105 protein-coding genes, 2 tRNA genes and 3 pseudogenes (1 of these 110 cut by a window edge) are annotated in these 115343 nt (G+C 35.1%); 58 read left to right on the top strand and 52 right to left on the bottom strand.

Going from position 1 to position 115343, the window contains the following annotated elements; all coding sequences use genetic code 11:
• Positions 1–466: 466 nt before the first annotated feature.
• The gene (locus ABEG11_RS02945; RefSeq protein WP_348822706.1) at positions 467–2044 is read left to right on the top strand and encodes a L,D-transpeptidase family protein; all 1578 of its coding nucleotides are present in this window, start codon (positions 467–469) and stop codon (positions 2042–2044) included.
• Here the strand turns inward: ABEG11_RS02945 and ABEG11_RS02940 are convergent.
• Positions 2033–2770 (bottom strand): murein L,D-transpeptidase catalytic domain family protein, encoded by a 738-nt coding sequence (locus ABEG11_RS02940; protein WP_348822705.1) that lies wholly within the window; start codon positions 2768–2770, stop codon positions 2033–2035. The two genes, ABEG11_RS02945 and ABEG11_RS02940, sit on opposite strands and share 12 nt — an antisense overlap.
• A gap of 172 nt (positions 2771–2942) precedes the next feature.
• On the opposite strand from ABEG11_RS02940, the gene ABEG11_RS02935 reads away from it, so the two are divergent.
• The 8 genes and pseudogenes from ABEG11_RS02935 (at position 2943) to ABEG11_RS02905 (ending at position 12576) form a co-directional block, all read left to right on the top strand.
• Positions 2943–3215 (top strand): DOMON domain-containing protein, encoded by a 273-nt coding sequence (locus ABEG11_RS02935; protein WP_348822704.1) that lies wholly within the window; start codon positions 2943–2945, stop codon positions 3213–3215.
• Positions 3181–5337, top strand: coding sequence for a DUF5916 domain-containing protein (locus tag ABEG11_RS02930; RefSeq protein WP_348822703.1), 2157 nt, complete (start codon positions 3181–3183; stop codon positions 5335–5337). Before ABEG11_RS02935 ends, ABEG11_RS02930 begins: the two co-directional genes overlap by 35 nt.
• A gap of 97 nt (positions 5338–5434) precedes the next feature.
• A pseudogene (locus ABEG11_RS19075) lies at positions 5435–5608 on the top strand (DUF5916 domain-containing protein); the annotation flags it as partial.
• Between the two features lie 247 nt (positions 5609–5855).
• Positions 5856–7373 carry a 2,3-bisphosphoglycerate-independent phosphoglycerate mutase gene (gpmI, locus tag ABEG11_RS02925; RefSeq protein ID WP_348822702.1) on the top strand — a complete coding sequence of 506 codons (1518 nt, stop codon included), beginning with the start codon at positions 5856–5858 and terminating at the stop codon, positions 7371–7373.
• Positions 7374–7497: 124 nt separating this feature from the next.
• Positions 7498–8172 carry a TetR/AcrR family transcriptional regulator gene (locus tag ABEG11_RS02920; RefSeq protein WP_348822701.1) on the top strand — a complete coding sequence of 225 codons (675 nt, stop codon included), beginning with the start codon at positions 7498–7500 and terminating at the stop codon, positions 8170–8172.
• 4 nt (positions 8173–8176) lie between these two features.
• On the top strand, positions 8177–9835 hold the full coding sequence (locus ABEG11_RS02915; protein WP_348822700.1) for a peptidase domain-containing ABC transporter: 1659 nt from the start codon (positions 8177–8179) through the stop codon (positions 9833–9835).
• A gap of 6 nt (positions 9836–9841) precedes the next feature.
• Positions 9842–11188, top strand: coding sequence for an HlyD family secretion protein (locus tag ABEG11_RS02910; RefSeq protein ID WP_348822699.1), 1347 nt, complete (start codon positions 9842–9844; stop codon positions 11186–11188).
• Complete coding sequence (locus ABEG11_RS02905) at positions 11188–12576, top strand: TolC family protein (protein WP_348822698.1); 1389 nt, start codon at positions 11188–11190, stop codon at positions 12574–12576. Before ABEG11_RS02910 ends, ABEG11_RS02905 begins: the two co-directional genes overlap by 1 nt.
• Positions 12577–12793: 217 nt before the next feature.
• Here the strand turns inward: ABEG11_RS02905 and ABEG11_RS02900 are convergent, their stop codons facing one another.
• Positions 12794–14062: an acetyl-CoA hydrolase/transferase family protein gene (locus tag ABEG11_RS02900; protein ID WP_348822697.1), complete on the bottom strand. Its 1269-nt coding sequence runs from the start codon at positions 14060–14062 to the stop codon at positions 12794–12796.
• Positions 14063–14147: 85 nt separating this feature from the next.
• The gene (locus ABEG11_RS02895; protein ID WP_348822696.1) at positions 14148–15401 is read right to left on the bottom strand and encodes a DUF445 domain-containing protein; all 1254 of its coding nucleotides are present in this window, start codon (positions 15399–15401) and stop codon (positions 14148–14150) included.
• Between the two features lie 271 nt (positions 15402–15672).
• Here ABEG11_RS02895 and map point away from each other — a divergent pair, with 271 nt between their 5' ends.
• The 7 genes from map to pruA all read left to right on the top strand — a co-directional run bounded on the left by map (position 15673) and on the right by pruA (position 24393).
• The gene (gene map / locus ABEG11_RS02890; RefSeq protein ID WP_348822695.1) at positions 15673–16491 is read left to right on the top strand and encodes a type I methionyl aminopeptidase; all 819 of its coding nucleotides are present in this window, start codon (positions 15673–15675) and stop codon (positions 16489–16491) included.
• 129 nt (positions 16492–16620) lie between these two features.
• Complete coding sequence (locus tag ABEG11_RS02885; RefSeq protein WP_348822694.1) at positions 16621–16995, top strand: GxxExxY protein; 375 nt, start codon at positions 16621–16623, stop codon at positions 16993–16995.
• An 85-nt stretch (positions 16996–17080) separates the two neighbouring features.
• The gene (locus ABEG11_RS02880; RefSeq protein WP_348822693.1) at positions 17081–17845 is read left to right on the top strand and encodes a class I SAM-dependent methyltransferase; all 765 of its coding nucleotides are present in this window, start codon (positions 17081–17083) and stop codon (positions 17843–17845) included.
• Positions 17846–17933: 88 nt separating this feature from the next.
• Complete coding sequence (locus ABEG11_RS02875) at positions 17934–20840, top strand: DEAD/DEAH box helicase (protein WP_348822692.1); 2907 nt, start codon at positions 17934–17936, stop codon at positions 20838–20840.
• A gap of 103 nt (positions 20841–20943) precedes the next feature.
• The gene (locus tag ABEG11_RS02870; protein ID WP_348822691.1) at positions 20944–22191 is read left to right on the top strand and encodes a type IX secretion system plug protein; all 1248 of its coding nucleotides are present in this window, start codon (positions 20944–20946) and stop codon (positions 22189–22191) included.
• Positions 22192–22280: 89 nt separating this feature from the next.
• Positions 22281–22667: a Co2+/Mg2+ efflux protein ApaG gene (gene apaG, locus ABEG11_RS02865; protein WP_077370225.1), complete on the top strand. Its 387-nt coding sequence runs from the start codon at positions 22281–22283 to the stop codon at positions 22665–22667.
• Positions 22668–22764: 97 nt separating this feature from the next.
• Complete coding sequence (pruA, locus tag ABEG11_RS02860) at positions 22765–24393, top strand: L-glutamate gamma-semialdehyde dehydrogenase (protein WP_348822690.1); 1629 nt, start codon at positions 22765–22767, stop codon at positions 24391–24393.
• A gap of 108 nt (positions 24394–24501) precedes the next feature.
• Here pruA and ABEG11_RS02855 read toward each other — a convergent pair whose 3' ends face one another.
• Both ABEG11_RS02855 and rsmG read right to left on the bottom strand, forming a co-directional pair.
• On the bottom strand, positions 24502–25179 hold the full coding sequence (locus ABEG11_RS02855) for a DUF2490 domain-containing protein (RefSeq protein WP_435302824.1): 678 nt from the start codon (positions 25177–25179) through the stop codon (positions 24502–24504).
• A 38-nt stretch (positions 25180–25217) separates the two neighbouring features.
• The gene (gene rsmG, locus ABEG11_RS02850) at positions 25218–25850 is read right to left on the bottom strand and encodes a 16S rRNA (guanine(527)-N(7))-methyltransferase RsmG (RefSeq protein WP_348822689.1); all 633 of its coding nucleotides are present in this window, start codon (positions 25848–25850) and stop codon (positions 25218–25220) included.
• A 107-nt stretch (positions 25851–25957) separates the two neighbouring features.
• On the opposite strand from rsmG, the gene ABEG11_RS02845 reads away from it, so the two are divergent.
• The 3 genes from ABEG11_RS02845 (at position 25958) to purT (ending at position 29844) form a co-directional block, all read left to right on the top strand.
• Entirely contained in the window at positions 25958–27049 is a 1092-nt protein-coding gene (locus ABEG11_RS02845; RefSeq protein ID WP_348822688.1) for a fatty acid desaturase family protein, read from the top strand.
• 33 nt (positions 27050–27082) lie between these two features.
• Positions 27083–28288, top strand: a complete 1206-nt coding sequence (locus ABEG11_RS02840; RefSeq protein WP_348822687.1) for a pyridoxal phosphate-dependent aminotransferase — start codon at positions 27083–27085, stop codon at positions 28286–28288.
• 395 nt (positions 28289–28683) lie between these two features.
• Positions 28684–29844 carry a formate-dependent phosphoribosylglycinamide formyltransferase gene (gene purT / locus ABEG11_RS02835; protein WP_435302823.1) on the top strand — a complete coding sequence of 387 codons (1161 nt, stop codon included), beginning with the start codon at positions 28684–28686 and terminating at the stop codon, positions 29842–29844.
• A gap of 188 nt (positions 29845–30032) precedes the next feature.
• On the opposite strand, the gene ABEG11_RS02830 is transcribed toward purT, so the two are convergent.
• Complete coding sequence (locus tag ABEG11_RS02830) at positions 30033–30899, bottom strand: helix-turn-helix domain-containing protein (RefSeq protein WP_348822686.1); 867 nt, start codon at positions 30897–30899, stop codon at positions 30033–30035.
• Positions 30900–30989: 90 nt separating this feature from the next.
• Here ABEG11_RS02830 and ABEG11_RS02825 point away from each other — a divergent pair, with 90 nt between their 5' ends.
• The 6 genes from ABEG11_RS02825 (at position 30990) to ABEG11_RS02800 (ending at position 36394) form a co-directional block, all read left to right on the top strand.
• Entirely contained in the window at positions 30990–31352 is a 363-nt protein-coding gene (locus tag ABEG11_RS02825; protein WP_348822685.1) for a DUF983 domain-containing protein, read from the top strand.
• A 321-nt stretch (positions 31353–31673) separates the two neighbouring features.
• Positions 31674–32357 carry a response regulator transcription factor gene (locus ABEG11_RS02820; RefSeq protein ID WP_348822684.1) on the top strand — a complete coding sequence of 228 codons (684 nt, stop codon included), beginning with the start codon at positions 31674–31676 and terminating at the stop codon, positions 32355–32357.
• Entirely contained in the window at positions 32350–33741 is a 1392-nt protein-coding gene (locus tag ABEG11_RS02815) for a sensor histidine kinase (RefSeq protein ID WP_348822683.1), read from the top strand. Before ABEG11_RS02820 ends, ABEG11_RS02815 begins: the two co-directional genes overlap by 8 nt.
• Positions 33742–33816: 75 nt before the next feature.
• Positions 33817–34539, top strand: coding sequence for an adenine nucleotide alpha hydrolase family protein (locus ABEG11_RS02810; protein ID WP_348822682.1), 723 nt, complete (start codon positions 33817–33819; stop codon positions 34537–34539).
• 12 nt (positions 34540–34551) lie between these two features.
• Positions 34552–35508 carry a bestrophin family protein gene (locus ABEG11_RS02805; RefSeq protein WP_348822681.1) on the top strand — a complete coding sequence of 319 codons (957 nt, stop codon included), beginning with the start codon at positions 34552–34554 and terminating at the stop codon, positions 35506–35508.
• Positions 35509–35818: 310 nt separating this feature from the next.
• Complete coding sequence (locus tag ABEG11_RS02800) at positions 35819–36394, top strand: Crp/Fnr family transcriptional regulator (protein ID WP_348822680.1); 576 nt, start codon at positions 35819–35821, stop codon at positions 36392–36394.
• Between the two features lie 33 nt (positions 36395–36427).
• Here ABEG11_RS02800 and ABEG11_RS02795 read toward each other — a convergent pair whose 3' ends face one another.
• Together ABEG11_RS02795 and ABEG11_RS02790 are read right to left on the bottom strand one after the other, a co-directional pair.
• Complete coding sequence (locus ABEG11_RS02795; protein WP_348822857.1) at positions 36428–37027, bottom strand: PDDEXK nuclease domain-containing protein; 600 nt, start codon at positions 37025–37027, stop codon at positions 36428–36430.
• Positions 37025–37462, bottom strand: a pseudogene (locus tag ABEG11_RS02790) (DUF1016 N-terminal domain-containing protein); the annotation flags it as partial. The pseudogene ABEG11_RS02790 and the gene ABEG11_RS02795, both read right to left, overlap by 3 nt.
• Positions 37463–37669: 207 nt before the next feature.
• Here ABEG11_RS02790 and ABEG11_RS02785 point away from each other — a divergent pair.
• The 4 genes from ABEG11_RS02785 (at position 37670) to ABEG11_RS02770 (ending at position 39428) form a co-directional block, all read left to right on the top strand.
• Entirely contained in the window at positions 37670–38386 is a 717-nt protein-coding gene (locus ABEG11_RS02785; protein ID WP_348822679.1) for a pirin family protein, read from the top strand.
• A gap of 108 nt (positions 38387–38494) precedes the next feature.
• On the top strand, positions 38495–38779 hold the full coding sequence (locus ABEG11_RS02780; protein WP_348822678.1) for a GNAT family N-acetyltransferase: 285 nt from the start codon (positions 38495–38497) through the stop codon (positions 38777–38779).
• Positions 38779–39189 (top strand): OsmC family protein, encoded by a 411-nt coding sequence (locus tag ABEG11_RS02775; RefSeq protein WP_348822677.1) that lies wholly within the window; start codon positions 38779–38781, stop codon positions 39187–39189. Before ABEG11_RS02780 ends, ABEG11_RS02775 begins: the two co-directional genes overlap by 1 nt.
• A gap of 2 nt (positions 39190–39191) precedes the next feature.
• Positions 39192–39428 carry a (4Fe-4S)-binding protein gene (locus tag ABEG11_RS02770; protein ID WP_348822676.1) on the top strand — a complete coding sequence of 79 codons (237 nt, stop codon included), beginning with the start codon at positions 39192–39194 and terminating at the stop codon, positions 39426–39428.
• Positions 39429–39509: 81 nt separating this feature from the next.
• Here ABEG11_RS02770 and ABEG11_RS02765 read toward each other — a convergent pair whose 3' ends face one another.
• Entirely contained in the window at positions 39510–40070 is a 561-nt protein-coding gene (locus tag ABEG11_RS02765; protein ID WP_348822675.1) for a sugar O-acetyltransferase, read from the bottom strand.
• A gap of 417 nt (positions 40071–40487) precedes the next feature.
• On the opposite strand from ABEG11_RS02765, the gene ABEG11_RS02760 reads away from it, so the two are divergent.
• Positions 40488–41015, top strand: a complete 528-nt coding sequence (locus tag ABEG11_RS02760) for a YceI family protein (RefSeq protein ID WP_348822674.1) — start codon at positions 40488–40490, stop codon at positions 41013–41015.
• Between the two features lie 66 nt (positions 41016–41081).
• On the opposite strand, the gene ABEG11_RS02755 is transcribed toward ABEG11_RS02760, so the two are convergent.
• Positions 41082–42557 (bottom strand): glycoside hydrolase family 130 protein, encoded by a 1476-nt coding sequence (locus tag ABEG11_RS02755; RefSeq protein WP_348822673.1) that lies wholly within the window; start codon positions 42555–42557, stop codon positions 41082–41084.
• Positions 42558–42925: 368 nt separating this feature from the next.
• Between ABEG11_RS02755 and fabD the strand changes: the two genes are divergently transcribed.
• Positions 42926–43798 carry an ACP S-malonyltransferase gene (fabD, locus tag ABEG11_RS02750; protein WP_348822672.1) on the top strand — a complete coding sequence of 291 codons (873 nt, stop codon included), beginning with the start codon at positions 42926–42928 and terminating at the stop codon, positions 43796–43798.
• Positions 43799–43893: 95 nt separating this feature from the next.
• Here the strand turns inward: fabD and galE are convergent, their stop codons facing one another.
• Together galE and ABEG11_RS02740 are read right to left on the bottom strand one after the other, a co-directional pair.
• Positions 43894–44907 (bottom strand): UDP-glucose 4-epimerase GalE, encoded by a 1014-nt coding sequence (gene galE, locus ABEG11_RS02745; RefSeq protein ID WP_348822671.1) that lies wholly within the window; start codon positions 44905–44907, stop codon positions 43894–43896.
• A gap of 129 nt (positions 44908–45036) precedes the next feature.
• The gene (locus ABEG11_RS02740; protein ID WP_348822670.1) at positions 45037–46167 is read right to left on the bottom strand and encodes a DegT/DnrJ/EryC1/StrS family aminotransferase; all 1131 of its coding nucleotides are present in this window, start codon (positions 46165–46167) and stop codon (positions 45037–45039) included.
• Between the two features lie 179 nt (positions 46168–46346).
• On the opposite strand from ABEG11_RS02740, the gene ABEG11_RS02735 reads away from it, so the two are divergent.
• Together ABEG11_RS02735 and ABEG11_RS02730 are read left to right on the top strand one after the other, a co-directional pair.
• The gene (locus ABEG11_RS02735) at positions 46347–47603 is read left to right on the top strand and encodes a 3-deoxy-D-manno-octulosonic acid transferase (RefSeq protein ID WP_348822669.1); all 1257 of its coding nucleotides are present in this window, start codon (positions 46347–46349) and stop codon (positions 47601–47603) included.
• A gap of 217 nt (positions 47604–47820) precedes the next feature.
• Positions 47821–48036: a hypothetical protein gene (locus ABEG11_RS02730; protein WP_348822668.1), complete on the top strand. Its 216-nt coding sequence runs from the start codon at positions 47821–47823 to the stop codon at positions 48034–48036.
• A 174-nt stretch (positions 48037–48210) separates the two neighbouring features.
• On the opposite strand, the gene ABEG11_RS02725 is transcribed toward ABEG11_RS02730, so the two are convergent.
• A complete protein-coding gene (locus tag ABEG11_RS02725; protein WP_348822667.1) occupies positions 48211–50427 on the bottom strand; it encodes a TonB-dependent receptor domain-containing protein in 2217 nt (738 codons plus the stop codon).
• A gap of 201 nt (positions 50428–50628) precedes the next feature.
• Positions 50629–52155 (bottom strand): GH3 auxin-responsive promoter family protein, encoded by a 1527-nt coding sequence (locus ABEG11_RS02720; protein WP_348822666.1) that lies wholly within the window; start codon positions 52153–52155, stop codon positions 50629–50631.
• Positions 52156–52343: 188 nt separating this feature from the next.
• Here ABEG11_RS02720 and ABEG11_RS02715 point away from each other — a divergent pair, with 188 nt between their 5' ends.
• Positions 52344–53138, top strand: coding sequence for a DUF2797 domain-containing protein (locus ABEG11_RS02715; protein WP_348822665.1), 795 nt, complete (start codon positions 52344–52346; stop codon positions 53136–53138).
• A 318-nt stretch (positions 53139–53456) separates the two neighbouring features.
• Here the strand turns inward: ABEG11_RS02715 and ABEG11_RS02710 are convergent, their stop codons facing one another.
• Together ABEG11_RS02710 and ABEG11_RS02705 are read right to left on the bottom strand one after the other, a co-directional pair.
• Positions 53457–53834 (bottom strand): hypothetical protein, encoded by a 378-nt coding sequence (locus ABEG11_RS02710; RefSeq protein WP_348822664.1) that lies wholly within the window; start codon positions 53832–53834, stop codon positions 53457–53459.
• The gene (locus ABEG11_RS02705) at positions 53827–54300 is read right to left on the bottom strand and encodes a hypothetical protein (protein WP_348822663.1); all 474 of its coding nucleotides are present in this window, start codon (positions 54298–54300) and stop codon (positions 53827–53829) included. Before ABEG11_RS02705 ends, ABEG11_RS02710 begins: the two co-directional genes overlap by 8 nt.
• Before the next feature lie 242 nt (positions 54301–54542).
• Between ABEG11_RS02705 and ABEG11_RS02700 the strand changes: the two are divergent.
• A pseudogene (locus tag ABEG11_RS02700) lies at positions 54543–54932 on the top strand (VOC family protein); the annotation flags it as partial.
• Positions 54933–54992: 60 nt separating this feature from the next.
• Positions 54993–55349, top strand: a complete 357-nt coding sequence (locus ABEG11_RS02695) for a helix-turn-helix domain-containing protein (RefSeq protein WP_348822661.1) — start codon at positions 54993–54995, stop codon at positions 55347–55349.
• A 72-nt stretch (positions 55350–55421) separates the two neighbouring features.
• On the opposite strand, the gene ABEG11_RS02690 is transcribed toward ABEG11_RS02695, so the two are convergent.
• Both ABEG11_RS02690 and sppA read right to left on the bottom strand, forming a co-directional pair.
• Entirely contained in the window at positions 55422–58058 is a 2637-nt protein-coding gene (locus ABEG11_RS02690) for an AsmA family protein (protein WP_348822660.1), read from the bottom strand.
• A gap of 135 nt (positions 58059–58193) precedes the next feature.
• Positions 58194–59951, bottom strand: a complete 1758-nt coding sequence (gene sppA, locus ABEG11_RS02685; protein WP_348822659.1) for a signal peptide peptidase SppA — start codon at positions 59949–59951, stop codon at positions 58194–58196.
• Between the two features lie 126 nt (positions 59952–60077).
• On the opposite strand from sppA, the gene folK reads away from it, so the two are divergent.
• Positions 60078–61214: a 2-amino-4-hydroxy-6-hydroxymethyldihydropteridine diphosphokinase gene (gene folK / locus ABEG11_RS02680; RefSeq protein WP_348822658.1), complete on the top strand. Its 1137-nt coding sequence runs from the start codon at positions 60078–60080 to the stop codon at positions 61212–61214.
• Here the strand turns inward: folK and ABEG11_RS02675 are convergent, their stop codons facing one another.
• From ABEG11_RS02675 to ABEG11_RS02665, 3 genes are all read right to left on the bottom strand, one after another.
• Positions 61215–63329 carry a T9SS type B sorting domain-containing protein gene (locus ABEG11_RS02675; RefSeq protein WP_348822657.1) on the bottom strand — a complete coding sequence of 705 codons (2115 nt, stop codon included), beginning with the start codon at positions 63327–63329 and terminating at the stop codon, positions 61215–61217.
• Between the two features lie 85 nt (positions 63330–63414).
• On the bottom strand, positions 63415–63945 hold the full coding sequence (locus ABEG11_RS02670) for an RNA methyltransferase (protein ID WP_348822656.1): 531 nt from the start codon (positions 63943–63945) through the stop codon (positions 63415–63417).
• Positions 63946–64020: 75 nt separating this feature from the next.
• Entirely contained in the window at positions 64021–64482 is a 462-nt protein-coding gene (locus tag ABEG11_RS02665; RefSeq protein WP_348822655.1) for a DUF1573 domain-containing protein, read from the bottom strand.
• Between the two features lie 153 nt (positions 64483–64635).
• Here ABEG11_RS02665 and mutS point away from each other — a divergent pair, with 153 nt between their 5' ends.
• The 4 genes from mutS (at position 64636) to ABEG11_RS02645 (ending at position 68093) form a co-directional block, all read left to right on the top strand.
• A complete protein-coding gene (mutS, locus tag ABEG11_RS02660; protein WP_348822654.1) occupies positions 64636–67242 on the top strand; it encodes a DNA mismatch repair protein MutS in 2607 nt (868 codons plus the stop codon).
• 145 nt (positions 67243–67387) lie between these two features.
• Positions 67388–67460, top strand: a tRNA-Gly gene (locus ABEG11_RS02655).
• A 74-nt stretch (positions 67461–67534) separates the two neighbouring features.
• Positions 67535–67620, top strand: a tRNA-Leu gene (locus ABEG11_RS02650).
• Positions 67621–67745: 125 nt separating this feature from the next.
• Positions 67746–68093 (top strand): YegP family protein, encoded by a 348-nt coding sequence (locus ABEG11_RS02645; protein WP_348822653.1) that lies wholly within the window; start codon positions 67746–67748, stop codon positions 68091–68093.
• 293 nt (positions 68094–68386) lie between these two features.
• Here ABEG11_RS02645 and ABEG11_RS02640 read toward each other — a convergent pair whose 3' ends face one another.
• The 11 genes from ABEG11_RS02640 to ABEG11_RS02590 form a co-directional block, all read right to left on the bottom strand.
• Positions 68387–68821 (bottom strand): VOC family protein, encoded by a 435-nt coding sequence (locus ABEG11_RS02640; RefSeq protein WP_348822652.1) that lies wholly within the window; start codon positions 68819–68821, stop codon positions 68387–68389.
• Positions 68822–68965: 144 nt separating this feature from the next.
• Positions 68966–69370: an SRPBCC family protein gene (locus ABEG11_RS02635; protein WP_348822651.1), complete on the bottom strand. Its 405-nt coding sequence runs from the start codon at positions 69368–69370 to the stop codon at positions 68966–68968.
• Positions 69371–69529: 159 nt separating this feature from the next.
• Positions 69530–70204, bottom strand: a complete 675-nt coding sequence (locus ABEG11_RS02630) for a copper homeostasis protein CutC (RefSeq protein WP_348822650.1) — start codon at positions 70202–70204, stop codon at positions 69530–69532.
• A 93-nt stretch (positions 70205–70297) separates the two neighbouring features.
• Complete coding sequence (clpX, locus tag ABEG11_RS02625; protein WP_348822649.1) at positions 70298–71530, bottom strand: ATP-dependent Clp protease ATP-binding subunit ClpX; 1233 nt, start codon at positions 71528–71530, stop codon at positions 70298–70300.
• A gap of 78 nt (positions 71531–71608) precedes the next feature.
• Positions 71609–72283, bottom strand: a complete 675-nt coding sequence (clpP, locus tag ABEG11_RS02620; RefSeq protein WP_348822648.1) for an ATP-dependent Clp endopeptidase proteolytic subunit ClpP — start codon at positions 72281–72283, stop codon at positions 71609–71611.
• A gap of 317 nt (positions 72284–72600) precedes the next feature.
• Entirely contained in the window at positions 72601–73926 is a 1326-nt protein-coding gene (locus tag ABEG11_RS02615) for a trigger factor (protein ID WP_348822647.1), read from the bottom strand.
• A 255-nt stretch (positions 73927–74181) separates the two neighbouring features.
• Entirely contained in the window at positions 74182–76725 is a 2544-nt protein-coding gene (locus ABEG11_RS02610; RefSeq protein WP_348822646.1) for a PAS domain S-box protein, read from the bottom strand.
• 264 nt (positions 76726–76989) lie between these two features.
• Positions 76990–77820 (bottom strand): MOSC domain-containing protein, encoded by an 831-nt coding sequence (locus tag ABEG11_RS02605; RefSeq protein WP_348822645.1) that lies wholly within the window; start codon positions 77818–77820, stop codon positions 76990–76992.
• Between the two features lie 146 nt (positions 77821–77966).
• Positions 77967–78311 carry a phage holin family protein gene (locus tag ABEG11_RS02600; protein ID WP_348822644.1) on the bottom strand — a complete coding sequence of 115 codons (345 nt, stop codon included), beginning with the start codon at positions 78309–78311 and terminating at the stop codon, positions 77967–77969.
• A gap of 55 nt (positions 78312–78366) precedes the next feature.
• Positions 78367–79128, bottom strand: coding sequence for an alpha/beta fold hydrolase (locus tag ABEG11_RS02595; RefSeq protein WP_348822643.1), 762 nt, complete (start codon positions 79126–79128; stop codon positions 78367–78369).
• An 81-nt stretch (positions 79129–79209) separates the two neighbouring features.
• Positions 79210–79923 (bottom strand): pyridoxine 5'-phosphate synthase, encoded by a 714-nt coding sequence (locus tag ABEG11_RS02590; protein WP_348822642.1) that lies wholly within the window; start codon positions 79921–79923, stop codon positions 79210–79212.
• A gap of 115 nt (positions 79924–80038) precedes the next feature.
• Here ABEG11_RS02590 and ABEG11_RS02585 point away from each other — a divergent pair, with 115 nt between their 5' ends.
• The 8 genes from ABEG11_RS02585 to murI all read left to right on the top strand — a co-directional run bounded on the left by ABEG11_RS02585 (position 80039) and on the right by murI (position 88433).
• Complete coding sequence (locus ABEG11_RS02585) at positions 80039–80698, top strand: CBS domain-containing protein (protein ID WP_348822641.1); 660 nt, start codon at positions 80039–80041, stop codon at positions 80696–80698.
• 52 nt (positions 80699–80750) lie between these two features.
• Positions 80751–81635: an NAD kinase gene (locus ABEG11_RS02580; protein ID WP_348822640.1), complete on the top strand. Its 885-nt coding sequence runs from the start codon at positions 80751–80753 to the stop codon at positions 81633–81635.
• 156 nt (positions 81636–81791) lie between these two features.
• On the top strand, positions 81792–82469 hold the full coding sequence (gene porG / locus ABEG11_RS02575) for a type IX secretion system protein PorG (RefSeq protein WP_348822639.1): 678 nt from the start codon (positions 81792–81794) through the stop codon (positions 82467–82469).
• 3 nt (positions 82470–82472) lie between these two features.
• Positions 82473–83210 (top strand): undecaprenyl pyrophosphate synthase, encoded by a 738-nt coding sequence (uppS, locus tag ABEG11_RS02570; RefSeq protein WP_348822638.1) that lies wholly within the window; start codon positions 82473–82475, stop codon positions 83208–83210.
• Positions 83143–85893, top strand: a complete 2751-nt coding sequence (bamA, locus tag ABEG11_RS02565) for an outer membrane protein assembly factor BamA (RefSeq protein WP_348822637.1) — start codon at positions 83143–83145, stop codon at positions 85891–85893. Before uppS ends, bamA begins: the two co-directional genes overlap by 68 nt.
• Before the next feature lie 35 nt (positions 85894–85928).
• Positions 85929–86930, top strand: coding sequence for an OmpH/Skp family outer membrane protein (locus tag ABEG11_RS02560; protein WP_348822636.1), 1002 nt, complete (start codon positions 85929–85931; stop codon positions 86928–86930).
• Between the two features lie 42 nt (positions 86931–86972).
• Positions 86973–87473, top strand: a complete 501-nt coding sequence (locus ABEG11_RS02555; protein WP_348822635.1) for an OmpH/Skp family outer membrane protein — start codon at positions 86973–86975, stop codon at positions 87471–87473.
• Positions 87474–87656: 183 nt separating this feature from the next.
• Entirely contained in the window at positions 87657–88433 is a 777-nt protein-coding gene (gene murI / locus ABEG11_RS02550; protein WP_348822634.1) for a glutamate racemase, read from the top strand.
• A 1-nt stretch (position 88434) separates the two neighbouring features.
• On the opposite strand, the gene bamG is transcribed toward murI, so the two are convergent.
• Positions 88435–89673: a BamG family beta-barrel-assembly machinery protein gene (bamG, locus tag ABEG11_RS02545; RefSeq protein WP_348822633.1), complete on the bottom strand. Its 1239-nt coding sequence runs from the start codon at positions 89671–89673 to the stop codon at positions 88435–88437.
• Positions 89673–90995, bottom strand: coding sequence for a DUF4270 family protein (locus tag ABEG11_RS02540; protein WP_348822632.1), 1323 nt, complete (start codon positions 90993–90995; stop codon positions 89673–89675). Before ABEG11_RS02540 ends, bamG begins: the two co-directional genes overlap by 1 nt.
• 229 nt (positions 90996–91224) lie before the next feature.
• Here ABEG11_RS02540 and ABEG11_RS02535 point away from each other — a divergent pair, with 229 nt between their 5' ends.
• The 5 genes from ABEG11_RS02535 to ABEG11_RS02515 all read left to right on the top strand — a co-directional run bounded on the left by ABEG11_RS02535 (position 91225) and on the right by ABEG11_RS02515 (position 95299).
• Positions 91225–92085: a DUF6268 family outer membrane beta-barrel protein gene (locus tag ABEG11_RS02535; protein WP_348822631.1), complete on the top strand. Its 861-nt coding sequence runs from the start codon at positions 91225–91227 to the stop codon at positions 92083–92085.
• Between the two features lie 17 nt (positions 92086–92102).
• Positions 92103–93101: a Kelch repeat-containing protein gene (locus tag ABEG11_RS02530; RefSeq protein WP_348822630.1), complete on the top strand. Its 999-nt coding sequence runs from the start codon at positions 92103–92105 to the stop codon at positions 93099–93101.
• Positions 93091–93456, top strand: a complete 366-nt coding sequence (locus ABEG11_RS02525) for a DUF4907 domain-containing protein (protein ID WP_348822629.1) — start codon at positions 93091–93093, stop codon at positions 93454–93456. Before ABEG11_RS02530 ends, ABEG11_RS02525 begins: the two co-directional genes overlap by 11 nt.
• 293 nt (positions 93457–93749) lie before the next feature.
• Complete coding sequence (locus ABEG11_RS02520; protein WP_348822628.1) at positions 93750–94574, top strand: sensor histidine kinase; 825 nt, start codon at positions 93750–93752, stop codon at positions 94572–94574.
• Between the two features lie 11 nt (positions 94575–94585).
• Positions 94586–95299, top strand: coding sequence for a LytR/AlgR family response regulator transcription factor (locus ABEG11_RS02515; protein WP_348822627.1), 714 nt, complete (start codon positions 94586–94588; stop codon positions 95297–95299).
• A gap of 6 nt (positions 95300–95305) precedes the next feature.
• Here the strand turns inward: ABEG11_RS02515 and ABEG11_RS02510 are convergent, their stop codons facing one another.
• Positions 95306–95818 carry a gamma carbonic anhydrase family protein gene (locus ABEG11_RS02510; RefSeq protein ID WP_348822626.1) on the bottom strand — a complete coding sequence of 171 codons (513 nt, stop codon included), beginning with the start codon at positions 95816–95818 and terminating at the stop codon, positions 95306–95308.
• A gap of 17 nt (positions 95819–95835) precedes the next feature.
• Positions 95836–96831, bottom strand: coding sequence for a PorP/SprF family type IX secretion system membrane protein (locus ABEG11_RS02505; RefSeq protein ID WP_348822625.1), 996 nt, complete (start codon positions 96829–96831; stop codon positions 95836–95838).
• Between the two features lie 122 nt (positions 96832–96953).
• Between ABEG11_RS02505 and ABEG11_RS02500 the strand changes: the two genes are divergently transcribed.
• The 3 genes from ABEG11_RS02500 (at position 96954) to ABEG11_RS02490 (ending at position 99436) form a co-directional block, all read left to right on the top strand.
• The gene (locus ABEG11_RS02500) at positions 96954–97847 is read left to right on the top strand and encodes a NifU family protein (RefSeq protein WP_348822624.1); all 894 of its coding nucleotides are present in this window, start codon (positions 96954–96956) and stop codon (positions 97845–97847) included.
• Between the two features lie 161 nt (positions 97848–98008).
• Positions 98009–98530 (top strand): hypothetical protein, encoded by a 522-nt coding sequence (locus ABEG11_RS02495; protein ID WP_348822623.1) that lies wholly within the window; start codon positions 98009–98011, stop codon positions 98528–98530.
• Positions 98531–98608: 78 nt separating this feature from the next.
• Positions 98609–99436, top strand: a complete 828-nt coding sequence (locus ABEG11_RS02490) for a mechanosensitive ion channel family protein (RefSeq protein ID WP_348822622.1) — start codon at positions 98609–98611, stop codon at positions 99434–99436.
• A gap of 3 nt (positions 99437–99439) precedes the next feature.
• Here the strand turns inward: ABEG11_RS02490 and tsaB are convergent, their stop codons facing one another.
• From tsaB to ABEG11_RS02455, 7 genes are all read right to left on the bottom strand, one after another.
• Positions 99440–100108, bottom strand: a complete 669-nt coding sequence (gene tsaB, locus ABEG11_RS02485) for a tRNA (adenosine(37)-N6)-threonylcarbamoyltransferase complex dimerization subunit type 1 TsaB (RefSeq protein ID WP_348822621.1) — start codon at positions 100106–100108, stop codon at positions 99440–99442.
• 196 nt (positions 100109–100304) lie between these two features.
• Complete coding sequence (locus tag ABEG11_RS02480; protein ID WP_348822620.1) at positions 100305–101600, bottom strand: efflux RND transporter periplasmic adaptor subunit; 1296 nt, start codon at positions 101598–101600, stop codon at positions 100305–100307.
• 6 nt (positions 101601–101606) lie between these two features.
• Positions 101607–103052, bottom strand: a complete 1446-nt coding sequence (locus tag ABEG11_RS02475) for a TolC family protein (protein ID WP_348822619.1) — start codon at positions 103050–103052, stop codon at positions 101607–101609.
• Positions 103053–103125: 73 nt separating this feature from the next.
• Positions 103126–104244 (bottom strand): efflux RND transporter periplasmic adaptor subunit, encoded by a 1119-nt coding sequence (locus ABEG11_RS02470; RefSeq protein WP_348822618.1) that lies wholly within the window; start codon positions 104242–104244, stop codon positions 103126–103128.
• A 41-nt stretch (positions 104245–104285) separates the two neighbouring features.
• Positions 104286–105551 carry an ABC transporter permease gene (locus tag ABEG11_RS02465; RefSeq protein WP_348822617.1) on the bottom strand — a complete coding sequence of 422 codons (1266 nt, stop codon included), beginning with the start codon at positions 105549–105551 and terminating at the stop codon, positions 104286–104288.
• A 2-nt stretch (positions 105552–105553) separates the two neighbouring features.
• On the bottom strand, positions 105554–106798 hold the full coding sequence (locus tag ABEG11_RS02460; RefSeq protein WP_348822616.1) for an ABC transporter permease: 1245 nt from the start codon (positions 106796–106798) through the stop codon (positions 105554–105556).
• Complete coding sequence (locus ABEG11_RS02455) at positions 106791–107492, bottom strand: ABC transporter ATP-binding protein (RefSeq protein WP_348822615.1); 702 nt, start codon at positions 107490–107492, stop codon at positions 106791–106793. Before ABEG11_RS02455 ends, ABEG11_RS02460 begins: the two co-directional genes overlap by 8 nt.
• A 164-nt stretch (positions 107493–107656) precedes the next feature.
• On the opposite strand from ABEG11_RS02455, the gene ABEG11_RS02450 reads away from it, so the two are divergent.
• Complete coding sequence (locus tag ABEG11_RS02450; protein WP_348822614.1) at positions 107657–109072, top strand: DUF4403 family protein; 1416 nt, start codon at positions 107657–107659, stop codon at positions 109070–109072.
• A gap of 128 nt (positions 109073–109200) precedes the next feature.
• Here the strand turns inward: ABEG11_RS02450 and ABEG11_RS02445 are convergent, their stop codons facing one another.
• From ABEG11_RS02445 to ABEG11_RS02405, 9 genes are all read right to left on the bottom strand, one after another.
• Entirely contained in the window at positions 109201–109464 is a 264-nt protein-coding gene (locus ABEG11_RS02445) for a hypothetical protein (protein WP_348822613.1), read from the bottom strand.
• Positions 109457–109996: a DUF420 domain-containing protein gene (locus ABEG11_RS02440; protein ID WP_348822612.1), complete on the bottom strand. Its 540-nt coding sequence runs from the start codon at positions 109994–109996 to the stop codon at positions 109457–109459. Before ABEG11_RS02440 ends, ABEG11_RS02445 begins: the two co-directional genes overlap by 8 nt.
• Positions 109997–110046: 50 nt before the next feature.
• Positions 110047–110733: an SCO family protein gene (locus tag ABEG11_RS02435; protein WP_348822611.1), complete on the bottom strand. Its 687-nt coding sequence runs from the start codon at positions 110731–110733 to the stop codon at positions 110047–110049.
• The gene (locus ABEG11_RS02430; protein WP_348822610.1) at positions 110720–111373 is read right to left on the bottom strand and encodes a hypothetical protein; all 654 of its coding nucleotides are present in this window, start codon (positions 111371–111373) and stop codon (positions 110720–110722) included. The genes ABEG11_RS02435 and ABEG11_RS02430 overlap by 14 nt, the downstream gene beginning before the upstream one ends.
• A gap of 82 nt (positions 111374–111455) precedes the next feature.
• Entirely contained in the window at positions 111456–111806 is a 351-nt protein-coding gene (locus tag ABEG11_RS02425; protein WP_348822609.1) for a cytochrome C oxidase subunit IV family protein, read from the bottom strand.
• A 16-nt stretch (positions 111807–111822) separates the two neighbouring features.
• Positions 111823–112797, bottom strand: coding sequence for a cytochrome c oxidase subunit 3 (locus ABEG11_RS02420; RefSeq protein ID WP_348822608.1), 975 nt, complete (start codon positions 112795–112797; stop codon positions 111823–111825).
• Between the two features lie 42 nt (positions 112798–112839).
• Positions 112840–113427, bottom strand: coding sequence for a cytochrome c oxidase subunit 3 (locus ABEG11_RS02415; protein WP_348822607.1), 588 nt, complete (start codon positions 113425–113427; stop codon positions 112840–112842).
• Between the two features lie 2 nt (positions 113428–113429).
• Positions 113430–114332, bottom strand: coding sequence for a heme o synthase (gene cyoE / locus ABEG11_RS02410; protein ID WP_348822606.1), 903 nt, complete (start codon positions 114330–114332; stop codon positions 113430–113432).
• A 205-nt stretch (positions 114333–114537) separates the two neighbouring features.
• Positions 114538–115343 carry the end of a gliding motility protein RemB gene (locus ABEG11_RS02405; protein ID WP_348822605.1) on the bottom strand. 1309 nt of this gene lie beyond the right edge of the window, so 806 of the gene's 2115 nt are visible here — the last part of the coding sequence; its start codon lies beyond the right edge, outside the window; it ends in the stop codon at positions 114538–114540.

Here is a 115343-nt window from a genome sequence, read left to right as displayed (position 1 = left end):
TTCAAAAATAAATATACATTTTTCAATAATATTTACAACCATTTTAAAATTAAAAAGTTATGATTTTACTTTTTTTGAAACTCGGATAATCCACAACACAAATACCAGTAATTACCAGTTATCTGCTTGGGTTTTTTTCGAAAAAAATAAACAGCACCTCAAAAAAAGGGTATATATAATTAACCAAATGCTGATATTTATAAAAACCTGCGAAATTTTAACAGGAATTGCTTCTGTATTTTAAAATAATTACAGCATCTTTGCAATTGAAAATTTGCTAATGCATAGACATCGTTTTACATTGCAAATAAAAATTCTAAAGAAGCTTTACTATAGCCTTTTGATAAATCCCCTAATTATCAACAGCTATTATAATACAAGTAGTGCTTGCATAAATTTCATTTGCATACATAAAACATCTGTATAAGAATTACAAGCATTGTGTAATGAACGGAAAATAATCAAAATGAATAAATATTACTTATTTGTCGCTTTATTACTATTTATAAGTTGTAAAAAAGAGCCTATCATCGATTTGGAAACTTTCAAAATTTCCAATTCTAATGACAGGGAAGGCGACATTATTGAAATAGACACACTGTCAATTAATGCTTTTAATAACACATCTCTTCGCGACTTTTATAATTCCAGAAACAACAACACTGTCTGGCAATCTGAAAAGAACAGAAAAATAATCCTTGAAACAATTAAAAAATGCGAAGAAGAAGGTCTAAATCCAGCAGATTATAACATTTCAAAATTATTAGAATTAGAAAAAAAATTCACAGACCTCGAAGAATCCGAACTAATAAATTATGATCTGCTGCTGACCTACAATTTCCAAAAATACCTCATTCACCTTCATAACGGAAAACTCAACCCAAAACTGCTGTATTCCAATTGGGATTTAAACATTAACGAATTGGATACTAAATCCATTTTAAATAATGCCTTAGAGAAAGATTCATTAGCAGGTGAAATACAAAAATGCCAGCCTAAGGCCCTGACCTATCATAAATTAATAAAAGCTTTGGAGCTGATCAATACATTTCCGGAAGATAAAACAGAATCTATACTTGCCGATGAAAAAATAGAGCCCAATGCAGACAGTCCGGCAATTATTGCTATAAAGAAAAAACTGCTGTACTGGAAAGATTTAGAAAGTACTGACAGCATTACTTCCAGTTATGATGAAAAAACGGTGGAAGCTGTCAAAAAATTCCAAAAACGTCACGGACTAATTGCTGATGGAATTATTGGAAAATCAACCCTAACGGCTTTAAATTTCAGCAAAGAAGACAGGAAACATCAAATCATTGCCAATCTGGAACGCTGGAGATGGTTTGCAAAATCATTTGCTCAAAACTATGTGCTGATAAATATTCCAGACTACAGCTTAAATGTTGTAGAAGATCAAAATATTGCAATGACCAAACGAATTGTGGTAGGTACGATTAAAAGAAAAACGCCCATCCTGACATCGCTGCTTCAAACTGTAGTATTCAATCCAACATGGACCGTGCCTCCTACTATTTTAAAAGAAGATATTATCCCTGAATTGACAAAAGACAGAAACTTTTTAAAAAACAAGGGTATCGCAATCTATGATTCAAAAAACAATGAAGTTGATCCTCAAAATTGGAATGAAAAAAAACCAAGAGGATACCGTTATGTCCAAAAACCTGGATATTATAATTCTCTAGGCGTAGTAAAAATTAATTTTCCAAACAAGCGAAGCGTTTATTTGCATGATACAAATCACCGTAATTTTTTTGAACGGCACAATCGATCATTAAGTTCCGGATGTGTAAGAGTAGAAAAGCCATTAGAGCTGGTTGAATTGCTATTAGACAATCCAAAGCAATTTTCTAAAGAAAAAATGGATTCCATTGTAGCAACCAAAAAAACACTTTTTATAGGCATAAAAAAACGCTATGCAATATACCAATGGTACTGGACAGCGTGGAGTGAGGACAACGAATTGATTTTTAGAAACGACATTTACAACCTAGATGCCGATTTATATACTCAATTACGAAATTAGCCTGTTATGTTTTGAATTATTAAGCGAAGGATGATAGATGTATAAACAAGACTGTCCTTTGATCATGGTTATGATGTCCGAAGCAAATTGAACTGGAACAGCTGGGCATCCTTGGCTTCTTCCTAATCTTTTGTGGTCTCTGATAAAAGACTCCGAAACATAGTCGGCACCATGAATAACAACAGCTCTATTGCGTGCGTTGCTGTTTAAACCTTTTTCTAAACCGTCTAATTTAAGAGAAATACCATGTTTGCCATTATAAACTTCGCCAGTTACATAAAACCCTAAGCTGCTTTTGAAAGATTCTGGCGTATTTGAAAAATTATTAGCAAACTCTTCACCAGTGTTTCTGCCATGAGCAACCAATGTCTGTAACAATACTATATTACTGTTCAAATCAATAATCCAAAGACGTTTCACATTGGATGAAAGACTAAAATCAACAAGGGTTAATATATTGCTTTTTATTATTCCTTTTTCTTTCAATGAATAAAACCCTTTTAGAGCTTCACCAAAACATTGTTGATTAGGCAATTGAAATTGATTGGCCTGCAAAGCATTATAAACTAAATCAATTTTGGAATCAATACTGGATTTTACAACCGAAACGATTTCTTTTTTTGTAATACTTTTAGAACTATCTTTTAAGGTTCCTGTAAATGCAAATAAAATGAAAACAACCGCCGATAAAAACATCAGCCTATAAACAACTGTATATCTATTCATTATAATTAATTTGGGGTGTCAAAAGTACAAATAATAATCACTTATCAAAATTTAGAACGCATTTTATCGATAATATTTAACACTTTAACGGTTTTTAAGCGTAAAATCTTTACAATCAAATAATTATTTTCTAATAAATTTTCCTATTTTTGTTTAGAAACCACCACTTTTTATGATTGTACATCGCAATATTCTTATTCTTTCAATAATTGTATGTAGTGTACATCTTCATGCCAAAAAAAAAACTATTCATACGAATTCTATTACTTCGAAGATTTCAATCGATGGCAAATTAAATGAAGAAGCATGGAAATCTGCAGAAATAGCTGCTGATTTCGTTATGTATCAGCCAGACAACGGCAAGCCCATAAATGATAATAAGAATACGATTGTAAAAATCTTATACGATAATGACGCTGTTTATATTTGCTGCGGTTATGCTTGATGACGAGCCTGATAAAATAAAAAAGGAAATCACCAATAGAGACAGTTTCGGAGTTAGTGATTACTTTTCGGTTTTTATCAATGGCTTCAATGATGGCCAGCAGGATTTTAGATTTTATGTTACGGCATCAGGGGTTCAGCTCGACTGTATTGCAACTGAAGATTACAAAGATTTTTCGTGGGATGCTATCTGGGACAGCAGAGCTGTTATTACCGAAACAGGCTGGACAGTAGAAATAAAAATCCCTTATGCGGCCATTCGTTTTCCCAATTCGGACAAGCAGACCTGGGGCATCAATTTTCTCAGAAACATAGAGCGGGACGTACAGACATACTCATGGAGTCTGATTGATACAAAAATTGAGGCCGAACTCACTCAAAATGGAATACTGGAGGGCATTGAAAACATCCAGACTCCTACCCGGCTGTTTTTTATTCCGTATGCTTCCTTTTATAGGCAAAAAGATGACAATCAGTCAGATGACACATTCAAAGGCGGTTTAGACATAAAATACGGCATCAGTGATGCTTTTACATTAGATGCTATCTTGGTTCCGGATTTTGGTCAGACCAAATTTGATAATGCAATATTAAACTTAGAGCCTTTTGAGCAAAAGCTGGATGAAAACAGGCCTTTTTTTACTGAAGGAACCGAGCTGTTTTCCAAAGGAAACTTATTCTACTCAAGGAGAATTGGCGGTTTCCCAACAGGCGACCCAACTCTAAATAAAAATGAAGAAATAACCGATTACCCAAGCACTGTCGATTTACTCAATGCAATTAAAATATCTGGCCGTACAAAAAAAGGATTGGGAATTGGTTTTTTGAATGCGGTTACCGAGAAAACATACGCCAAGATAAAAGACACCATAACATTGGCATCCAGAAAAGAAGTAATTGAGCCTCTTTCTAATTATAACATCCTCGTGCTCGATCAGCGTTTCAATCAAAACTCATCTATCACATTCATCAACACAAACACTATCCGTAATGGAGAATTTAGAGATGCAAATGTTTCTGGCCTTTTGTTTGATTTAAACACAAAAAAGAACAGCTACAGCTTGAACGGCGATTTTAAATACAGTACCATAAACACTTATGAGGATTATAATGGATATAAAACTGCATTGAATTTTGAAAAAACAAGTGGCAAAATCCGTTATGAAATTTCAGGAAAATACATTTCCGAAGATTACGACATCAATGACCTAGGACTAATTTACTATACAAACTACCACGCTGCTTATGGAAGCTTAAGCTACAGGATCCTGAATCCTACTTCTATCTTCAACACATTCAAAATAACACAGGAGGCAAACTTAGAAATACAGAATACTACTGGTAAAATGCAAGAAGGTTATTTAAAAACCACCATTGGAGCCTCAACCTTAAAAAATAACTATTATGAATTTTCACTGCAATATACACCACAGGAAACTTACGATTTTTATGAGCCTCGTGTTTATGGCCGGTATGTTTATGTTCCAAAAAGGGCATATTCTTATTTTGGATTTGAATGGAACAGAAATCACGCCTTTACGATAGATGCAACAGTCAGCTTGACAAAATATGATGAAGACAACAGGCTCACTTACGGCATATATATTAACCCAAAATATCGGTTTAACAACCAGTTTTCATTAGAATATGCCTTAGAGTATTCGAATAGAAAAAATGACAGAGGCTTCGTGGGATATGACAGCAGCGGAATTGTTTTTGCAGAAAGAAACCGGGAAATCCTTTCGAATGTTCTTACTGGAAAATTTGCCTTAACCAACAAAATGGCTTTAAATCTAGATGCTCGCTATTATTGGTCTTATGCAGATAATCATGAATTTTTCACTTTGCAAAATGACGGAAGCCTGACTCCAAACCCAGATTACAGCTTCAACAAAAACAGAAATTTTAACTCCTGGAATTTAGACCTCTCTTACTCTTGGTGGTTTGCTCCTGGCAGCGAAATAATCATACTGTATCGAAATTATGCATTGGAACAAACCAATGTGGTCGAAAAAAACATTTCTAATAACCTAAGCGACATTTTCAACAGTAATTTAACCAATATTATTTCCTTAAGCCTGCGCTATTACATTGATTATAATGTTACAAAAAACAAATTTTAATCATTTTTTTCATCAAAACTGCAAGATAACTTCAATAAGTTAAATCTATAAATGCAGCCAGTTTTTAAATCTTTATTAATGGTCATGGTTTGCACCCGGAAGCCAGCTGACGGTTTTGTATCGAAGCAATGCTGCAAAATATGATAATCTGATCAATAAAGATTTTGGAAACAACTACACCAGCCTGCTCAATAATGAAGTTTTAAACCATGTTTTACCGGTAAGCGTGAAATATTTTATAGACTATAATCAAGTAAAAAAAACGTTATAATATTCCAGCTAAACTGCTTATAAGAATACTAAATCCCATTCTAGTTTTTACAAGACAAAATCCTCCTCAAAACAGCACAATTTCAGCAGCTGATTTTGAGGTTTTTTTTTGCAGTTTTTTTATAAAAAATCACTTTTTGCAACACATTTTTAAGTATTTGTTGCACTTATCTTTTTTATGTATAATAGTGGTTTTGACTGACTTTTATTGTTTGTGAAAGGATTATCTTTGCAAAAAATTTCACAACATGAACAAAAAAGTAATTTTAATGATTTTAGACGGTTGGGGGAAATCTCCTGACCCGAAAGTTTCTGCAATTGATAATGCAAATGTTCCATTTATAAACAGTCTTTATACAAAATACCCAAATGCACAGCTCCGAACAGATGGGTTAAATGTTGGCCTTCCTGAAGGGCAAATGGGAAATAGCGAAGTAGGACACATGAATCTTGGAGCTGGAAGAATTGTTTACCAGGATCTGGCCAAAATCAATCTTGCTGTAGAACACAAAACATTAGCCAAAGAACAGGTTTTAATTGATGCTTTTACTTACGCTAAAGAAAATGACAAAAAAGTACACTTTTTAGGACTAGTTTCAGATGGTGGAGTTCACTCTCATACTTCACACTTGCGTGGCCTGATTGACGCTTCTCAGCAATATGGCTTGAAAAAAGTTTACATTCACGCATTTACTGATGGCCGCGACGTAGATCCAAAATCAGGAATAGACTATATTCAGGATTTACAAAATTATATACAAGATACACCTGTAAAAATAGCTTCCATTATTGGCCGTTATTATGCAATGGATCGCGATAAACGCTGGGAACGTGTAAAACTAGCCTATGATTTGGTTGTAAATGGTACTGGTGCCAAAGCTATTGATCCAGTGGCTGCTGTCAGCGCAAGTTACCAGGCAGATGTAACCGATGAATTTATTGCCCCAGTGGCAATTGTAGATAACAACCACGACCCAATTGCAACTATTGAAGAAGATGATGTGGTTATTTTCTTCAATTTTAGAACCGATAGAGGACGTGAATTGACCGAAGCGTTATCACAGCAGGACTTTCACGAGCAAAACATGCATAAATTGAAATTATACTATGTTACGCTAACGAACTATGACGAAACTTACGAAAATGTAAAAGTGGTTTACAACAAAGACAACATCACAGAAACATTGGGAGAAGTTCTATCAAAAGCTAACAAAAAACAGATTCGTATTGCCGAAACTGAAAAATACCCGCACGTTACATTTTTCTTTTCCGGAGGACAGGAAACTCCATTTGAAGGCGAAAGCAGAATCTTAAGAAACTCTCCAAAGGTTGCCACCTACGATTTAAAACCAGAAATGAGTGCTTATGAATTGAAAGATGCTTTGGTTCCTGAATTGAAAAAAGGTGAAGTTGATTTTGTATGCTTAAACTTTGCCAATGGTGACATGGTTGGCCATACAGGAATTATGGGTGCAGCTATACTAGCCTGCGAAGCTGTTGATGCCTGCGTAAAAGAAGTTGTTGAAGCTGCTCTTGCCAATGATTATACTACCATTATAATTGCTGATCACGGTAACTGCGAAACAATGATAAATCCTGACGGCTCTCCAAACACTGCTCACACAACAAATCCAGTGCCGATTATTCTTGTAGACAAAGATCTAAAAAACATCAACAACGGAGTTTTAGGTGATATTGCCCCTACAATCCTGGCTCTGATGGGAGTTGAACAGCCAGCCGCAATGACTTGTCATTCGTTACTATAAAAATTTTTTAAATTATATTTTTAAAAAGCTGCTCCAATCGAGCAGCTTTTTTTTACGCATAAATAAAAGTTAAAATCTCGAAATTAAAAGTATTACTATTATATTTGCGAATAAATATTTCAAAATGGAACAAATCTTATCTAATATTAAAATCCAAGTCAACTCCAGGATTTATGTAAAAGATCCAGAGACTTCGGCTTTAGGAAAAAAAATCATTGAACAGAGCATTATTTTAATAGATGAAATAGGCTTTGATGATTTTACATTTAAAAAATTAGGAGAAAAAATAGGATCAAACGAAAGCTCCATTTATCGGTATTTCGAGAATAAACACAAATTACTGGTTTACTTGTCTTCATGGTATTGGAGCTGGATGGAATATCGATTGGTTTTTGCAACCTCAAACTACTCCAATTCTTGGGAAAAATTAAAAAAAGCAATTTCAGTTGTTACTGAAAAAATAGAAGATGACCAGCAAACGGTTCATATAAATGAAGGGATTTTGAACAAAATCATTATTGCCGAATTCACCAAAACCTTTCACACCAAGGAAGTAGACCAAGAAAACAAAGAAGGTTATTATTTTATTTACAAAAGAGTAATCAACAGAATAACTGCAATAATAAATGAAGTAAATCCAGATTATATTTTCGCCAAAAGCCTGGCATCTAATATAGTAGAAGGAGCTTTGCATCAGCATTTTCTGAAAGAACACATGAAAACCATTACCGATTGCAATGCAGTTGTGAGCCCCACAGATTTCTATTTTAACCTTATTGAAAATGTACTTAAAAAATAAAAATATGACTCCATTAAAACGTTTTTATAATTTATTAAAACTTGACAAAAAGGACATTTCTCAGCTTTTTTTCTACGCAATCTTTTCGGGGTTAATCAGCTTATCGCTGCCGTTGGGAATTCAGGCCATTGTAAATTTTATTCAATCCGGAAGAGTAAGTGCCTCTTGGATTGTGCTTATTATTCTGGTAGTAATTGGAGTTGCTTTGGGCGGTATTTTATCGTTAATGCAATTACGAATTACCGAAAACCTGCAGCAAAAAATATTTGTACGCTCTTCATTTGAATTTGCTTCCAGGATCCCAAAAATAAAATTCTCAGAATTACACGACACCTATCCGCCAGAATTAGCCAATCGTTTTTTTGACACGATCAATATCCAGAAAGGAACCTCTAAGTTACTGATTGACTTTTCGGCAGCTTTATTACAGATCATTTTTGGAATTATTCTTCTGTCGCTCTATCATTCCTCCTTTATCATTTTTGGGCTTCTATTAATGCTGCTGCTGTATTTTATATTCAAATTTTCCTATAATTCAGGTTTAGATACAAGTTTAAAAGAATCTAAATTCAAATACAAAGTGGCTGGCTGGCTTCAGGAAATGGCACGCAACAATAATAGCTTTCGCAACGAGATAAACTATGATTTTGCTTTGCAGAAAACCAATAATATTGTCAACAATTATCTGAATTACCGTGAAAAACATTTTAATGTTATAAAAAATCAATTTACACAGCTTATCCTTTTCAAGGTACTAATCACAACTAGTTTATTAGCCATAGGCGGTTACCTGGTTTTGAGTCAGGAAATGAATATTGGCCAGTTTGTGGCTGCAGAAATTATCATTTTGCTGGTTATTACTTCAGTCGAAAAAATTATTGTTGGACTGGAAACTTTTTATGATGTACTAACTGCGGTTGAAAAAATCGGGCAGGTAACAGACCTCAGCTTCGAAGAAGAATCAGCTGCTGCAAACAACACTTGTTATACCGCTATTTCATTGGAAACCGATAATGCTTCATTTAAATTTCCTGGCACAAAAGCCATTGTTCTCAATTCAATTTCAATAAAAATTGATCAAGGCGAAAAAGTATTTATTGATGGCAGGAACGGTTCTGGAAAAACAACGTTAATCCGATTATTATCAGGACTGCTGCAGCCTACATCGGGTTCGTTTTATATTAATGATGACACTTTTAGAAAAATAGATTTAAAACAATACCGTTCTCAGATTGGAACAATTATTAGTGGCGAAACTCCATTCGAAGGAACCATATTGGATAATCTCACTTTTAATGACACGAGTATCAGTCAAGAGCAATTAAAATGGGCGATTGAAGGCGTACAGCTAACTTCCTTTTTAAAGACTTTGCCCAACGCATTAGAAACACAGATTTTTCCCGAAGGCAAGCAATTATCATCATCTAATGCTCAAAAAATTCTTTTGGCAAGAAGCATTATTCACAAGCCAAAAATCCTTTTCTACGAGGATCCAACAGATGCAATGGATGAAAATACAGCAAACGAAATCATTGATTTTATTTTATCCGAAAAAAATAATTGGACAGTAATTGTTTCTTCTAAAAATCCATATTGGAAAACAAAATGCAATCGCCTGATCACTCTGGAAAACGGAACCATAATTATCGATACTAAAAAGTAACTGACTATGTTAAACTTATCTGAGAATAAATTAAACGGCAGCAGCCTCAACAAATATGAGACTGTAAAAAATTTAAGCAAACGCTCTAATTATAAAGTCCTGAATAAAATTATAGCAATAACTTCTATAATTGCCCTGATTACTCTTTTTCTGCCGTGGACACAGAGCATTTCGGGATCGGGTGCAATTACGACACTTAAGCCCAATCAAAGGCCACAATCTATTCAGAGTGTCATTTCGGGACGAATTGAAAAATGGTATGTACAGGAAGGTGATTATGTAAAAAAAGGAGATACAATTTTATTTATTTCTGAAATAAAAGAGGATTATATGGATCCAAATCTGGTTACAAACACCAAAAATCAGGTCGAGGCCAAAAAGCAATCCTTAGCTTCTTATGGATCAAAAGTAACGGCACTTTCGAGCCAGATTACCTACATAGAAAATGAAAAGAAACTAAAACTACAACAGGCACAAAATAAAATCAAGCAGTCTCTATTCAAGATTCAAAGTGACAGCATGGATCTTGTTGCTGTAAAAACACAACTAAAAATAGCCAATACGCAATTCAGCCGTTCAGTTCAGCTTAACAAGGAAGGCTTAAAACCTTTGAGTGATCTGGAAGAAAAAAGAATGAAACTGCAGGAAGCAGAAGCAAAAATCATTACTCAGGAAAACAAACTTTTGACCAGCAAAAACGATTATATCAATGCTCAGGTTGAGATTAACCGAATCAACGCAGAATATTCCGAGAAAGTTTCGAAAGCAAAAAGCGACCAATACACCGCCCTGAGCAGTCAATACGACACCGAGGCTCAAGTAAATAAACTGGAAAACCAATACGCCAACTACAGCATCCGAAATGGAATGTATTATATCAGGGCAGCGCAAAACGGCTACATCAACAGAGCGTTACAATCAGGTATTGGCGAAACTATAAAGGAAGGGACCGCAATTGCAACGCTTATGCCTTCAAACTATGAAATTGCTGTAGAAACCTACGTAAACCCCATCGATTTACCGTTAATTCACAAAGGCGAAAAAATCAGGGTCTGGTTTGATGGCTGGCCAACAATAGTATTTTCGGGCTGGCCTGACATTTCGTATGGAACTTTTGGAGGCGAAATCGTAGCCATCGAAAATTTCATCAGTGACAATGGAAAATACCGAGTTCTGATTGCACCAGATAAAACTGATGCCAAATGGCCGAAAGAATTGAGCATTGGCACAGGAGCCCAAACTCTTGCATTGCTAGACAATGTGCCAATCTGGTTTGAAATATGGAGAACCTTGAACGGTTTTCCTCCTAATTATTACAAACAGAATCCTAAAGCTTCAAAAGATAAAAAATAATGAAAAAACTATTTCTCATTTTAGTTTGTTTTGGATTTTTAGCCAACGCACAAGAAAAACCAAACGAGCAATTTACCTACAATGAATTTTTGGGTTATGTAAAGAAGTTTCATCCAATGGTAAAAAACGCCAATTTAGAAGTGAGCAAATCACAGGCAAACCTGATGACGGCCCGTGGTGCATTTGACCCAAAAATAGAAGTTGATTATGATAAAAAACAATTCAAAGACAAGGAATACTATTCTATTTTGAACAGCAGTTTCAAAATTCCAACGTGGTACGGAATCGAACTTAAAGCCAGTTTTGATGATAATCAGGGATATTATCTGAACCCGCAAAACACGACTCCAAGTACCGGATTGACTTCCTTTGGAATCAGTGTTCCGCTCGGACAAGGTTTATTTATCAATCAGCGAATGGCCGATATCCGAAAAGCAAAAATGCAGATTGAATTAAGCCAGGCTGAAAGAAAACTACAGGCTATCAGCGTTTTGTATGACGCATCGATCGCTTATTTCAATTGGAAAAAAAACTATAATGAAGTTAAGATGTATGAAAGCTATAAAACCAATGCCGAAATTCGGTACAAAGGAATTATCGCTTCAATTCAGCACGGAGATAAACCAGCGATAGACAGCGTTGAAGCAGGCATCAATATCAAAAACAGACAATTGAGCCTCGAAGATTCTAAACTGAAACTGAACAAAGCCAAATTGGAATTATCTAATTTTCTTTGGCTGGACAATAATATTCCACTGGAACTTTCTGATATATTAATTCCCGATACTAATCTGGAAAACACCATTCAGGAAACCTTGAAAACCAACGAATTGCTCAATCTGGATTTTGACATTTTAAAGCATCCAAAAATAAATGCTTTACAGAGCAAAATCGACATGCTCACTGTAGACAAAAAATTAAAATCGAACATGCTGCTCCCAAAAGTTGATGTGAGTTACTACTATCTTTCAGAACCCAGTTATATTGACAATTACCAATTTGAAGATTATAAAATTGGCTTGGATTTTTCCTTTCCGCTTTTTCTAAGAAAAGAAAGAGGAGGCGTAAAACTCGCCGAATACAAAGTACAGGAAACCGAATTTGCTATGAGCCTTGAAAAACAGCAATTAAAAAATAAAATTGAAGCTCAAAAAATAGAAATACAGTCGCTTTCCAAGCAAAAGGATTTGGCCAAAAACTTGGTCAAAGACAACAACACCATGCTAAAAGCCGAGGAACGTTTGTTCAATATTGGCGAAAGTTCCTTGTTTCTGATCAATTCCAGGGAAAACAATCTGGTGAGTTCACATCTAGCTCAGATTGCACTGGAAAACCGTTATTATATTTCCAATTCGGATCTTTTTAAAATCATTGCAAATCCTGATTAATAACTGTTGGGAGAAATCCATATTAAATAAAATTAACCACATAGAAACATAGATCTATAGATAATCGCAAAAGAATTGATAGAAAATAATACTATTTTCCGCATAGATTGGCTATGTGAAAAATAAAACGTCATATCAAACTCTTTTAAGCAGAAAAAAATCTATGTATCTATGTGGTCAAAAAAATTAAACCCAACGAGTGCGTGTAGCAATAAACTTAGCTCAGCAGATAAAAATACTCTTTTTCAATTCTTTCCTGATGATCAGGGTGGGTAATCCGTATTAATTCGTTAGCACGCTGTTTTAATGTTTTGCCTTTTAAATCAGCAATACCATTCTCTGTAATTACATATTGAATATGACCTCGGGTTGTAACCACGCCAGCGCCCTGCTTCAGGAAAGGTACTATCCTGCTTTGTCCATTTTTAGTCATAGATGGCAAAGCAATAATGGCTTTGCCCCCATCACTCAGCGAAGCACCTCGGATAAAATCCATTTGTCCGCCCACACCGGAATACATTTGCGGGCCAATGGAATCCGCACAAACCTGTCCAGTCAAATCGACTTCAATAGCCGAATTTATTGCTATCATTTTTGGATTTTTTCTGATACGGGCTGTATCGTTCACAAAAGAAGATTCCCTTAATTCAACAAAAGGATTATCGTTTACAAAATCATATAAACGCTTCGACCCTAATAAAAAAGTTGACAGCACCTTCCCTCTCAAAGATCCTTTATAATTACAGTTTATAACATCACTTTCGATCAAATCAATCACACCATCCGAGAACATTTCGGTATGCAGTCCTAAATCTTTATGGTTCGCTAATTTGCTCAAAGCGGCATTAGGAATGGAACCAATCCCCATTTGAAGTGTACTCCTGTCATCAATCAAAGACGCAATATAACTTCCTATTTTATCTTCCTCAGGAGTAAACGGTTCTACTTCGTGAGTATAAATTGGCACATTCACTTCAACCAGATAATTCAGCTCCGAGATATGAATAATTCCGTCACCAAAAGTTCTCGGCATTTGGGGATTTACCTGAGCAATGACAATTTTAGCATTTTCAATTGCAGCAACACAAGCTTCTACAGAAACCCCCAGCGAACAATATCCATGCTTATCAGGAGGTGAAACATGAATAAAAACCACATCCAATGGAATAACATTATTTCTAAAAAGATATGGCAGCTCGCTAAGAAAAACAGGAGTATAAGAACCATTCCCTGTCTTTAAGGTATGCCGAACGTTACTTCCTATGAAAAAAGAATTTACATGAAAACTTTCGGATAATTCGGGATTGGCATAACGCGCTTCTCCTTCGGTATGCAAATGACAAATTTCAACATTTCGCAATTCCGAAGCTCTTTCTGTCAAGGCATTCGCCAATACTGTTGGAGTCGCTCCTGCTGCTTGTAAATAAACCCTGTCTCCAGATTTTACTAATTTCACAGCTTCTTCAGCCGTAATATATTTTCCCATAAATCTTAATATTTGTAACAAAAGTAAAACAATAAATAAAAGCAAAAGATGACAATGCTCATCAACAAACCAGTCCTTTTAATTTCTAAATAAGATGCAGCAAAAACCAATCAAAAACATAAATTAAAAGCCCCACAAATCCGCCAACAAGCGTTCCGTTAATCCGTATAAACTGGAGATCGCTTCCTATTTCCATTTCTAACTTTTTGGCAACTTCATCCGTGTCCCAGCTTTTTACGGTGGAAGAAATCAAATCCCCAATCATTTTTTTATTATTGATAAGCACCGACAAAACATCATTTTTGATAAAACCATTAATTTTGTCCATCATCAACTGATCTGCCTGTATTCCTTTTCCAAAACTTTGAATCATATTGGCAATGCTGTTTTTGATCGATGATGCTTCCTTTTTGGCCAAATCATTATCAATAGCCGTTTTAATTTCCTGCCAGATTCCGCTGATGTAATCCTGCACTTCTTTTTTATTGGCAAAAGCAAGAACCAAATCATTGATTTTTTGCTGCATTTCAGCTGAATCCCTTAACTGGGTTATAAAACCTGCCGCATATTCATTTACTTTTTTCCGAATCGCACTGTCTTGTTGGCTTGCTTGTTCCAGAAAATCATATAGTCCGTTAAAAACTCCTTTTGCAATTTTTTTGTCGGCCAAGCCAAAAGACAAAAATGGCGTAGAGCTTTTCACCTTTTCGTCAATCAGATGCTTGTTGCTTTCCAATTCAGTGATAAGTGTTTTCAGAACATTGGTTACCAGTTCTTCCTGTTTTTCACTTTTTGCCAAAGCCTCCAGACCTAGCGCAAGCCATTCGCCAAAATTCAATTTGCTCAGTTTGGAACTAAATTGTTTTTGAATAAAATCTTTCACTTCCTCATCATCAATTGTTTTTAAAACTCTCGGAATAACATTTTCTACAACTAAATCAGCTACTAGATTAGCATTTTTTTTATCAATCAGCCAATCCGAAGCTTTTACAGCTACATTGAATTGCTCAATTTTTACTTCCAGTTTTTCCCTTGTCAAAAATTCATCCGAAACAAAACTTCCCAGATTCTCGCCAATTTTATCTTTATTGCCCGGAATCAAAGCCGTGTGCGGAATCGGAATCCCCAGCGGATGCCTGAACAATGCCACCACGGCGAACCAATCGGCTATTCCGCCAACCATCGCGGCTTCGCTAAACGCTTTGAGCCAAGCAATTTCAAAAATATTCGAACACACAAAAAGAATTACCGCAAATCCCAAAAGAGCAAGTGCAACCCGCTTCATTTTCTTCAAATCCTGCACCTTTCTGCTGTTTTCCTGTTCTGCATTTATTTCCATAGTTGACAAAAATAATTTTCTAGCTAATTTACGAATTTAATCGACTGTCCTAAACGATTGTTCTCATAGCTTCAAAAAAACAATCCAACTTTGTCTCTCGCGCAGACACAAAAGCACAAAGAAAACGACTTGAAACTTTGCGTCTTTACGCCTCTGCGAAAAAAATATAATTTGACTAATTTCTTTATGACTAACCTTAAAAATTAAAACAAACCCAACCCAAAAAAAATAATTTTAAAATTGTACTTTTGCAAACTGAAAATTCTCAAATATGATTATTCAAAAAACCCGTGAAGAAATAGAATTAATGCGCGAAAGTGCGTTAATCGTATCAAAAACATTAGGAATGATTGCTTCTGAAATAAAAGAAGGAGTCACCACATTATATCTGGACAAAAGAGCCGAAGAATTCATTCGTGACCATGGAGCTGTTCCAAGTTTTCTTGGACTTTATGACTTCCCGAATTCATTGTGCATGAGTCCAAATTCTCAGGTAGTACACGGAATCCCAAACAATAAACCATTGGAAAGTGGTGACGTGATTTCGGTAGATTGCGGTGCTTTCAAAAATGGTTTTCACGGAGACCACGCCTACTCTTTCGAAATTGGCGAAGTCGCTCCCGAAACCAAAAAACTGCTTCAGGTAACCAAAGAATCGCTTTACGTAGGAATCCGCGAATTGCGTGCCGGTAACCGCGTGGAAGACGTGGGGAATGCTATCCAAAAATATACCGAAGCACACGGTTATGGTGTGGTTAGAGAATTGGTTGGCCATGGTGTTGGGCAAAAAATGCACGAAGATCCAGAAATGCCAAACTACGGAAAAAGAGGAAGAGGTAAGCTTTTAATCGAAGGTATGGTTGTCGCCATTGAACCGATGATCAACATGGGAACCAAAAACATCAAACAGCACAAAGACGGCTGGACAATCACCACCGCTGATGGAAAACCTTCTGCACACTTTGAGCACGACGTAGCCATCATAGACGGAAAACCTGAGATTCTATCGACTTTCTATTATATCTACAAAGAATTAGGGATTGTAAGCAATGAAGAAGATGAATTTAGAAAAGTGCCTTTGGTGGTTTAAACAAACACGAATTTCACGAATTGACACGAATTCTAAATCTACTAAAATTTCACTAACTAAATTTGAAAAACACGAATTGCACGAATTAGCACGAATTCTAAATCTATTAAATTTCACTAACGTCAAAAGATGCACGATTTATATTTAAAGGAAGAAGCTTATACAATTGTTGGTCTTTGTATGGAGGTTCATAAAATTCTTGGAAAAGGACATAGTGAAAAAGTTTATGGAGATGCTTTAGAATATGAATTCAAAAAAAATAATATTCCATATTCCAGAGAATCAAAATTCAACATCGAATATAAAGAGATTATTTTACCAACTTATTATTTTGCTGATTTTGTGATTTTTGATGAAATTATTTTAGAGATAAAAGCAATTCAAGAACTTTCAAGCAGTGAAATAAAACAAACATTAAATTATCTTGCCGCATCACAAAACCGACTAGGATTACTAGTTAATTTTGGAGAGGACAGTCTAAAATACAAAAGAATAATTCTTTAACCTTAATATAATATTCGTGAAATTCTTTTTTTACACACTTTTCATTCGTGTAAATTCGTGAAATTCGTGTTTAAATTTTTATCAAATGAAATCTGCTTTTAAAAAAATTCTTAATATCATTCCTCGTCCATTATTAATAAGACTGAGTTATGTAGTTCGTCCATTTATTGCTTTTTCATTAAAGGGAGATAAATACACCGACCCTATCGATGGAAGAAGTTTTAAATCGTTCCTGCCTTATGGCTACGAAACACAACGCAATAATGTGCTTTCACCAAGTACGCTTTCGCTGGAGAGACATCGTTTGCTTTGGCTGTATCTGAACGAGCAAACCGATTTTTTCACGGCTCCAAAGAAAGTATTGCATTTTGCTCCGGAACAGGCTTTTTATAAATTATTCCGCAAGCAAAAAAACCTCGATTATACCACAACCGATTTATTGTCGCCATTGGCGGATGTAAAGGCTGACATTTGCAATTTGCCTTTTAAGGACAACCTATACGATGTAATTCTTTGCAACCACGTATTGGAACACATTCCAGACGACACCAAAGCGATGCAGGAATTGTACCGTGTTTTGAAACCGGGCGGAATGGCTATTTTGCAAATTCCACAGGATTTATCAAGAGCCGTTACCTTTGCAGACGACAGCATCACAGACCAAAAAGAACGCGCCAAAATATTCGGGCAGTACGACCACGTTCGTATTTATGGACGTGATTATTTTGACAAACTAAGAAGCATCGGTTTCACTGTTGTCGAAGAAGATTACACCAATAAAATTGCGCCGGAATTGGTAGAGAAATATTGCTTGGCAAAAGGCGAAATTATTCCTATTTGCTTTAAATAAACAACTTAAAAACAGACACGAATTTCACTAATTAGCACGAACGAATTAGTGTTAATTAGTGAAATTCGTGTTTAAAAACCTTTAACTTTTGGAATCTAAAAATCCTTTCCTGTTTTGTTTTGATGTTAGTTTTGAAAAAAAACTAAACTGCCCTATTCCAACGGCATATATCATTGAACAAACCAACGAGATAAATTATTTAGATAAAAAAGCAAGCCCCGAAGTCTTAGAAAGTTTCGGGGTTATTTTTGATAATTTGGACAACAACACCAAAAAAGCACTGACCATTTGCGAAGATTTAAAACCCGAAAAAGTCTTTAAAAAATTCAGCAAAAACAGCAAATCGGCGAAAACTATTGACGATTTGCTGAAAGATTCCAAATTGGCTTTTGGCATTCGCCAAATCATCAAAACCAACTTGGAGCAATTCTACTCTCTGGTCAAGCAGGAGAATTTTCCGCTGTCAATGAATTTAGACAGGGAAAAAGATTTCAGAAAAAGTAGGATTACAACCAATCATTCGGCATTGGAAACCCAACTCCATTTTGACAAACACGAAAATGGAATCACCTATACATTGGCTTTAAAAGACAATGAAACTGTTTTTTATCCATCAGATGTCGCTATCGAAATTCTTTTGGACGAACCGGGCTGGCTTGTTATTGACCGAAAGCTTTTTCATTTGCAACATATCAATTCAAAAAAAATCACTCCTTTTTTGACGAAAAAATCAATCGAAATTCCGTCCAAATTGGTTCCTGACTATTTTGAAAAATTCATCAAAGACATTGCAAAAAAAGCAAACATTACCGGAACGGGTTTTGAGATTGAAACCCGAAACGAAATCATTTCCTGTGCCATTCAGCCGGTATTGGACTTTTTCAAAAACAGTTATTTCCTCAATTTAATTTTTGATTACAATGGATATTCATTTGAACTAAATTCAAGCAAAAAAACCAATTCTTCAATTGATTTAAGTGATTTGGACAACATAAAACTCATTCAGTACAAACGCTCCGAAGCTGAAACTTTATTTACAGAAAAATTATTGAAATTAGGTTTGTCCAAAACCGAAAATGGTTTTTTTAGACTTTCGCCAAAAGCGGAAAACCAAGATCCTTACACCAATATTCAATGGATGATTGAAAATCAGGAAACACTTGAATCTTGTGGTTTTTCAATTAAAGATTTAAAAATTGACAGCAAAAAAATCAATACTAAAAAAGTATCAATTCAATTTTCTAATGAAGTGAAAAGCGATTGGTTTGACATCAAAATGACTGTTGTTTGTGACTCATTCGAATTTAATTTCAGCGAAATAATTCCCAATATAAAAAACCGAAACCGACTTTTCCTTTTACCAAACGGCAATTATTTCCTGATTCCGCTAGAATGGATGACGCTTTACGGCCCGATGGTAAAATTGGCAAAAATCCAAAACGGAACCCTTACCCTGCCAAAAAGCAATTTCTCGGTTTTGGAAAACATTCCTGAACTGAAAGAATCAGCAGGTTTACAGGTTGACATCGAATACCAAGCTTCGCCTTTGGTAAAAGCAACGCTGCGGCCGTATCAAATCGACGGTGTCAAATGGCTTTTGGAACATTACAACAATGGATTGGGAGCCTGCCTTGCCGACGATATGGGATTGGGAAAAACATTGCAAACCTTAACCACACTAGTTGCCGTACAGGAACAATTGGATTTTGAAAGAGCCGAAAATGTTCAACTAGACTTGTTTGGAAACGAAATTCCGATGCCAAAAGAATACCTAAAAGCATTGATTGTTTTACCATCTTCCTTGGTTTTCAATTGGTACACCGAAGCCCGAAAATTCACTCCGCATTTCCGCAGAGTGCAATACATTGGCAACGACCGAAAAATACTTTCGAAAAAACTCGAAAAATACGACCTAATTTTCACAAGTTACGCCATCGTTTCCCGAGATATTTCGATTTTGGAAAAATACAATTTCAGGTATTTGATTTTGGACGAAAGTCAATATATCAAAAACAAAAACTCTAAAATTTTCAAGGCTATCAATCAAATAAAAGCGAGTTCAAAAATTTCGCTGAGCGGAACCCCGATAGAGAATTCGCTCGATGATTTATGGTCGCAAATGCAATTCATCAACCCGAATATATTGGGAAGTTATGCTTTCTTTGCCGAAAATTACAAACTTCCAATCGAGAAAAAACAGGACGAAAACTGTTTATTGGAACTAAAAAACCTCATTACTCCATTTATTTTAAGACGAACAAAAGAACAGGTTTTAAAAGATTTACCCGAATTGTCCGAACAGATTTTTTATTGTGAAATGGAACCCGATCAGGAAAAACTGTATGAAGAGGAAAAATCCAAGGCGAGAAACTTCCTTTTGAAGACCGAAGGCCCAAGCAAAGACAAAATCAGCATTATCAACACCTTGATGCGCTTGAGACAGTTGAGTAATCACCCAAAAATGATCGATTCTAAATCCGAAATGGATTCGGGAAAATACATTGCCGTGACCCGTTATCTGGAAACTTTGGTACAATCCAACCAAAAAACGATTGTTTTCAGTTCGTTCGTATCCAATTTGAATTTTTACAAAAACTGGTGCAAGGAAAACAAAATCGATTTTTGCGAACTTACAGGCGAAACGGCACTCGCTGACAGAGAATATCAGGTTTCCCGTTTTCAAAATCAGGAAAAACCTTTGCTGTTTTTTATCTCTCTAAAAGCTGGTGGCGTTGGGCTTAATATTACCAAAGCTTCGTATGTAATTTTCCTCGACCCGTGGTGGAATCCGTTTTCAGAGAAACAAGGTATTGGTCGTGCGCACCGCATTGGGCAGATGAACAAAGTCAACGTGGTTCGGTTTATCGCGAAAAACACCGTCGAAGAAAAAATCATCCGCCTGCAGGAAAGCAAAAAACTGCTATCCGACTCGCTTTTGGACGAAAATTTCATTGGTGACGAAATTGAGGAGAACCTGGATTTTATATTAGAGTAGCTTTAAGCTATAGGCAATACGCCTTTTGCCTATAGCTTAGTGCTTACTGCCTTAAGCTTTCACAATAATTTGTATATTTACGACATACGAACTAAAGCCACCAATGAAATCAATAGCTGTTTTACTTCTTTCTTTCTTTTGCCTGAGCGTAACTGCCCAAGTCGAAACCGAGGTTGCACCACCTTATAACATCAAGACCGCTTCGTTTGTCCAGAACAATCAGAATGTGGTTCCGATTTTTAGACTTGGTGAATCTTTCGAATTTCAGTTTGATGACTTATATGGCAACGAAGCAGATTACTATTATGACATTACACATTGCGATTATAATTGGGTGCCAACAGACATCCCAAAAAGCGAATATCTGTCGGGGTTTGACAGCCAAAAAATTCAGCTATATGTGAATTCTTTCAACACTTTGCAAATTTTTACGCATTACCAATTATCAATTCCTAACAATTATACCACAATAAAATTAAGTGGCAATTATGTGCTGACTATATTAAATTCGGACAAGGAAGTTGTTCTGAAAAGATATTTTGTATTATACGAAAACATGGTTTCAGTGCCTCTAAAAATCAGAAGGCCACGGACTGTGAAATACATTTATTCGAAACACAATCTGGATTTTGAAATCAATGGAGACCAAATCCCATTTCAAAATCCAACACAGAATCTAAAAGTGATTTTGCTTCAAAACGGGAATTTCAATACTGCAATTAGAAACATTGTTCCGCAATATAATTTAGGCAATGTTTTTATTTACAAATACGACATGGAAACGCAGTTTTGGGCGGGTAACGAATTTTTGAATTTCGACACCAAAGACATCAAGAATGCTAACAACTACGTGAGTTTTGTAAATTCAGAAAATGAAATTTACAATACACATTTATATGTTAACAATGCAAAATCCAGTTTCCCTTACAGCAATTATGCTGACCTTAACGGGAATTTTAGCGAAAGGAAATTTGATGCCGAAAACAACAAAATTGAATCCGATTATTCCTGGGTATATTTCAGTCTTTCAGCACCTCTTGCAAACCCCAATTCATCTGTTTATGTAGTCGGAATGTTCAATAATTATGCAATGACTCCCGAAAACAAAATGGATTTTAACACTAAAAACGGTCTCTATGAAAAGGCAATTTTAATCAAGCAAGGGTTTACCAACTATCAATATGTAACAGTAAATAACAAAGGATTCATTGATTCGGAGAATGCAATTGATGGAAATTTCTATCAAACCGAAAATGATTATACAGTATTAGTTTACTACAAAAGCAACACCGACCGTTATGTAAAAGTGATTGGAAAAGGGAGTGCAAATTCACAAAACATTACAAATTAGAAAACTTTTAAAACTTTAAAAATTTTTAAATAAATTATTCATTTTTTTTGTAGATTTGTCAGCAAACAGCACTTAATTAGCTCATTAACATGGTTTCACAAATAACAAGAGGCATTAAAATTTCGGTATTAACTAGTTTTGAAGGAACGTACTTCAAAAACTACAAGATTCATTTTGCTTTCAGTTACGAAATTACCATCGAAAACCACAGTAAAGACTCTGTTCAATTGACTTCACGCCACTGGGAAATCTATGATTCACTGAATGATTTAGAATATGTAGATGGCGAAGGCGTTATAGGGAAAAAACCAGTTTTGAAACCTGGCGAACAGCACACTTACAGTTCGGGCTGTTTATTATCGTCACCTTATGGAGCGATGAAAGGTTATTTCAATATGATCAATTTTACTTCTACTAAATCTTTCCGAGTAATTGTTCCTACATTTAGGATGTGTGCTCCTTTTGCATTAAATTAAATTGACTTTAATTGTGACATTTTTAGCATAATTTCAATCTTTCCTTTGTACTTTTGCATCAAATTATATAATTGCTTACTAATTAATTATAAAAGACATGCTAAAAGGATTTTTTAATGTGCCCAAAGCGGTAAACGAGCCTGTAAAAAGTTACGCTCCAAATTCTCCAGAAAAAGCTTCAGTTTTATCAGCTTATAAAACGATGTGGAATTCTACAATCGATGTTCCATTATACATCGGAAGCGAAGAAATCAGAACTGGAAACACCAGAAAAATGACAGCTCCACACGATCATCAACACGTTGTTGGAACGTATCATTTAGCTGAAAAATCACATATTGAAAACGCCATCGCCAACGCATTAGAATCGAGAGAGGCTTGGGCAAATATGGCTTGGGAACAAAGAGCAGCTATTTTCCTTAAAGCAGCCGAATTAATTGCTGGTCCTTACAGAGCAAAAATAAATGCGGCAACTATGATTGCGCAATCCAAAAATATTCATCAAGCCGAAATTGACGCAGCCTGCGAATTGATCGATTTTTTACGTTTCAACGTAGAATTTATGACCCAGATTTATGCAGATCAGCCAAAATCAGCATCTGATATGTGGAATCGATTAGAGTACAGGCCTCTAGAGGGTTTTATATATGCAATTACGCCGTTTAACTTTACTGCTATTGCTGCCAACTTGCCTGCAAGTGCTGCTATGATGGGGAACGTTGTTATCTGGAAACCAAGTGACAGCCAGGTATTTTCTGCAAAAGTTATAATTGATGTTTTCAAAGAAGCAGGAGTTCCTGATGGAGTTATCAATGTTGTTTTTGGAGATGCATTGATGATTACTGATACTGTTTTGGCAAGCCGTGATTTTGCTGGAATCCATTTTACAGGTTCTACCCATGTATTCAAAGATATCTGGGCAAAAATTGGAACTAACATTCACCATTACAAAACTTACCCAAGAATAGTTGGAGAAACAGGCGGGAAAGATTTTATCATTGCTCACCCAAGTGCTAATCCAAAACAAGTGGCAACAGGAATTGTCCGAGGAGCATTTGAATTTCAAGGGCAAAAATGTTCTGCAGCTTCAAGAGCTTATATTCCACAAAGTTTATGGCCTGCAGTTAAAGAACAATTAATCGCAGATACAAAATCAATGAAAATGGGTTCTCCAGAAGATTTTGGAAACTTTATTACCGCTGTAATTCATGAAGGATCTTTTGATAAATTGGCAAAATATATCGATCAAGCCAAAAATGATGCGGATGCCGAAATTATTGCTGGAGGTAATTATGATAAATCTGTTGGTTACTTCATTGAACCGACAATAATCGTAACAACAAATCCAAAATACACTACAATGGAAACCGAATTATTCGGACCGGTAATCACGATTTATGTTTACGAGGATGCTCAATGGACTGAAACATTAAAATTGGTTGACACTACATCTGAATATGCATTAACCGGAGCTGTTTTCAGCCAGGATCGTTACGCCATTGAAGAAGCGACTGTTGCATTACAAAACGCTGCTGGAAACTTCTACATTAATGACAAACCAACAGGAGCCATTGTAGGAATGCAGCCTTTTGGCGGAGCAAGAGCTTCTGGAACCAATGACAAAGCAGGTTCTGCATTGAACTTATTGCGCTGGGTATCTCCAAGAACAATCAAAGAAACATTTGTAACTCCTACAGATTATAGATATCCGTTTTTGGGAGAATAAAAGATTTATGATTGCAGATTAACGATTTGTGATTTAAGATTTAAGCCCCACATGATTCAAGTTATTTTGAAATCCTGCGGGGTTTATTTTTTTTAAATACCCAGAAACCTAAAAAGGCAGACTATTAAAAAACATAATCTGGAATTGTGTTCTGCTGGAATTCTGCAGAACTTGTGACATCACTCCCACTTCCATTTTTAAGCTTCTACTAAAACAATACCCAAGTCCTCCATAAATACGGTCTCTATCAAAATAAGCTGGTCCCTCGGTATTGATAAAAATTTCATTATAGGCAGAAGCATAAATAGCGTTTTTATCCATCTCTTTCTTGTTGATCGGAATATTTAAGGAAAGAAAATAACGCAAGCGCATCTTGAAATCATCTTCGATAAACCGTTGTTCAAAACGATATCTGTGCTGCATATTGACTCTGCCAAATTGCTGTTTGGTTATAAACTGCTGAAATATTCTGTGTTCATCTGTTTTTACTTTATCATCAGTTCCAGCAATATATGGTTCTGAATGAACGAAAGCATAACCCAGCAATACATTATTATTGTTTTCGGATAAATTATAACCAACCCCAGTTCTTAAAAGCAATTGTTCTAAATCTCCTGCAAAATTATAGTTGCGATACTGCACTTCATTGTGAAAATTCCATCGATTATTTATTTTTTGATTTCCAAAATACAGGAACCAATTCCCAGCTTCTGAATCTTGAGCATTTCCTTTGGCACACATTAAAAACACCAATAAAAGGCAGAATGACTTAAACGTATTGATCATTTAATTTTATTTTTTTCTTTAGACTTTATAACTTTCGGCTACGGTGCAACAAATTTCAATGGCAGATGCACTACTTTTTTTGTTTCAAAGAATTCATCTTCAAAAAAATCGGAGATATTATATTCGGATACTTTTGGGAAATCTTTCAGCTCTTCTGTTAAATCACCGCCTTTCAGATATAAAATTCCATTCTTCAATTCGTGTTTGTGCTGTTTTTTGATTTTGGTTTTTATCCACGAAACAAAATCAGGCATATTGGTCACGGCACGGCTTACAATAAAATCGAAATCACCTTTTACATTTTCGGCACGGATCTGTTCAGCTTTTACATTTTTTAATTCTAATGCTTCAGCAACGGCTTTTACCACTTTTATTTTTTTGGCAATAACATCAATCAGATAAAAACGCGTTTCTGGGAAAAGAATAGCCAATGGAATGCCTGGGAATCCTCCTCCTGTTCCCACATCCAGCACATAAGTACCAGGCTCAAACTTATTTACTTTGGCAATAGCCAAAGAATGCAATATGTGTTTGGTGTATAAAGAATCGATATCTTTTCGTGAAATAACGTTGATTTTTTCGTTCCAGTCATGGTATAAAAAATCCAATTTTTGAAACTGTTCTATCTGAACATCAGACAGTTTAGGAAAATACTTTAGAATCTCATCCATCTTATTAATTTTTAACAAAAGTACTGCTTTTAGCTTATAAATATTTAACTCAATATTGTATGTTGAAAATTTATAATAGTTACCTTTGCAGACATTGAAAAAATTATATGAATAACACCGCTCCAACATTTGCAAAGCAAGATAGTTTAAAATTTTTCAGAACACTTAATTCCCGTGTGAATAACTATTTCAAAGAGAATAACATCCAGAAAACCGGGAACTGGAAAATACATTTGAAGACAGTAATTCTTTTTACTGTTTTTCTTGTGCCTTATTTTTTGATACTAACTTCAGACATGCCATTTTGGGTTCACCTGTTACTAACAATCGTGATGGGATTCGGGATGGCAGGAATTGGGATGAACGTAATGCACGATGCCAACCATGGTTCTTATTCTACAAAAAGCTGGGTAAACAAGTTTATGGGAGGAACCATTTATGTTCTGGCAGGAAATGTGCACAACTGGCAGGTGCAGCATAATGTATTACACCATACTTACACAAATATAATTGGTCACGACGAAGACTTGGAAGCAGGGAGAATCATGCGTTTTTCCAAAGAAGCCCAATGGCATTCGTTTCATAGATTCCAGCAGTATTATGCTGTATTTCTATACGGCTTATTGACCTTTAACTGGGCAATTACTACCGATTTCAAACAAATGAGAAATTACTTGAAAAGAAAATTATCATATGGTGAACCAAAAAGCCCTAAAATACTCTGGACAACATTAATTATCACCAAAATCATTTATATGGGAATCTGGATTGTGCTGCCAATGATCATTGGTATTACATGGTGGAAAGTCCTTGTTGGCTTTTTTGTAATGCACTACACTGCTGGATTAATCCTGAGCATTGTATTTCAATTGGCACACGTTGTAGATGAAGCTGCCAATCCGCAGCCAAACGAAGAAGGGGAAATGGAAAACACCTGGGCCATTCACCAATTGTACACTACAGTAAATTTTGCTCCAAAAAACAAAATCGTAAACTGGTACACCGGAGGATTAAACCACCAGATTGAACATCACATTTTTCCACACATCAGTCATGTGCATTATGGGAAAATTGCAAAAATCGTAAAAGAAACAGCAAAAGAATGCCAGTTGCCCTATTACGAATACAAGACTATGAGAGCTGCAGTTGTGGCACATTTCAAACATTTAAGAACGCTGGGTCTAGAACCAGCTCTATAATAATTAACTAAAAAACTAAAAATTCACATTTTAATGAGCAATCCACTTTCAGACAGAATTAACAATTTAGCTACATCACAAACATTAGCGATGGCTGCATTGGCAAGAGAATTAAAAGCACAAGGAAAAGACATCATCAGTTTAAGCTTAGGAGAACCTGATTTTAACACTCCAGATTTCATCAAAGAAGCTGCAAAAAAAGCAATTGATGAAAACTACAGCACCTACTCTCCAGTTGATGGATACCAGGATTTAAAAGAAGCTATCTGCAGAAAATTCAAAAGAGACAACGGATTAGAGTATTCACCATCACAAATCGTAGTTTCGACAGGAGCTAAACAATCTCTATACAACATTGCTCAGGTAATGCTAAATGACGGTGACGAAGTTATCTTGCCAGCACCTTACTGGGTTTCTTATTTTGAAATCGTAAAATTATCAGGCGGCGTTCCTGTAGAAGTTCCAACTTCTGTAGATACCGATTTTAAAATCACGCCAGAACAATTGGAAGCGGCTATCACGCCAAAAACAAAAATGATGTGGTTCTCTTCTCCTTGTAATCCATCTGGATCTGTATACAGCAGAGAAGAATTAACAGCTTTGGCTAAAGTTCTAGAGAAACACCCAAATATCTATGTAGTTGCTGACGAAATCTACGAACACATCAATTTCTCAGGGACTTTCTGCAGTATCGGATCTATTCCAGGAATGCTAGAAAAAACAATTACTGTAAACGGAGTTGCAAAAGCTTTCGCAATGACAGGATACAGAATTGGTTACATCGGAGCACCAGAATTTATCGCTAAAGCATGTACAAAAATTCAAGGACAGGTAACTTCAGGAGCAAATTCTGTGGCACAGCGTGCTACAATTACTGCTGTAGATGCTGATCCAAGCGTATTGAACCACATGGTTCAGGCATTTCACAGCCGCAGAGATTTAGTGGTTGGATTATTGAAAGAAATCCCAGGAATCAAAATCAACGTTCCCGAAGGAGCTTTCTATGTATTCCCAGACGTTTCTTATTTCTTCGGAAAAACATTAAAAGGAACTTTGATCAAAGATGCAAACGATGTTTCTATGTATCTTTTGGCCGAGGCTTGTGTTGCAACTGTAACAGGTGACGCTTTTGGAAATCCAAACTGTATCCGTTTCTCTTACGCAACAAGCGACGAATTATTAAAAGAAGCATTACGCAGAATTAAAGAAGCATTGTCTTTCTCTGAAGTAACAGCATAAATAGAAACAGTTTAAAGTTTTAAAAGTTTCAGATTTCAAGTTTTACCACTTGAAATCTGGAACTTTTTTTTATTTAGATACACCACTAAATTAAGGTTTTCTTGCTAAGTTTTTATTTAAATACAGCTCTCACAAAGGCGCTAAGACGCAAAGGAATCCGATCTTAACTTTGCGTCTCAGCGTCTTTGCGAGAGTGAAATAAGCTTAACTTAATGACATTGGCTTCTATCCCTCAGACAGGAAAACTGACAAACCATAACTCCTCAAATTTTTCAGAATAACGAACAAATACCAGAAAATATTCCAAAAGATTTGCACACAAAACCGTATTTTTGTTACAATAATTTACAACTGGGTAAAGTAATAATCCTCATAACCCTACTAAACTACTTTCAATGAAAATACTCCTCCTCGGCTCAGGCGAATTAGGAAAAGAATTCACAATCGCAGCACAGCGCATCGGGCAAACCGTAATTGCTGTTGACAGCTACGAAAACGCACCAGCTATGCAGGTTGCGCATGATTACGAAGTCATAAATATGCTTGACGGAGAAGCTTTGGATCGGATTGTTGCCAAGCACCAGCCTGATTTCGTTGTTCCCGAAATAGAAGCGATCAGAACGGAGCGATTCTACGACTACGAAAAACAGGGAATTACCGTAGTTCCTTCTGCGAAAGCGGCCAACTTTACAATGAACCGAAAAGCAATCCGTGATTTAGCAGCTAAAGAACTGGGTTTGCGAACCGCCAATTACCGCTATGCCACAACTGCAGAGGAATTGCACAAAGGTGTGGAAGCCGTGGGCATGCCCTGCGTAGTAAAACCATTAATGTCATCCTCTGGAAAAGGACAATCGACGATAAAAACCGCAGCCGATATCGACAAAGCCTGGCAATATGCTGTCGAAGGTTCCCGCGGTGATGTGGTAGAAGTGATTGTCGAAGCTTTTGTCAAATTCAATTCGGAGATCACATTATTAACCGTTGTTCAAAATGGCAACCCTACCCTATTTTGTGCGCCAATCGGTCACAGGCAGGAACGTGGCGATTATCAGGAAAGCTGGCAGCCTGCAAAAGTATCCGACAAAGACCTTTACGAAGCACAAGACATGGCCGAAAAAGTAACCGAAGCTCTGGGCGGTGCAGGACTTTTTGGCGTAGAATTTTTCCTTGCCGATGACGGTGTTTATTTCTCTGAATTATCACCAAGACCTCACGACACCGGCATGGTAACTTTGGCAGGAACTCAAAACTTTAATGAATTCGAATTGCATCTGCGTGCTATATTAAGCCTGCCAATTTTTGAAATTACTTTAGAAAAAGCCGGTGCCAGTGCAGTAATTCTAGCTTTGGAAAATTCGGAAAATCCAACGTTTACAGGAATAGAAAAAATCGCAGCTTTACCCAAAACCGATTTCCGGATTTTTGGAAAACCAACCTCGAGACCCTACCGCCGAATGGGCGTAGCTTTAGTCAATGACACTCTTGACACAAATATTGAGGATGTAGTAGAAAAAGCAAAAGAAGCCGCTCGATTAATTACAGTACATTCTTAATTTATCTATTTATATTTCAAAAAAACTTTTAACCACATAGAAACATAGATTAAAAATAAAAAAAAAGGTGCTTTGCTCAAGATAGCTTTCACATAGCGCTATGTGTAAAAATATATTTCTAAAACAATCTATTTACATTATTCAATTCTATGTTTCTATGTGGTTCAAAAAAACTCCAAGCATATTCATTAATTACTATTTAGAAACCGAAAAGCAGTCGGCGTCATACTGGCATGCTTTTTAAACAATCGGACAAAATAAGAATAGTCATCAAAACCTAACTCAGAAGCAATTTCGCTGACTGTTCTTTTTTTATCCATCAGCATTCGTTTGGCTTCCAGAATAATTCTATCGGTAATAACCTGTGTGGTTGTCTTTTTCAAGATTTCATTGCAGATTCTGTTCAAATGCTTCAAGGTTATATGAAGCTGGGAAGCATAAAAAGAAGGTGTTTTTTCGGTCCAGAAATATTTTTCCAGAAGCAGATAAAAATCCTTGATTCTCGCATTATAAGAATGTGTTTCCAAAACATACTGCTCATTGTATTTTCTTGTAATTTCAATGTGAATACTATCCAATAGATTCAGAATTTTGTCATGTTTCATAATTCTATTTCCCTGAGATTCTTCCAGCATCGCATAAAAATAAGGCACAATTCCATTCAATTCATTGGAATCGAAAATCATTTCGGGCGAATTTCCCAGTGCAGAATAAAATGGGAATGCCTCTATTGTTTTTTGTCCAAAATACAGATTGTACATTTCCTGCGAATAAAAAACCACAAAACCATCAATATCATCAGATAAACTCCAATGGTGCATCTGCCCGGGCTGCAGGAAAAACATACTCCCAGGCCTGATACTGAAAGCATCAAAATCGATATCATGTGTACCTGATCCATGGGTAAAAAGCACCAGCACATACGAATTATGTCTATGCGGTTCTTCTACAAAACTGTGATGAGCCAAATGATTTTTGAAGGTATTAATGTAAAAATCACTGCTGACTGCATTCCAATTAAACCGTTCTATAGAATATACGGGATACTTTTGCATAATTATCAATGTCTTTTTTGTGCTATAATTAGCGAATATAGAAAATAGCTGTGACACGAATATGAAATACCTTTGAAAAAAAATTAAAAGATGTCACACGCACTGCTTCATATCCTGAATAACGACTGTCCTCATTGCCATAAAGGAAAAGTATTTAACGAAAAAAATATCTTTTTTAATATTGGATTCCCAAAAATGAATCAATATTGTCCGCATTGTCATTATAAATTCGAGAAAGAACCTGGCTATTTTTTTGGCGCGATGTATGTAAACTACGGGCTGACTGTGGCACAGGGAATTGCAACTTACTTGATTGCACATCAGTTTTTTGCCGAAACATTCGATCTACGAATCATTGGTATTATAACTGCAGTGATTTTAGTGATGGCTTCGTTTAACATTCGCCTTTCACGATTGTTATGGATTTATATGTTTAAGAATTATTCTATTTAAGCGAAGACTTAAAAAAAGCTAACCACTACCCAAGCTGTCAGCGCCTTTAGATTAAGGGTTCCTTACTAGAGCTTTTCAAAATTTAATTCTCGCAGAGGTGTAAAGACGCAAAGAAGAGCTGTTATAACTTTGCAACTTTGCGCTTCTGCGAGAGCATATTAAAACTTAACTTAATGAGGCTGCCTCCTCAAGTCGTGGCAAAAAATTCCTGAGCAACAAGGCATCTTTTCGAAAAACTTTCTAAAAAAAAACTTAAGAAATCCCAACTTACTGAAAATTACATTTACATTTTTTTATGTTTGTATAAACAAATATTTGTAAATGAAACTATTGATTATTGAGGACGAACCCAATCTATTATCCGTTTTAAGAAAAGGATTTACCGAAAATAATTTTGAGGTAAGTGTCTGTCTTGATGGAGAAACCGCCTTGGAAATGATCCAGAACAACGATTTTGACGTTGTGATCCTGGATGTCATGCTTCCAAAAGTTAACGGAATCGAAATCTGCCGAAGACTGCGGGCAATCAAAAACTATGTTCCCATCCTTTTACTAACAGCATTGGGAACTTCGGAAAATATCGTGAACGGATTGGAAAACGGTGCCGATGATTATCTAGTAAAACCGTTTAAATTCACCGAACTCAATGCAAGGGTTATGGCTTTGGCAAGAAGAGCCAGCCTCGACACTCAAAAACCCGACATCATAAAAATAGAGAATTTGGAAATTAACGGCAAAACCAAGTCGGTACACCGAAATGGAAATCCAATACTTTTGACGCATAAGGAATTCAGGCTGCTTTATTATCTGGCAAAAAACAAGGGAACAATCGTTTCCCGAAACCAGATTCTTGACAATGTCTGGGATATCAGTTTTGACATGAACACCAATGTGGTCGATGTGTACATTAATTATCTGAGGAAAAAAATAGACAAACCATATAACACCAAAATGATCCAGACCATCAAAGGTTTTGGTTATTTATTACAGACCGAAAATGAATAATATAAAAAAGAAAATTACTTATTCGTACGTTATTCTTTCTACCATTAGCACCATTTTGTTGTGTATTCTGGTGTTTTTCTTGTTTAGAAGCAACAATCAATATTACTTTTTGAAACGTTTGGAAGACCGTGCAAAAATTGTTGCTTCAATTCATTTTCAGAAAGATCCCGAAAAAATCAAGTATTACAAACAGCTAAAAAAAAATGGGCTGGAAGAATTAATTGAAGAAGAAGATTTTGTGCTTAAGGTAAACAGCCAGAACACTTTTGAATACAATACCAAATTAAACTTACCCAACGAATTTTATACGAATGTCCTGAAAAACGGAAAAGAATCCTTTGAAATAGGAAACAAATATTACTTAGGCCAGATTTTTACCGAAAACGGCCAAAAATACATCGTTATCATTGCAGCAGTTGACCGAAAAGGACATCTTACTACGGTTTATATTTCAAGAATTATGATTATTGGAATTGCTGTTTTCTTCATTATATCTTTTTTTCTGGGAAGATTATTGGCCAAAAAAGTAATCATTCCTGTTTCGAATATTGCTAAGGAAGTAAAAAGAATCAGTGCTTCCAATTTATCCCGAAGACTACAGAATAAAGGAAACACAGGCGAAATAGCCGATCTGACTTCGACTTTCAACGACATGCTCGATAGGCTGGAAACCTCTTTTGAAATTCAGACCAATTTCATCAACAATGCTTCCCACGAGCTTAAAACCCCTATCACAACCATTATCGCCGAAGCGGAAATTATGCTTCTGAAGGAAAGAGAAAAAGAGGAATACATCACTTCACTGGAAAACATTTACAGACAGTCGTCCAAACTGGGAAGCCTGACCGAGAGTCTTCTGAAGCTCACCCAAACCGGTTACGACGGGACCAAACAAGTCCAAAATGTGGTTCGCATGGACGATTTATTATTTGAAGTAAAAACAGATTTGGACAATTTTTTCCCAGATAATAAAGTCAGTATCAAACTGGATGTTTCTTCACGAGACAGCAACTATCTGTCAATTCCATGCAATAAAAACTTACTGGAACTCGCTATCAACAACATCGTTGCCAATGGTGTAAAATACTCGGACAACAAGGAAGTTTTTGTTAATCTTAGTGCCACCAAAGATATTATCAAAATTGTAATCAGCGATATCGGGATCGGGATTCCTTCCGAAGATATTCCGCATCTATACGAACCTTTTTTCAGAGGAAAAGAAGCCAGCAAATATATTGGTTACGGTCTGGGATTGCCATTGGCCATGAAAATCATCCGGATGCACAACGGCGAACTCCAGATTCAATCCGAGAAAGACAAAGGAACTATTGTGACTATTCTGTTCAAAAAAACCAACATTAAAAATTCTAATGTGAATTCTTAGGATTTTCTAATCTTTTTTTAAACTGACTCTAATGTAGCTGGAATTACTTTGTAAGTACAAAAAACAATCGTACTTATGAAAAATTATTTAATCCCTACCCGACTAACTGCAGATACTGTAACAGCAGTTCAAACAGCCATTAATCATTCTGAAAATAGAAATGCAAAAATCATTCTTTTTTTAGTAACTGATGAAATTAATTCTTTTTCGGCAGCTCAATATTTAAGAGAGCAGGACAGCCAGATCACTCACAAAGAGCTGGCGATTTTAGACCATTGCCGGGATTTAATTGAACACTTTCCGAATTGCAAATTAGAATTTCAGCGTCAGTCTGGAATCAGTGCGCCTCTTTTAAAAAACTTCCTGCAGTTTCATTCTATTGATTTAATACTGCTGACAAAATCAATTATTACCAGCAAAAAAACGGTTCACAGTAATCTGGTTCAGATTATTGAAAATCAAAAAACGCCAATACTGCGCCTTATCAATGAGACAATTACGCAATTGAACAAAGCAATTTATCTGGAAAATGCTTTTTCCCGTCTCAACATTGACGATGTACAGCAATACATGCAGAATCAATTTCCGCTGCAGCAAATCAGTCAGGTTCTAAAAAAAGAGCTTGAAACCTCAGAACACATCAACTCTTTATTGACAGAAGTTTTATCAAAAAATGATATTGATTTTGTAATTGAAACCCGCACCTCCGAACGATCAAGAATTAAGCAGAAAAAACAAAATGAACTCAATCATCATTTTGACATACCCGTTTTATCACTGCATGAAGAAACCGTTTAATACAACTACATTATGCTGCTAAAAAAGAAAATACCGCTAAGCTATATATTAGGAAAAATTAAATTTGAACTTGCAATAGTATTGGTATACACCTGCCTTTTTGATCTTTTTCACCGGTTAAATCCAGAGCTGAACACCGAAATTCCAATAGCAATACCATCAGTAATTGGAACGGTAATTTCATTGCTGCTCGCCTTCAAATCCAATCAGGCCTATGACCGCTGGTGGGAAGCACGAATAATATGGGGAGCAGTAACCAACGATTCCAGATCATTTATAAGACAGCTTATCACCTATTATAAAGATCCCATTTTTTCGATTGAAGCCAGTAATTTTATAGAAAAAATGGCAAAAAGACAGGCTGCCTGGTGTTATGCCTTAGGAAATACCCTCAGAGGAGAAAATGTATACAAACCTATCAAGGGATTACTGACTCCTGAAGAATTTGACTATGTCCAAAAACACAAGCACGTACCCAATGCATTGTTGATACTCCACGGAAAAGATCTGAAAGATGCCCTGCGTGAGGAAAAAATAAATGCTTTTCAGCAGATCGAGTTAGACAGAACACTGACTAATTTCTGCGACCACATGGGAAAATGCGAACGTATAAAAACTACTATATTCCCAACAACATACGGATTGTACATTCACATGACTATTTATTTATTCATCATACTGCTGCCGTTTAGTTTACCTACCATGCTGCGATGGCTGGAAATACCACTGGTAACTATCATAGCGGCAGCATTTTTCTTAGTCGAAAAAATGGCAATCAATCTGCAGGATCCATTCGAAAACAAACCGACTGATACTCCTGTTTCTGCAATTGCCAAGAATATTGAGAAAAATTTAATGCAGATGGTCAATGAATACAATGATGAATTTTCTAATACATCAGAGCATTTCGAGTCGAATACACATCGCATACAAACAAAAAAAAGCAAAGAAGACTATTATATTTTATAGGTTAAATAATTGTGTCTTCGCCCAAAACCTGTAAGAACAAAGTTTCCTGCAGGTTTTTTTTGTATAACTCTACCAATACGTTTTTTTAAAAACCAGACAAACCCGCAAATTTATCATTCTATATTGCTTTTAGAATTAAAATATCTCGCAGAGACGCAAAGACGCAAAGAAATAAGTTCTAAACTTTGTGGCTTTGCGTCTCTGCGAGACAGTTTTATAACTTAATACATAGTCCAAGAACCACAAGAGCAATGCTTCCCTAGCGTTTTTTTGTTTACTATTTTACAGAAATAATTGTACTTTTGAGAGAATGAACGCTATCCTAGAAAACATCAGCAAGCACGTTACTTTAACTCTTGAAGAGCAGGAACTTTTTCTGTCCAAAACTGAAACGCAGCAATACAAGGCCAAAACTATTCTGCTCAATGCGGGCGAAATCTGCAGACAATCCTATTATGTTAATTCGGGTGTAATCCGAAGTTTCAATATCAATGACAATATTGTAGAACACGTTTTGAGTTTTGCAACCAGCGGCTGGTGGATAAGCGATATGTACAGTCTGCTTTCGCAAAAGCCCGGCAACCTTTTTATTCAGGTTATAGAAGATGCCGAAGTGGTAATATTATCCAAAGAAAACCAGGAAATCCTGTATAAGGAAATACCGCAGCTTGAGCGTTTTTTCAGGATTTTAACCGAGAATTCATTGGTAGCAAATCAGCAGCGGTTAATGGATAATTTAAGTTTAACCGCCGAAGAACGTTTTGAAAAATTCTGCAAAAAACATACGAATTTAATTTATAGCGTCCCTCAAAAACAAATTGCTTCCTATTTGGGGGTAACTCCAGAGTTTTTTAGCAAGATGAAAAGTAAAATGCTGCGGAGGTAAATATTTGTTTTAAATTAAAGATATCCTAATTAATTATAATTCCTTAGTATAATTTTCTCTGGCGACAGCAATTGCTTTGTGTAACTTTTCGCTTAACAGCTTTTTATCTGGAAGCTGTGTAAAATACTGGGCTACTTTTATATCACTTTCTTCCAGCATTAAATATTCAATGTGCTCGGTATTGCCTTCACTGCAAAGAATTAAGCCTATAGGTGATTCTTCTCCTGCCTTTCTTTCATTTTTATTTAGATAGCGAAGATAGAGCAGCATTTGTCCTTCATGTTCGGGTTTAAATTTACCTAATTTCAGGTCTATTGCTACTAATCTTCTTAAACCTCGATGAAAAAACAACAAATCAATACGATAATCAACAGCATCAACCGTGATGCGTTTTTGACGGTCCAAAAACGCAAAATCACTTCCCATCTCTTTAATAAATGATTGTAAATTCAATAAAATAGCATCTTCCAAATCTTTTTCAGAATAGGTATCGGTTAAACCAAGCACATCAAGAAAATAACTACTTCGAAAGACAGCATCCGGAGTTAATGTATTTGTAGATTTTATTTGTTTGAGTTCTTGTTTTATAAGCTCTTCAGGCTTACGGCTCAAGGCAGTCCGCTCATAAAACATACCGTCTATTTTTTGGTCAAGGGTTCTGGTATCCCAATGTTCAAGGCGTATCATTTCTAAATAAAACGAACGTTTCAAGTCATCATCTATACTCATTAGAGAACGCAAATGCGTCCAAGTCAATTATGTACGCATTGCGTATACAATTTGATCTTCCGTAAAAGTGTACGCACTGCGTACACAATGTTGAAGTTTATAATAACTCCAGCCCTTGCCATATTTTTCGGTAAGCAATACAGACAAATTTTTAACAACTTCTTTGCCATATTCAGCCCGTTGATTGTACAATACATCTTCTTTGATACGCTTGCCAATATGCCAATTCATCCAACATACCTCGGTATTAACAGTAGTAGCAATGCGAGTACGAGTATCTTCAATAATTTGACAGACATCACCATATAGCTGCGGAATATTTTTGTCTAAATCATTCATCTTTTTTAAACTTTTAGTTTAAGGAACATCGTTGCATCAGCCCTTATGTTCATAAAAATAATTTTACATTATAAATCAAAAATACTATTTTTATTATACCTGCCGAAAGGACAAATAATATTTCAAGAACTTCTTAATCTACATTAAGTGCCTTTTGCTTACATCTGATGTAAATTTGTATAACAAAAATCACTAAACATTTATATCATGGCAACTACAGTTTTACACAAAGCAGATACAAGAGGACACGCAGATCACGGATGGTTAAACGCTTACCATAGCTTTAGCTTTGCAAGCTGGTACAATCCGGATAGAGTACAGTTTGGAGCACTTCGCGTTTTGAACGACGACACAGTAGCAGCGGGAATGGGTTTTGGAACACATCCTCACGACAATATGGAAATTATTACTATTCCGCTTGAAGGAGATTTGGCTCACAAAGACAGTATGGGAAATGCTGAAACCATCAAAACCGGCGATGTACAGGTAATGAGTGCCGGAACTGGAATTCAGCATAGTGAATTCAATCCAAATGCTGATAAACAAACAAAACTTTTTCAAATCTGGTTATTCCCAAAAGTGAGAAACGTGGAACCACGTTATCAGCAGATCACTTTGGATACTGCCGAACAGAAAAATAATTTTGCCCAGATATTATCCCCAAATCCTGATGATGCCGGAGTCTGGATTCACCAAGACGCTTGGTTTTATTTGGCTGATTTTGAAGCTGGATTTGAAAAACAATATGAATTGAAAAAAGAAGGAAATGGCCTTTATGCTTTTGTAATCTCGGGAAACATAACTATTGACGGTCAGGAATTGGAAACCCGCGATGGTCTTGGCATAAGCGATTTCAAAACTTTGGATATTAAAGCCAGCACTGATGCAAAATTTCTGTTAATGGAAATCCCAATGAGATATTAATTAAGCCGCTAAGATTCTAAGTCACTAAGAAAAGACTTAGAATCTTAGTAACTTTAGAAAAAAACTTAGAAACTCGGCAACTTTGTAACTTAGAAACTTAAAGAAAAAATGAACGAAGAAGTACAATTAGAGATAACCGACAAAAACGGTTTTTTCCACATCGATATTAATGGCAAGACAGAAGCCAAAATGACTTTTGTTTTTGCGGGTCCAGATAAAATCATCATTGACCATACCGAAGTAAACGAAGGCAATAACGGAAAAGGCTATGGTAAAAAAATGGTAGCCAAAGCAGTAGAATTTGCAAGAGAAAAAAACATCAAAATTATTCCGCTTTGTCCTTTTGCAAAAAAAGTGTTTGACAAAACTCCCGAATTTAGAGACGTACTATAATGGAAGATTTTTTTGAGAATGACATACTTGGCCGTATAGGCAGTCAGAAATACTTGTGCAACATTACTTGGAGAAATGGGCAATTCCTAATGGATGAACCAGAAAGCGTTGGAGGCAAGGATTTAGGAATGGATCCATTTTCAACTTTATTGGCTTCACTTGCGGGCTGTACTTTATCTACCTTACGAATGTACATCGATCGAAAAGAATGGATAATCCCAGAAATAAATATTTCCCTAAATTTATATCAGGAAACAATTGATGGTGAATTGACAACCACCATTCGAAGAAACATTACTTTTACAGAAGAAATTAGCACCGAACAGAAAGACCGCTTGCTAATCATTGCAGACAAATGTCCAATTTCAAAATTACTTAAGGGAAAAACAATCATAAACACAACTCTTTAATCATGGATCCAAAAGACATCAAAAAAGAATACACCAATGGCGAAGTGACCATTGTATGGCAATCTGGAAAATGCATCCATTCTGCCATGTGCGTTAAAAACAATCCAGATGTTTTTCATCCAAAAGAGAAACCGTGGATTTTACCCGATAACTCAACTACTGAAAAAATCATTGAAACTATCAATAAATGCCCATCGGGAGCGTTGAGTTTTTATATGAACAAAAAGATTAGTTCTTAGTAATTAGTTCCTAGTCCTTAGCGAAGAAGAGTTTTTGACAATTAAACAATTTAAACAAACAAATTTAAACGATAAAAACCCTTAATCTCCCTCATTCAATTTCCGAATCACTTTGGCGGGATTTCCAACTGCCAAAGAATTCTCGGGAATATCCTTTGTCACAACAGATCCCGCACCAATCACACAACCATTACCGATAGTCACTCCCGGACAAATCACCGAATTCCCTCCTATCCAGCAGTCATCACCAATAGAAACAGGTTTTGAACTTTCGACTGTTCTTCTTTCAATCGCATTCAGCGGATGGGTTGCCGTGTAAATATGCACTCCTGGTGCGAAAAAAACATTGTTTCCAATAGTCACTTTCATCGTATCCAAAACCACACAATTTACATTAAAATATACATTCTCCCCCGAATAAATATTGTATCCATAATCACAATGAAATGGCGGTTCTATATACAATCGTTTATGCGAATTGGGCATTAATTCCCTAAGAATTGCCCTTGACTTTCCGTTCATCAAATACTCAGTGACGTTCAATTTGTGCAAAAGTTTTTTGGCTCTTGCGCGTTCTTCGGTTAGTTGTTTGTCATTGGCAAAATAGATTTCGCCCAAGAGCATTTTTTCCTTTTCGGTCATTTTTTATGCAATTCAAATTAACAACTGCAAAGTAGAAAAAAAATGGTTTCAATCTTATTTTGAAAAAGAAAAATGAATTTAAAATAACTGCAAATTCCATAAAAAATTATACGCATTTCCTGACTTCCTATGAAAAACAAAAGTTGTCTTTTAGCCCCGATCGCAGTGAAAATCCTTATGGTTCGGGGTTCGAACCATAAGATTGTAACGGAGGAGCTGGACTGAACTTCCCCTTAAATATCAAATCTTTCTGCTCCAAAAAACACTAATCAGGACTTTGCTAAAAAACACTCACTTAAATTAATACTGTCGGTTTTATTTCTTAATCTAGGTTAAGTGCTTCGTCGGTATTGTCGCTGTAAATTTGTCTTATCAAAATGAAACAAAATAAATTATTAAACAATAAAAAATAAAACTATGTCTACAACAAAATGGGCAATTGACCCAACACACTCAGAAATTGGATTTAAAGTAAAACACATGATGTTCACTAACGTTTCAGGTAAATTTGAAACTTATGATGCAACAATTACTACTGAAGAGGATAACTTCGAAAATGCCAGTATTGAATTTTCGGCAGAAATCAGTTCTATTAATACAAATAACGCAGACAGAGACAATCACTTGAAAAGCGGAGACTTTTTTGACGCAGAAAATCATCCAAAATTAACTTTCAAAGCCACATCTTTCACCAAAGATGGTGATGATTATGAATTAGCTGGAGATTTGAGCTTGAGAGGCGTAACAAAATCGGTAAAACTTCCTGCAGAATTCAGCGGCTTGATGAAAGATCCTTGGGGAAACACGAAAGCGGGTTTGAACATTTCAGGTAAAATAAACCGCAAGGACTGGGGATTAAACTGGAATTCGGCTTTGGAAACTGGTGGTGTTTTAGTTGGAGAAGAAGTAAAATTGAATATCGAATTACAATTGATAAAATTATAATCCAATATTTCACTAATAACACAAACCCTTACCATAAAAAGTAAGGGTTTATTTTTTTTTCAAATTTTATACACTTATTTTTTTGCTGTCCAGCAAGGCTTCAAGCAGTTCATTCATGTCCACCACGGCATACGTAGAAGAATAATCGGAAACTGCATAAGGCAATATAAGGCTGTTGTTATGAATTATGGAACCGCAGGAATACACCACATTTGGCACATAACCTTCGCGCTCTTCTTCCAAAGGAGCTAATAAAGGTTCTGAAAGCCTGCCAATTTCTTTGGAAGGATCCTCTAAATCAAATAATGACGCACCTATACAATAACGCCTCATGGCTCCTACGCCATGTGTTATAACAAGCCAGCCTTTCTCAGTCCATAAAGGTGAACCGCAATTTCCCACTTGTGTAAATTCCCAGGCATATTCAGGTTTCTGGATCAGCTGCGGGTTTTTCCATTCATTTGGTTTTAATGAATACATCAAATAATTATTAACGCCGTCCATTCGACCCAGCATGGCATATTTACCCTTTATTTTTTTAGGAAACAAAGCCATTCCCTTGCCTGTAGATCCTTCGCCATACAAAGGCATTACTCTAAAAGTATAAAAATCTTCGGTTGTGATTAATTTTGGAAGTATCGCATGACCATTATAAGCAGTGTAAGTCCCTATTACACTCTCGGATCCATCATCATCTGTAAAACGCACAAAACGGGCATCTTCAATTCCACGGCTCTCGGCCTCTGAAATTGGAAATATAACCCTCTCGGAAATATCCGAATCATGTTTGAACTGTATATCATAAAAAGAATTCATGACCCATAGTACTTCTTCGAAAGCTTCTTTTTTTTCTTTAATAATATCTGGGTTTTCTAATTCTTTCTTTAATAATTTTTTAAATACTGAATATTCAAAAATATCCGGCAGATCAAGCAATATAGATGAATAAATATCAAGTGTATGCATTTCTGCCAACTTAGAAAGAATACGTTTTTTATTGAACATCATTTTATGCAAAACCTCAGCTTTTTCGATACTGTCACCAATTCGCATCAGCTTGAGATTATTGTCTTTATCAATAATACCTCTTCGGAATACAATCGATGAAACATGTCCTTCGCCAGTGGCACGAAACGAAATTACTACTCGCTTCTCGCCTTTTTCCAAACCAGACTGATCAAAATCCTCTACTATAGATGGGTTAAAAAAAGCTGCCGATTCGATGGAATATTCCATGGTGAGATAGGAACCAATAAGCATTTTCCTCTCTTCGGAAAGGTCGGAATCATCTATCTGCATATGCTTAAGTATATGTTTGGTCTTATCGTAATGCCTGTGAAATAAAGCCGAAAGATTACGGTGACGCCTAGCGAACTCTCTATTTATTTGTTCCAAGGTATTATAGACTTCTACATTGCTCATCATCAATATACGGCCAATCAATTCCTTGGTACGCTCTTCACCGTTCATAAAATATCTAGCAACAACCCTGCTGGAATCAGGTAAAAATTTTATACTTTTTCTAGTAACAGATACTTTCATAAATTTATTTTTAATTAAAAAACAATAAGCAAATGCGTTCTTAAGCTCTGGAAAAACTATTTTAATACATGGTTGACTCTCAAATATACAAAAATAAATAACTTAAAAGATTGCATTCAAATAGATTATAACCCGTTTTTGTACTCAATATTTTATGAAAACTCAATATTTTTTAATTCTGATGTGAAGCAAAAATATCCCGATTTAGGAAAACAGAGCTTTGGCAGCAGTTTTTTTTAACGTAAATTGGAATGACTGCCAGAAAACTGTTCTTGATATCAAAAAATTGCTGCTCCTAAAAAAAATACTATTTTTGCATCCGATTTCAAATTTCACAACTTGAAACCTTAAACATTAAACTAGATTTTATGAAAGCATATGTATTTCCAGGTCAGGGCGCACAGTTCACAGGAATGGGCAAAGACTTATATGAAAACTCTCCATTGGCCAAAGAATTATTCGAAAAAGCCAATGATATTTTAGGCTTCCGCATCACAGACATTATGTTTGAAGGAACTGCCGAAGAATTAAAAGAGACTAAAGTTACGCAGCCTGCTGTTTTTTTACACTCGGTTATATTAGCCAAAACTCTTGAAAATTTCAAACCGGAAATGGTTGCTGGACATTCTTTGGGTGAATTTTCGGCATTGGTTGCCAATGGTGCATTATCTTTTGAAGATGGATTGAAATTAGTTTCGCAGAGAGCTTTGGCAATGCAGAAAGCCTGTGAAATAACACCTTCTACTATGGCAGCAGTTCTTGGACTGGCAGACAATATTGTTGAAGAAGTATGTGCTTCGATAGACGGAGTCGTAGTTGCTGCTAATTACAACTGCCCAGGGCAATTGGTAATTTCGGGAGAATTTTCTGCAGTAGAAAAAGCGTGTGAAGCAATGAAAGCTGCTGGTGCAAAACGTGCATTATTATTACCTGTTGGAGGCGCGTTTCACTCTCCAATGATGGAACCTGCAAGAGAAGAATTAGCTGCTGCTATTGAAGCAACCGTATTCTCTGCCCCTATCTGTCCAGTATACCAAAACGTGACAGCATCTGCCGTTTCGGATGCAGACGAAATCAAGAAAAATTTAATCATTCAATTGACTGCTCCTGTAAAATGGACACAATCGGTACAGCAGATGATAGCTGACGGCGCAACTTTGTTTACCGAAGTGGGTCCTGGAAAAGTACTAGCCGGATTAATTGGAAAAATTAACAAAGAAGCTGTGACTGCAAACGCATAAATTATGACTGCAGACTGCAGAATTCAGATATCAGTTTGTAAAAAAATCCCAAATTATCTTGTATAATTTGGGATTTTGGTTTTATTGTCTCAATATTACGAACGAATCTTCTGTTCCCATTTCCAAGCACTTGCCATAGCTTCATCCAGTGTAGACTGGGCTTTCCAACCCAGAACATTGTTAGCCTTATCTGTATTGGCATAGGCCGAGGTAACATCCCCTTCTCTGCGGGCTACAATTTTGTAAGGCAGTTTTTTTGCACTTACTTTCTCGAATGACTTAATCACTTCCAATACTGAACTCCCAGTCCCTGTTCCTAGATTGAAAACTTCTACTTTCTGCTGATTATTATTGTCCAATAAACGCTGCAAGGCAATCACGTGAGCTTTTGCCAAATCGACTACATGTATATAATCTCGCACTGCAGTTCCATCTGGTGTTGGATAATCATTTCCATAAACCGATAATTCGGTTCGAAGGCCAAAACCAGTTTGCGTGATAAATGGTACTAGATTTTGAGGAACTCCTAATGGCAATTCACCAATTTCTGCCGATGGATGAGAACCAATAGGATTAAAATAACGCAATAATACAGCATTGATATTAGTTACTTTGGCAGTATCCGTTATGATTTCTTCACCAATCTGCTTGGTATTTCCATAAGGAGACATTGCAGGCTGTGTACTGGCATTTTCGTCAATTGGCATTTTTTCGGCTTGGCCATACACGGTACATGATGAACTAAAAATAAAATTAGCCCTGGCTTGCTGTTGCAATTCCTGAAGCAGATAAATCAAGGTATTAAGATTATTTTCATAATACAGCAATGGATTTTCAACGCTTTCCCCAACTGCTTTTGAGGCCGCAAAATGGATTACTCCTGAAATATCAGTATGTCTTTTGAAAAAATCCTGCACTTTTCCTTTTTCCCGCAGATCTATATTTTCAAAAGCAGTATCAATTCCAGTAATAGCTTTGATGCCATCTAAAACTTTCAATGAAGAATTCGAAAGATTATCAATAACAATTACTTCAAAACCTTGATTCTGCAATTCAACAACGGTATGCGAACCTATAAAACCTAAACCTCCTGTTACTAGTATTTTCATATTTGTTTCATTTTTATGAAGCTGCTTTTTGAGCAGCCATTCTTTTTGGAATTGGGAACTTTCGCTAAGCCACAACTTAAAACTGAAATACGCTTTTGCAAGTATCGCCAAAAAACTATATCTGAAAATTTATTTTAAAAATTCCAGAACACTATCTGTTATGAATTTGATCTGCTCGTCATCTAATTCAGTGTGCATTGGCAATGCAATCACTTCTTTTACCAATTGATTGGTTACAGGAAAATCCTCTTCTTTATAACGAGCATCCAAATATGCTTTCTGTGAGTGCAAAGGGATTGGATAATAAATTGCACATGGAATCCCTTTATCCAGCAAATGCAGCATTAAAGCATCCCTGTCGGCATCTATAATTCTTAAAACATATTGATGAAAAACGTGATCATCTCCATTTGAATCAAACTCAGGAGTAACAATATTTTTATTTCCGGCTAGAGCCGAATTGTATTTTGACGCAGCCAAACGGCGTGCCGTATTGTATTCATTTAAAAAAGGCAATTTAGCATTCAAAACCCCAGCCTGAATACTGTCTAATCTAGAATTGACTCCCACTACATCGTGATGGTAGCGCTCGTACATTCCGTGATTTACGATTCCTCTTATTTTGTGTGCTAACACATCATCATTAGTAAAAATAGCGCCCCCATCTCCGTAGCATCCTAAGTTTTTAGAAGGAAAAAAAGAAGTTGAGCTTACATGCCCAATAACACCAGCTTTCTTTTTGCTTCCATCAGCAAATGTATAATTGGCTCCAATAGCTTGAGCATTATCTTCGATTACAAATAAATTATGCTCTTTGGCAATTGCCATAATTTCATCCATATTGGCAGCACGTCCAAATAAATGAACTGGAACAATTGCTTTGGTTTTTGGAGTAATTGCTTTTTTGATCGCCTCGATAGAAATATTCATATTTACTACATCAACATCAACTAAAACTGGAGTTAGCTGCAGGAGTGCAATAACTTCTACCGTTGCTGCAAAAGTAAAATCGGCAGTAATTACCTCATCACCAGGCTTCAAATCCAATCCCATCATTGCAATCTGCAAAGCATCAGTACCGTTAGCACAAGGAATTACGTGCTTAACATCCAAATAATCTTCAAGATTTTTTTGAAATTGATGAACCTGAGGCCCATTGATATAAGTGTTTGTATCTAAAACTTCTTGAATGGAAGCATTAACCGTGGAGGCAATTTTATCATATTGACTTTTTAAGTCAACCATCTGTATTTTTTTCATGTATTGATTTTTAACATCCTATTTCATAAGTAGGAACAATTATTAGAAGAACCTGCCAAAACACTAAATCCATCAATGATTTAGCATCTCTCGAACAAGCACAACAAAAATAGTTATTTTAATGAGTTTAAACCAATCAAAATAGTATAAAGAAATGTATTTTTACAAAAAAAATCCACATGCATTTTCTCTATAATCTAATCACTCTATTCGCCCAGCTTGCAATACAGATCATTGCACATTTCAGTCCTAAAATGAGACTTTTTGCAGATGGAAGAAAAGATGTTTTTTTGATTCTGCAGCAAAAAATAAAACCGCAGGATTCTACCATCTGGTTTCATGCTGCTTCGCTGGGTGAATATGAACAAGGTTTACCGGTGATTGAAAAAGTAAAAGAGAAATACCCGAACCACAAAATTATTATTAGTTTTTTTTCACCTTCTGGCTACGAAGTCCGCAAAAACAATACAATTGCAGATGTCACAATTTATCTGCCCTTAGATACACCAAAAAACACAAAACAATTCATAAAGCTAGCGCATCCAGAGCTGGTATTCTTTATCAAGTATGAATTCTGGATTAATTATCTTGATCAGCTCCAAAAACAAAACATACCTACTTATTTAATTTCAGGCATTTTTAGAGAAAAGCAGCTGTTTTTCAAATGGTATGGAGGATTTTATAGAAAAGCATTAAATACCTTTACTTATTTCTTTGTTCAAAATGAAAAGTCAAAAAAATTATTGCTGCAACTAGGAAAAACCAATACAACAGTTTCTGGAGATACACGATTTGACAGAGTTGTAACTATTTTAGAAAAAGACAATACTCTAGATTTTATTGCCGAATTCAAGAACAATAAAACAACAATCGTGATAGGAAGTTCCTGGCCAAAAGATGAAACCCTTTTAGTCGAGTACATTAATTCCTGCCAGCATGATGTAAAATTCATTATTGCACCACATAATATAAAACCAGAGCAGATTCAGCTATTGCAAGACAGCATTACAAAGAAAACAGTTTTATTTTCAGAAAAAGAAAACAAAGCGCTATCCCAATACGAAGTTTTTATAATAGACACTATAGGCATTTTGACTAAAATCTATAGTTACGGCGATATCGCCTATGTCGGGGGTGGTTTTGGAAATCCTGGTGTACATAATCTTTTAGAACCAGCTACGTTTGGAATTCCAATAGTCATTGGACCAAATTTTTCGCATTTTGATGAAGCTATCAAACTTGTAGAAAGCACAGGGTGTATTGCAATAAAAAATTTCAACGAAATGGAACTTGCTTTTTCTGCACTGATTCAAGATAACGAAATGAGACATCAAAAAGGAAAAATATGCTCTGGATTTGTACAAAAAAACAAAGGTGCTACTGATTGCATTTTAACACAAATAAGCCCTCAAAAAGGTTTGAAAAAACCTTTTTAAACATGAAAAAAGAGCTCAAAGCTAAAAGTATAAAGCCTTGTAAAACATCCAAGTATTTTAAAAAACATAAAAAATTAAATATTTTCTATTAACTAAATGAAAAAGCTAACGTTCTGATAGAAAATTATTTTTAAAAAATAAATGAAAAAATATTTTACATATTAAAAATTTTATATCTTTGCCACGAATTAATAATTAACCTTTATATTAAATTAAGATGAAAAAAGTATTTTTAAGTTTAGCTGTTGTTGCTGTATTAACTGTTGTATCTTGTAAAAAAGCTGACGCTCCTGCTACTGAAGAAGTTGCTGCTGATACTACTGCTGTAGTTGCTGATACTACTGCTGTTGCTGCTGACACTACTGCTGCTCCAGCTGCTGACACTACTGCTGCTCCAGCTGCTGAAACTCCAGCTGCTACTCCAGCTAAGTAATTTTTAAATTACACTAGAAAAAAAATAAGCTGCATTAAATGCAGCTTTTTTTTTGGAATTAATTCAAAGTATAAATTCACCTGATCATTGGTTTGTTTTTATAAATTTTTTCACAAATTGCGCAAAGCAGATAACCTTACGCAATTTTATAAATCATTTAATTTACTCCAAATACTATTTCATCATTCCTCCGCCAGTTTTCACTTTTTCGGTTTCGATATTGGTGTTTTCATTCTGCATTTTCAGGTTTCCGAAATTGTAAGTCAATGATATACGGAATGTTCTTGAATCTTGTTTTTGTCTAAAGGAAGTATTTAAATTTTCGCCGGCAATCAATGCATTCACTTCATTCTGATTGAAGACATCAAAACAATGCAGGCCAATTTTTAAATTCTTATCCATAAAATCCCTGTTGAATGAAATGTCAAACTGCTGAATAGGTTTGGTAATTTTATAAATCTGCCAATTTCCCGGAGGAAGATAGAAATACATCATTGAATTCTTGATTTTCCAAGGCAGCATAATCTGCGACTGGAAGGCATAATTAAAGATAGCTTTATTGGTATAAGGGAAATCATAGCCCTTAATATCCGATTTAATGTAGTTAAAATTTACAAAAATGTAATTCATCTCATCAATGTTTCCCATTCGTTTTTTGAACTCTTCTTTTCCTTTAAAAATATAATCTAACGGAATTGGAAAATTAGCATAAGCGCTAAAAGTATTGAAATGATCAAACTGCTGATAGGTCTGATTGCTCACCGGCTCGGTTGCATCGGCATCGGCACTAAACACAAAGAGATTATTATCTTTGGAAGCTGTATAGTTCATCCCAAGCTGTATAAACTGCATTGCTGTAATTTTAAATTCGTAGTTATTCAAATACGTTGGATCGAGGAAAAGGTTCCCTTGCGAAGTGTTGTATTGATCAAAAGCATTCCCGTTGTTTGGATCCAGATTATTGTAATTCGGCTGATTGATTTTTTTGGAATATGAAGCTGAAATATTTACGTTGTCATTCACTTCATAAATGGCACTGGCATTTGGAAACAAATTGGTGTTTTTGAATTTTATCGGCTCCGAAAGAGTGTTAGTGATTCGTTCTACATGGTAATCTTCAAAACGCAGTCCGGCGGTAAAATTGAATTTTTTTATCTTTTTGCGCGCTTCGGCGTAGAAAGCCAGATTATTTTCCGAGTAATCAAAATCAATTGTGCTTGTAGATGTATTGGTGTAATAATTTCCAATATCATTCACTTCCAGCACATTGAATTTACCTCCTGTATTGATAGAAAAATCTAATTTTTGAAATGGAATTGCAAAGTCATATTTCAGGTAATAATTCTTTAAATCAAAATTAAGACCACTGTTGGCAAATGAGTCTGAATTGGAAATACGATCAATCGCATTTGATTCTGTAAGAGGGTTTTTATCAAATAAATTACTGAATGCAATTACATCAAGTGTTCTTCCTAAAGTATCAAGCTTAGTTTTGTACTGCAGACTGATTTCGTGATTATTATTCTTGATTTTTGTTATTCCCTGATTGAAATAATCAATGTCATCGCCCATTGTTGTTGCATCAAAAACCGATCTGTCATTGGCGTAATTTCCGTTGTAATTGAATAATAAATTTGATTTTTCAGTCAGTTTGTAATTGGTGCCTAATCTAAAATACAAATTTCTGTTCGTGTTTACGGTAAAGTTTTCCTGCTTTAAATACTGCATTGGGTTAAATGCGGTAAACTCCTGTAAATTGCTGGTTTTTTGCTCGCTGTCAATATAATTATAACCCAGCATAGTCTGCCAGCTCAAGTTTTTTTCTTTTCCGTTTAAAAGAATCTGCGGGCTTGGTTTTTGGTATTTATTGAAATTATAATTGATGTTAAAACTGGCGTTTACACCTTTCATTCTTTTGGAACTGGTAACAATATTAATTACCGATCCGCTGGAATTGGCATCAAATGAGGCACCGGGATTATAGATAAGTTCTACTTTTTCGATTGCATTGGCAGGTAAAGTATTCAGATAATTCTGAAGATCATTGCCGGATAATGTACTTGGAGCGCCATCAATATAAATAGTAACCGCTTTTCCGTTTAGAGAAATACCGCCGGTTGGTGAGGTGATAACGCCTGGTAGTTTTTTTACGGCTTCAAGACTGCTCCCGCTGTTGAGCATGCCGTTGTCTTTTACGCTGATAGTAGTTTTGTCTGAATCAACCTTGATGTATTTTTTTTGGGCAGTTACTGTTACTTCGTTAAGAGCATTGACTTTTTCCTTGATGGAATCTTTTTCGGTTTTTGGAGAATTTTCTCCATTTGTCTTGGCTTCCTGCGCAAATATAAAAGTTGCACTAAGAAGCAATACGGCTAATACTATTGATTTCATTGATTGAATAATTTTTTGATTGATGATTGCATACAAGACTTTCAAAATCAAAAAATGTTACAACAGCCGATAGAAATATTTAGGAAAAGTTTTTAAAATTGTATGTACAGCTTGTCTAAATGCATCGTTTTCCATCACTTCAGCCATTAAAAGAACAGGAGACAGCGATTAAAATTATTAGCAGGCAGAAAAGTTTTTTTATTAGAGATTAACAAAGTGCTGCATTTTTTTCAATTGCTCGAGATAGTCTCTTTTGTTGGATAAACGGGGGATTTTGTGCTGGCCTCCAAGTTTATTGCATTCTTTGAGCCAATCATAAAACAAACGTTCTCTGGCAACATTAATCACCAGTGGGTTCAGCGTCATGTTGTTGTAGCGTTTGGCTTCATAATCAGAATTTAAAGATTGCAAAGTTTCGTCTAAAATCTTTTGAAAAGCATTGATGTCTTTTGGTTCCTGCTTGAATTCAATCATCCATTCATGAGCACCTTTTTCCTTGTCTTTCATAAAAATAGGCGCAACCGTATAATCGACTACCTCGGTTTGGGTTATTTTGCAGGTTTTGGCAATAGCCTGATCGGTATTTTCAACCATTAGTTCTTCTCCAAAAACATTGATGTGATGCTTGGTGCGACCAGTCACGCGTACGCGATAAGGATCCAAAGAAGTAAAACGCACCGTGTCGCCAATTAAATAACGCCACAAACCGCCATTGGTAGTAATCACCATAGCGTAGTTCTTGAACAATTCAACATCGGCCAATCGAATCGCTTTTTGGTCTGGTGTGCCAAAAGTGTCCATCGGGATGAATTCATAAAAAATCCCATAGTCCAGCATTAACAATAAATCGCTGGAGCCATTTATGTCCTGAATGGCAAAAAAGCCTTCGGAAGCATTGTAAATTTCGTAGTATTTGAATTGGTTTTGCGGAAGAATTTTTTGGTACTGTTCGCGATACGGATCAAAACTTACACCTCCGTGAAAGTACACTTCCAAGTTGGGCCAGACTTCCATTAGGTTTGTTTTTCCGGTTTCTTCCAAAACTTTGTTCATAAGCACCAGCATCCAAGAAGGAACACCAGCAAAACTCGTCACATTTTCATTTAGGGTTTCCTTGATGATAGCGTTCATTTTGCTTTCCCATTCGCTCATTAACGAAATTTTACTGCTCGGCGTACTGCTAAATTCGGCCCAGATAGGCATATTTTCAATTAAAATTGCCGATAAATCGCCAAAGAAAGTATTGTTGTTTTCGTAAATCTGGGAACTGCCTCCTAAGCGGAGACTTTTGCCCACAAACATTTCCGATTCCTCATTGTTGTTCAAATACAGGCACAGCAAATCTTTACTGCCTTTGTAATGACAATCTTCGAGCGCTTCATTACTTACCGGTATAAACTTGCTTTTGGCATTGGTAGTACCGCTGGATTTGGCAAACCATTTTACGGGAGTGTTCCAGAGCACGTTTTGTTCTCCCTGACGTGTACGTTCTATGAATGGTTCCAAATCTTCGTAGGAAGAAATTGGAACTCTTTCGCTGAAGGTTTTATATGATTTTATTGAGGAATATTCGTATTGTCTGCCAAAAACCGTTTCTTCCGATGAGCGTATTAAATTCATCAGCAATTCTTCCTGAACCTCATTTGGATACTTCAGAAAAAGCTCAATTTGATGAATTCTTTGTTTCAAGAACCAAGAAGCGATAGAATTTAAAATAGCTAAAGGCATCGGTATTTGGGATTTGTGATTGTAGATTAACGATTTTAGATTTGAATATCGATTGACAAATACTAAATTTGCAACTGTATCAAAAATAGTCTTTTTTTGTAAAAAACAATTCGATTTTTGTCAAATATTCAAAATTCAAGCGAATAGTCCTGTTATTTACAATCATAAATCAACAATCTAAAATCCCAATGACATACCAAGGAGTACTTTCTAAAATGCAGACCGAATTTGGAAATCCCATCCAATATTATCTGGTTTTCGAAAACAGTTTTTTAAACATGAATCAGCTGTTAAACAAGGAGCTGGAAATTAATTTTGAAGGCTATCAGTGTTTGAACTGCAATAAAAAGAAAAAAATATTCCGTCAGGGATTCTGTTACGACTGCTTTTATTCTAGTCCGGCGGTGGGCGACTGGATCATGAAACCCGAGCTGAGTACTGCACATCTTGGGATTGCCGATCGTGATTTAGATTACGAACAAAAAGTGCAGTTACAGCCTCACATCGTTTATTTGGCTTTGTCGAGCGAGGTCAAGGTAGGGGTGACGCGCAAAACGCAAATGCCTACGCGATGGATCGATCAGGGCGCGACTCAGGCGATTTCAATCGTGGAAGTGCCCAATCGATATTTGGCAGGAATCACCGAGGTAGCCCTGAAAAATCATTATGCCGATAAAACCAATTGGCGCAAAATGCTTCAAAATGATGTCCTGCCTGTCGATTTAATTGCCGAAAAATTAAAGCTTGAAAATCTCATCCCAGCCGAAGTGCAGGAGTTTTATCATTTGGACAAAAATGACTTGTACGAAATGCATTTTCCCGTTTTGAATTATCCCAAAAAAATAGCCAGCCTAAGTCTCGATAAAACACCTCATTTCACAGGAAAACTAACGGGAATCAAAGGACAGTATCTTATTTTTGAAGACGGAACCGTTTTCAATGTTCGTGGTTTTGAAGGCTATGTTGTTTCGATTAATGTGTAAAATTATTGTTATTTGGGCGTGCCACCCACAAAGAAAAAGGGCTATCTACTTTGCGGTGATAGCCCTTTTTCTTTGTGGCTGTCGGGCTATTCATTACAAGTCCTCGACAAGTTCCGCTGTCGCTACACTTGTCTGCGGGCTTTTCATTGCTATCCCTCACGCAGTTTAGCGGTATAAACAAGATTATTTTTTTTAGAAATATATTCGATATATTTGAGAGGTGAAAAGAAAATAAATTTTACAAAACCACTTGTTTTGAGTATTTTTTATAGAAGTTTATCAGACTTATTTATAGTTAATCCTTAAGAATAGGAGAGATCAAGAACAAATTTCTTTGATAGTTTTTAGGTATTTTTGACAAAGTTTTGCATGTTCAGGATGAACTTTATAATCATGATACCTTGCAGTAAAGCTACAATTCATTAAAAAACCATAAGATGTTGAGATAGCAGGTAGACCAACTTGAACTAATTGATTTGTAGCTTCGTGCTTTCCTTTGCAATTAAGAGCTTTGGCTACATCGTCAATACAGTTACAAAGTTGTCCATTGTAAGTCCCTGGCAATAATTTATGCTGTACATAATGTAATGCAGAATAGAAAGCTGTAGTATTAGCCCAATCTAAGAAAGTTTTTTCATCGTAAAGTTGCTGAGAGAGCTTTTCATTGTGCTCAGCTTGATCTAACCGTTTAGACATTTTCAACCTTTAAAAAGCCATCTGTTTTGAGCTCATTTTCATTAATATCGGAGTCTTGAATGAAGTAAAGTTGCATAACTATGCCGAATTCTTGCTTAAATTTATTTTGAATTTCATTTGAAAGCTGAAAAAACTTGTCTATAAATTCTTCATTATAGGTGTTCTCAAGCGGAGTAGTAAGCATAAATTTAAATGCAAATGGATTAACAAAAAATTGAGATGTTTTAAATCCTGCATTTTCTAAGCCTTTCATTACATCTAATCCATACAAAAACATTTGAGTTGATGATCGCATCAATTTGTCTTTTATTTCTTCAAAAGCTTTTTTATTGCCAATTTCTTCACCTTTATTAAATGCATCTATAACATGGTTAACATGAAAATAACCATCCATTATAACATTCTGCGACTGATCTTCAATCTGTTGCAAATAGGTTTTTAAATTTTTGGTAATTACGCTAGACATATAATTGAAATTTTATACAAACATAGCACAATAATCTAAGATTAGTTAACTTAGAAAAGTTTTTTTATTATATGACTAAATTTTAACATTGGATTAAGACTGTTTATAAATAGCATTTTTGTGAAAATTTACGTTTATCTTTTGCAAGAAATTTTAACTTAGTGGAAATAATTCGTAACTGCGTATTACAAGAAACTTGATCTTTTTTAATTTGTATTAGAGAATAAGATGCAATTAAAACAATGAACATCATGGAAGATTCAAACAACAAACCGGAAGACAAAACCCCAAAAGTAACAGGAATCGGCGGAATATTCTTTTTTTCGGACAATCCAGCTGAAACCAGAGAATGGTATGCAAAAAACTTAGGACTTGATGTCAATGAATGGGGTTCCACTTTCGAATCCCGAAATATAGACAAACCCAATGAAGTAAATCAATTGCAGTGGAGTCCTTTTAAGAGCGGAAGTGAATATTTTGCTCCATCCAAAAAGGAATTCATGATTAATTACAGAGTTCAGAATATCGAAGAACTTGTAAAAAATCTGAGAGCCAACGGCGTGACCATCCTCGATGAAATGGAAACCTTCGATTACGGAAAATTCATTCACATCATGGACTCCGAAGGAAATAAAATAGAACTTTGGGAACCTGTTGATGAGGTTAGGTAATGCAAACGAAATTTAACAGCTATGGAAATTAAGCCTATAAAAAATGATAAAGATTACAATCAAGCTATAGAACGGCTTGAAGTAATTTTTGATGCTAAATCTGGTTCGCCAGAAGGGGATGAACTTGAAGTGCTTGGCATTTTGATTGATCAATATGAAAACGATAATTTCCCTATTGGGTTGCCAGACCCAATTGAAGCAATCAAATTCAGAATGGAGCAAATGGGCTATAGTCAAACTGATTTAGCAGATATCGTTGGGTTGAAAAGCCGTGCGAGTGAAATTCTAAATCGTAAAAGAAAATTATCCTTAGAAATGATTCGACAGCTTCATGAAAGATTACACATTCCCACTGATGTATTAATTCAATCATATTAAGTCTGAGATATTGCCTCCTTGGAAAAACAATAAAAAAGCCGTCTCCAATTTTTGTGAGACGGCTTTTTAAGTTTAATTTTGAGGAGTTGTAGGCTCTGCTGGTTTTTTCTTTTTGAATAAACCATTTAGTAAATCGCCGGCTTTCTTTTTAACATCTTCTTTTTGAGTATTGGTTTTAGTAGTGTCGGTATCTGTTTTTTGGTTTTTACTCAATAACTTATCCAATTCTGAAGTTCCTTTTTTCAGCAGTTTGTCCGATTGCTGTTTGGCTAATTCTTTCGTCAGGTTAGTCATAACTGTTTTCATATCGGTTGAGATTTTCGGATTACTGAAATTACCAGTCATTAACGCAGTTACAGGAATATTTTCAAATTTGGCAGCATCGGCTGGAGACATTTTCGAAATAAAAGCATTGGCTTCTTTGCCTAAATATTTAGCAGGAACATTAAACTTGATGTTGTAATCCATATTTTGATCAAAACCATGTGTTCCGCCAACAGTCGCTTTTATATCCTGATACTTTATATCAAACGGTTTGACATTTACTTTTCCATCTTTAAAAGTCAATGCAGCCTTGATGTCATTAAGATTTATTTTATTTAAATCAACAAATTTAACATTGGAAGTCAACGCTTTTAATACTGTCGAATTATTCGAATTTATAGTTGTTGAAAGCAATTGCCCGATTAAATCTCCTGAAATTGTTTTCAAATCCGGAGTCATTTCAGTGGCATCAAGATTTCCGTTTAACTTGATAGCGGTGTTTATTTTTCCATTTACGACACCTGCAATTGGAGCTATTTTTTTCAGCATATCCAATTGGGTAAAACTCTGCTGGATATCAACTTGATTTAAATTTAAATCCATATCAAAAACTGGCGTTTTTCCTTTGGTAGAAACAGAACCATTCGCACCAATTGTTCCCCCAAAAATGGATGTTTTTACATCTGTCAAGGAAACTTTTTCATCTTTAATGGTCATTTTACCCGAAACAGCTTTCAATGTAAGATTGTCATACAAAACCGTATTTGCTTTTGCGGTAAGCGTACAATTTAAGAAAGCCGGTATTTTTAAAGGTTCAGATTTAGCTGCTTTTTTTGCAGTTTCTTTTGTTTCTGCTGTTTCTGCATTAGCTGGAGCCGTGCTGGCAGTCATAAAATCACTTACAGCAAGCTGGTTTGAAGACAAATTGAAATTTCCTTTCAGCTCTTGTTTTCTGAACATAAAACCATAAAAATTATCTAAAACTCCTGTTACGCTAAGGTCGCTTTTCCCAGTTTTTGCATTAAATTGTTTCAGGTTAACCTGACTTGGGTTGAATTGTACCAAAGCATTGCTGATGGTCATATTTTTGCCGTTTCCGTCATCATAATTAAATCCTGTCAAGCCGATAGTTCCAGCATTATTGATATTTTGGTACTGGCTTTTTTCAACCGAAACCATATCAAATTTGGTAGTTACATTTGCTTTAAGAATACCAGTAAGCGGTTTTTCAAGCTTTATCGGATAGGCTTTAGAAAGATTGGCTAAATTGATAGTCCCTTTCAGAGCAGCGTCAACCAAAGCATTGGTGCTGATGTTTTTGATATTGGCTTTGGCATCAAAAACGTCCTGATCGATTCTAAACGAAAGTTTATCCAGATTAACATAAGTATCATTCATGATACCGGTTTCATTTACGATTTTGGTATCAATTACAATGCTTTGCACCGATTTTGGCAGGTTCGGATATTGAAATGATCCATTATTGGAAGCAATGGCAATATTGAATTTTGGAATAGTAGTATCGGTAAGTGTGCCTTTTGCAAAACCATTAACCGTAAAATCTCCCGTAGTTTTTACGCCTTCCAAGCTGGAAGAATAAGCAGCAGGAATTAGTCCCAAAAAGTTTTTGAAAGACGAAGTCGGTGTTTTGAATTTCAGGTCATACACTTGTCCTGCTTCGGCCATTTGTATAAAACCGTCAAATTCCAACGGAAGCTGATTGATTAAAGCTTTGTTCTCTTTAAAAGTATATTTGCTTTTCTCTAAATCAATACCAAGAACGGCATCCAGTGACAGTGCAACGTTTTTCATGTAATTGATTTTGCCCATGTCAAATGATACTTTGGCAGTTGATTTGGTGTCTAAATCCAGTTTTGAACCGCTGAAATCACCAGTTCCTTCATGGTTTAAACTGTCAATGACCATTCGCATCTGTGAACCCTCATCAAAGTATTGAAACTTGAAATTCTCAATTTGGTATTTTTGGATTTTCAATGCCATTGGATCGCTTTTAGAATCATCTTCTTTTGGTTTGTTGTCTTTCAAAGCAATATCAAAATTTCCAATTCCGTCTTTGTTGAATATAATATTAATAAAACCATTTTTCGAAGTTATTCCTTCAATTTCCATGGCTTCTTCTTTGCCCTTAAATAATTCTTTGACAGACATTTTTAAGTTTAATTCGCCCAATGAAACCAATGTATCTCCTTCAAATGGAGCCTTGTTGATAATTAACAGTTTGTCTAAAACAACTGTAGCTTTTGGGAAATTTTTGAATAAACTCAAATCAGCATCTGCAAAAGAAACCTTGGCGTCTACTTTTTCATTAATAGCCTCAGTAATTTTGGCTTTTATTTGGTCTTTAAAGAAATAAGGAATTGCAAATAAAGAAGCTGTAAATACAACTAATACAATTCCGGCGATTTTTAGAATTTTCTTTAACATATAAGTTTAGTAATTTGGGTTATTATTACAAAAATAAGTGTTTATTAATTAGCTGTTCTGTTAAAATTTATAAAAAAAAGAAACCCCTTCCTGTTTTAAAAACGGGAAGGGGCTGAGTTTTATTATTTTAAAAGATTAATGTATAGAAATTTCAAAAGGCATTCTGGCCTGGATGCCTTTTTGAAGCTGTACTTTTTTAACCTGCTGCAAAAGGAAATAATTTTCTTCGCCTATTTCTTCTTTAATTAAAGCCTCTTTTGATTTGGCAAAAGGAATGTTTGCAAATACATCGGCAAAATCTTTTTCATATTCTGGAAAGTTTTGAGTGGAGTAGTCTTTGATTTTGGCTAATGATGCCGCTTCTTTTATAGCGTCATTTAAATTCCCGATTTTATCAACTAAACCAATTCTTTTCGCTTCAATACCAGTCCAGACACGGCCTTGTGCAATAGAATCTACTTGTGCATAAGTCATTTTTCTGCCTTCGGCGACATGAGTTACAAATGTTTTATACACTCTTTCAATTCCTTCCAAGGTTACTTTTTTGAATTTCTCGTTCAAAGGTACAAATGGACTGTAATTGGCATTTTCATTTGTTGTTACCTGTTCGGTATTGATTCCAATCTTGTTTGACAATTGACTGAAATTTGGTAAGACTCCAAAAACTCCGATAGAACCTGTTATTGTGTTTTTTTCGGCAAAAATAGTATTGGCATTGCATGAAATATAGTATCCTCCAGAGGCTGCATAATTACCCATAGAAACCACAACGGGTTTTACTTTTTTGGTCAATTCGATTTCTCTCCAGATCAAATCCGATGTCAGAGCGCTTCCTCCTGGGCTGTCCACACGAAGCACAACCGCTTTGATGTCCTTGTTTTTTCTTGCTTCCTGAAATGAACGGCGCATAGAACCTTCGCCAATTACGTCAACGTCACCTTCACCGCCTTGAATTTCGCCTTGAGCGTAGATAACAGCAATTTGATTGTCTGTTTCTGAAAGTATCGAGGTAGTGGCTATTTTTTGGGCATAATCAACAATGGAAACTTTGTTATAATCTTCATCAGCTGACACTTTTAAAATATTTTTGATAGCCTGATGATATACATCTTCGTAAGCAACAATGTCGATAAGTTTATTGGCTTTGGCCATTTCGGGAGTTCTTGCCAATAAGCCGGTAGCAATTTCGTTTAACCTAGCCGTTGAAATATGACGGCTTGCTGAAATATCTTCGAGAACCGAACTCCATACGGAATTTAGCAAAGCGGTGGTCTGCTCTCTATTGGCATCACTCATTTTATTTTCAAGGAAAGGTTCAACGGCGCTTTTGTATTTTCCGTGACGGATAACTTCCATTTTTACTCCTGTTTTTTCCTGTAAATCTTTAAAGAACATAATCTCAGTTGATAATCCTTTGAAATCAAGATCGCCGGCCGGATTTAAATAAACTGTATTGGCAACAGAGTTCAGATAGTAATCTCTCTGTGAATAATCATTGGCATAAGCCATAACAAATTTTCCGGATTTTTTAAAGTCATTCAGTGCTTCTCTCAATTCTTTGCTTTGCGCTAATCCCAAAGATGAATTTTGGTTTAAAATCGATATTCCCTTGATGTCATTATCTGTTTTTGCAGCTTCAATAGCATTAATAATGTCAATAAGCCCTATATTTTTTTTCTCCGAAAAAACATCCATCCAAGGATCTTTGTATTTCCCAGCGTAATCATTGGAAATGTGTTCTAAGTTTAATTCGACAACCGAATTGGCTTTAACCTCAACTCCCTCAGAATCACCGCCAAAAAGTGCTCCGATAAGTACAATACCAAAGAAAAACAGCATGAAAAAGACAAAAATACCAATGATGGTAGCCATTACGTTTCCTAAAAATCTCATAAATTATATTTTAAAGATAAGTATTTAAAAATGTTAATTTGTTACAGTCCTGAATGAAAATAAATTGCAACACAGTGGGCAAATATACTGTTATTCTAAAATTCTTTTAGTTAATTTGTGCTTAATATGGAACTACAGCATCAGGTCATTTTATCTTTAGGAAGCAATCAAGGCAATCGATTGAGAAACATCGAATTGTGCCTTGAATTAATTCATCTTAAAGTAGGGACTATTGTAAAAGTGTCCAATTTGTATGAAACTCCTTCCTGGGGATTTGAAAGTGAGGCATTCTATAATTGTGCTCTGGTTATGCATACTTTTAAAAAAGCCGGACAGATTCTGGAGGAAGTTTTAGCTGTTGAAAAACAGCTGGGCAGGACACGCAGCGAAAATGCGGGTTATCAATCTAGAATTATTGATATTGATCTGATTGCTTTTGATTCTGAAATAATCCATACCGAACATCTGCAGATTCCTCATCCTCTGATGCAGAACCGAAAATTTGTTTTACTTCCTTTTCAGGATTTAAAATTAGACTGGGTTCATCCTGTTTTGAAAAAAACTATTCCAGAATTAATTCAGATAACACCAGATGACAGCGTTTGCGAAATAGTTCAGGAATTAAAATACCCTTTGAATGCAATTCGGTTAAATCAGTATAATTACATTGCCATCGAAGGGAATATTGGTGCAGGAAAATCAACATTGGCGTTAAAAATGGCTCAGGATTTTAATGCTAAAACAGTTTTGGAGCGTTTTGCAGATAATCCTTTTTTGCCAAAATTCTACGAAGATCAAAGCCGGTATGCTTTTTCATTAGAAATGTCTTTCTTGGCAGACAGGTATCAGCAGTTATCAGATGATTTGTCGCAGTTTGATTTGTTTAAAGACTTTATCATTGCCGATTATCATATTTTTAAATCGCTCTTATTTTCTAAAATTACTTTGGAAGTCGATGAATTTCGATTGTATCGTACGCTTTTTGACATTATTTACAAAGAAATGCCAAAACCGGATCTGTATATTTATCTGTATCAAAATACCGACCGTTTACTGCAGAATATAAAAAAACGCGGGCGTAGCTACGAGCAGGATATTACCGAAGCATATTTAGACAAAATAAATAAAGGCTACTTAGAATACATCAAGACCCAGACAGATTTGAATGTTTTGGTAGTTGATGTTTCCGACCGTGATTTTGTAAGCATCCAGGAAGATTATATTTATATTCTGAACGAAATCCAGAAGAAAAGTAATCTGTAATTATCTCTTCAGAGAAAAATGGCCTTTTACTTCCGGACTGTTTTTATCTAACTTTAATACATACCAATAATCAGTCGCAGGTAATAAGCTTTTATTAAAAGTACCATCCCATGAACGGTTAAAATTATTAAGCTTTGTGATTAATTTTCCATATCGATCAAAAATAGTTACTTCACTTGAAGGATAATTCACTAATGCTTTTACATCCCAAACATCATTAAAACCATCATTATTTGGAGTAAAATATTTAGGAACAATTATAACAATGAATGTTTTCAGGTCAATACTGCATAAATTAACCTCACGTACATATGCTGTCTGCAGTCCGCTTGGTGCATTTGTGAATACATTTGAACTTTGGTAATTGACTCCGTCTATTGAGAATTCAAAATAATCTTCGTTTTTAACGAGTTCAATTGTAACTGTTGTTTCATCGACTGCTACATTTTTTATTTGAGGCTTATCATTTTCAACAACATTGATTGTTTTTCTACTGATGCAGTTTTGAGGAGCAGGACTGGTTACGTCGACAGTATAAACTCCCTTGCTTACGACATCTATAGTTTGTGTTGTTGCCGATGTTGACCACAGATAAGTCATGGCCGGAACACCAGCATCTAAGGTAATAGTCTGTGAAATACACTTTTCGCGAGTCTGATCGCTTACAGGTGGAAGCGGGTAAACAACTAAGTCTAAAGGTGTTTTTGTACTGTTAACACATCCGCTATTGACTGCTTCGGCATAATAAATAGTATTAGCAGCAATAGCTGGAGTTGTGAAAGACAATCCTGTACCTACAATGGCACCGCTAATTTCCGAATACCAGTTTATAATTCCCTCGGACGGTGTGGCTTCTAGCTTGAACGAACCTTCACCGCATCTCGTTACAGGTGTATTAGTGCTTATAATGGCTGGGGTATTGATTATTTTGGCTTCTACTGCAGTTCTCGGATTAGTACAGCCAGCAATTTCAGCATAAAAAATAGTTGTAGAAGTTAGATTTGGGGTCAAAAAACTATTTCCATTACCTAAGTTATTCCCTCCTGTTAAGTCATCATACCAGTTAATGGTTCCTGTGGCAGCTGTCGCCTGAAGTGTAACTGTCCCAGCATCACATCTTGACGCAGGTTTTGTGTCTGATATTGTGGCAATAGTTAATGATGTACTGGCCGAAAGCTTTAGAACTGGATCGCCTGCAGTGCCTCCGTATTCAACAATATAACCTTTTGGCTGATAATCACCGCTAGGCGAACCAGAATCGGCTAAATCATTCCATGATCCTGCAACTCCAATTCCTGGAGCGGTAATATGTGCATAATCCTCATCACCTGCCTGATTGGGTTCTCCGCTATTCCAAAAAGCAAAGTTCGGTGATGAACCATTTGATAATCCATTCCAGAAAATAGTACCGGCTTCTGGGCCCGTCATCCACTTCCAAGTTCCTTCAGTTTCCGAATCGGATCCGCCTATCCATCCTGCTCCAGGAGCTTGCTTTCCTGCTAATTGTGCTTCATCAGCAGCAGTTATAGTAGCCAAATACCCTTTTAGTCCGTAATATGTTTTTAAATCTGCTGCTGTTTTTGCTTTTGTCCAGCTAATTCCTAAATCAGCCACATATTCATAATAATGACCATTTCTAGGAAGATAATTAGCTTGCCCTATACTAATTGAAAAGTTTCGAATTCCGCTTGGTTTAACGGATGAGTTGCTAAATTGAACGTCTCTTATGGCTTTTTCTAAATCAATATACGTTACAGGTAATCCTGTTGGGCTTTTTAATGTTAATTTGCCTTCGTTTGAATTCCAAGTACTTTGAATTGCAGGATGTGATAAAGGATTGTTTAACGTTAATTGATCTTCTCCCTTTACATAACCAGATGAAATCTGAATATAAATAGCATCAGTGCTTGTATCGTCAACATCTGTAATAGAGATACTGGTTACAATATTTACACTAGCCAAAGGACAATAGGCTTGATTGCCAGCTGCAGTTATAACAGGAGCTGCATTAGCTAATGATACAAATGTTTTTTTAGGTGCAGGATTTGCATTGCTAAAAGAAAAAACAAAAAGCACAAAAAAAAGCGGTACAGCAAAGAGATATCTAATTTTCATTTTATAAAAATAAGCTTTTATATCAAAATGCAAAACTTTGTTTAAAAGATTATTATACACAAAATATATAATTACAAATTAACTTTTAGTTGTTAAATTGTTTGAATAGATCCCAGACTACAATTCCTGCGCTTACTGATATATTTAAAGAATGTTTAGTTCCTAACTGCGGAATTTCGATACAGCCATCACATAAAGCCACAGCTTCCTGCGCTACGCCATAAACTTCGTTCCCAAAAACCAAAGCATATTTTTGATTCTTCTGCACTTTAAAGTCCTGAAGAAAAACGGCACTCTCAACTTGTTCTATTGCAAGAGTTATAATATTTTGTTTTTTTAAATCTGCAATAACTTCCAACACACTTTCATGATGTTCCCAGGTTACGGTTTCGGTTGCTCCAAGAGCCGTTTTGTTAATTTCTTTATTGGGAGGAACTGCAGTAATTCCGCACAGAATTATTTTTTCTACCAGAAAAGCATCAGCAGTACGAAAAACAGATCCAATATTATGCAAACTTCGGATATCATCCAAAACTAATATTAAAGGCGTTTTTTCAGATTTTTTAAAATCGTCTACTGATTTTCTATCCAGTTCGCTGTTTTCGAGTTTTCTCATTGTAAGGAATTATATTTTATAAAGAAAGGCTTCCTAAAATCAGGAAGCCTTTCTTGTATTTTGTGTGAAAAAATATTAGCTTTTTGTAGCAGCTGGTGCAGCATCTGGCAAAACAGTACCTTTAATAGTAAGGGTTTTTGTAGGCTGACCCGCAGCATTTGATGTTACGATAACCTGTTTTGTGAAAGGTCCTACTCTGTCTGTAGCATATTTTACACCTATAATTCCTTTTGCTCCTGGAGCAATTGGCTCTTTTGGTGTAGATGGAACTGTACAGCCACAAGTACCTTGTGTGTTAGTAATGATTAATGGTTTGTTACCATTATTTGTGAATACAAATTGACGATTACCGTCAGCATTATGAGCTACGGTTCCATAATCAATAGTTTCATTTTCAAAAACCATTCCTGCACCCTCTACTTTTGGCAGCGCAACAACAGTTGTTTTTGCTTTTTTAGCTTTCTTTGAAGTCTCTTGAGCGCTAGAAATCGTTGTTCCTAAAACGGTTAGCATAGCTAATAAAAATATTTTTCTCATAGTTTATTTTGAATTATTTCACAAATTTATACAAATTAAAAATACTGCATTGCAATTTTTTCTTAAAAGTAATTTAATTTTTTCTCTCTTTAGCTTTTTGCGGTATAAAATTATAAATTCGCTGAGTTTTTTATTCATTCAAATACAACAATTTTGGCAGCAAAAGATAAGATAGCTAAAGAGACTCCGTTAATGAAGCAATACAACGAAATCAAAAGGAAATATCCTGATGCCTGTTTGCTGTTCCGGGTTGGAGATTTTTACGAAACATTTGGGGAAGATGCAATTCGATCTTCAAAGATTCTGGGGATTACATTAACCAAAAGGGGAGCCGGTTCCGAGACCGAGACTGCACTGGCAGGTTTTCCGCATCATTCTATCAATACCTATCTGCCTAAATTGGTTAAAGCAGGGCTTCGTGTTGCTATTTGCGATCAATTGGAAGATCCAAAAATGACCAAAACCATTGTGAAACGTGGCGTGACAGAACTTGTGACTCCCGGAGTTTCGATGAATGATGAGGTTTTGCATTCCAAAACAAATAATTTTTTGGCGGCTGTTTATTTTGCCAATAAAATGATTGGTGTTTCTTTTTTGGATGTTTCAACAGGAGAGTTTCTTACTGCGCAAGGAAATGCAGAGTATATTGATAAATTACTTCAAAATTTCAATCCAAGCGAAGTTTTGGTTCCAAAAAATAATAAAAGTGAATTCCGTGAAATTTTTGGAGAGGATTTTCATAATTTCTATTTGGAGGATTGGATTTTCAAGGAAGATTATGCACTTGAAACCCTGACAAAGCATTTTCAGACAGTTTCCTTAAAAGGTTTTGGTGTCGAAGAATTAAAGGAAGGAATCATCGCTTCGGGTGCGATTCTTTATTATTTGTCCGAAACACAGCATAATAAAGTACAGCACATTACCGCTATTCATCGAATTGCCGAAGATGCTTATGTTTGGATGGATCGATTTACGATTCGCAATCTCGAATTGTATCACAGTTATAATCCGAATGCTGTTACGTTATTGGATGTAATAGATAAAACGTTTTCGCCAATGGGTGGGCGTTTGTTGAAGCGCTGGCTGGCTTTGCCTTTGAAAGATGCGAATAAAATAAAAGGCCGTCATCAGGTGGTTTCTTATTTGAACGAAAACCAAGATGTTTTAAAAAACATTCAGAATCAAATCAAGCAAATTTCCGATCTGGAGCGTTTGATTTCGAAAATCGCAACCGGAAAGGTTTCGCCTCGTGAAGTGGTTTATTTGAAAGAATCACTGGATGCCATTATTCCAATCAAGACATTGGCGTTATCCAGTCCACAGGAAGCGGTAAAAGTAATTGGTGACAGTCTGCACAGTTGTGATCTGCTTCGCGAAAAAATACAGACAACCCTAAATCAGGATGCTCCTGTGGCTATTGCCAAAGGAAATGCGATTGCCAAAGGAATCAATGCCGAATTGGATGAACTGCGTGAAATATCAACCTCTGGAAAGCAGTTTTTGGAAGGAATCGAAAGAAGAGAATCGGAGCGCACTGGAATTTCTTCATTGAAAATATCTTTTAATAATGTTTTTGGATATTATATCGAAGTTCGAAATACGCATAAGGACAAAGTTCCAGCTGAATGGATCAGAAAGCAAACCTTGGTAAGTGCTGAACGCTACATTACCGAGGAACTGAAAGAATACGAGACCAAAATTCTGGGTGCGGAAGAAAAAATTCAAAAAATAGAAAGTGACTTGTTTGAACAATTGGTGAGCTGGGTGGCAACCTATATCAAACCGGTTCAGATGAATGCTAATTTGGTGGCGCAATTGGATTGTTTGTGTTGTTTTACGCAGTTGGCAATAGAGAATAAATACGTTTGTCCGGAAATTGACGAAACATTCGAATTGGATATTAAAGAAGGAAGGCATCCCGTAATCGAAAAACAATTGCCTGTTGGAGTTCCGTACATTACAAATGATGTGTTCTTAGATCGGGAAACACAACAGCTGATTATGATTACTGGACCAAACATGTCGGGTAAGTCGGCTATTTTGCGTCAAACGGCTTTGATTGTTCTGCTGGCACAGATGGGAAGTTTTGTGCCTGCAGAAAGCGTTAGAATGGGTATTGTTGATAAAATATTCACGAGGGTTGGAGCTTCGGATAATATTTCGATGGGTGAATCTACTTTTATGGTCGAAATGAACGAAACGGCTTCTATCTTGAATAATATCTCCGATCGAAGTCTGGTGCTTCTGGATGAGATTGGAAGAGGAACCAGTACCTATGACGGAATTTCTATAGCTTGGGCAATTGCCGAGTTTTTGCATGAGCATCCTTCGAAGGCGAAAACCTTGTTTGCAACGCATTATCATGAATTGAATGAGATGACCGAGACGATGCCTCGTATTCAGAATTACAATGTTTCGGTAAAAGAATTGAAAGATACGGTACTTTTTATCCGAAAACTGGTAAAAGGCGGAAGTGCACATAGTTTTGGTATTCATGTGGCCAAGATGGCGGGTATGCCACAACTTGTGATTTCAAGAGCTCAAAAAATGTTGAAGAAACTGGAGAAAAATCATTCGAGTGACGTGTTGAACGGTATAAAATCAGAAAAGGAAGAAATGCAGATGAGTTTCTTTAATCTCGACGATCCTTTGCTGGAAGAGATAAAAGAAGAGATTGTTAATCTGGATATAAATGCAATTACTCCTGTAGAAGCATTGATGAAACTCAATGAGATCAAAAGAATGCTGTCTAGGAAATAATTTTTCAATTTTAAAGCTATCGTTGTCAGAACGTTAAATTTTATCTTTGTTTTTTTTCAAAAAAAGGCTTGTGTAATTGAATAAATGTTCTAAATTTGCAACCGCAATATCAAACAGATATTGTGGTTCTTTTAAAAATTGAAATGCGAAAATAGCTCAGTTGGTAGAGCGCGACCTTGCCAAGGTCGAGGTCGCGGGTTCGAGCCCCGTTTTTCGCTCAAAACTACACAATGCTCAGATAGTTGGAGTAAAAAATTATAAAATTTACCAATTAAAAAAGCAAAAACATTCTGCTCGGATGGTGAAATTGGTAGACACGCTGGACTTAAAATCCAGTGAACAGCAATGTTCGTGCGGGTTCAAGTCCCGCTCTGAGTACAAAAAAGCTTCAAACTACGTTTGGAGCTTTTTTTATTTATAGAAATTACATTTATAACTTTTGTTGAATATAAATGGTTTTGAATTCTAAAAAAATCTGTAATCTAAATTTCTAAATCAAATAAATGGGGGCATTTGTAATTAGTAAAAGATTTGACGATCAATATAAGTTTGTGTTTACTTCCAAAAAAGGCAAAGTGATTTTCACCAGCATGAAATATGAACTTAAGTTTGAAGCTGAAGAAGCAATTGAGTACTTTAAAAGCAATGTTGGACTGGCGACTTTTGAAAAACAAAGATCTGCCGGAGGAAAGTATTTTTTTAAGCTGTTTTTGGATGGAGCACCTTTTGCATTAAGCAGAAAATACACCACTGAATTAAGGGTTCAGAAAGGAATTGATGAAATTGTAAAATCCGCTTCTGCTTCTGAAATTCTGGATTTTTCAGATAATGATTTGATTTTTTTGGATTAAATCACTTGTAATCTATAAGGCAAAAAATAATACCATCCTACCCAGAATCTTTTTCACATAAGCTAAATTCTGCACTTTGATCCTCTTTTATAAAACCCTATAAATAAAAAAAATCAGATTGATTTGAGCAGTAGAAAGAGACTCAGCAATTATTGCTGCTGTATCTGCTATCATCAAAAACAATAAGCGCAGTAAATCAAAAGAAATACGACATACCAATATCCTGTTCCAAAAGATTTAAGCGCTTTTCTATACTCAAAATCTGACTGTGAGAAATGATATAATTAAAGTAATTATTTTTCTGGATTTTCATCAAAATTAACCATCCAATGAATCCCAAATTTATCAGTAAACATTCCAAAATAAGCACCCCAAAAAGTTTTATTCATAGGCATATAAGGATTTCCTCCAGCCGAAAGCCCATTGAAAATCCTATCGGCCTCAGCTACGCTTTCGGCATTGATTGAAATTGAAACATTTGATCCGAAAACAACATCTCCGCTAGCCTCATTACTATCACTTCCCATCAAAACAGTATTGCCAATCGGCAAACACACATGCATCACTTTGTCTGCATCAGCTTCTGATAATCCTGGACTGTTTTCATCTGAAGGCATATCTTTAAATTTTCCGATATACGGAAATTCGCCTCCAAATACAGATTTATAAAACAGAAATGCTTCCTCACAATTTCCATTGAAAACCAAATACGGATTTACTGCTGCCATATTTTTTATTTTTTAAATTAGTTATTTATCAGACTTTAAATCTAGCTGTTAAAATACAGGCTATTCATTAAAAAAACAATATTTCTTTTTGGATTTGCAACTTATAAAAACAGCTTTAAAATTCCTAAACAATCATTTCACTATTTAAAGCCCCTCCGCATAATCTTTGAAATTATCTAAAATTGCCTGCCAGCCTTCACGCTGCATTTCTTCGGAATTTACATTTTCGGGATCAAAGCTTTCAATAATTTCCACTCCATTCTCTAGGCCAACAAAGTAAACATCTACTTTTCGATTATCAGCCATTTTATACTCTATAAAGGAATGATTTTTTATTTCTAAGTATTCTCCTTCAAAATCGAAACTCATAGTCCCGTCTTTTGAAGCCATTGTAGATTTAAATTTTCCGCCTACTTTCAAATCATTTTCGGCATAAGGCGTATGCCAATCATCTGACGCGTTATTCCATTTTGTAATGTGTTCCGGGGACACCCATAAATTCCAAACCTCTTCGATAGGAGCCTCTACTGTGCATTTTACTGTTATCATTTTGTTATGATTTTTTCCATAAATTTAACAAATAATATAAAATAAAAATATTTTTTAACAGTAAAAAAAACACTCACTTGACAAAATAAACAAACTATATCATTTGTTCTATAGCAAAAAATCAGCTGTCTTTTTACTAAATCATAGCAATTCACAAATTTATTGCAAAGAGAATTTTATCCTTGCAATTTCATTACCATCTGCAATTTCACTAAAATCGGTAATGGCTGAAGAATGATAAAAAGAAGCATTTATTTTTTGATCCAGCAATGCGATATTCGAGAATCTCAGCCCGCCGCCAGGCATTATTACAATCCTTTCATCAGCTTTTGTTACTAAACCTTTTAAAACCTCTATTCCTTCTATCACATTTTTTTCCTGCCCAGAAGTCAATAACGTTTCAAAACCACAATCTATCACCGTCTCTAAAGCTTCAAAAACATTAGAAACCACATCAAATGCACGATGAAAAGTACAAGGAAGCGGGCTTGCAAGTGACACTAACTCCTTATTTCTTAGATTATCAACATTATTATCATGATTTAAGATTCCGAATACGAATCCATCTACTTTCATTTTTTTGAATTGCTGAATCTCTGATTTCATCTGTTCAAACTCGGCTTCGTTATAAACAAAATCACCTCCTCTTGGACGGATCATTACATTCATTTTTACACTTAACGCATAACGTACTTTTAAAGCAATTTCAAAATCCGGAGTGGTTCCTCCTTCTCGCATATCAGCGCATAATTCAATTCTGTCTGCCCCATATTGCTGTGCTATAATCGCAGATTCCAGATTAAAACAAGCGATTTCAAGATTCTTATTTTTCATTGATAAACAATTATTTCAAAACCAAACACAAAGTACAAAAAAAACCTGCTGTATTGAAAAGCAGGTTTTAGTATTATTTTTTTACAATAAAACTTATGAAGCAATCTCCAAACGTTTCAATAAATTTTTATTCAGAGTTTCTTTGGCGTATTCCATATCAATTTCTAATTTTTTATCATCAGAACTTGGCAATTCGTACATAGCATCGGTTAAGATCGCTTCACATAATGATCGTAGTCCACGAGCTCCCAACTTGTATTCCAAAGCTTTCTCTACAATAAAGTCCAAAGCTTCATCTGTAATAGAAAAATCCACTTCGTCCATTAAAAACAGCTTCTGGTACTGTTTGATCAGAGCGTTTTTAGGCTGTGTTAAAATCGCACGCAAAGTGGCTCTATCCAAAGGATCCATATGGGTCAAAACTGGCAGACGGCCAATGATCTCAGGAATTAATCCAAAATCTTTAATGTCTTTTGGAATAATATATTGAAGCAAATTGTCTTTATCTATGTTATCCGCATTTTTAGAAGTAGAATATCCAACAGCTTGACGGTTCAATCGTTTTGAAATGATACGCTCTACTCCATCAAAAGCACCTCCGGCAATAAACAAAATGTTCTGAGTATTTACCTCAACAAATTTCTGGTCTGGATGTTTACGCCCTCCTTTTGGCGGTACGTTTACAACTGTTCCTTCCAATAATTTCAATAGAGCCTGCTGCACACCTTCACCAGAAACATCACGAGTGATAGAAGGATTGTCGCTCTTGCGTGCAATTTTATCAATTTCGTCGATAAAAACAATTCCTCTTTCGGCTTTGGTTACATCATAATCAGCTGCTTGCAAAAGACGTGTCAAAATACTTTCGACATCCTCCCCTACATAACCTGCTTCCGTCAATACAGTTGCATCTACAATAGCCAATGGAACGTCTAACATTTTGGCAATGGTTTTGGCTACCAGTGTCTTTCCTGTACCTGTCTGGCCTACCATGATGATATTGCTTTTTTCAATCTCTACTTCATCGTCCAATTGCTGCTGCATTAAACGTTTGTAGTGATTGTAAACCGCAACCGACATTACTTTTTTAGTCTGCTCCTGCCCTATAACATATTGATCTAGAAAAGCCCGGATTTCTTTTGGCTTCTTTAAAATTAAATCGCCAACCAGCTTAGTGCCTTTGTTTGTTTTTAATTCTTCCAGAACAATTCCGTGAGCCTGTTCGATGCATTTATCACAAATGTGAGCATCGATTCCCGCAATCAGCAAATTAGTTTCTGGTTTTTTCCTTCCGCAGAAAGAACATTGTAATACTTGTTTTGCCATTCTCTTTTTGGTTGATAGCTGCTGGTTGATAGCTGCTGGTTAAAATCCAACAGCTATCAACTGACAACCAATAACTATTTATCCTCTTCTTAAAACCTCATCAATCATTCCGTATTCCTTGGCTTCATCAGCTTTCATCCAGTAATCGCGCTCACTGTCTTTGTGAACTCTTTCAAAAGTCTGTCCTGAATGCTGAGAAATAATATTATACAATTCATCTTTCAGTTTCAGCATTTCGCGTAAATTGATTTCCATATCTGTAGCAACTCCTTGTGCACCTCCAGACGGCTGGTGAATCATTACTCTTGAATGCGGTAATGCCGAACGTTTACCCGCTGCACCCGCACACAAAAGAACTGCCCCCATAGAAGCGGCCATTCCGGTACAGATTGTTGCAACATCCGGTTTGATGTACTGCATAGTGTCATAAATTCCCAAACCAGCATAAACACTTCCTCCAGGTGAATTCAAATAAATCTGAATATCCTTTGACGCATCTGCACTTTCCAGGAATAATAACTGAGCCTGAACGATGTTTGCAATCTGATCATCAATTCCTGTCCCAAGGAAAATAATTCTGTCCATCATCAGCCTTGAAAAAACGTCCAATTGAGAAATATTCAGCTGGCGCTCTTCAATTATATAGGGAGTCATACCTTTTGGATTCATTGCCGATACTATTTTATCATAGTACATTGCATTTACTCCTTGACCTTTAATCGCAAATTTTTTGAATTCTTTTCCGTAGTCCATATTTTTAAGTTTAAAAGTTTGAAAGTCTAAAGTCTCAAAGTGACTTTAAACGAATGAAACAAAGTTCGTACCCTTTTTATAAATGATGCCAATTTGTCTTCTTATTATATTTGATAAGTTTTGAAATTTATGAAATAAAAATTTAAAACGTAAGCTTAAAACTTAAAAAAAGAGCGTCAAAAATTAATCTTTTGACGCTCAAATATAACTATTTTTTATCTTTCCATATCTGTAATAAAATCTTAAAATTTGGAATACGACTAAAAAGCCCCGCCACAACTTTTGACTTTACAACTTTTGACATTATAGACTAAAATTTATTCTCCGTATGAAGCAGCGATAAATTCCTCGTAAGTTACTTCCTTGGTAGTTGGATTTGCTTTCTCTTTGAATAAATCCAATAATTTAGCAGCAACTACTTGATCAGAAAGTCTTTTTACTTCTTCCTGGTTAGATAAAACTCTAGCCACGATTCCTTGAACTTCTTCGTCAGTTGGGTTTGTTTGTCCAAACTGCGCCATCTGCTGTTTGATAGCGTTTGTTGTGAATGCTTTCAAGTCTTCAAAAGTGATTTGGATATTGCTTGCAGCCATTGCTTTTCCTTCAATCAATTGGAAACGCAAACCTCTTTCAGATCTTGCATATTCTACAATTGCTTCTTCAGGAGTTAATTGTTTTTCTCCCACTGTCTGAAGCCATTTGATTAAGAATTCAGATGGCAAGTCAAATTTGGTGTTTTCAACTAAAAAGTTTTGAACGTCTGCCAATAATTTCTGGTCTGCCTGCTGAGCAAATTGAGCTTCAGCATCTTCTTTGATTTTTGCTTTCAAATCTTCCAAAGAAGCTACTTTTCCTTCTCCGAATAATTTATCGAATAATTCCTGATTCAATTCAGCTGGTTCAGAAACATTGATTGCGCTGATAGTGAAATCTACATCAACTGCCAAAGTATGTACATTATCGTGACCTACTTTCAAGTAATCCATCAATTGGTGATCGTCTTGGAATAAACCTTTTGTGTTTACTGTAACCACATCTCCAACTTCTTTTCCGATGAATAAATCTGCAGTAGCTTTGTCTTTGAATACATCTAAAGAGAAAGTCGTTTTATTGTCAATTCCGTTTTCAGCATTTGTAAAAGTTCCAGTAATATCGGCATCAGCAGTAACTTTTTCAACTGGATTTGCATTTCCAAATTGTTTTTGGATACGTGCCACCTGACCATCAATTAATTTATCATCGGCAGTAACAACATATTTTACAATATCATTTTTAGCTTCAAGATCCAATTCAAAATGTGGCACTAAACCAATTTCAAATTCGAAAACCAATTCTTCAGCATCCCAATCCAGGTTTTCGTTTTCGACAGCAAGCGGAGTTCCCAAAAGGTTTAATCTTTCAGATTGCACAAAACGCTCCAAAGCCAAATCTACTACTTTCTTAACTTCTTCTTTTTTGATGCCTTTTCCATATTGTTTTTCAACAAGGTCTTTTGGCACTTGCCCTTTTCTAAAACCTTTCACTTGTGCCAAAGGCAATTTTTCGTTTAGTCTTTTCGCTACTTGTCCTTTATAATCCATGTGAACAACTGTCATAACAATTGTTTCATTCACAGCGTCTTTTGCTACTCTTTTGATATCCATCTTCGTCTTTTATTTACATTATAAAATTGGGTCGCAAAATTATGAATTTTTTGCAACCCAAACAAGCTTTTTAGCAATTTGAATTTTAGTCAATTATTTCAAGAAATCAAGGTCTTAAATCCATTTTTCACTGGCAAAATAAATAAAAGGCATCAGGGCAAGGTTCTTCTTAAAAAACTTTTTTATTAAATTACAGACAATTGTCTCTGTATTCCTCTATATGGACAGCACTAAACTTTTCGCTCATTGGGATTATTATCCCTCATTTGGCAATGAAAAATGAAAAGCACTTCCAATTCCAGCTTCACTTTCCACCCAGATTTTTCCACCGTGTTTTTCGATGAATTCCTGACAGAGTTTCAAACCGAAACCCGTACCTTTTTCCTCATTTGTCCCAATTGAACTGAACAATTGTGCTTTGTCAAATATTTTATCGATGTCTTTAGTCGAAATTCCAACACCATTATCAATAATGGAAACAACTGTTTCATCACTATTTTTTTTTGCAGCTATCTTAATATTGCCTCCTTCGCGGGTAAATTTCAAAGCATTTGAAATCAAGTTCCTTAACACTGTATCCAGCATGTTTTTATCAGCATATACTACTAATGAATCCTCACAAATTAGTTCGACATCAATTTTTTTTACCGAAGCAGTAAATTGAAGCAGTTCGGCAATAACTTTGCAGTCCTTTTTAAAATTAATTCTCTGCGGATTAAATTCCATTTTACCCGACTTGGCAGTTGCCCACAGCAGTACATCGTCCAATAACCTGGAAGTCCTTTTTGTTGACTGATAGACTAAATGGATTATTTCTTCGATTTCTTCCATTGACATATCATTGAAATTTTTATTCAAGATATCCAACAGCGTACTAATCGAATTGACAGGCCCTCTCAAATCATGTCCCAGTATGGATATAAAACGGTCTTTGTCGAGATTTAATTTTTGCAATTCCAATTCCACCTTTTTACGCTCGGTGACATCTTGTACATTGATATACAGGAAAGGCTTATTATCAATAAACCTCCGTACAACTGTTAGCAGTAAATTCAGATCCATTCCCAATTTATGACGCCCTACAATTTCCATGTTGTCAATGTACAATTCTCTCTTCAGGGTTTCCAGCACCTTTTTTCGATTAGCTAAATCTTTGTACAAGCTTAGTTCCAGCGGGGTTTTCCCTAAAATTTCTTCCTTACTGTATCCAAAAACACTGGTAGCTGAAGCATTAGCTCCTAAATATCTCCCTGTTCCTTCGTCTTGTATTAAAATTGCATTAGGACTGGAATCAAAAGCAAATTCAAACTTTTCCTGCGACACTCTCAAGGCTTCTTCTTCTCTTTTCTGCTTCGTTATATCCCTGCTTATCCCAAACAAGCCAACAATATTACTTTCTCCGTCCATAATAGGCCCTTTGGTAGTCAAATAGAAAGCTTTTCCTGTCAAGGTCATCTTTTCTTCTTCATAAGTCTGAATTACACCAGATTTCATTATCTCAAAATCTTTCTCCAAAGTCTTATTTGCTTCATCGGGCAAAAAAAGAACATTTGTATCTTTTCCTAAAAAATCCTGAGGTTTTTTATTCACCCGATTCGCCAGCGCAGAATTAACAAACAAGAAACAGCCATTAATATCTTTGGCAAAAATACTATCCGGCAATCCTTCGGTTATACTTTCCAGTAAGAACTGGTTTTGCTGTAAATCGGCCTGAGCCTTTTTTAAATCTGTAATATCAAGTTCAATTCCATCCCAGCTTATTGAACCATCCTCCATGAGTGTAGGAGTTGAAACAAATCTGGAAATACGTATAGTCCCATCAGGATTAATCATGCGCACTTCACATCTGTAGGTAGATAAGTCCCTCTTGGATGCTGTTTCAGCGTCTAATAGAGATTGCACATCTTCCTTTACCACACTGCCAAAAATAATTAAAGGATCAGCAATTCCTTCTTCGGGTGAATATCCATACAGCTTTTTAAATGAACCGCTTAAATAAGTAAACTGTCGTAAACCATTCTCGTGTGTTGTGAGACGAAAAATCATTCCGCCAGTCAGATTAGTACCTATAGCGGTTATAAGAGTTTCTTTTTCAAGTATCAGATTGCTTTTACTGATATTTTCTTTAAGTGCAGAAATCAATCGGTCTGCTAGTTGAGAAATAGCAACTGTTACAATATCAATTTCAGTACTATGAAATAATTTGGGCTCTGGAATTTTTTCATCTGTATTAATTGATGATACCCAATTTCTTAATGACGAAAGAGGATTAATAACTACAATTTTTATTATAAAAAGCTGAATAACCGCAAGAACTAGAAAAAACATCCCTAATTCTACAAAAAACAGCAGTTTTAATTCTCCAATATATTGCAATAAAGGCTCTTTATCAGGATAAAGAACAACTTTTCCAATCGTCTTTCCCTGATACAAAACTGGCCGAACAATTGAATCTTTATCCAGATCAGGCAACGCACCATCTTTTATAATATGCACTTTGCCATTTGTATGCAGCACACCCCCATAAAAACGATTATTTTGATCGAAAATCTGAATAGAACGAATGTTCTCGTCCAGGCCTTCAACATTAAGATAAGATTGAATGGATTCTAAATCATGATTCAGAATTGGTTTTACAGAAAAATTTGCCAGACGTGTGCATATACGTATGCTATTCTGCTTTAATCTTTCTGTCTCAAATTGTGTTCTGGAATGGATGCCGTAAAAATAACGTCCAATAAAAACAACGCATAAAGAGATCGAAATATAGGTTAAGATTTGGCTTGAAATTGATTTCATTTAGGGCTAATTAATTACTACTCTCTCACTCTAATTTATTGCAGACTTAATATGTGATACTGGAGTTTCAAAACCTTACATCCATCACAGACAGTTTACAAAAATTAATCAAAATCTTTACTTAAAAACATTTAAAACGTTTGTCCATGAAGTAAATCTGCCATTCATTTTTTTTTCTAAAACAGATTTATTATTCATATCAACAACTACAAGATACAAAAAAAGGAATGATTTACATTCCTTTTTTGTTTGTTTTAACAACTCCTAATATTTCAACTTACTATGAGTAAACACCTTTATTTTATCATTAACCGAGACAATTCCTGTATCCAGACCAATCAGATTTTGTCCAAACAGCACTTTATTTCCAAAGTTTCTGTACTTAGCTAATGTTTTCAAAGGATCTTTGCCGGCAACGATTCCTTTTTCCTGATCAACAGTAGTCATTACACAGCGGTCACATCGTTTAACACCAACAAAAGAAAGATTCCCAATAGTAAAGTCGCGCCAGAAATCCTCTTCAAAAGCCATGCCATTGGTAAAAACAAAATTAGGCCTGAACCGGTTTATAGTAATTTTTTCTCTTAAACGTTCATTAAGATCGTCCAGTGAACTTTGCCCAATAATCAAAAAAGGATAAGCATCAGCAAAAGATGTAATTTCATCTCCCGAAATTGCATAATCTGGATCTAATTTCCTCTTGCTTTCATCAGGCATGTATACCAACCGAACCGATAATCCTAATAATTTTGTAAACCAATCCGAGGCATCCTGACTCACCTCAAATGCATCAATTGTATCATCCCAAACGGTTACTTTAACTTTTTGGTTCGAAGCTGAAAAAATAGGCCGGAGCTCTAAATCTATCGATTCCAAAAACTCTCTATGTGCAATCCTTAATTTATCATTAACAACCTGAGGCTGAAAAAGAGCCAGCTGCGGATGCTCCCTCTGCGATAAAAATAGGCCATCATCATCTACCAGCAGCCAACGCCTGTCTAATTCCAATCCGCGATCAGTAACACGAGCTTCCTGTAACGAAATTCCACCCATTGATTTCACTGGATATACCCAGATTTCTGAAAGTTTCAGCATAACATTATTTTTTTTTCAAAACTACAAATTATTTTTCTCGGCATTCCTGATGCTATTCATAAAAAAAACAGCCCGAAAGCTGTTTTCTATTGTTATTTTTTTTTGCAAAAACAATAAGGCTATTTTACTATCAAAAAGCTTAAAACTTATTTATCTCCTCCAATAATAGAATAAGCAATTGACTGGGAGCATGATAAAATTATACTAAAAAACATCGCTACCCAGAACGTATCTACGGTAAAACCTCCAACAATTTTAGTACAAAGCAATATCACCAATGCGTTTATTACTAACAAAAACAAACCTAAAGTTACTATAGTAAAAGGCAGTGTCAGCAGCACCATTATTGGCTTGATAAAAATATTGAGCAGTCCCAAAACTACAGCTACAACCATTGCTGTAAAAGGTCCAGCAACATGAACTCCTGGCAAAAAATGGGCAATTCCAAATACCAGCCCAGCGGTAACAATTATTCGTATAATCAAATTCATAGCTGCAACATTTTAAATTTCAATAAAAATAATAAATTTTCTATATATTATTCCATTATTTTAAAAAAACACTTACTAATTCGTAGAACATTTTAGGATTTTCGGCATGTAGCCAATGTCCCGCATTGGGAATAGTCTGAATAGTAAAAGCTGGAAAATGTTTTATAATTCCTTCAAAATCAGAATCTAAAATATAATTAGAATTGCCTCCGCGAATAAAAAGAGCTGGCTTATCAAACACCATATCAGCTGCCAAAGCCTTACCGATTTCATCTATTTTTTCATTGAACACCTTCAAATTAAATCGAAAACCTAATTGCCCCGGCTCTAACCAAAATAAACTTTTCATCAGGAACTGACGCGTTCCAAAATCGGGAATATACGCTTTTAAGATTTCTTCGACTTCGTTTCGGCTTGGTTTATTAGAAAAATCTACTGCATTCAGTCCTTCCAAAATATCCTGATGATGCGGAGCATAAAATTTGGGGCCAATATCAGCAACTATTAATTTATCAACTAAATCTGGATAAGAGGCTGCTAAAAGCATGGCTGTTTTTCCTCCCATTGAGTGACCAATAACATCAATAGACTGTAAACCATTTGCCTTGCAGTAGTCATAAACATCCTGAGCCATAATTTCATAACTGAATTCATCCGAATGAAAACTGCGTCCATGATTGCGCAAATCCAGCATATGGACCACAAAACCATCGGTGGCGAATTGTGTTCCTAATGTTTTCCAGTTATCAGACATCCCTAAAAAACCGTGAATGATAAGTAAAGGTTTTCCTGAACCTTCTATTTTTGAGTAGAGCATTACAATTTCATATTGCAGATTTTAGATTTTAGACAGCAGATTTAAAACTTCCCGTCTAAGACCATTCATCTAATTTATAAACTATTTCAATTTCTTCAAATACATATTCACCACATTATCAAGACCAAGATAAAGTGCTTCCGCTATAAGGGCATGCCCAATAGAAACTTCCAATAATCCAGGAATATTTTGTTTAAAAAACTGAACATTATCCAGACTCAAATCATGTCCTGCATTTATTCCTAAATCTAACTGATTAGCCAAAACTGCTGCTTTAACATAAGGCTCAATTCCATCTTCCTTTCCTAAAGCGTATTGGTGTGCAAAAGCTTCGGTGTATAATTCAATTCTGTCGGTACCTGTTTTCTTAGCCCCTTCAATCATTTCAAGAACTGGATCCACAAAAATAGAAGTCCTGATCCCGTTTCGCTGGAATTCCTGAATAACTTCTGTTAAATATGACTGATTTCTTATAGTGTCCCAGCCCGCAGATGAGGTAATTGCTCCAATGGCATCAGGAACCAAAGTAACCTGATCTGGTTTACATTCTAAAACCAAGTCTATAAAATTATGCTGCGGATTTCCTTCAATATTATACTCTGCAGTAACTACTGATTTTAAATCCCGTGCATCCTGATAGCGAATATGACGCTCATCGGGACGAGGATGAATTGTTATTCCCTGCCCTCCAAAATTCTGAATATCTACAGCAACTTTAAGCAGATCAGGTACATTTCCTCCTCGGGCATTACGCAAAGTGGCTATTTTATTTATATTAACGCTAAGCTTTGTCATAGAAACAAGTATTAATTGTAAGTCATATTATTTTGAGACAACAAAAATACAAAGTAAAAGGTAGCATATTTTGTATATTTTTGATTATTTTGCATCGTTTATTGAACGAAAACTTATGAATGATTTAAAAGATTACATAACAAACGACTACAAAGCAATTGACACCCAGGAAACTATTGGGGAAGTTCAATTTTTTTTTGATGATGTAACCTTTTCTCATTTCCCAATTGTAGAAGAAGGAATTTACATAGGGAGCATTGCTGCCGATGATATTGAAACTTTTGACAGTGATAAAAAAGTCACTGATTATAAATATACCTTAGAACATTTTTTTGCCAGAGCCAATATGATCTGGCTGGACGTTTTAGAAGTTTTTGCTAAAAACCATACGAATCTGGTTCCAATATTAGACGAAAATAATGCCTATGTTGGCTACTATGAAATGGAAGATGTTATTAAATTTTTTCATGAAACCCCTTTCCTAAAAGAGCAGGGAGCCATCATCATTGTAAGCAAAAATGCCATAGACTATTCAATGAGCCAAATTACCCAAATTGTCGAAAGCAATAACGGCAAGCTTCTGGGACTCTTTATTTCCAATTCGGACGTTAATACTATCGAGGTTACGCTGAAAATCAATGTAGGTTCATTAAATGAAATTATTCAGACTTTTAGAAGATACAATTACGAAATCATCTCAGAGCACAACGAAGACAATTATATCAACAGCTTAAAAGAGCGTTCAGACTATTTAGATAAATATCTGAATATGTAGTTATTGAATACAAGCCCCCAAATCAATAACAAACAACAAAATATCAAAAAAAATGAAAGTAGCTATTTTTGGCCAATATTATCTGGTAAGCACAGAACCTATAATTAAAGACATTTTTGTGTTTTTTAACAATAATAATGTAGAAATGGCTATTGAATCCGATTTCTTAAACATGTTGTACGAAAAAAAAATCATCGAGAAAGAATACAATACCTTTTCTTCGCAGGATGTTTTAGATTCTACTTTTGATATGTTAATCAGCATTGGAGGCGATGGAACAATGTTAAGAGCCGTAACACTTGTACGCAATTCTGGAATCCCAATATTAGGAATTAATGCAGGCAGGTTAGGTTTCTTGGCAACTGTCCAAAAGGAAAATATAGCTGCTTTCATGCAGATTGTCATCGATAAAAAATATAAAATTTCTAAAAGAACCTTATTGAGCATAACTTGTACTCCTGAAAACACAGCTATAGAAGGTCTTAATTTTGCTTTGAATGAAATATCAGTCAGCCGGAAAGACACCACTTCGATGATTACTATAGACACTTATCTGAATGATGAATTTTTAAATTCATATTGGGCAGACGGATTAATTATTGCCACGCCCACAGGAACTACAGGCTATTCCTTAAGCTGCGGAGGCCCAATTTTGACTCCCGATGTAAAAAGCGTAGTAATTACCCCAATCGCTCCGCATAATTTAAACGCAAGACCGCTGGTGGTTCCAGACACTACCGAAATCCGGTTAAAAGTATCTGGCAGAGAAGATCAATATTTAGTCTCCCTGGATTCCAGAATTACAAGTGTAAAAAATGATTCTATCTTAATCATAAAGAAAACCAATTTTGAAATTAACATGGTTGAAATTCCTGAAGAAACATTCTTTAAAACCCTGAGAACAAAATTGCTTTGGGGCGAAGACAGAAGAAATTAATGATTGTACAGCTATACTAATTACTCTTTTTTTATCGTTTGCAACTTTATCATTCCCCTGCAAAAAAGAATCTTTTTTCAAAAAAAGACACTATTCGGCAGATACATGTCGAATCCTATTGATTATTATTATATTTGCAGGCAACTTAATAATTTTATGAGCAGAATTTTCATTACATTTTTATGCTTTTTCACATTTGCTGCCAGTAATGCACAAATTCATGAAATAGGGATTTTCCTGGGAGGAAGTAACTATATAGGAGATGTAGGATCAACAACTTATATCGCTCCAAACGAACCTGCTTTTGGAATTTTATACAAATGGAACCGAAGCCCTAGGCATGCTTATAGATTTTCTTACACACAGTCAAAAATTTCGGCAGATGACAGTGACTCAAATGAACCAGGGAGACACGATAGAAGGTACAGTTTTACTAATGATGTAAAAGAATTATCTGCAGGATTAGAATTTAATTTTTTTGATTTCAACCTGCACGATGAAAGACCAAAATTTACACCTTATGTACATTCAGGCATTAGTTATTTTATGTATGACAACTTATATATAGAGTCTGGCCAGACCAAAAAAAAAGGCACAAAAAGCTCAATTGCCATTCCGATCACTTTAGGTGTTAAAACCAGTTTTGCAAGAAATTTTGTTTTAGGATTAGAGGCAGGAGCAAGATATTCATTTACAGACAATATTGATGGCAGTAACCCTGCGGACAGCAATCTGGAAAAATTTGGAAATTTAAATAATAATGATTGGTATGTATTTTCGGGTATAACATTGACTTATACTTTTGGAAAAAAACCATGTTACTGCGCTGATTAAAAGATGTTAAAAAACGAAATAAATATAAATAATATGCCCAAACACATAGCTATCATAATGGATGGCAATGGACGCTGGGCAAAACAGCAAGGATTTCTTAGAACGATTGGTCATGAAAATGGATCAAAATCACTAAAAAAAATTATAAAAGAGTGTAATTCGCTAGGAATTGAATATCTGACCGTATACGCTTTCTCTACCGAAAACTGGAACAGACCCAAGCTGGAAGTTGACACTTTAATGAAAGTACTCATAAAAACATTAAAGAAAGAACTAAAAACCATGCAGGAAGGCAACATCAAAATGAATGCTATTGGAAATTTAGAGAAATTACCAAAAAACGCTCAATTGGAATTATTTGATGTTATAGACAAAACAAAAGAAAATACCAAAATGACAGTAACTCTTGCCTTAAGTTATGGATCTAGGGAAGAATTAGTAAATGTTGTGAAAAAAATAAGCGATAAAGTTAAAAATAATATAATTTCAATAGACAGTATTGACGATTCAATTATTAATGAGCATCTTTACACGCATAATTTACCTGATGTCGATCTATTGATTAGAACAAGCGGAGAACATAGGATAAGTAACTTTTTGTTGTGGCAGATAGCCTATTCAGAATTATACTTTGCAGATGTACTATGGCCTGATTTTAAAGAAGAAAATCTGCATGAGGCTATCATTAGTTATCAAAAAAGAGAACGTCGATTTGGAAAAACAAGCGAACAAATTAAATAATTTTTTAGTGTTACACAAAAGCATAAAACTAGTCCTTACTTTTATAATATTAGGAACTTATACCCAAATTAAGGCACAGGACAGAGTACCGTTTGATCAAGGTAAAAAATACATTTTGGGAGATGTAAAAGTTGTTGGAGATATCAGCTTCAACCCTCAAACGGTTGTTACATTTGCTGGACTGGAAAAAGGACAGGAAATTACAATTCCTGGTGAACAGATTAGCAGTTCCATAAAAAAACTGGGGAAACTTGGCCTTTTTGATGAAATCGCTTTTTACGTAGACCGAATAGAAAATGACAGCATTTTCCTTGACCTGAACATCAAAGAATTACCTAAAATAAATGAGGTTAAATTCGTAGGTGTATCCAAAAGCAAAACGGAAAGTTTTATTAAAGACAATGGCTTGACTAATGGCAAAATTGTAACTGAGAACTTAATTACAACTACTAAAAATTATATTGAGAAAAAGTACAAGAAAGATGGCTTTTTCAACACCAAGGTCCACATAACAACAACTAAGGACACTACAGAAACCAACCATGTAAACATGCTTGTAAAAGTAGATGTTGGTGACAAAATAAAAATATACAAAATTGATTTTGAAGGCAATAAGGAAGTGCCTAGCAAAAAGCTTTTGAGTTCAATGAAAAACACCAAAGTAAAGAACTCTATTAATATCTTAAAAAGATCAAAATATATTGAAGACAAGTACCAAGAGGACTTGGAAAAAATAGTTAATGACTACAAAAAAATTGGTTATCGCGATGCCCGTATAGTAAGCGATTCTGTAGCATATAACGAAGAAAAAAACGCCATTTATATCAAAATCAAAGTAGAAGAAGGGCTAAAATATTACTTTGGCAATATCAAGTTCATTGGAAACACGGTGTATTCTGATGATTTATTAAGAAGCTTCTTAGGGATTAATACTGGCGATATCTACAATGGCGTTCTATTACAGGAAAGAATTTCTGACAAGTCAAAACCAGATGGTGAGGATATAACAAATTTATATCAAAACAATGGGTACTTATTCTCAAATATCAATGCAGTTGAAACTAAAACTGTAGATAATAAAATCGACTTCGAAATCCGGGTTACTGAAGGCCCAATAGCATATTTTAACAAAATCACAGTAGTTGGAAACGACAAAACAAATGATGAAGTTATCTATAGAGAATTAAGAACTAAACCAGGCGAAAAATACAATAAGGCTGAGCTGGTCAGAACAATCAGAGAGATTGGACAATTAGGCTTTTTTGATCCTGAAAAGATTGAACCTAAATTCAAGAATGTTGATTCTGGAGCTGGTACAGTGGACATTGAATATAATGTTGTTGAAAAAGGAGCTAGCCAGATAGAACTCCAAGGAGGATACGGCGGTGGTGGTTTCGTTGGTACTTTAGGATTATCTTTTAATAATTTTTCAGCACGAAACATGTTTAATAAAGATGCTTATCAGCCAGTTCCAATGGGTGATGGACAAAAAGTAGCATTGCGTCTGCAGGCTAGTTCTTATTACAAAACCTACAGCTTATCCTTTTCAGAACCTTGGTTTGGAGGAAAAAAACCTGTTTCATTTAGTACATCATTTGCTTTCAGCCAGCAATACAGTTCAAATTATCAAACACAAAGAATTGACAAATCAAAATACATCAACATCTTGTCATTATCTGTAGGTCTGGCAAAAAGACTTACGGTACCAGACGATTTTTTCACGCTTTCGCAATCGATCAGATTCCAGCAATATGACCTGCACAATTATTATTATGGATTGTTTACTTTTGCCAATGGAAGTTCAAAAAATTTATCATATAACATAGGCTTAACCCGTAATAGCAAAGGACTCAATCCTATATTCCCAACTTATGGAGCAGAGTTTTCTATAACTGGTGAATTTACATTACCTTATTCTTATTTCAACGGAATTGATTATGCTACGTTAGGGGAACAGGAAAAATATAAATACAAGTATGATGGTGTAGCTTATGGCACGTCATATGTAGATAACAATGACAAAGTTGTAAATAAAGGGGATTATGTAGACAAGCTGCCATCCTCTGGTCTTCCTAACAAAGTAGACAACTATCAAGATGCTGTTGCCGATCCTGGAAAAGTAGATCAGGAAAAATACAAATGGCTGGAATATTACAAAATTCAATTTACTGGTGACTGGTATACCACTTTATATAAAAAACTAGTATTACGCACAGTAGCTCAATTTGGATTCCTGGGTGCTTACAATCAAGATCGAGGAGTAATTCCTTTCGAAAGATATTATTTAGGAGGAGACGGTATGGCTGGAAGTTCTATAGACGGAAGGCAAAACATAGGATTGAGAGGTTATGAAAATGGATCATTAACACCAGCCAACAGCAATGGGGACGCTTATGGTGCAACTATTTATAACAAATTCTCTTTGGAGATGCGTTATCCGATAACATTAAAAGCATCAGCTTCCATCTATGCCCTTGCATTTGCCGAAGCTGGACAGGCCTACGCCACATTATCTGACTATGAACCATTTAACTTAAATCGTTCATCAGGAGTTGGATTAAGAGTATTTATGCCAGCATTTGGATTGTTAGGTATTGATTTCGGATATGGATATGATGCTGTTCCTGGAGCAATAAAACCAAGTGGATGGCAAACGCATTTCATAATAGGGCAACAGTTTTAAATGACTTTGGTTTGAAATTTCTAAAATCAAAAATTATGAGAAAAGAATTTTTATTTATAATTTTATCCTTAATCACGACAACAGCAATTAACGCTCAAACCAAAGGAAACAAAGTAGGTTATATTGATATGGAATACATATTGCAAAATGTACCCAACTATACCGAAGCAAAAGCTCAATTAGAACAAAAAGCCCAGAAATGGAAACAAGAAATAGAAGCTAAAAAATTAGAAATAAATAAACTCACTGAGGCTCTAAAAGCCGAAAGACCTTTATTGACAGCTGAATTGATCGAAGAGAGAGAAACCGAAATAAAGTTTCTTGAAACCGAAAAATTAGATTATCAGCAGAAAAGATTTGGGCCAAACGGAGATTTGATAATACAAAAAGCAGGATTGGTAAAACCTATTCAAGATCAGGTTTTCACGGCTGTCCAAGACATTGCAGAAACCAAAAAATATGATTTCATATTTGATAAATCTTCCCATTTAACCATTCTTTTTGCTGCAAAAAGATTTGATATCAGCGATCAAGTGATTCGGGTGCTAAACAGAACCGAAAAAAGGGAACAGCTGACTAAAAAACAGCTAAAAGAAGAGCAGGCAAAAGAAGAGAAAGAAGATGCGTTAGATGAAAATCCTGAATTGGCAGCAAGAGAGAAAGCATTATTAGACAAACAGGCTGCCCGTGAAAAATTAGTATCAGATAAAAAAGCAGCACAAGAAGAAGCAAAGAAAAAGTACGAAGAAAAAAGAAAACAATTACTAGCTGAAAGAGAGGCTAAAAAAAATGGCACAGTTGTTGCACCGCCAAAAACAGAAGCCACAACAGCAACCCCTTCTGCAAATACAGAAACAGCCAAAACAGTAACTGAAGAGGTTAAGCCAAATGCACAAGAAGAACGCAAAAAAGCCTTAGAAGAAAAAAGAAAAAAAATCCTGGAAGAAAGAGAAGCAAACAAAAAAGCACTCGAAGAAAAAAGATTAAAAGAAATACAAGAGAAAGAAGCTCTTAAAAAAGCTAATGAAGTAAAATAAAAAAAATACAAATTCTAATTAATTACTAAATATTTTAAAACAATGAAACAATTCAAAACTTTACTAATTGCTGCAATACTTTTTATAGGAGCTGCTCAAATTTCATCAGCTCAAACTAAAGTAGCTCATGTGGATGTGGCTGAAATCATGGGAAAAATGCCTGCCATATTAGATGCTCAAAAGCAATTACAAACTCTTGGAACAACTTATGACAGTGACTACAAAAAAATGGTTGAAGAGTACCAGGCAAAATTAAAAAAATACGAAGAGGAATCTGCAAAAGTTACTGAGGCCGTAAATCAAGAACGCCAAAAAGAAGTTCAGGATATGCAAAAAAGAATTGTTGATTTTAGAGACAATGCTCAAAAAGAATTACAAAATAAAGAGTCTGAAATCATGAAGCCTATTATGGAAAAAGTGAAAGCTTCTATTCAAAAGGTTGGTAAAGCTAAAGGATTCCAATATGTGCTTGACAGCTCTACTCTTCTGCTTGCAGACGGAACAAATATTACTGTTGACGTAAAAAAAGATTTAGGTTTTTAATCTGCCTATACATTTAAAAACTGCTCATTCTAAACTATTTTTTAGAGTGAGCAGTTTTTTTTTACATTATAAAATATAGTATATTTAATCTTAGAAATTCTGTTTTGGATTATTGCCATTGCCAAAACAAAACTGCAGTCTAAATTATATTAAAAACAACACTTTAGCCTTAAATTTAAAACCATGACAAACGACAGCCCAATTGGTGTTTTTGACTCTGGAATTGGCGGTACCTCTATCTGGAAAGCTATTCATGAATTATTGCCTAACGAACGAACAATTTATTTAGCTGACAGCAAGAATGCCCCTTACGGACAGAAATCAAAAAATGAGATTATTGCGTTGAGCATGAAAAATACGGATTTATTGATTGAAATGGGATGTAAATTAATTGTTGTGGCCTGCAATACTGCAACAACCAATGCTATTCAGGAATTGAGGGCAAAATACAGTATTCCATTTATTGGCATCGAACCAGCGATAAAACCAGCTGCAACAAATTCCAAGACTCAGACAATAGGAATACTAGCAACAAAAGGCACATTAAACAGTGAACTTTTTAATAAAACGACTGAGAAGTTTCAGGATACAAAAATTATAGAACAAGTGGGTTATGGACTAGTTCAACTAATTGAAGAAGGCAAAATAGACTCTCTCGAAATGACTCAATTACTGTATTCATATCTCACCCCGATGATTGAAGCCAATATTGATTATCTTGTATTGGGATGCAGTCATTATCCTTATTTAATTCCTCAGATCAAAAAAATTATTCCTGCACATATTCATATCATTGATTCTGGAGAAGCTGTAGCGAAACAAACCCAGAATATACTCAGAGAAAAAACAGGTTTTTCAAGTGGCACAAAGGGAGACTCTATTTTTTATACTAATACCGATCCTAAAGTTCTAAACGAAATCCTGGAAAATAAATACCAGGTTGAACAAAAGGATTTCTAAATTATTCTAATTTCTTTCTAACGAACCAAATACCATCCAAATTAAGATTCAAGGTTAATTTATGGTAATTTTCCTGAATCAATGAATTGGTTATTTGACCTCTGCTCCCATAAGTATATGAAATAAACAAAGCCGACGAAAGATGGTCCAAAGGCAGCGAAACTCCAACTGAAAAATTCCTGTCACTTATCTTTTTGCCATCAATCTCAAGATAACCAGTATCATAGTGAGCACCGACTGCATATTTTATCCTGTCAAAATAATTTCTGGATGTTTTAGTTTTTAAATATGAAAAACCTAAAGAAATTTTTTCCTGATCTGAAAAACTACCATACAGATCGGATTGATTAGTAGCATCCCAGAAACTTTTTTCATAATCGATATTCAGATTAAACTTATTCCGGAATGATTTATTAACTCCGAAACCAATATCCAAAGGCAGATAAAAATCATCCGTAACAGATTGTGCATCGGTTTCTAATGAAGAAGTGCCAGCCGAATTCGAAATAACAACTGATTGAATTTTGGACGCATTAACCCGTGCTGGAGATTTCACATTGAGTCCAAAAGTGAGTGCTGAATTCATTTTTAACTGTGAACTCAGGATTGGCCTAATACCGCTGTAATTTACTTTTTTATCAATACTTACAGTCGAACTTCCAATTGTATACGTTCTCTGGTCGGTAGTGTTTCCAAAAAGTACTGAAGCAGAAAACCCTATAGATAGTTTATTACTCAATTTGTAAGCATAAGAGAAATCCAAATTATTAAGTCCGCCAGTCCCTATTACATCCAGATAATAGTTTTCATTATTGCCATCAATTATTGGAATTTTTAATCCTGATATTTTAAAGGAAGAACTCGAATAAGGCATCATCGCTAAACTGAACGCAGATTTCTTTGTAATTGGAAAAGCAAATGCAAGATGAGAAAACTGAAAATTGTTTCTGTTTTCCTTTTTAAGATTATCTTCAAAAGAAGACTGAATTCCAGTACCGCCAATCTCAAAAAAGAAATTATTGGCCGGAATATTGACTAAGGAAGCTGCATTTTTATTGTTAATAAAATCATCTGACAAAAGGGCTATTCCTGCAGTGCCTAAAGCTGCTGTCGATCCAAAATTAGATTCATACAGACTTCCTAAACCATAAAGGGAATATGGTGAAGTAGCAATACTTTGTGAATAAGACAACAAGGAAGAAAAAAATACTAAAACGAAGAATAAGTGACTTTTTTTCATTAATACGTAATGTAATAAATTTGTAATTTCATTTTATTCTCTTTACTCAACTGATCTCCCAGAACAACCCTATCTACAACTTTAGATAAATTGGGCAGAGTAAAGAGCAGTCCGCTTTTAGAGTCTGATTCTTTGAGCATTTCCTTTTGCAGAAAAGCACCCAAAGAAATTTCATAACTTACATTTTCATCAAATTCATCATTGCTATTATTAAGAGCCGCAACAGCATTCAAGCCTTCAGAATCTGTTAATGCTGATTTAAGCCGGTTCAATTTATCGACAACATACACGCTCAGTTTTTCGGGCAATGGAAACATTTTGGAATACGAGTTTTTAATAGGTTTCATTATCAATCTGGCATCAACGATAGCTCCTTTATCCGAAAGGTATTTCAGCTGCCGTATATAAGGGAAGTCAACCCTGCAGGCAATTCCTGTTCCAGACTGAATAAAACCGCTATTCGCCGTATAAATTGTAGATAAACTCATTTTGGACAAGGGCAGATCTTGAATTAAAGTTCCCGACCTATCAGATGACACGGCATTGAATTGCTTGCTTATATCTGAAATTGTAAAATCTTTGATATAATTATCATCAGTACCGCCAATTCCTTTTGAATAATACAAACGAAGGACACTTGATAAATTAAAGCCTATCACACTCGAGGAAGTGCCTGAAGATGATTTTATGACAAAACCTTTTAAATAATCTGTAAACTCTCCTGAAGCTGTAATTTCATTGTTTTTAAACTTATTAAAAAGCTCCTGTCCAAATTCATTATCCAACTTAATAGTAATGCTGTCCTTACCTAAAGGCTTTGGCTGATACGAGATAGATCCCAAGCTGGATTCATTATAAACTAAACTGGAATTATTATAGAAACTATTATCATTTGCATTCGGCTTAAAATTCTTTAAAACCCTATGGATATTTAAAGTCTGTACCTTAGTCGTATCGGCATAGTAATAGTCATCATATCTCATAATCATGGCAATGGAATCAAAAACATAGCCAGTGGCATCAGTATCCGAATTTTGACTGTAAAGATTAAATGAACTAGTAGATACTTGAAAATAGCTATCTGATTTTATTTTTCCAAAAAGCGGATCATCATAATTGCCAACCAGAATCCTGCTTTCGCTTGAAGTGATCAAAGAATCCAATTTTACAATAGAAACATCCACAGTTACAGTATCTATTGAAAGCACTTTATTATTCACTGCCAGATAATCGGCACCAACTACAAACTCTCCCGCATCAATATCAGAATCACATGAAATAATAAGCAAGCCCGAAAAAATTAAAAGCAAAAACCTGTACATATCTTTTTTTTGAGCAAATATATCAGTCCACATTTTAGCAGTCCTAATAACATATACCATCGGGGACAAACAGTCTATAAAAGCACAAAAACAATCTACATACTGCAATCTGGTTTAAAGTCTGGATTCAGCCTTGGTAATTGCCAGTTTGTCTATAAAATATAGCCATGTATATATATTCTTTTTTATTGACTGGCAACACCGCTACTTTTGGCCCAATAATTAAATAATGAGAATAAACAATATTATTAAGCTCTCGATTTTGATTCCGTTATGCAGCGTTCATGCACAAAACGGGCATATTCTTGAATTTAATACCAAAACAGAACCGATAGATAATGGTTCTATAAAACAAACGGAAATTGGAATGCAATTTTTTAAAGACATCAGCATCACTAATGCATTGAAAAACACTTTCAAATATAAGAGTACCACCATTGCTGATGAAGTTGAAAACTATCTGCTGGAAAATTACAATTCCAATTACAGCAATACTCATTTTAACAATTTTACAAATGCTTTTGAATTTTCACATCAGTTTTCCGAAAAAACAAAATTGAATCTAAGCTTCGAACCGACAGTTAATTTTCAAAATACCATCAGCATTTCAGATGTAACACTTTTGGGAGGAATAGAAATAAGCCAAGTGCTGAGCCAAAATAACAGCATTGATTTAGGAATAAAAAGAATGACCGTTTTTGGAAAACCACAAATATTGCCAACAATTTCTTTGAATCATCAGTTTAATAAAGATGTATATCTAAAATTAGGATTTCCAAATTCCTCACTCTCCTATTCCAGTTCTATCCGCGATTCTTTCAGCTTAAAAAATGACTTTAGCGGAAGCAATTACAACCTCAGCCCTTCCATCATTACAGCTGATAAAAAGATAACCAAAGCTGGATTTTCGCAAATGGAAACCACATTGCAATATGAAAGAAACATTGACACTTCGTGGTTTGTAAATTTCAAAGGAGGATATTCTACCAGCAAGGAATTCAGATTTTCGGATGAAAATGAAACGGCTGAAATTAATCAGGCATTAAAAAACGGAGGTATCTTTTCCATTAGCATCAAATACAAACTTTAATAAACACCATGCACATTATGAAACATTTAAAAAAAGGTATCTTTATTACCACATTCCTTATCAGCTTAATTTTCATTGGATGCAGTAATGATGATGACGATGATGACACATTAGGAAATTGGGTAAAAAAATCTGCATTTGATGGCCCAGCACGATCCAGTGCAGCCAGTTTTGTTATTGGTACGTATGCGTATGTCACAACTGGTTATACAGGAGATGAATACCTAAAAGACCTTTGGGCATATAATTCTACAGGAGACTATTGGGAACAAAAAGCAGATTTTATTGGTATTGCCAGAAGCTCCGGAAGCGGCTTTGAATTAAATGGCAAAGGATATATTGGCCTTGGCTATGACGGAACCAATAAATTAAAAGATTTTTATCAATACGATCCAGAAACGAATACCTGGACACAAAAAGCAGATTTTGCAGGAACCGCCCGTTATAGTGCCGTAGGTTTTCAAGTAGGAGGAAAAGCTTTTTTAGGAACTGGATATGATGGCAATTATCTAAAAGATTTTTACCAATACAGTGATACCGATAATACCTGGACACAAGTAAATGGCTTTAGTGGCAACAAAAGAAGAAATGCCACAGTATTTGTAATTAATGATATTGCTTATCTAGGCACAGGAATTAATAGCGGTGTTAATCAAGTTGATTTTTGGGCATTTGATCCCCGTACAGATATTTGGACTAGAAAAAGAGACTTGGATGATGACGAAAGCGATCACGACACTTATTCAATCACCAGAGCCAATGCATCCAGTTTTTCAATAGATGGATTAGGCTACGTAGCTTGCGGATCAAGCGGCAATACCATCTGGGAATACAATCCGAATACCGATATCTGGACAAACAAAACATCCTTGGAAGGATCTGGCAGATCGGATGCCATAGGAATTACCATAAATGGAGAAAGAGGTTTCATTTTACAAGGAAAATCAGGAACTTCATACTTTGATGATGTTTGGGAATTTAAACCAAGAGAAGAACAGAATGACGATGACAACTAATAATACCAACAATAAATTCTTCTGGAAAAAAATCCAGAAGAATTTGTCATATACTCTAAATCTGTGCCTAATTATATTCCTGATTGGAGTACTGCTGGTTATTTTTTGCCAAAAAGAACAAGACTTGAAAATTCAATCGATAAAAATTACCAATGGCTGGGGATATGTTATTACCAGCAATGACAAAATACTTATCAAGCAAACTATTATTCCTGTAATCAGTGAATCCAAAAGTTTTGAAACCGAAAAAGAAGCGTTGGCTGTAGGGCAATTAGTTCTCAAAAAATTGAAGTCCAATAACTCACCCACTATTACAAAAAATGATTTAATTTTATTAAAAATAATAAGCAGATGAACTTCGTATCGATAAAAAACAACTTCTCCAGCAAAATACTGATTCATGCCGTTATTTGGTGTTTTTTTATTTGTACCTCTCTTATTCAATTTTACGAAAGTCCTAGCCGTATCAGCACTGATTTCTATGTGCAATGGCTTACAGGAATTTTTTTATTTTACCTTAATTACACTTATCTGGTAACTCATTTTCTTTTACAGAAAAAATACGTCTATTACATAAGCATTATATTAGTTCTGATTATAATTTTCATGGTTGTCAGACATGAATTTTTCATGCCTGAATTCCGAGATATGAGACCACCAAATAGTGTTAATTTCACAAAAATTCCTTTTGCCAACAATAATATTGAACATAGAATTCATAGAAGGAACCAGCCCATTTTCTTCAAAATTATACCTTCTGTTTTTTATATTTTAATTATAGCCATCAGCACTATCATCAAAACGCTGTCAGAGTTTTACGGTGACCAGCAAAATAAATTGATTGCCGAGAGTCAAAGAACAGCAACAGAATTAAACTACCTAAGAACCCAGACAAACCCTCATTTTTTGTTTAATTCCTTAAACAGCATTTATTCATTGGCGCATAAAAAATCGGATTTGGTTCCCGATGCTATCGTAACTTTATCCGAAATGATGCGGTACATGCTTTATGAAACGGACAATAAATATGTTTTGCTCGAAAAGGAAATCAATTATATTAAAAACTATATTGATCTACAAAAACTTAGGCTTAACAACATTGAAAATATCTCCATAAATATACATGGCAACACCAAGGACAAATATATTGAACCCATGCTTTTAATTTCATTTATAGAAAATGCATTCAAATATGGAACCGATTACAAAGGGACAGCCTATGTCAAAATTGTAATTACTATTGAAGAAAATATATTTACCTTTTGCATAGAAAATAAAATTGAAAACAACAGAAAAGATCCCGAAAATTCAGGAATTGGATTGGCAAATATTAAAAACAGACTAGCTCTGCTTTATCCAAACACGCATCAGCTGGATATAAAATCAACTGAATCAAAATATAAAGTAAATTTAGTTTTGCAATTAGATCAAATTCAACCACAGACAAATGCAACATTTACACCAACATTATAAATTACAGGAATATGAAATGTGTTATTATTGACGATGAACCATTGGCAGTAGACTTGCTGGTGGAATTTGTGGGAAGGGTAGATTCACTCGAGCTGGTGACCACATTTACCAATGCAATTGATGCCATATCAATAATCAATCAATCAGAAGTTGACTTAATTTTTCTGGACATCGAGATGCCACATTTTACGGGTATTGATTTTATCAATGCAATCGAGAAAAAGCCCTTGATCATATTTACAACAGCTTATTCCAATTATGCAGTCGAAGGTTTTAATCTTGGTGCCGTAGATTATCTGGTAAAACCAATTCCTTTTAATCGATTTTTAAAAGCAGTGTTGCGGGCACAGCAGATTTTTGTTCCCAAGACCCTCCCGCAAACCAATCAAACGATAAGTTCTCCAGAAATTGAACATGATTTCATGTTTGTCCGAGCTGAATATGAGAATGTAAAAATTAACTTTTCGGATATTTTATTTATCGAAGGATTGAAAGACTACGTAAAAATATATACCACAGATAATAAATATACCTTAACACTAATAAGCCTGATAAAACTTGAGAATTTATTGTCGCCAAAAGGATTTGCAAGAATTCATCGCTCGTATATCATCAACATCAAACATGTAAAGTCAATACAAAAAAACAAGGTACTGATTGCCGAAAAAAGAATACCAATTAGTGAGAGTTACAAGGCTTCTTTCTTTGAAAAAATAAATATTTAAATTTATTTATTCCTTAAACCAGCTCGAATACATCACGTAATTATTGGAAATACGCTCAATTTCGCCAGCAAAATTAGATTGATCAATATCCTTTACTTTCTTGGCCGGAACGCCAGCCCAAATGGTACCTGATTCTACAATTGTGTTTTGTGTAATCACTGATCCTGCTCCAATAATTGAATTGCTCCCAATGACGCAATTATCCATAACAATAGCCCCCATACCTATTAATACATTATCATGAATAGTACAGCCGTGTACAATTGCATTATGACCAATAGAAACATTGTTACCTATGATAGTTGGATGTTTTTGATAGGTACAATGAACAATTGCCCCATCTTGAATATTCACCTTGTTGCCAATAGTAATAAAATTTACGTCTCCTCGAATTACGGCATTAAACCAGACACTGCATTCAGCACCAAAAGTAACATCACCCACTATGGTAGCGTTTTCTGCCACATAACAATCTTCGGGTATATTAGGTGATTTTCCGTTAACAGGTTTTATTATCATTGCTAGAATTATAAAATTTAATTAATTGCTGGACAGTTACAATCGTATTTTGCAGCTTTGCATAAAAAGTTAAACCCTAAGGTAATTTGATGAAATCCAGAACCTTCATACTGTACCTCTCCTAGCAAATGTGTATAAGAGTAAGCGAACATGAAACTTTTATAATTAAAACCTACAAGGGGATTGATATAATGTAATTTCTGACTGCCTGTTCCACTTCCGTTAAGATTCTCAGCTCCATCAAAACTCTGTCTATAAGACAAACCTCCCCATAATTGACCCATTTCAAGATTTTTATACGCTTTTAAATTCATATCTAATGAACTTTCTCTTGTCTTGTCTACATATTGAAAAAGTAACGAAGGCTCAAAAAGCACTTTATCAGCATTGCCAAAAACATAACCACCACTAACAATAAATTTTCTCAGATTATCACTTTCATATTCTGTATACAATTCTTGTCTGGTCTCCAAAACATTTTTTACAACTCCATTAAAACTAAAATCAAGAAAATTATAAGATGCTCCAATATCTAAATTAAAATAAGAGGCATTCTGCTCTATATTACCTAAGGCCGGATCATAATCACCAGAATTCTGAAATTCGGTTTCATCCAATTGACTTTGACTAACTCCCACATTAACACCAAAAGATAACTGATTCAAATCAACCTCATCTCTGGAAAACATAATATGATGTGCATAGGTAGCCTTGAAGCCAAATTGTGAATGATATCCATTTACATCATTAAAAAGTATCGCCCCTGCTCCAGACCGCTCTCCTATCTTACCATTGTAACTAAGTGTCTGGAGTGCTGGCGCATTTTCCTGATCGAACCATTGCTTTCTAGCAGTAAGCCTTACTTTACTGCAATTTGAAGCGCCTGCCATCGATGGAAAAATCAAATAATAATTATCCGATAAATAATCAGAATATACAGGAATTCCTTCTTGCGAAAAAACATTTAAACTAATAAAAAAGAGAACAATTACTAACTTGATTCTAGTGTACATTTACGAAATGGTTTAAAAAATTAATGGCGCAAGAAAAACATTTGTTAATTTATTCATTAAAAAACCAAATATAGTTAATCGTGGAAAATAACTTTAGTAAATTTGCAAAAAATAACAAACTTATGACTAAAGTTACCATAAAAGACACACAGAATCCTACTATAATTAAATTCGAATTTCCAGACTTTATCACTCAAAATGAAAGCTTTGAATTTAAAAATATTGATGAAGCTAAATCTTCGCCATTGGCTCAACAGCTTTTTTATCTGCCATTTGTAAAAACGGTATATATTTCAGGAAATTTTATAGCGGTTGAAAGATTCAGTATAGTAGAATGGGACGATGTAAAGGAAGCAGTTGCAGAGCAAATCGAAGCTTATGTTAACAAAGGCGGAGTTATAATTAACGCCGATGAGAACAGACCAAAAAAACAGGCAATTACCGTATATGGAGAATCTACTCCAAATCCGGCAGCACTTAAATTTGTAGTCAACAGAATGATCACGAAAAATGCTGTCGAATTTAAAAATATAGATCAAAGCGCTCCATCACCGCTGGCTACTGAACTATTTAAATTTCCATATGTAAAAGAGATATTTATTGATGAAAATTATATTTCGGTTACAAAATATGACATTAATGAATGGCAGGATATTACATTAGAATTAAGAACTTTTATCAAGCAGTTTATTGAAAACGGTGGAAGTGTTCTTGACGAGAATTTAATTCAGACAATTGTGAAGGATGAAAAAGCAAAAGACGAATCATTTGACTCTCTTGACGAAACTTCACAGAAAATCATCAATATCTTAGAAGAATATGTAAAACCAGCAGTTGCTGCTGATGGCGGTAATATTCTTTTTGATTCCTATGATGATACATCAAAAACAGTAAAAGTAATTATGCAGGGAGCTTGCAATGGATGCCCATCGTCGACTTTTACGCTAAAAAGCGGTATCGAAAATATGCTAAAAAGCATGCTGAATGATGAAGGAATTAAAGTAGAAGCTGTTTAATTACAGGAAAAAATAAATATAAAAGCGTTTTCATTTTGGAAACGCTTTTTTTTGGTCTGAGTCCAAACATTAAACTCTTCACGAACAAATAAAAATACTGACTTTCAGTATTTTAAATAAAAAACATTTATTTTTGATTACCTAACTAAAACTAAAAACCAATGGGAGTAACATCATTTTTAAAAAATTTATTTGGTTCGGCCAAAGAAACAGCAGACGAAATAATTGATCATGCCGAAGCAGCTATTGACGAAACCAAAGTAAGTGCACAGCCTTACGTAGAAAAAGCAGAAGCTATTATCGGAGAAACGGCTGGTAAAATAAAGGAAACTGTAACTCCGTATGCTGAAAAAGCAGAAGCATTTGTAGACGAAGCAGTAACTAAAGTAAAAGAAACTGCGGCTCCCATACTAGAAAAAGCTGAGGCTTTTATCGAAGAAACGGCAGTCAAAGTAAAAGAAACCACTGCCCCTCATGTCGAAAAAGCAGAAGCTTTTGTGGAAGATGCTCTCGCAAAAGCAAAAGAAGCTGCTGCTCCATATATTGAAAAAGCGGAATCAATTATAAACGATACCAAAGCAACAGAAACTGGAACCTTAGATAATCAAAACGAAGAAACAATTTCTTCTGATTCAAATGGACTTGAAAATCCAGCAGAAAAGAAAGAAGAAGATTCTGAATAGCTTTTATAAAAAATATAAAATCGTATTTTTGCAGTTCAATAAATAACTCTCTTCATAGAGAATTTCATGAATTAAAATATGACTTTAGATCCAAATTACATTTCCACTTACGCCGATTTTTTCATAAAAAAAATAGCAGAATATTCCCCTGAGGTTATTTCTGCGCTTATTATTTTATTCATTGGGCTCTACGCAATCCGAATCATCAATAGACTTGTTAGAAAATTAATGATTAAAAGAAATCTGGATCCAACATTATCCAAATTTCTCGCCGACATTTTACTTTGGGTTTTAAGAGGTCTGTTATTTGTAACCGTCATCGATAAACTGGGTATCGGGACTACTTCATTCGTTACGATTCTGGCAACTATGGGGTTTGCAATTGGTATGTCGCTGCAGGGTTCATTATCCAATTTTGCCGGTGGAATCTTGATTATTCTCTTCAAGCCTTTCAAAGTGGGAGACACTATCGAAGCACAAGGGATACAAGCTACAGTTTTGGAAATTCAAATTTTTGTAACCAAATTGGTAACCGGAAACAACCAGACCATTTTTGTTCCAAACGGTTCCTTGTCAAACGGAATCATTACCAATTATTCGATGCAGGGAACAAGAAGAGCTGATTTGACCATTTCAATATCTTATGGAACCGACCTAAAAAAAGCAAAAGACATTATAACCGAAGCTTTGGCCAAAAACCCAAAAATATTAACCTCGCCAGTTGCTGAAGTATCGGTTAAAAACCTCACAGACAGTTCTATTCAACTGGCAGTAAGACCTTGGGCTAATATTGAAGATTTCAGCAGTGTAGTAGCCACGACTTTGGAAGACTGCAAAATGGCTTTTGACGATGCTGGTATAATTTTCCAGCCTTATGTCTCAGAACTATCGAACAATAATAAATAAGTTCTAACTATTTTTAGGACTGGCAATCAAAAAGTCTTTCAAATAATAAGGTTCAAAATAAGCGACATCAACAGTGTCGTTTTTTTTGTACTTGTCAAAACTCAAAGCACTCATTTCATTAGCCGATGGATACTTAATATCGTCTAGAAAAGCAAAATTGTCTTTTGTTAAAACGGCTTTGCATTTTTCGTTACAATCGCCAATAAAGTAAAGTTTCTCTGTAAAATCTTCAAAAGAATTTTCGGTAATAATCTCAGCCAGAACCTCTCTTTTTTTGTCTAAATCAGCAGAAAAAACAGCACTATAGACTTCCATTCTACGGGCGTCAATCATTGGAATGATCAATCCGTCAGCAATTTTAGCCTTAGCAGCTAAAACCTGTAGAGTATCGACTGCTATCATTGGAATACCTAGAGCATAGCACAAGCCTTTCGCTGCCGAAACACCAATTCGCAAACCTGTATAAGAACCTGGTCCTTGACTTACAGCAATTGCGGACAAATCCTTGAATTGAATTTGTGCTTCGCTGATAATTCCTTCAATAAAAACATGTAACCGCTCAGCGTGAGAATAGCCCTCTTCGGCAATTTCCCTGCACAATATAACTTTTCCTTCTTTTGCCAAAGCAACAGAACAATTTTTGGTAGCCGTTTCAATATTAAGAATATACACTTTCTTTTAAATTTTTAAATTGCTATGAGGTTTTGGAATAATCATCAAAAACATCCAATAATTAAAATGATTGCAAATTTACACCGAATTTTTAAAAAACCTTAATAAAAACAAAACACGTCTAGAAAATCTAAACGTGTTATGTCCTTTTTATAAAACTGAAATTGACAAAAAACAGTTTTGCAAAAATTATTGATTATTTATTTTTTTCACCTTCTTTGGGAATAAAAACCTTATCACCAGAATTCAAATCCTTTGAAACAGTAGTATAAGGCCCAGTGATTACTGTTTCTCCTTTTTTAAGACCAGATAATACTTCAATATTAGTATCGTCTTGGATTCCTGTTTTTATGATTCTGATTTTGGCTTTATCACCCACTTTTACAAAAACACATTCAAATTTTTTATCACTTTTTGGAACCAGTTTTTTGTCGTCAGATTCAGATCCTTCCGTTTGTCCGGCTTTAACAGCAGTTGTATCAGATTTCACTACAACAGAACTTATAGGAACTTTAACAACATTCGCCCTTGTGGTTGTAATAATATCAACGGTAGCTGTCATACCTGGACGAAATGGAGAGTAAGCAGCAGGTTTTCCAGCGATCAGATCTTTATAGGAATCTTTCAGGATTCGCACTTTTACTTTAAAATTAGTCACCTGATCTGCAGTTAAGGCCGTACTGGCAGAGTTTGAAATACTGGTAACCACTCCTTTGAATTGTTTTTTCAAATAAGCATCAACTTCAACATTGGCTAAATCCCCAACTTTAATTTTCACAATATCATTTTCATTGACATCAACTTCAACTTCCATATTATTTAAATTGGCTACTCTTAAAAGTTCGGTTCCAGCCATCTGCTGTGTTCCCAAAACTCTTTCGCCAAGCTCTACATTTAACACCGATATGGTTCCATCTGCAGGAGCATAAATCACTGTTCTGCCCAAATTATCCTTAGCTTCGTTTACAGATGCTGAAGCACTTTGTACATTATAATAAGCGGATTGTTTGTTAGCTTTTGCTACTTCAAAAGAAGAAATAGCCTTGTCCCAGTCGGATTTGGAAATAATTCCTTTTTCAAACAATGTCTTGTTTCTTTCGTAATTTGCCTTAGCCTCATTAAATGAAGCATCCGATTGGCTTAAACCTGCTTTTGATCCAGATAAATTGGCAACGCTCCTATTTAATCCAGAAGTATATAAATCAGGATTTATTTTTACTAATAAATCCCCCTTTTTAACAACTTGACCTTCTTTAATAGGCAAATCTATAATCTCCCCAGAAACCATCGATGCAATTTTCACCTCGATTTCGGGCTGAATTTTACCAGTTGCTGAAACAGTTTCTACTATTGTACCTGTTTCAGCTTGAGCGATTTCGACCTCTTTTCCTTTATCTTTGTTACCAATAACTCCTGCTTTTGACAATCCTATTAGCAATCCAATAACTACTACTGCTGCTCCTAATATGATGTAAATTGTTTTTTTTGACATAATTGATTAATTTTTGGTAATTGGGACAATTGGGATTCCGAAGTAGAATTCAAGTATTTTTATTCTGAATATATATTCGTATTTTGTTCTGATAACGTCTGATTGCGCATTTGTCAGCAATGTTTGCGCCTGAGTAAAATCGAAAGAATTCATTAATCCGACATCATATTTTTCTTTAGCATAATCATAAGACTGCTGTCTCGCTTCTAAAGCTACTGTTGCGGACTCATAAGTATTAAGAGCTCCTTTTGCATCGGTAAAAGCAGTATAAACATTACGCTGCAAATCTAAACTTTTCTGCTCTAAATCAATTTTAGATTTTTCTAAACTTACTTTATTGCGTTCTACATTATTTCTCACAGAAAACCCATTAAATATTGGAACATTTAATTGAAGGCCAAAATTGTGTCCTTTGTTGTCACTAAACTGATCAAAGACGGGTTGAGGACCACCCAAAACAGGTGAATAATTATTTTGTAATACCGCTTGATTAGTACCTTCAACAAAACCTATTTGACTTGTAGGATTGGCCGTGTTTGGAGCTGTGCCCTTAATAATATCAGAATAACTGGCTCTTGTATTAAAGCCATAAAAAGCACTTAAAGTTGGCTGATATGCCCCTTTAGCAATAGCAACATTCTTTTCTGCTATTTCAAGATTGGTCTGAGCTAATTTTAATTCAGTTCTGGTTTCTTTTGCTTTATTATAAATATCAATTGGTTTTTGAGACATTATGTTGTTCTCATCATTAAGATTTGTATCATCTGCTACATCGAAATCTACAAACTCTTTTAATTGTAAAAGCTGTGCCAAACTTAACTTTGATATCAATAAATTATTTTCAGATACTGTTATGTTTTGTTTATCAGTTGCTATAGTTGCTTTTAAATCAAACAGATCTCCTCTTGGAATTGTTCCCGCATTTACCATTTCTTCAGAACGCTTCAAGCGTTTTTCATCAATCGATAATTGTTCTTTTTTCACTTTTAAATCTTCCTTAAAAGATAAAATCTGAAGAAAAGCGTTTGCTACATTCAGCGAAACGTCCTCCTGTATCTTTAATAATTGATACTGCGAGGCAATCATTGATAATTTTGCTCTTCGATAAGTATTTTGATTTTGCAGGCCTTTATAGATATCCACACCAGCAGTTATACCTACTGATGAATATTGAGTAGTCTGATTACGTAAAACTCCAGTGGTAACATCCTGATTAAGTCCAATATTCCAAGAGTGAGAAGCACTCCCATTCACTGATGGAAGATATCTGCCAAAAGCATCTTTTTTATCAATATCGGCATTTTTTACATCTAATTCGGAATTTTTTATCGTAATGTTATTATCTAATGCATATCTCACACACTCCTCCAAAGTCCATACTTTAGTTTGTGCCTGAGTGGACAATCCGATCAGAAGGATTAAAACAATTTTTATATGATTTATTTTTTTCATTTTTTATTGGAATAAAGCATAGCAAATACCATGCGTATTAACTTATTTAATTTATCAAAAAGCTTGTGGGCGATTAATTTGGTTTTGCCTCCTCTTTTATTAATCCTTGATTCCAGACTTTAATTTTATCCGATGCTTTGATACCGCTTTTTACTTCCACATAAATTCCGTCACTCACTCCAAGTGTTATATCTTTTCTTTCAAACTTCTGAGGGCCCGTTTGAACTTCTACAAACGGTTTTAGCGTTTTTTTATCAAACTGAACTAATGATTCTTTTAAGGCCTGTACTTTATCAGCTTTTTCTAATATAATTGATGCATTGGCACTTAATCCTGCTCTGATAAATGTATTGTCTCTGTTGGTTAAAGTTGCTTTTATTTCAAATTGAATGGCTCCATTTTCTGTTTTCCCTTTCGGTGCAATATCTGTCAATACAGCCGTGAATTTTTTGTTTTCAATTGCCCCAACAGTAATTTCAATAGGCATATTTAATTTTATTTTCCCAACTTCAGACTCATCAACCTTGCCTACAAATATCATTCTTCCAACATCTGCAACACTTGCAATTGTAGTTCCTTCATTGAAATTATTACTCTCAATTACCTGATTTCCTACTTTTACAGGAACATCCAGTACCATTCCGTTTACAGTAGAACGGATCAAAGTATTGGCATAACTTCCTAGTCCTGAACTCGTTCCTGTTTTTACGATATCAAACCCTTGAACAGATGCTCTATAATTCTGCTTAGCTTGATTATAAGCCAATTGCGCTGCATCAAAATCATTGGCAGAAATAACTCCTTTGTCAAACAATGTTTTTTGTCTTTGGAATAATTTTTCCTGATTATCCAATTCAATTCGAGCTGTTTGCACTTGATTTTGAGAATTGCTTAAATTAGAAACATTAGCAACTACCTTTATTTTGGCAATCATATCCCCTGCTTTAACAGATTCACCTGCTTTTATATACACCGCCTCAATAATCCCCGAAATATTTGGCTTGATTAATACTTCTTCATCCGGAACGATATTCCCTGTGGCAAGCGTACTTTTTACAATAGTTTTGACTTCTACTTTATCCGTTTCAAAAACGATAGGAGATTCCTGGTTTTTGGCATACAAATAATATAATGCCCCGAAAAAAACTATTGCAATTAAAATCAATATGGTTACTGTAACTCCTTTTTTCATTTTAAAATTTTTTATTCGATTATTATTTTTTGATTGATTTTCTACTCTGTTCGCAATGCCTCTACAGGCTTAACATTTATTGCAGTCTGTGCAGGAATAAAACCTGCCAGCAATCCAGACCCTACCAATATCAGCAAAGCAATGAAAACCACTACTAGATCTACACTTGGATTAACAAACATCATCCCCTCGGATGGCATTGATGACAAGATCACATTAAGGATTGCTATTATACCTGTAGCTATTGCTATACCAAACATACCTGCTATTATGGTCAGAAAAATAGCTTCCAGTAAAATCTGCGACCTGATTGCCCCCGGTGTTGCACCTAGAGCTCTCCTGATTCCTATTTCTTTAGTACGCTCTTTTACAACAATCAGCATGATGTTTGAAATACCAATAATACCGGATAATAACACTAAAGTCCCAACAAAATAAGCGATAAACGTAAGAACCATAAATAAATCCTGAACTTTTTGAAATTCAGCAAATAAATCAAAATTACCTACTGCCCTTTCGTCATCTGGATGAATATAGTGCCTTTCCCTAATGAAAGCAAGTATTCCAGGCCTAAGCTCGGTTATTGAAGCTTCATCTTTGGCAGTGAGTGCCATCCATCCTACTTTATCCCCAAAATTAAAAGCCTGCTGGAATGTAGTAAACGGAATAAATATATTTTTTTGAGCTGATTCGGCATTGCCATTATTTTGCCCTTTTGACTTGTATACTCCTACCACCATAAAGTTGATGCCGTTTATCTTTATATAAGTACCCATTACTTCTTCGCCGTTCTTATACAATTCATTAATGACACCCTGGCCTATTACAGTTACTTTTCGTCTATTTAGTATATCTTGCTGATTTACGAAACGCCCTTTTACGATATCCATCTGCTCTTGCTTTATCAACTCTGGATAATCACCATAAATTGTATAAGCACCCGTTTTTGTACCTCTAACAACATTGCTTACTCCATTAAAATCACCTAGCTGATTACGAGGTGATACATATAGCAAATCAGGAAATTTCTGTTTTAAAGCATCAACATCGCTATTTCTAAAATCATATCTTCTGGTTTTAGGCAATCCTTTATAAGGTTTTGAGGTAGTCTGCGTCCACATAAACATGGTATTGGTAGCTATACCATCGAATCCTTTTCGGATACCATTTTCAAGACCATTTGAAGCCGCTAATAAAATTACCAAAATAAATATACCCCAAAATACTCCAAAAGCTGTCATCAGCGTTCGGAATGTATTAGCGGTTAAGGCCTCTATAATTTCGTTCCAATTTTCTCTATCAAACATAATTATTCGTCTCTAAGTGCTACAATAGGCCTAATTTTAGCCGCTCTATAAGCAGGCACAAAACCGGCCAGGGCACCTGCAATCACTAATACGACTAATGTGGTGGTGGCAACGGTAAAATCTACCTGAGGATTTACAAAATACTCACTTTGGGCATGTGGCCCTATTAATTCTAAAAGAGCTAATCCTGTCAATAAGCCCATAAATCCTGAAATAGTAGTTATAAAAATAGACTCGTGCAAAATCATCATGATGATTGAAACTGGAGAAGCGCCTAGGGCTTTTCGAATACCAATTTCCTTAGTTCTTTCCTTTACAATAATCATCATAATGTTACTGACTCCAACAACTCCCGCGATAATGGTACATATTCCAACCCACCAGAAAAACAATCGGATATACAGATTTAAATCATAAAACTTTTTGGCTTCTTTAACCGAATTAAAAATTCCAACAGCACTTTCATCATCAGGAGCGGCACCATTTTTACTTCGTAATAACTTGCCATAATCATCTTTGAATTTTTCGGACACGGCTACAGCTTCTTCATAAGTATCTTTCTTTTTCATAGTATAAGCCATATAGCTTATTTTATCTCCTAATCCAAAAACCTGCTGTGCTGTAGTTATTGGCACAAACACTCTGCTTTCTTCTCTTTCCCCCCCTGGATCAGTAAACACACCAACAACTTTAAAATTGATATTGGCCACTGTTATCTGTTCACCAATTGGATCTTTCTCTTTAAACAGATCTAATTTGACTTTTTGCCCAATCACAGCTGCTTTTATGTTGTATTTCAAATCATTTGCATTAATATATCTGCCTTTTATAACTGATACATTTTCTATTCCCATACCATCTGTATTAACACCTCGGTATTGATAATTTCCTGATTCTTTTCCATAACTTACGGTAATTCCCCAGCCAGAAGCAACAACTCCATTTTTATCTAATTGGTCTCCGTATTTTTGTACTGCAAGGTCAAAATCGCTATTTCTAAATTGGATTTGTCTTCCAGGATTTAATCCTTTGTAAGCTTTTGTTGTTGCCCCTGACCAAACCTCAATTACACCAGCAGCGTCTCTTTCAAATTGTTTTTCAATTCCGTTTTGCAATCCTTTACCGACACCTAATAAAATTACCAATATAAAGATACCCGAAGCTACAGAGATTCCTGTGAGGAAGGTTCTCAGCTTATTTTTGGCAATAGCCTCAAATATTTCCTGCCAGCGTTCAATATTAAACATATGATGAAGCTCTAACTTGTTCTACCAATTTATCATCAATGATCAATCCATCTTTTAGGACAACATTTCTTTTGCACATCGCGGCAATATCGGGTTCGTGTGTCACTATCAAAATAGTTTTTCCTTCGTCATTAATTCCCTGAATCAATTCCATTACTTCATAGGAAGTTAATGTATCTAATGCCCCCGTAGGTTCATCGGCCAATAAAACTTTTGGGTTAGATGCCAAAGCTCTTGCAATAGCAACACGCTGTTTCTGTCCTCCTGAAAGTTCGTTTGGCAAATGGTGTGAGTGAGAAGCCAGACCCACTTTTTCCAAATATTTCATGGCAATCTCATTGCGCTCTTTTCTTTTCACCCCTTGATAATACAAAGGCAAAGCCACATTATCCAATGCACTTTTATAATTTATCAAGTTGAAAGACTGAAAAACAAAGCCAAGGAATTGATTACGGTATTTTGAAGCAAGAGTTTCGTTTAATTTTTTGATGGGTACATTATCTAAAGTATAAAGTCCAGAATCGGCCTCATCAAGTATTCCCAAAATATTTAACAAAGTAGATTTTCCCGATCCTGATGAACCCATGATAGCAACCAGTTCACCTTCTTTTATATTGAAATTAATTCCTTTCAGGACATGCAGTTCAGTATGTCCCATTTTGTATGATTTATGTAAGTCTTTAATTTCAATCATAATTGCATATATTTAAAACAATAATAGTATCTTTTAAAATCAATAAGAGAAAAACAATCAGCTTATCAATTGAACATATAAGACTTATTTCCAACAAAAATGTTACAGCTTCATCTAAAAAAATATATTTGTTTGGCTACATTTGCTCAAAAAAATTAAAACAAATGCTAAAATCTTTTTTATATCTGATAATTTTTACAACAATTTTATCATTAACAGTAAGCTGCTCTTCTGCTTCACAAAAAATCGAAGCTCTAAAACCAGAACCAGATGATGCTGTACCATTAACGTATACAAGTATTCCATCATTCATTAACCTGCCAGTCAGTGTTAAGCTGAAGGATATCGAAAACCAAACTAATACTTTATTAAACGGCTTAATCTACGAGGATAACAAAATAGAAGATGACAATATTGAAATCAAAGTCTGGAAACAGGCTCCAATAACCATCACTAACGACCATGGAAAAGAAGGCGAAAAAATAAAAACAGTCTTACCGCTAAAAGTATGGGTCAAGTACCGAATAGGTACAAAAACCATGGGCGTTGATTTATACAAAAACCAGGAGTTCAATCTAAATGGGGTTATTACATTACTAAGCAGTGTGAGCCTCAATAATTGGAAGCTTAGTTCCAAAACCAGCCTGAAATCTCTGGATTGGGTCGAAAGCCCATCGATGACCGTTTTTGGAAAAAATATGCCAGTCACTTATCTGATTAATCCTGCTGTAAGTCTTTTTAAATCACAAATTGAAAAAAGTATTGATACCGCTATTGAAGATTCCATGGATTTTAAACCAAATGTCATTGATGCCATTTCTAAAATAAGCACCCCTTTTGAAATGAGTCAAGAATACAAAAGCTGGCTGCGAATTGTACCGCTTGAAGTGTATTCGACTAATGCAAAACTTAAAAATGATTCATTTCTGCTCAACATGGGAATGAAATGCAATATGGAAACGTTGATAGGCAAAAAGCCAGATTCGAAGTTTGATAAAAACAAAATAACCCTGAAAGCTGTCGATAAAATTCCAGAACAGATTGCTGCCAATATTGCCGCTGTTTCTACTTATCTGGAAGCTTCAAAAGTAATGACAACAAATTTTGCTGGACAGGAATTTGGATCAGGAAGTAAAAAAGTAAAAGTCCTAAATGTCGCCATCTGGCACAAAGACGGCAGAATAGTAATTGCATTAGATCTTTCCGGTTCAGTAAACGGAACCGTTTATTTGAATGGAATCCCGCAATACAATGATACAACCAAAGAAATCTATTTTGATAAATTAGATTACGTATTAGACACCAAAAGCAGATTAATGAGAACTGCAAACTGGCTGGCCCAAGGAATTATATTAAAAAAAATGCAGGAAAGCTGCCGTTATTCAATTAAACAGAATCTGGATGAAGCCAAACAAAGCATGGCGGCTTATTTAAAAAATTATTCGCCAATGCCAGGCGTTTTCATTAACGGAAAAATGGATGATATACAATTTCAGAAAATAGAATTAACCAATCAGGCTATCATCGCTTTTATACAAGTTAACGGTTCTATAAATGTTTCTGTCGATGGACTGAAATAAGTAACCAGATAAATTTAAGTATTCAGTAAAAAAACAGGGCTCAAAAAATTTTTTTGAGCCCTGTTTTATTTTTACATTCAATCAAGAACTAATGTCTAATTACAATTGCGCCTAATATTTAAAATAATTTATTGTTTCTTCTTTTTCATTCGATAAATATAATATCCGATTGCACCAACAAGCACGTAAGGTATTATCATCAAATAAACGATACCATCATTTATAGCTTCGGCTTTCACCTTATTATCTTCACCATTTAAAGCGGCACGGCACATTGCACATTGAGCATGTGAAGAAAGTGAAAACAACATAGAACACAGAATATAGAAATACACTCTTGCACTAATTCTTCTTTTCTCTATTTTCTTTACTCTATTTTCTTTACTAAACATAATAAGGCGAAATCATTAAATATACGATCACTCCAGTTACGGCAACATATAACCAAATTGGAAAAGTAATTTTTGCAATCTTTCTATGCTTGTCAAATTTGCTGGCCAAAGCCCGCACATAGGTTACCAGAACCAAAGGTATAATTGCAATCGATAAAAAAACATGTGTAATTAAAATAAAGAAATATACATACTTCAAAATTCCATCTCCACCATATTTAACTGAATCGGCTGTCATGTGATAGGCTACATACATTGCCAGAAAAGCAACCGAACATCCAATTGCCATTTTCATCAATACCTCATGGCGTTTTCTGTTTCCATTTTTAATCGCAATAACTGCAGCAATTAAAAGTATTGCTGTAATACCGTTAATGGCAGCATAAATTGGAGGCAGAAATGTTAATGGCTCCACATCAAATCCAAAATCTTTTAACTTTACTTTAAAAAGAACAGCCACTACAACTGGAATTGCTACTGAAAGCAGTACAATCCATTTATTATATTTTTGTTCTACGGCATTATTTTCCATTCTGTTTCTTTAATCTAAATTATCTTTATTCTATTCTTTCTATTCTAATTTTATTCTTTCAGCAAAGCTTGAATATCCTGCTGAATTTCTCTGATTCCCTTTTTTTCAAGTCCGTCATAATACAAAATAGGGTTTCCAAAATCATCTTTTCTGCATCTGATATTACCATTTTTATCAATCAAAGCAAAAAGTCCAGAATGTTCAAAACCACCTTGCACTTTACTGTTTTCACCTGCATAAATATTAAAACCTTTATTGGACAAATTATATATATAATCTTTGTCACCTGTTAAGAAATTCCAATTGGCAGATTTTACGCCTAGTAATTCCGCATGCTCTTTTAAAACTGCTGGTGTGTCATGTACAGGATCTATCGTAATAGAAACAATACCAAAATTGGGATTTCCAAAAAATGTATTTTGCAAGGTAACCATATTCGCATTCATTTTAGGACAAATAGACGGGCAAGTTGCAAAGAAAAACTCCAGAACATAAACTTTTCCCTTATAAAAATCATTGGAAATTTTTACATTGTCTTGGTTTATCAGTTCAAATTCTGGAACTGGCCCAACTTTGACCAGCTTTTCATTTACCGCTTCAGAAGCGTTTACTTTATCCAAACGATCTCCCTGAACGATACTGTTTTTTTGCACTCTATCAACAATTTTTGGAATAGCATATATTCCAAAAACCAGTATAATAAAAGATATTCCTATGTATGATTTATTTTTTACCATCTAGTTGTTTTGTAGCGTTATGATTCTTTTTTAATGCGGCACGGTATTCATAAAGAATGATCTTAAAATCATCCAGCATTTCATTGCTCAGCTCCGATGGATGAAAAGTGCTATACCCTTCTTTATAATCTTTCTTATCTTTTCTGCCTCTTAAGTTTCTCTCCTTATCAACTATATAAACATTTGCAGTTCCCAAATGGGCATCCAGGTTCCCTTTTAACTGTAATTGGCTATAAAACGATTTAATTTCCTCAGGGCTGACAAAAACAAAATGCCAATTGCTTACATCTGTAAAAGTCCCCAGAGCACTCAGAACACCTTTAACATCCTGTTCGGTTCCCAAAGGAGCTAGAACAACAAATTGCAGATCTTTAAAATCATGATAACGCTGATAAATTTTCTCATTCAGATTGAAATAATTTCCTCTGTTTTTAAGAATTTCAGTACCCGAAAAGCCAAGAATCGTGATTTTATTATTCAAGCTGACTTTTTCACCATTTAAAGATTTCCATTCGCCGAAATCAGGAATTTTTGGCGTGATGACGGGTAATTTTGTAAAGCTGTTTACTCCAGAAGCAAAAAATAAATAAGCAACGATAGGCAATACAAACAGCACAAAAAGAACTATATTTTTTTTCATTGGATATTATAGAATTTATTGTATTAAAATAAAAAAAGGCATCCGCAATGACGGACACCTTTTATATTGAATTAATATCTTGCTAGAAATTCCATTTAATGGTAGAATTTCTAAAAACCTCAAATACATAATCTCCCTCAGTCAAAAGAATAAAAAGCAAATAGCAAACCAAGAATATTAAAGGCCAAACAACTGCATTCCTCAATGAGCTTTTTTCCCCTTCCATATGCATGAATGCCCATACAATATAATAAGCCTTAACTAATGTCAATATTATAAATAGCCAGTTTAACAAATTCATTGTTAAAAAATTATGCATATATAGAGCATCTGGCCTGATGATACCAAAAGCAACCTCAACTGTTGTGATTAAAGAAAGGATACCAAAAACAGTCCAAATTCTTTTTGTGTTAGAAACATGTTCGTGTGACATAATAATAAATCTAAAATTAAACTAAATAGAAGAATGTGAATACAAATACCCAAACCAAATCAACAAAGTGCCAGTAGAGTCCAACTTTTTCAACCATTTCATAACTGCCTCTTTTTTCGTAAGTTCCTAAAAGAACATTAAAAAAGATAATAATATTAATTACTATACCAGAAAATACGTGGAATCCGTGAAAACCTGTAATAAAGAAAAAGAAATCAGCAAAAAGCTTGCTTCCATATTCATTATGAGTCAGATTAGCACCTTCAATAACCAATTTAGCCTGATCCAGACGAGCAAGAGATTCTTCTCTTGAAAGTACAGTTTTTTCCTTGTCTTTATTTATTTTTTCAATTCTCACTAAAATTTCAGGGTGTGCCTTAAAACCAGCTTGTACTTCTGCAACAGTATAGGCAGGAATAGCTGCTTCAGACATAAACCATTTAGCTTTATCTCTTGACAATTGCTCTCTTTCAACTGGCAGTTTAGCTGCAAAATCCGCTAAAGCAACACGGTGTCCTTCTTTATCCACAAACTGCAGCAAACTGCCTCCAGCTGTTTCAACCGCACCATATTCACCTTTTATAAAATTTTTCCATTCCCAAGCTTGAGAACCAACGAAAACAAGACCTCCAATGATTGTTAAAAACATATAAAGGGCTACTTTATCCTTTTTCATCTGGTGACCAGCATCTACTGCCAAAACCATTGTTACAGAAGAGAAAATCAAAATAAAAGTCATTAATGCTACATAATACATAGGTGCAGAAACACCATGTAAAAATGGAAAGTGTGTAAACACCTCATCGGCCAAAGGCCACGTTTCAATAAATTTAAATCTAGAAAACCCGTAAGCTGCTAAAAATCCAGAGAATGTCAAGGCATCTGATACGATAAAAAACCACATCATCATTTTACCATAACTTGCTCCCATTGGCTCATTTCCGCCTCCCCAAGTTTTTTCATTATTTGCAGTAGTAACTGTCGCTCCCATAAAAATTATTCGTTAAAAAGTTCCCAAATTTACGTTTTTTTCTTATTTAAAGAAATATAAAAATAAAAATAAATAAACCCACAAGAAATCAAGAAAGTGCCAGTACATTGCACCTAGTTCTATTCCAAGAGTTTGAGTTGAATTATATTTTTGTTTAAAATGATTATAAATAATAACTAGCAATGATATCATACCACCTGCCAAGTGCAGCAAATGCACAATTACAACAATATACAAAAACGTCGTAGTGATTGAACTGGCGCTTCCAGTAAAGTAATATCCATTTTCAACTATTTGACCAAAACCAACAAACTGCAATACCACAAACGCAATACCTAAAGCCAAGGTAGCCAAAAGCATTGAGGAAGTCTTACGCTGGTCATCCTTTTGAATTGCTTTTTTTGCCAAGTGGAAAGTAATACTGCATCCTATAATAGCAATAGTACTATAATAAAAACCAGATGGCAATTGAAAATCCTTAAGCCAGTCTGCTCTGGATTGACTTACCACATACGCACTCGTGAGACCTGCAAACATCATTGTCATGCTCACCATAGCGAACAATAAAATCAATTTGTACGATCTTGCCGTTCTTGATTTATAATCTTCGGCTGTCATTGTAACTCCCATAATTATCTTAAAAATTTATCTACTATATATACTAATTGCAATAACGTAATGTATGAAACACTTACTAACATCAATGTTCTGGCTGCTTTTGCTGTTTTTATCTGATACAAACGAACTGCATAAAACAAAACCCAAAGTCCAAGCAATAATACCAATACTGCAGCAATCGGCGACAGAAATAATCGTCCCGTGTAACCCAATGATGGCAGCAACGACGCAATTATCAGCCAAACACTATACAAGATAATCTGCAATGATGTTCCTTTGTCTTTCTTTCCAGTAGGCAGCATAAAAAAACCTGCTTTTTCATAATCCTCATATAAAAACCATCCAATTGCCCAAAAATGCGGAAACTGCCAGAAAAACTGAATCAAAAACAAAGTACCTGCTTCGATCCCGAATTCATTAGTAGCCGCTACCCAGCCTAACATAAAAGGAATTGCCCCGGGAAAAGCTCCAACAAAAACAGAAAGTGGCGTTACCGTTTTTAACGGTGTATAAATACTGGTGTATAAAAAAATTGAAATAGCACCAAACATAGCCGATTTTGGATTTATTGTATAAAGCAGAGCAACACCAAAAATGGTAAGTAAACTTGCTACTGCCAATGCCAATCGAGGAGACATTCTTCCAGATGCTACAGGACGGTTTTTGGTACGATCCATCAAAGCATCCAAATCTTTTTCGATAACCTGATTGTAAGCATTAGAAGCTCCAACCATACAATACCCTCCTATTGCAAGCTTTAACAAAACAAGCAAGCTAAAAGAATTTGTATTATCAAAACCTAAAACATAACCCGCTATTGATGAAAAAACAACACTTATAGCTAAACCAGCTTTAGTAATTGCCTTAAAATCAATATAAATAGATTTGAACGAAGTGGGATTTGATGTTGTATTCAATGCAGATTAAATTGGTGTATTTTTTGAAAACTGCTGCAAATATACAAATTAGATTCAAAAATGATCTATGAATTAACCTTTTGAAACAACAGTTGCTTTTTTAATCGGTTTTTACAGCACAATTGTTTCAAAATTGATTTTTGTTTTAGCTTAAAAAGTGTAAAGTTTAGCTTATAGCACTTTAAATCCTCTTTCGTCCATAAGACTAGTAATCAAAATACCAGTTAAACACATCCGACCTGAACCCGACAGAAAACCAAGTCGTCTGCTCCTTAAAAACAGCCGCAGTATTTGTGGCAGGATCAAAATTTCTAAATAAAAAATTTCCAAAAAACTTAAAATTAGTAGCCGGATTTACTAAATATCCCACTTGAACATCAGCAATAAAAATACCCGTTTTATTTCCTTGCCCCACTTTTACGCCTTTTTCATAAGGCTTATTATCATCATAGTCCTTATATATGTTTTGTCCATAATTAAATTTATCTTCAGCTGTATCAAAATCAAAACCGCGCGTACCAATGGTAAACTTAGTATTGGCATAAAAACGATCTTTGTTATAGTATCCTAATAAAATCAGCTCCTGAAAATTACCACCCCATTGATGCCCCAGACTTTGATTATTATGTGCATAATTGGTAATTGGCTCGCTATGTGAATACACATAAGGACGTACATGATTGAATTCCAATTGCAAGGTTAAATTATCAACATTAAAAGCCTTAAAATATTTTGCCCCAAACTGATAGCCTAATTTATTTTTCCAGCTTCCATCGCCCGCAGCAATATCTCCAGTAGAAAATTCATCAATTAGAAACTGTGCATAAAGATTCACTTGATTGTTCCACTTGTATTTTGAGGTTAAACCTAAAAGAGCATTACCACTTTTGGAAGAAGAAGAAAACTCAACTGCTCTATAAAAAACAATTGGATTAACAAAATTAGCATCAAAACCTCTGCCATTACTATTAGTCCAGACAACCGATTCAAAAAAACCTAAATTCAATCTAT

It is taken from the genome of Flavobacterium aestuarii (assembly GCF_040049115.1).
Taxonomy (GTDB): Bacteria; Bacteroidota; Bacteroidia; order Flavobacteriales; family Flavobacteriaceae; genus Flavobacterium; species Flavobacterium aestuarii.
The sequence above is the reverse complement of the archived record's forward strand: the minus strand, read 5'-3'. Positions and strand labels throughout refer to the sequence as shown.

What these genes read in the sequence shown, in the direction of transcription:
- ABEG11_RS02945 (WP_348822706.1), top strand. Translation starts at nt 467, where the DNA reads ATGAATAAATATTACTTATTTGTCGCTTTATTACTATTTATAAGTTGT.
- ABEG11_RS02940 (WP_348822705.1), bottom strand. Translation starts at nt 2,770, where the DNA reads ATGAATAGATATACAGTTGTTTATAGGCTGATGTTTTTATCGGCGGTT.
- ABEG11_RS02935 (WP_348822704.1), top strand. Translation starts at nt 2,943, where the DNA reads ATGATTGTACATCGCAATATTCTTATTCTTTCAATAATTGTATGTAGT.
- ABEG11_RS02930 (WP_348822703.1), top strand. Translation starts at nt 3,181, where the DNA reads ATGACGCTGTTTATATTTGCTGCGGTTATGCTTGATGACGAGCCTGAT.
- gpmI (WP_348822702.1), top strand. Translation starts at nt 5,856, where the DNA reads ATGAACAAAAAAGTAATTTTAATGATTTTAGACGGTTGGGGGAAATCT.
- ABEG11_RS02920 (WP_348822701.1), top strand. Translation starts at nt 7,498, where the DNA reads ATGGAACAAATCTTATCTAATATTAAAATCCAAGTCAACTCCAGGATT.
- ABEG11_RS02915 (WP_348822700.1), top strand. Translation starts at nt 8,177, where the DNA reads ATGACTCCATTAAAACGTTTTTATAATTTATTAAAACTTGACAAAAAG.
- ABEG11_RS02910 (WP_348822699.1), top strand. Translation starts at nt 9,842, where the DNA reads ATGTTAAACTTATCTGAGAATAAATTAAACGGCAGCAGCCTCAACAAA.
- ABEG11_RS02905 (WP_348822698.1), top strand. Translation starts at nt 11,188, where the DNA reads ATGAAAAAACTATTTCTCATTTTAGTTTGTTTTGGATTTTTAGCCAAC.
- ABEG11_RS02900 (WP_348822697.1), bottom strand. Translation starts at nt 14,062, where the DNA reads ATGGGAAAATATATTACGGCTGAAGAAGCTGTGAAATTAGTAAAATCT.
- ABEG11_RS02895 (WP_348822696.1), bottom strand. Translation starts at nt 15,401, where the DNA reads ATGGAAATAAATGCAGAACAGGAAAACAGCAGAAAGGTGCAGGATTTG.
- map (WP_348822695.1), top strand. Translation starts at nt 15,673, where the DNA reads ATGATTATTCAAAAAACCCGTGAAGAAATAGAATTAATGCGCGAAAGT.
- ABEG11_RS02885 (WP_348822694.1), top strand. Translation starts at nt 16,621, where the DNA reads ATGCACGATTTATATTTAAAGGAAGAAGCTTATACAATTGTTGGTCTT.
- ABEG11_RS02880 (WP_348822693.1), top strand. Translation starts at nt 17,081, where the DNA reads ATGAAATCTGCTTTTAAAAAAATTCTTAATATCATTCCTCGTCCATTA.
- ABEG11_RS02870 (WP_348822691.1), top strand. Translation starts at nt 20,944, where the DNA reads ATGAAATCAATAGCTGTTTTACTTCTTTCTTTCTTTTGCCTGAGCGTA.
- apaG (WP_077370225.1), top strand. Translation starts at nt 22,281, where the DNA reads ATGGTTTCACAAATAACAAGAGGCATTAAAATTTCGGTATTAACTAGT.
- pruA (WP_348822690.1), top strand. Translation starts at nt 22,765, where the DNA reads ATGCTAAAAGGATTTTTTAATGTGCCCAAAGCGGTAAACGAGCCTGTA.
- ABEG11_RS02855 (WP_435302824.1), bottom strand. Translation starts at nt 25,179, where the DNA reads ATGATCAATACGTTTAAGTCATTCTGCCTTTTATTGGTGTTTTTAATG.
- rsmG (WP_348822689.1), bottom strand. Translation starts at nt 25,850, where the DNA reads ATGGATGAGATTCTAAAGTATTTTCCTAAACTGTCTGATGTTCAGATA.
- ABEG11_RS02845 (WP_348822688.1), top strand. Translation starts at nt 25,958, where the DNA reads ATGAATAACACCGCTCCAACATTTGCAAAGCAAGATAGTTTAAAATTT.
- ABEG11_RS02840 (WP_348822687.1), top strand. Translation starts at nt 27,083, where the DNA reads ATGAGCAATCCACTTTCAGACAGAATTAACAATTTAGCTACATCACAA.
- purT (WP_435302823.1), top strand. Translation starts at nt 28,684, where the DNA reads ATGAAAATACTCCTCCTCGGCTCAGGCGAATTAGGAAAAGAATTCACA.
- ABEG11_RS02830 (WP_348822686.1), bottom strand. Translation starts at nt 30,899, where the DNA reads ATGCAAAAGTATCCCGTATATTCTATAGAACGGTTTAATTGGAATGCA.
- ABEG11_RS02825 (WP_348822685.1), top strand. Translation starts at nt 30,990, where the DNA reads ATGTCACACGCACTGCTTCATATCCTGAATAACGACTGTCCTCATTGC.
- ABEG11_RS02820 (WP_348822684.1), top strand. Translation starts at nt 31,674, where the DNA reads ATGAAACTATTGATTATTGAGGACGAACCCAATCTATTATCCGTTTTA.
- ABEG11_RS02815 (WP_348822683.1), top strand. Translation starts at nt 32,350, where the DNA reads ATGAATAATATAAAAAAGAAAATTACTTATTCGTACGTTATTCTTTCT.
- ABEG11_RS02810 (WP_348822682.1), top strand. Translation starts at nt 33,817, where the DNA reads ATGAAAAATTATTTAATCCCTACCCGACTAACTGCAGATACTGTAACA.
- ABEG11_RS02805 (WP_348822681.1), top strand. Translation starts at nt 34,552, where the DNA reads ATGCTGCTAAAAAAGAAAATACCGCTAAGCTATATATTAGGAAAAATT.
- ABEG11_RS02800 (WP_348822680.1), top strand. Translation starts at nt 35,819, where the DNA reads ATGAACGCTATCCTAGAAAACATCAGCAAGCACGTTACTTTAACTCTT.
- ABEG11_RS02795 (WP_348822857.1), bottom strand. Translation starts at nt 37,027, where the DNA reads ATGTTTTATGAGCGGACTGCCTTGAGCCGTAAGCCTGAAGAGCTTATA.
- ABEG11_RS02785 (WP_348822679.1), top strand. Translation starts at nt 37,670, where the DNA reads ATGGCAACTACAGTTTTACACAAAGCAGATACAAGAGGACACGCAGAT.
- ABEG11_RS02780 (WP_348822678.1), top strand. Translation starts at nt 38,495, where the DNA reads ATGAACGAAGAAGTACAATTAGAGATAACCGACAAAAACGGTTTTTTC.
- ABEG11_RS02775 (WP_348822677.1), top strand. Translation starts at nt 38,779, where the DNA reads ATGGAAGATTTTTTTGAGAATGACATACTTGGCCGTATAGGCAGTCAG.
- ABEG11_RS02770 (WP_348822676.1), top strand. Translation starts at nt 39,192, where the DNA reads ATGGATCCAAAAGACATCAAAAAAGAATACACCAATGGCGAAGTGACC.
- ABEG11_RS02765 (WP_348822675.1), bottom strand. Translation starts at nt 40,070, where the DNA reads ATGACCGAAAAGGAAAAAATGCTCTTGGGCGAAATCTATTTTGCCAAT.
- ABEG11_RS02760 (WP_348822674.1), top strand. Translation starts at nt 40,488, where the DNA reads ATGTCTACAACAAAATGGGCAATTGACCCAACACACTCAGAAATTGGA.
- ABEG11_RS02755 (WP_348822673.1), bottom strand. Translation starts at nt 42,557, where the DNA reads ATGAAAGTATCTGTTACTAGAAAAAGTATAAAATTTTTACCTGATTCC.
- fabD (WP_348822672.1), top strand. Translation starts at nt 42,926, where the DNA reads ATGAAAGCATATGTATTTCCAGGTCAGGGCGCACAGTTCACAGGAATG.
- galE (WP_348822671.1), bottom strand. Translation starts at nt 44,907, where the DNA reads ATGAAAATACTAGTAACAGGAGGTTTAGGTTTTATAGGTTCGCATACC.
- ABEG11_RS02740 (WP_348822670.1), bottom strand. Translation starts at nt 46,167, where the DNA reads ATGAAAAAAATACAGATGGTTGACTTAAAAAGTCAATATGATAAAATT.
- ABEG11_RS02735 (WP_348822669.1), top strand. Translation starts at nt 46,347, where the DNA reads ATGCATTTTCTCTATAATCTAATCACTCTATTCGCCCAGCTTGCAATA.
- ABEG11_RS02730 (WP_348822668.1), top strand. Translation starts at nt 47,821, where the DNA reads ATGAAAAAAGTATTTTTAAGTTTAGCTGTTGTTGCTGTATTAACTGTT.
- ABEG11_RS02725 (WP_348822667.1), bottom strand. Translation starts at nt 50,427, where the DNA reads ATGAAATCAATAGTATTAGCCGTATTGCTTCTTAGTGCAACTTTTATA.
- ABEG11_RS02720 (WP_348822666.1), bottom strand. Translation starts at nt 52,155, where the DNA reads ATGCCTTTAGCTATTTTAAATTCTATCGCTTCTTGGTTCTTGAAACAA.
- ABEG11_RS02715 (WP_348822665.1), top strand. Translation starts at nt 52,344, where the DNA reads ATGACATACCAAGGAGTACTTTCTAAAATGCAGACCGAATTTGGAAAT.
- ABEG11_RS02710 (WP_348822664.1), bottom strand. Translation starts at nt 53,834, where the DNA reads ATGTCTAAACGGTTAGATCAAGCTGAGCACAATGAAAAGCTCTCTCAG.
- ABEG11_RS02705 (WP_348822663.1), bottom strand. Translation starts at nt 54,300, where the DNA reads ATGTCTAGCGTAATTACCAAAAATTTAAAAACCTATTTGCAACAGATT.
- ABEG11_RS02695 (WP_348822661.1), top strand. Translation starts at nt 54,993, where the DNA reads ATGGAAATTAAGCCTATAAAAAATGATAAAGATTACAATCAAGCTATA.
- ABEG11_RS02690 (WP_348822660.1), bottom strand. Translation starts at nt 58,058, where the DNA reads ATGTTAAAGAAAATTCTAAAAATCGCCGGAATTGTATTAGTTGTATTT.
- sppA (WP_348822659.1), bottom strand. Translation starts at nt 59,951, where the DNA reads ATGAGATTTTTAGGAAACGTAATGGCTACCATCATTGGTATTTTTGTC.
- folK (WP_348822658.1), top strand. Translation starts at nt 60,078, where the DNA reads ATGGAACTACAGCATCAGGTCATTTTATCTTTAGGAAGCAATCAAGGC.
- ABEG11_RS02675 (WP_348822657.1), bottom strand. Translation starts at nt 63,329, where the DNA reads ATGAAAATTAGATATCTCTTTGCTGTACCGCTTTTTTTTGTGCTTTTT.
- ABEG11_RS02670 (WP_348822656.1), bottom strand. Translation starts at nt 63,945, where the DNA reads ATGAGAAAACTCGAAAACAGCGAACTGGATAGAAAATCAGTAGACGAT.
- ABEG11_RS02665 (WP_348822655.1), bottom strand. Translation starts at nt 64,482, where the DNA reads ATGAGAAAAATATTTTTATTAGCTATGCTAACCGTTTTAGGAACAACG.
- ABEG11_RS02645 (WP_348822653.1), top strand. Translation starts at nt 67,746, where the DNA reads ATGGGGGCATTTGTAATTAGTAAAAGATTTGACGATCAATATAAGTTT.
- ABEG11_RS02640 (WP_348822652.1), bottom strand. Translation starts at nt 68,821, where the DNA reads ATGGCAGCAGTAAATCCGTATTTGGTTTTCAATGGAAATTGTGAGGAA.
- ABEG11_RS02635 (WP_348822651.1), bottom strand. Translation starts at nt 69,370, where the DNA reads ATGATAACAGTAAAATGCACAGTAGAGGCTCCTATCGAAGAGGTTTGG.
- ABEG11_RS02630 (WP_348822650.1), bottom strand. Translation starts at nt 70,204, where the DNA reads ATGAAAAATAAGAATCTTGAAATCGCTTGTTTTAATCTGGAATCTGCG.
- clpX (WP_348822649.1), bottom strand. Translation starts at nt 71,530, where the DNA reads ATGGCAAAACAAGTATTACAATGTTCTTTCTGCGGAAGGAAAAAACCA.
- clpP (WP_348822648.1), bottom strand. Translation starts at nt 72,283, where the DNA reads ATGGACTACGGAAAAGAATTCAAAAAATTTGCGATTAAAGGTCAAGGA.
- ABEG11_RS02615 (WP_348822647.1), bottom strand. Translation starts at nt 73,926, where the DNA reads ATGGATATCAAAAGAGTAGCAAAAGACGCTGTGAATGAAACAATTGTT.
- ABEG11_RS02610 (WP_348822646.1), bottom strand. Translation starts at nt 76,725, where the DNA reads ATGAAATCAATTTCAAGCCAAATCTTAACCTATATTTCGATCTCTTTA.
- ABEG11_RS02605 (WP_348822645.1), bottom strand. Translation starts at nt 77,820, where the DNA reads ATGCTGAAACTTTCAGAAATCTGGGTATATCCAGTGAAATCAATGGGT.
- ABEG11_RS02600 (WP_348822644.1), bottom strand. Translation starts at nt 78,311, where the DNA reads ATGAATTTGATTATACGAATAATTGTTACCGCTGGGCTGGTATTTGGA.
- ABEG11_RS02595 (WP_348822643.1), bottom strand. Translation starts at nt 79,128, where the DNA reads ATGCTCTACTCAAAAATAGAAGGTTCAGGAAAACCTTTACTTATCATT.
- ABEG11_RS02590 (WP_348822642.1), bottom strand. Translation starts at nt 79,923, where the DNA reads ATGACAAAGCTTAGCGTTAATATAAATAAAATAGCCACTTTGCGTAAT.
- ABEG11_RS02585 (WP_348822641.1), top strand. Translation starts at nt 80,039, where the DNA reads ATGAATGATTTAAAAGATTACATAACAAACGACTACAAAGCAATTGAC.
- ABEG11_RS02580 (WP_348822640.1), top strand. Translation starts at nt 80,751, where the DNA reads ATGAAAGTAGCTATTTTTGGCCAATATTATCTGGTAAGCACAGAACCT.
- porG (WP_348822639.1), top strand. Translation starts at nt 81,792, where the DNA reads ATGAGCAGAATTTTCATTACATTTTTATGCTTTTTCACATTTGCTGCC.
- uppS (WP_348822638.1), top strand. Translation starts at nt 82,473, where the DNA reads ATGTTAAAAAACGAAATAAATATAAATAATATGCCCAAACACATAGCT.
- bamA (WP_348822637.1), top strand. Translation starts at nt 83,143, where the DNA reads ATGAGGCTATCATTAGTTATCAAAAAAGAGAACGTCGATTTGGAAAAA.
- ABEG11_RS02560 (WP_348822636.1), top strand. Translation starts at nt 85,929, where the DNA reads ATGAGAAAAGAATTTTTATTTATAATTTTATCCTTAATCACGACAACA.
- ABEG11_RS02555 (WP_348822635.1), top strand. Translation starts at nt 86,973, where the DNA reads ATGAAACAATTCAAAACTTTACTAATTGCTGCAATACTTTTTATAGGA.
- murI (WP_348822634.1), top strand. Translation starts at nt 87,657, where the DNA reads ATGACAAACGACAGCCCAATTGGTGTTTTTGACTCTGGAATTGGCGGT.
- bamG (WP_348822633.1), bottom strand. Translation starts at nt 89,673, where the DNA reads ATGAAAAAAAGTCACTTATTCTTCGTTTTAGTATTTTTTTCTTCCTTG.
- ABEG11_RS02540 (WP_348822632.1), bottom strand. Translation starts at nt 90,995, where the DNA reads ATGTACAGGTTTTTGCTTTTAATTTTTTCGGGCTTGCTTATTATTTCA.
- ABEG11_RS02535 (WP_348822631.1), top strand. Translation starts at nt 91,225, where the DNA reads ATGAGAATAAACAATATTATTAAGCTCTCGATTTTGATTCCGTTATGC.
- ABEG11_RS02530 (WP_348822630.1), top strand. Translation starts at nt 92,103, where the DNA reads ATGAAACATTTAAAAAAAGGTATCTTTATTACCACATTCCTTATCAGC.
- ABEG11_RS02525 (WP_348822629.1), top strand. Translation starts at nt 93,091, where the DNA reads ATGACAACTAATAATACCAACAATAAATTCTTCTGGAAAAAAATCCAG.
- ABEG11_RS02520 (WP_348822628.1), top strand. Translation starts at nt 93,750, where the DNA reads ATGAGACCACCAAATAGTGTTAATTTCACAAAAATTCCTTTTGCCAAC.
- ABEG11_RS02515 (WP_348822627.1), top strand. Translation starts at nt 94,586, where the DNA reads ATGAAATGTGTTATTATTGACGATGAACCATTGGCAGTAGACTTGCTG.
- ABEG11_RS02510 (WP_348822626.1), bottom strand. Translation starts at nt 95,818, where the DNA reads ATGATAATAAAACCTGTTAACGGAAAATCACCTAATATACCCGAAGAT.
- ABEG11_RS02505 (WP_348822625.1), bottom strand. Translation starts at nt 96,831, where the DNA reads ATGTACACTAGAATCAAGTTAGTAATTGTTCTCTTTTTTATTAGTTTA.
- ABEG11_RS02500 (WP_348822624.1), top strand. Translation starts at nt 96,954, where the DNA reads ATGACTAAAGTTACCATAAAAGACACACAGAATCCTACTATAATTAAA.
- ABEG11_RS02495 (WP_348822623.1), top strand. Translation starts at nt 98,009, where the DNA reads ATGGGAGTAACATCATTTTTAAAAAATTTATTTGGTTCGGCCAAAGAA.
- ABEG11_RS02490 (WP_348822622.1), top strand. Translation starts at nt 98,609, where the DNA reads ATGACTTTAGATCCAAATTACATTTCCACTTACGCCGATTTTTTCATA.
- ABEG11_RS02480 (WP_348822620.1), bottom strand. Translation starts at nt 101,600, where the DNA reads ATGTCAAAAAAAACAATTTACATCATATTAGGAGCAGCAGTAGTAGTT.
- ABEG11_RS02475 (WP_348822619.1), bottom strand. Translation starts at nt 103,052, where the DNA reads ATGAAAAAAATAAATCATATAAAAATTGTTTTAATCCTTCTGATCGGA.
- ABEG11_RS02470 (WP_348822618.1), bottom strand. Translation starts at nt 104,244, where the DNA reads ATGAAAAAAGGAGTTACAGTAACCATATTGATTTTAATTGCAATAGTT.
- ABEG11_RS02465 (WP_348822617.1), bottom strand. Translation starts at nt 105,551, where the DNA reads ATGTTTGATAGAGAAAATTGGAACGAAATTATAGAGGCCTTAACCGCT.
- ABEG11_RS02460 (WP_348822616.1), bottom strand. Translation starts at nt 106,798, where the DNA reads ATGTTTAATATTGAACGCTGGCAGGAAATATTTGAGGCTATTGCCAAA.
- ABEG11_RS02455 (WP_348822615.1), bottom strand. Translation starts at nt 107,492, where the DNA reads ATGATTGAAATTAAAGACTTACATAAATCATACAAAATGGGACATACT.
- ABEG11_RS02450 (WP_348822614.1), top strand. Translation starts at nt 107,657, where the DNA reads ATGCTAAAATCTTTTTTATATCTGATAATTTTTACAACAATTTTATCA.
- ABEG11_RS02445 (WP_348822613.1), bottom strand. Translation starts at nt 109,464, where the DNA reads ATGTTTAGTAAAGAAAATAGAGTAAAGAAAATAGAGAAAAGAAGAATT.
- ABEG11_RS02440 (WP_348822612.1), bottom strand. Translation starts at nt 109,996, where the DNA reads ATGGAAAATAATGCCGTAGAACAAAAATATAATAAATGGATTGTACTG.
- ABEG11_RS02435 (WP_348822611.1), bottom strand. Translation starts at nt 110,733, where the DNA reads ATGGTAAAAAATAAATCATACATAGGAATATCTTTTATTATACTGGTT.
- ABEG11_RS02430 (WP_348822610.1), bottom strand. Translation starts at nt 111,373, where the DNA reads ATGAAAAAAAATATAGTTCTTTTTGTGCTGTTTGTATTGCCTATCGTT.
- ABEG11_RS02425 (WP_348822609.1), bottom strand. Translation starts at nt 111,806, where the DNA reads ATGTCACACGAACATGTTTCTAACACAAAAAGAATTTGGACTGTTTTT.
- ABEG11_RS02420 (WP_348822608.1), bottom strand. Translation starts at nt 112,797, where the DNA reads ATGGGAGCGACAGTTACTACTGCAAATAATGAAAAAACTTGGGGAGGC.
- ABEG11_RS02415 (WP_348822607.1), bottom strand. Translation starts at nt 113,427, where the DNA reads ATGGGAGTTACAATGACAGCCGAAGATTATAAATCAAGAACGGCAAGA.